General features: G+C 70.9%; 107 protein-coding genes and 1 pseudogene (1 of these 108 cut by a window edge). 53 read left to right on the top strand and 55 right to left on the bottom strand.

The features are described 5' to 3' along the window. Positions 1-211: the end of an IclR family transcriptional regulator gene (locus tag ACFYV1_RS02850; protein WP_389393546.1), read on the top strand. 614 nt of this gene lie to the left of the window's left edge; only the last 211 of its 825 coding nucleotides appear in the window; the start codon falls outside the window, past its left edge; its stop codon occupies positions 209-211. Positions 212-229: 18 nt separating this feature from the next. On the opposite strand, the gene ACFYV1_RS02845 is transcribed toward ACFYV1_RS02850, so the two are convergent. Together ACFYV1_RS02845 and ACFYV1_RS02840 are read right to left on the bottom strand one after the other, a co-directional pair. Next, a complete protein-coding gene (locus tag ACFYV1_RS02845) occupies positions 230-1,099 on the bottom strand; it encodes a polysaccharide deacetylase (protein WP_389393545.1) in 870 nt (289 codons plus the stop codon). Between the two features lie 38 nt (positions 1,100-1,137). Continuing rightward, on the bottom strand, positions 1,138-2,724 hold the full coding sequence (locus tag ACFYV1_RS02840; protein ID WP_389393544.1) for a purine-cytosine permease family protein: 1,587 nt from the start codon (positions 2,722-2,724) through the stop codon (positions 1,138-1,140). Positions 2,725-2,755: 31 nt separating this feature from the next. Here ACFYV1_RS02840 and ACFYV1_RS02835 point away from each other — a divergent pair, with 31 nt between their 5' ends. Beyond that, positions 2,756-4,270 carry a PucR family transcriptional regulator gene (locus tag ACFYV1_RS02835; RefSeq protein ID WP_389393543.1) on the top strand — a complete coding sequence of 505 codons (1,515 nt, stop codon included), beginning with the start codon at positions 2,756-2,758 and terminating at the stop codon, positions 4,268-4,270. Between the two features lie 190 nt (positions 4,271-4,460). On the opposite strand, the gene ACFYV1_RS02830 is transcribed toward ACFYV1_RS02835, so the two are convergent. Continuing rightward, the gene (locus ACFYV1_RS02830; protein ID WP_389393542.1) at positions 4,461-4,604 is read right to left on the bottom strand and encodes a hypothetical protein; all 144 of its coding nucleotides are present in this window, start codon (positions 4,602-4,604) and stop codon (positions 4,461-4,463) included. Between the two features lie 109 nt (positions 4,605-4,713). On the opposite strand from ACFYV1_RS02830, the gene ACFYV1_RS02825 reads away from it, so the two are divergent. Then, complete coding sequence (locus ACFYV1_RS02825) at positions 4,714-5,064, top strand: hypothetical protein (protein WP_389393541.1); 351 nt, start codon at positions 4,714-4,716, stop codon at positions 5,062-5,064. Positions 5,065-5,376: 312 nt separating this feature from the next. Here the strand turns inward: ACFYV1_RS02825 and ACFYV1_RS02820 are convergent, their stop codons facing one another. Next, positions 5,377-6,432 carry a M14 family zinc carboxypeptidase gene (locus ACFYV1_RS02820; RefSeq protein WP_389393540.1) on the bottom strand — a complete coding sequence of 352 codons (1,056 nt, stop codon included), beginning with the start codon at positions 6,430-6,432 and terminating at the stop codon, positions 5,377-5,379. A 264-nt stretch (positions 6,433-6,696) separates the two neighbouring features. Between ACFYV1_RS02820 and ACFYV1_RS02815 the strand changes: the two genes are divergently transcribed. The 3 genes from ACFYV1_RS02815 (at position 6,697) to ACFYV1_RS02805 (ending at position 10,700) form a co-directional block, all read left to right on the top strand. Beyond that, positions 6,697-7,878, top strand: a complete 1,182-nt coding sequence (locus ACFYV1_RS02815) for a M14 family zinc carboxypeptidase (RefSeq protein ID WP_389393539.1) — start codon at positions 6,697-6,699, stop codon at positions 7,876-7,878. 642 nt (positions 7,879-8,520) lie between these two features. After that, positions 8,521-9,380, top strand: a protein-coding gene (locus ACFYV1_RS02810) for an IS5 family transposase (protein WP_389394552.1) whose coding sequence is annotated in 2 segments (ribosomal slippage) — positions 8,521-8,887 and positions 8,887-9,380 — 861 coding nt in all. Because the reading frame shifts where the segments join, the coding sequence is not laid out codon by codon here. Between the two features lie 132 nt (positions 9,381-9,512). After that, complete coding sequence (locus ACFYV1_RS02805; protein ID WP_389393538.1) at positions 9,513-10,700, top strand: FG-GAP-like repeat-containing protein; 1,188 nt, start codon at positions 9,513-9,515, stop codon at positions 10,698-10,700. 258 nt (positions 10,701-10,958) lie between these two features. On the opposite strand, the gene ACFYV1_RS02800 is transcribed toward ACFYV1_RS02805, so the two are convergent. Both ACFYV1_RS02800 and ACFYV1_RS02795 read right to left on the bottom strand, forming a co-directional pair. Then, on the bottom strand, positions 10,959-11,606 hold the full coding sequence (locus ACFYV1_RS02800) for a hypothetical protein (protein WP_389393537.1): 648 nt from the start codon (positions 11,604-11,606) through the stop codon (positions 10,959-10,961). Positions 11,607-11,831: 225 nt separating this feature from the next. Beyond that, complete coding sequence (locus tag ACFYV1_RS02795; RefSeq protein ID WP_389393536.1) at positions 11,832-12,029, bottom strand: hypothetical protein; 198 nt, start codon at positions 12,027-12,029, stop codon at positions 11,832-11,834. Positions 12,030-12,698: 669 nt separating this feature from the next. Between ACFYV1_RS02795 and ACFYV1_RS02790 the strand changes: the two genes are divergently transcribed. Next, entirely contained in the window at positions 12,699-15,026 is a 2,328-nt protein-coding gene (locus ACFYV1_RS02790) for a phosphoketolase family protein (RefSeq protein ID WP_389393535.1), read from the top strand. Beyond that, positions 15,014-16,159: an acetate/propionate family kinase gene (locus tag ACFYV1_RS02785; protein ID WP_389393534.1), complete on the top strand. Its 1,146-nt coding sequence runs from the start codon at positions 15,014-15,016 to the stop codon at positions 16,157-16,159. Before ACFYV1_RS02790 ends, ACFYV1_RS02785 begins: the two co-directional genes overlap by 13 nt. Positions 16,160-16,562: 403 nt before the next feature. Here ACFYV1_RS02785 and ACFYV1_RS02780 read toward each other — a convergent pair whose 3' ends face one another. Continuing rightward, positions 16,563-17,261, bottom strand: coding sequence for a hypothetical protein (locus ACFYV1_RS02780; protein ID WP_389393533.1), 699 nt, complete (start codon positions 17,259-17,261; stop codon positions 16,563-16,565). Positions 17,262-17,371: 110 nt separating this feature from the next. Between ACFYV1_RS02780 and ACFYV1_RS02775 the strand changes: the two genes are divergently transcribed. Next, complete coding sequence (locus ACFYV1_RS02775) at positions 17,372-17,596, top strand: hypothetical protein (RefSeq protein WP_389393532.1); 225 nt, start codon at positions 17,372-17,374, stop codon at positions 17,594-17,596. 436 nt (positions 17,597-18,032) lie between these two features. Here the strand turns inward: ACFYV1_RS02775 and ACFYV1_RS02770 are convergent, their stop codons facing one another. The 7 genes and pseudogenes from ACFYV1_RS02770 to ACFYV1_RS02740 form a co-directional block, all read right to left on the bottom strand. Next, on the bottom strand, positions 18,033-18,362 hold the full coding sequence (locus tag ACFYV1_RS02770; protein WP_389393531.1) for a helix-turn-helix domain-containing protein: 330 nt from the start codon (positions 18,360-18,362) through the stop codon (positions 18,033-18,035). Next, complete coding sequence (locus tag ACFYV1_RS02765) at positions 18,359-18,481, bottom strand: hypothetical protein (protein ID WP_389394618.1); 123 nt, start codon at positions 18,479-18,481, stop codon at positions 18,359-18,361. Before ACFYV1_RS02765 ends, ACFYV1_RS02770 begins: the two co-directional genes overlap by 4 nt. Before the next feature lie 9 nt (positions 18,482-18,490). Further along, positions 18,491-18,562 (bottom strand): annotated as a pseudogene (locus tag ACFYV1_RS02760) (integrase); the annotation flags it as partial. Continuing rightward, the gene (locus ACFYV1_RS02755) at positions 18,559-18,981 is read right to left on the bottom strand and encodes a hypothetical protein (protein ID WP_389394617.1); all 423 of its coding nucleotides are present in this window, start codon (positions 18,979-18,981) and stop codon (positions 18,559-18,561) included. The pseudogene ACFYV1_RS02760 and the gene ACFYV1_RS02755, both read right to left, overlap by 4 nt. A 546-nt stretch (positions 18,982-19,527) precedes the next feature. Continuing rightward, positions 19,528-19,848, bottom strand: coding sequence for a hypothetical protein (locus tag ACFYV1_RS02750; protein ID WP_389393530.1), 321 nt, complete (start codon positions 19,846-19,848; stop codon positions 19,528-19,530). A 27-nt stretch (positions 19,849-19,875) separates the two neighbouring features. Continuing rightward, positions 19,876-22,146: an FtsX-like permease family protein gene (locus tag ACFYV1_RS02745; RefSeq protein ID WP_389394551.1), complete on the bottom strand. Its 2,271-nt coding sequence runs from the start codon at positions 22,144-22,146 to the stop codon at positions 19,876-19,878. Positions 22,147-22,235: 89 nt separating this feature from the next. Beyond that, complete coding sequence (locus ACFYV1_RS02740) at positions 22,236-22,949, bottom strand: ABC transporter ATP-binding protein (RefSeq protein WP_389393529.1); 714 nt, start codon at positions 22,947-22,949, stop codon at positions 22,236-22,238. Between the two features lie 213 nt (positions 22,950-23,162). Between ACFYV1_RS02740 and ACFYV1_RS02735 the strand changes: the two genes are divergently transcribed. The 3 genes from ACFYV1_RS02735 to ACFYV1_RS02725 are packed head-to-tail and all read left to right on the top strand — an operon-like array spanning position 23,163 to position 25,365. Beyond that, on the top strand, positions 23,163-24,467 hold the full coding sequence (locus tag ACFYV1_RS02735) for a sensor histidine kinase (protein ID WP_389393528.1): 1,305 nt from the start codon (positions 23,163-23,165) through the stop codon (positions 24,465-24,467). Continuing rightward, on the top strand, positions 24,464-25,141 hold the full coding sequence (locus ACFYV1_RS02730) for a response regulator transcription factor (protein ID WP_050371942.1): 678 nt from the start codon (positions 24,464-24,466) through the stop codon (positions 25,139-25,141). Before ACFYV1_RS02735 ends, ACFYV1_RS02730 begins: the two co-directional genes overlap by 4 nt. Beyond that, a complete protein-coding gene (locus ACFYV1_RS02725; RefSeq protein WP_389393527.1) occupies positions 25,138-25,365 on the top strand; it encodes a hypothetical protein in 228 nt (75 codons plus the stop codon). Before ACFYV1_RS02730 ends, ACFYV1_RS02725 begins: the two co-directional genes overlap by 4 nt. 103 nt (positions 25,366-25,468) lie before the next feature. On the opposite strand, the gene tatA is transcribed toward ACFYV1_RS02725, so the two are convergent. Continuing rightward, a complete protein-coding gene (gene tatA, locus ACFYV1_RS02720) occupies positions 25,469-25,723 on the bottom strand; it encodes a twin-arginine translocase TatA/TatE family subunit (RefSeq protein WP_389393526.1) in 255 nt (84 codons plus the stop codon). Between the two features lie 77 nt (positions 25,724-25,800). After that, entirely contained in the window at positions 25,801-26,376 is a 576-nt protein-coding gene (locus ACFYV1_RS02715; RefSeq protein ID WP_389393525.1) for a TerD family protein, read from the bottom strand. A gap of 280 nt (positions 26,377-26,656) precedes the next feature. Between ACFYV1_RS02715 and ACFYV1_RS02710 the strand changes: the two genes are divergently transcribed. The 3 genes from ACFYV1_RS02710 (at position 26,657) to ACFYV1_RS02700 (ending at position 29,054) form a co-directional block, all read left to right on the top strand. Then, complete coding sequence (locus ACFYV1_RS02710; protein WP_389393524.1) at positions 26,657-27,061, top strand: BlaI/MecI/CopY family transcriptional regulator; 405 nt, start codon at positions 26,657-26,659, stop codon at positions 27,059-27,061. A 4-nt stretch (positions 27,062-27,065) separates the two neighbouring features. Further along, positions 27,066-28,007 (top strand): M56 family metallopeptidase, encoded by a 942-nt coding sequence (locus ACFYV1_RS02705; RefSeq protein ID WP_389393523.1) that lies wholly within the window; start codon positions 27,066-27,068, stop codon positions 28,005-28,007. Between the two features lie 159 nt (positions 28,008-28,166). Next, on the top strand, positions 28,167-29,054 hold the full coding sequence (locus ACFYV1_RS02700; RefSeq protein WP_389393522.1) for an alpha/beta fold hydrolase: 888 nt from the start codon (positions 28,167-28,169) through the stop codon (positions 29,052-29,054). A 109-nt stretch (positions 29,055-29,163) separates the two neighbouring features. On the opposite strand, the gene ACFYV1_RS02695 is transcribed toward ACFYV1_RS02700, so the two are convergent. The 3 genes from ACFYV1_RS02695 to ACFYV1_RS02685 all read right to left on the bottom strand — a co-directional run bounded on the left by ACFYV1_RS02695 (position 29,164) and on the right by ACFYV1_RS02685 (position 31,050). Then, positions 29,164-29,619, bottom strand: a complete 456-nt coding sequence (locus ACFYV1_RS02695; RefSeq protein ID WP_389393521.1) for a tellurite resistance TerB family protein — start codon at positions 29,617-29,619, stop codon at positions 29,164-29,166. A gap of 106 nt (positions 29,620-29,725) precedes the next feature. Continuing rightward, positions 29,726-30,739 (bottom strand): sporulation protein, encoded by a 1,014-nt coding sequence (locus tag ACFYV1_RS02690; RefSeq protein WP_389393520.1) that lies wholly within the window; start codon positions 30,737-30,739, stop codon positions 29,726-29,728. A gap of 92 nt (positions 30,740-30,831) precedes the next feature. Continuing rightward, positions 30,832-31,050, bottom strand: coding sequence for a hypothetical protein (locus tag ACFYV1_RS02685; RefSeq protein ID WP_389393519.1), 219 nt, complete (start codon positions 31,048-31,050; stop codon positions 30,832-30,834). A 330-nt stretch (positions 31,051-31,380) separates the two neighbouring features. Between ACFYV1_RS02685 and ACFYV1_RS02680 the strand changes: the two genes are divergently transcribed. From ACFYV1_RS02680 to ACFYV1_RS02670, 3 genes are all read left to right on the top strand, one after another. Beyond that, a complete protein-coding gene (locus ACFYV1_RS02680; protein ID WP_389393518.1) occupies positions 31,381-32,781 on the top strand; it encodes a CNNM domain-containing protein in 1,401 nt (466 codons plus the stop codon). Positions 32,782-32,989: 208 nt separating this feature from the next. Continuing rightward, entirely contained in the window at positions 32,990-34,315 is a 1,326-nt protein-coding gene (locus tag ACFYV1_RS02675; protein ID WP_389393517.1) for a hemolysin family protein, read from the top strand. Further along, a complete protein-coding gene (locus ACFYV1_RS02670; protein WP_389393516.1) occupies positions 34,312-35,334 on the top strand; it encodes a hemolysin family protein in 1,023 nt (340 codons plus the stop codon). The genes ACFYV1_RS02675 and ACFYV1_RS02670 overlap by 4 nt, the downstream gene beginning before the upstream one ends. Positions 35,335-35,412: 78 nt before the next feature. Here ACFYV1_RS02670 and ACFYV1_RS02665 read toward each other — a convergent pair whose 3' ends face one another. Beyond that, a complete protein-coding gene (locus ACFYV1_RS02665) occupies positions 35,413-35,703 on the bottom strand; it encodes a hypothetical protein (RefSeq protein WP_389393515.1) in 291 nt (96 codons plus the stop codon). A gap of 351 nt (positions 35,704-36,054) precedes the next feature. Here ACFYV1_RS02665 and ACFYV1_RS02660 point away from each other — a divergent pair, with 351 nt between their 5' ends. After that, on the top strand, positions 36,055-36,294 hold the full coding sequence (locus ACFYV1_RS02660; RefSeq protein WP_389393514.1) for a chaplin: 240 nt from the start codon (positions 36,055-36,057) through the stop codon (positions 36,292-36,294). Positions 36,295-36,568: 274 nt separating this feature from the next. On the opposite strand, the gene ACFYV1_RS02655 is transcribed toward ACFYV1_RS02660, so the two are convergent. Next, positions 36,569-37,540, bottom strand: a complete 972-nt coding sequence (locus ACFYV1_RS02655; protein WP_389393513.1) for a LysR family transcriptional regulator — start codon at positions 37,538-37,540, stop codon at positions 36,569-36,571. Between the two features lie 140 nt (positions 37,541-37,680). Between ACFYV1_RS02655 and ACFYV1_RS02650 the strand changes: the two genes are divergently transcribed. After that, complete coding sequence (locus tag ACFYV1_RS02650) at positions 37,681-39,867, top strand: M4 family metallopeptidase (RefSeq protein ID WP_389393512.1); 2,187 nt, start codon at positions 37,681-37,683, stop codon at positions 39,865-39,867. Between the two features lie 436 nt (positions 39,868-40,303). Here ACFYV1_RS02650 and ACFYV1_RS02645 read toward each other — a convergent pair whose 3' ends face one another. Then, positions 40,304-41,065: a PASTA domain-containing protein gene (locus ACFYV1_RS02645; RefSeq protein WP_389393511.1), complete on the bottom strand. Its 762-nt coding sequence runs from the start codon at positions 41,063-41,065 to the stop codon at positions 40,304-40,306. Positions 41,066-41,516: 451 nt separating this feature from the next. Between ACFYV1_RS02645 and ACFYV1_RS02640 the strand changes: the two genes are divergently transcribed. The 3 genes from ACFYV1_RS02640 to ACFYV1_RS02630 all read left to right on the top strand — a co-directional run bounded on the left by ACFYV1_RS02640 (position 41,517) and on the right by ACFYV1_RS02630 (position 44,047). Beyond that, positions 41,517-42,119 (top strand): TIGR03086 family metal-binding protein, encoded by a 603-nt coding sequence (locus ACFYV1_RS02640; protein ID WP_389393510.1) that lies wholly within the window; start codon positions 41,517-41,519, stop codon positions 42,117-42,119. Between the two features lie 105 nt (positions 42,120-42,224). After that, positions 42,225-42,821, top strand: coding sequence for an exonuclease (locus ACFYV1_RS02635; protein ID WP_389393509.1), 597 nt, complete (start codon positions 42,225-42,227; stop codon positions 42,819-42,821). 344 nt (positions 42,822-43,165) lie between these two features. After that, the gene (locus ACFYV1_RS02630) at positions 43,166-44,047 is read left to right on the top strand and encodes a lysozyme (RefSeq protein ID WP_389393508.1); all 882 of its coding nucleotides are present in this window, start codon (positions 43,166-43,168) and stop codon (positions 44,045-44,047) included. A gap of 127 nt (positions 44,048-44,174) precedes the next feature. Here the strand turns inward: ACFYV1_RS02630 and ACFYV1_RS02625 are convergent, their stop codons facing one another. The 6 genes from ACFYV1_RS02625 to uraD all read right to left on the bottom strand — a co-directional run bounded on the left by ACFYV1_RS02625 (position 44,175) and on the right by uraD (position 49,528). After that, complete coding sequence (locus tag ACFYV1_RS02625) at positions 44,175-45,626, bottom strand: nucleobase:cation symporter-2 family protein (protein ID WP_389393507.1); 1,452 nt, start codon at positions 45,624-45,626, stop codon at positions 44,175-44,177. Positions 45,627-45,848: 222 nt separating this feature from the next. Continuing rightward, complete coding sequence (locus ACFYV1_RS02620) at positions 45,849-47,249, bottom strand: 8-oxoguanine deaminase (RefSeq protein ID WP_389393506.1); 1,401 nt, start codon at positions 47,247-47,249, stop codon at positions 45,849-45,851. Between the two features lie 45 nt (positions 47,250-47,294). Then, entirely contained in the window at positions 47,295-47,609 is a 315-nt protein-coding gene (locus ACFYV1_RS02615) for a hypothetical protein (RefSeq protein WP_389393505.1), read from the bottom strand. Positions 47,610-47,688: 79 nt separating this feature from the next. Further along, the gene (pucL, locus tag ACFYV1_RS02610) at positions 47,689-48,612 is read right to left on the bottom strand and encodes a factor-independent urate hydroxylase (RefSeq protein ID WP_389393504.1); all 924 of its coding nucleotides are present in this window, start codon (positions 48,610-48,612) and stop codon (positions 47,689-47,691) included. Between the two features lie 5 nt (positions 48,613-48,617). Continuing rightward, positions 48,618-49,016 (bottom strand): hydroxyisourate hydrolase, encoded by a 399-nt coding sequence (uraH, locus tag ACFYV1_RS02605; protein ID WP_389393503.1) that lies wholly within the window; start codon positions 49,014-49,016, stop codon positions 48,618-48,620. Continuing rightward, positions 49,013-49,528: a 2-oxo-4-hydroxy-4-carboxy-5-ureidoimidazoline decarboxylase gene (gene uraD, locus ACFYV1_RS02600; protein WP_389393502.1), complete on the bottom strand. Its 516-nt coding sequence runs from the start codon at positions 49,526-49,528 to the stop codon at positions 49,013-49,015. The genes uraH and uraD overlap by 4 nt, the downstream gene beginning before the upstream one ends. A gap of 305 nt (positions 49,529-49,833) precedes the next feature. Here uraD and ACFYV1_RS02595 point away from each other — a divergent pair, with 305 nt between their 5' ends. After that, a complete protein-coding gene (locus ACFYV1_RS02595) occupies positions 49,834-50,421 on the top strand; it encodes a hypothetical protein (protein ID WP_389393501.1) in 588 nt (195 codons plus the stop codon). Positions 50,422-50,571: 150 nt separating this feature from the next. Here the strand turns inward: ACFYV1_RS02595 and ACFYV1_RS02590 are convergent, their stop codons facing one another. Both ACFYV1_RS02590 and ACFYV1_RS02585 read right to left on the bottom strand, forming a co-directional pair. Beyond that, positions 50,572-50,937: a helix-turn-helix domain-containing protein gene (locus ACFYV1_RS02590; protein ID WP_389393500.1), complete on the bottom strand. Its 366-nt coding sequence runs from the start codon at positions 50,935-50,937 to the stop codon at positions 50,572-50,574. Next, positions 50,934-51,182 carry a hypothetical protein gene (locus tag ACFYV1_RS02585; RefSeq protein WP_389394550.1) on the bottom strand — a complete coding sequence of 83 codons (249 nt, stop codon included), beginning with the start codon at positions 51,180-51,182 and terminating at the stop codon, positions 50,934-50,936. Before ACFYV1_RS02585 ends, ACFYV1_RS02590 begins: the two co-directional genes overlap by 4 nt. Positions 51,183-51,359: 177 nt before the next feature. Between ACFYV1_RS02585 and ACFYV1_RS02580 the strand changes: the two genes are divergently transcribed. The 16 genes from ACFYV1_RS02580 to ACFYV1_RS02505 all read left to right on the top strand — a co-directional run bounded on the left by ACFYV1_RS02580 (position 51,360) and on the right by ACFYV1_RS02505 (position 69,410). Continuing rightward, positions 51,360-52,436 (top strand): lytic transglycosylase domain-containing protein, encoded by a 1,077-nt coding sequence (locus ACFYV1_RS02580; protein WP_389393499.1) that lies wholly within the window; start codon positions 51,360-51,362, stop codon positions 52,434-52,436. 58 nt (positions 52,437-52,494) lie between these two features. Then, entirely contained in the window at positions 52,495-53,637 is a 1,143-nt protein-coding gene (locus ACFYV1_RS02575) for an RNA polymerase sigma factor (protein ID WP_389393498.1), read from the top strand. 860 nt (positions 53,638-54,497) lie between these two features. Continuing rightward, positions 54,498-55,463, top strand: a complete 966-nt coding sequence (locus ACFYV1_RS02570) for an ABC transporter ATP-binding protein (RefSeq protein WP_389393497.1) — start codon at positions 54,498-54,500, stop codon at positions 55,461-55,463. Continuing rightward, on the top strand, positions 55,460-56,230 hold the full coding sequence (locus ACFYV1_RS02565; protein WP_177149057.1) for an ABC transporter permease: 771 nt from the start codon (positions 55,460-55,462) through the stop codon (positions 56,228-56,230). The genes ACFYV1_RS02570 and ACFYV1_RS02565 overlap by 4 nt, the downstream gene beginning before the upstream one ends. Positions 56,231-56,233: 3 nt before the next feature. Further along, a complete protein-coding gene (locus tag ACFYV1_RS02560; protein WP_389393496.1) occupies positions 56,234-57,052 on the top strand; it encodes an MlaE family ABC transporter permease in 819 nt (272 codons plus the stop codon). Between the two features lie 7 nt (positions 57,053-57,059). Continuing rightward, positions 57,060-58,328, top strand: coding sequence for an MCE family protein (locus ACFYV1_RS02555; protein WP_389393495.1), 1,269 nt, complete (start codon positions 57,060-57,062; stop codon positions 58,326-58,328). Beyond that, entirely contained in the window at positions 58,325-59,362 is a 1,038-nt protein-coding gene (locus tag ACFYV1_RS02550; protein WP_389393494.1) for an MCE family protein, read from the top strand. The genes ACFYV1_RS02555 and ACFYV1_RS02550 overlap by 4 nt, the downstream gene beginning before the upstream one ends. 20 nt (positions 59,363-59,382) lie before the next feature. Further along, entirely contained in the window at positions 59,383-60,366 is a 984-nt protein-coding gene (locus ACFYV1_RS02545) for an MCE family protein (protein ID WP_389394549.1), read from the top strand. Continuing rightward, positions 60,363-61,523: an MCE family protein gene (locus ACFYV1_RS02540; protein WP_389393493.1), complete on the top strand. Its 1,161-nt coding sequence runs from the start codon at positions 60,363-60,365 to the stop codon at positions 61,521-61,523. Before ACFYV1_RS02545 ends, ACFYV1_RS02540 begins: the two co-directional genes overlap by 4 nt. After that, complete coding sequence (locus ACFYV1_RS02535; RefSeq protein ID WP_389393492.1) at positions 61,520-62,821, top strand: MCE family protein; 1,302 nt, start codon at positions 61,520-61,522, stop codon at positions 62,819-62,821. The genes ACFYV1_RS02540 and ACFYV1_RS02535 overlap by 4 nt, the downstream gene beginning before the upstream one ends. Continuing rightward, positions 62,818-64,092 carry an MCE family protein gene (locus ACFYV1_RS02530; protein ID WP_389393491.1) on the top strand — a complete coding sequence of 425 codons (1,275 nt, stop codon included), beginning with the start codon at positions 62,818-62,820 and terminating at the stop codon, positions 64,090-64,092. The genes ACFYV1_RS02535 and ACFYV1_RS02530 overlap by 4 nt, the downstream gene beginning before the upstream one ends. Further along, on the top strand, positions 64,065-64,847 hold the full coding sequence (locus ACFYV1_RS02525) for a hypothetical protein (RefSeq protein ID WP_389393490.1): 783 nt from the start codon (positions 64,065-64,067) through the stop codon (positions 64,845-64,847). The genes ACFYV1_RS02530 and ACFYV1_RS02525 overlap by 28 nt, the downstream gene beginning before the upstream one ends. 50 nt (positions 64,848-64,897) lie before the next feature. Further along, positions 64,898-65,665, top strand: coding sequence for a hypothetical protein (locus ACFYV1_RS02520; protein WP_389393489.1), 768 nt, complete (start codon positions 64,898-64,900; stop codon positions 65,663-65,665). A 201-nt stretch (positions 65,666-65,866) separates the two neighbouring features. Next, positions 65,867-66,706: a TIM barrel protein gene (locus tag ACFYV1_RS02515; RefSeq protein ID WP_389393488.1), complete on the top strand. Its 840-nt coding sequence runs from the start codon at positions 65,867-65,869 to the stop codon at positions 66,704-66,706. Between the two features lie 81 nt (positions 66,707-66,787). Next, positions 66,788-67,687, top strand: coding sequence for a 2-hydroxy-3-oxopropionate reductase (locus ACFYV1_RS02510; protein ID WP_389393487.1), 900 nt, complete (start codon positions 66,788-66,790; stop codon positions 67,685-67,687). A gap of 265 nt (positions 67,688-67,952) precedes the next feature. Further along, positions 67,953-69,410, top strand: coding sequence for a catalase (locus ACFYV1_RS02505; RefSeq protein WP_389393486.1), 1,458 nt, complete (start codon positions 67,953-67,955; stop codon positions 69,408-69,410). A gap of 394 nt (positions 69,411-69,804) precedes the next feature. Here ACFYV1_RS02505 and ACFYV1_RS02500 read toward each other — a convergent pair whose 3' ends face one another. Together ACFYV1_RS02500 and gcl are read right to left on the bottom strand one after the other, a co-directional pair. Continuing rightward, positions 69,805-70,383 (bottom strand): YdeI family protein, encoded by a 579-nt coding sequence (locus ACFYV1_RS02500; RefSeq protein WP_389393485.1) that lies wholly within the window; start codon positions 70,381-70,383, stop codon positions 69,805-69,807. Positions 70,384-70,523: 140 nt separating this feature from the next. Then, positions 70,524-72,311, bottom strand: a complete 1,788-nt coding sequence (gcl, locus tag ACFYV1_RS02495) for a glyoxylate carboligase (protein ID WP_389393484.1) — start codon at positions 72,309-72,311, stop codon at positions 70,524-70,526. A gap of 249 nt (positions 72,312-72,560) precedes the next feature. Between gcl and ACFYV1_RS02490 the strand changes: the two genes are divergently transcribed. The 3 genes from ACFYV1_RS02490 to ACFYV1_RS02480 all read left to right on the top strand — a co-directional run bounded on the left by ACFYV1_RS02490 (position 72,561) and on the right by ACFYV1_RS02480 (position 74,812). Then, entirely contained in the window at positions 72,561-73,292 is a 732-nt protein-coding gene (locus tag ACFYV1_RS02490; RefSeq protein ID WP_389393483.1) for a hypothetical protein, read from the top strand. Between the two features lie 125 nt (positions 73,293-73,417). Continuing rightward, positions 73,418-74,197 (top strand): TIGR04222 domain-containing membrane protein, encoded by a 780-nt coding sequence (locus ACFYV1_RS02485; RefSeq protein WP_389393482.1) that lies wholly within the window; start codon positions 73,418-73,420, stop codon positions 74,195-74,197. 108 nt (positions 74,198-74,305) lie between these two features. Continuing rightward, on the top strand, positions 74,306-74,812 hold the full coding sequence (locus ACFYV1_RS02480; protein WP_389393481.1) for a GNAT family N-acetyltransferase: 507 nt from the start codon (positions 74,306-74,308) through the stop codon (positions 74,810-74,812). Positions 74,813-74,868: 56 nt separating this feature from the next. Here ACFYV1_RS02480 and ACFYV1_RS02475 read toward each other — a convergent pair whose 3' ends face one another. Next, complete coding sequence (locus ACFYV1_RS02475; protein WP_389393480.1) at positions 74,869-76,476, bottom strand: AMP-binding protein; 1,608 nt, start codon at positions 76,474-76,476, stop codon at positions 74,869-74,871. After that, the gene (locus tag ACFYV1_RS02470) at positions 76,473-78,149 is read right to left on the bottom strand and encodes an AMP-binding protein (protein ID WP_389393479.1); all 1,677 of its coding nucleotides are present in this window, start codon (positions 78,147-78,149) and stop codon (positions 76,473-76,475) included. The genes ACFYV1_RS02475 and ACFYV1_RS02470 overlap by 4 nt, the downstream gene beginning before the upstream one ends. Positions 78,150-78,263: 114 nt before the next feature. On the opposite strand from ACFYV1_RS02470, the gene ACFYV1_RS02465 reads away from it, so the two are divergent. Beyond that, positions 78,264-79,109: a response regulator transcription factor gene (locus tag ACFYV1_RS02465; protein ID WP_389393478.1), complete on the top strand. Its 846-nt coding sequence runs from the start codon at positions 78,264-78,266 to the stop codon at positions 79,107-79,109. Positions 79,110-79,168: 59 nt separating this feature from the next. Here the strand turns inward: ACFYV1_RS02465 and ACFYV1_RS02460 are convergent, their stop codons facing one another. Further along, on the bottom strand, positions 79,169-80,299 hold the full coding sequence (locus ACFYV1_RS02460) for a winged helix DNA-binding domain-containing protein (RefSeq protein WP_389393477.1): 1,131 nt from the start codon (positions 80,297-80,299) through the stop codon (positions 79,169-79,171). 118 nt (positions 80,300-80,417) lie between these two features. On the opposite strand from ACFYV1_RS02460, the gene ppk2 reads away from it, so the two are divergent. Further along, positions 80,418-81,419 (top strand): polyphosphate kinase 2, encoded by a 1,002-nt coding sequence (ppk2, locus tag ACFYV1_RS02455; RefSeq protein ID WP_389393476.1) that lies wholly within the window; start codon positions 80,418-80,420, stop codon positions 81,417-81,419. A gap of 176 nt (positions 81,420-81,595) precedes the next feature. Here ppk2 and ACFYV1_RS02450 read toward each other — a convergent pair whose 3' ends face one another. The 13 genes from ACFYV1_RS02450 to ACFYV1_RS02390 all read right to left on the bottom strand — a co-directional run bounded on the left by ACFYV1_RS02450 (position 81,596) and on the right by ACFYV1_RS02390 (position 95,413). Beyond that, positions 81,596-81,733 carry a hypothetical protein gene (locus tag ACFYV1_RS02450; protein ID WP_389393475.1) on the bottom strand — a complete coding sequence of 46 codons (138 nt, stop codon included), beginning with the start codon at positions 81,731-81,733 and terminating at the stop codon, positions 81,596-81,598. 63 nt (positions 81,734-81,796) lie between these two features. Beyond that, on the bottom strand, positions 81,797-82,252 hold the full coding sequence (locus ACFYV1_RS02445; RefSeq protein ID WP_389393474.1) for a hypothetical protein: 456 nt from the start codon (positions 82,250-82,252) through the stop codon (positions 81,797-81,799). A gap of 309 nt (positions 82,253-82,561) precedes the next feature. Further along, positions 82,562-83,335: an alpha/beta fold hydrolase gene (locus tag ACFYV1_RS02440; RefSeq protein WP_389393473.1), complete on the bottom strand. Its 774-nt coding sequence runs from the start codon at positions 83,333-83,335 to the stop codon at positions 82,562-82,564. Positions 83,336-83,564: 229 nt separating this feature from the next. Further along, the gene (locus ACFYV1_RS02435; RefSeq protein WP_389393472.1) at positions 83,565-84,407 is read right to left on the bottom strand and encodes a hypothetical protein; all 843 of its coding nucleotides are present in this window, start codon (positions 84,405-84,407) and stop codon (positions 83,565-83,567) included. Beyond that, a complete protein-coding gene (locus tag ACFYV1_RS02430) occupies positions 84,404-85,030 on the bottom strand; it encodes an RNA polymerase sigma factor (protein WP_389394548.1) in 627 nt (208 codons plus the stop codon). Before ACFYV1_RS02430 ends, ACFYV1_RS02435 begins: the two co-directional genes overlap by 4 nt. 160 nt (positions 85,031-85,190) lie before the next feature. Further along, positions 85,191-87,224: an ABC transporter permease gene (locus tag ACFYV1_RS02425; protein WP_389393471.1), complete on the bottom strand. Its 2,034-nt coding sequence runs from the start codon at positions 87,222-87,224 to the stop codon at positions 85,191-85,193. A gap of 34 nt (positions 87,225-87,258) precedes the next feature. Continuing rightward, entirely contained in the window at positions 87,259-88,032 is a 774-nt protein-coding gene (gene modA / locus ACFYV1_RS02420; RefSeq protein WP_389393470.1) for a molybdate ABC transporter substrate-binding protein, read from the bottom strand. A gap of 11 nt (positions 88,033-88,043) precedes the next feature. Continuing rightward, on the bottom strand, positions 88,044-88,439 hold the full coding sequence (locus tag ACFYV1_RS02415; RefSeq protein WP_389393469.1) for a molybdopterin-binding protein: 396 nt from the start codon (positions 88,437-88,439) through the stop codon (positions 88,044-88,046). A 112-nt stretch (positions 88,440-88,551) separates the two neighbouring features. Continuing rightward, positions 88,552-89,703 carry an XdhC family protein gene (locus tag ACFYV1_RS02410; protein WP_389393468.1) on the bottom strand — a complete coding sequence of 384 codons (1,152 nt, stop codon included), beginning with the start codon at positions 89,701-89,703 and terminating at the stop codon, positions 88,552-88,554. Between the two features lie 32 nt (positions 89,704-89,735). After that, entirely contained in the window at positions 89,736-91,217 is a 1,482-nt protein-coding gene (locus ACFYV1_RS02405) for an NCS2 family permease (protein WP_389393467.1), read from the bottom strand. A gap of 334 nt (positions 91,218-91,551) precedes the next feature. Continuing rightward, positions 91,552-93,927, bottom strand: coding sequence for a xanthine dehydrogenase family protein molybdopterin-binding subunit (locus ACFYV1_RS02400; RefSeq protein WP_389393466.1), 2,376 nt, complete (start codon positions 93,925-93,927; stop codon positions 91,552-91,554). A 2-nt stretch (positions 93,928-93,929) separates the two neighbouring features. Next, positions 93,930-94,520: a (2Fe-2S)-binding protein gene (locus tag ACFYV1_RS02395; protein WP_389393465.1), complete on the bottom strand. Its 591-nt coding sequence runs from the start codon at positions 94,518-94,520 to the stop codon at positions 93,930-93,932. A gap of 2 nt (positions 94,521-94,522) precedes the next feature. After that, entirely contained in the window at positions 94,523-95,413 is an 891-nt protein-coding gene (locus ACFYV1_RS02390; protein ID WP_389393464.1) for an FAD binding domain-containing protein, read from the bottom strand. A gap of 283 nt (positions 95,414-95,696) precedes the next feature. Between ACFYV1_RS02390 and ACFYV1_RS02385 the strand changes: the two genes are divergently transcribed. The 4 genes from ACFYV1_RS02385 to ACFYV1_RS02370 all read left to right on the top strand — a co-directional run bounded on the left by ACFYV1_RS02385 (position 95,697) and on the right by ACFYV1_RS02370 (position 100,648). Next, entirely contained in the window at positions 95,697-97,391 is a 1,695-nt protein-coding gene (locus tag ACFYV1_RS02385) for a PucR family transcriptional regulator (RefSeq protein WP_389393463.1), read from the top strand. Between the two features lie 344 nt (positions 97,392-97,735). Beyond that, positions 97,736-98,911 carry a DNA gyrase subunit B gene (locus ACFYV1_RS02380; protein ID WP_389393462.1) on the top strand — a complete coding sequence of 392 codons (1,176 nt, stop codon included), beginning with the start codon at positions 97,736-97,738 and terminating at the stop codon, positions 98,909-98,911. 424 nt (positions 98,912-99,335) lie between these two features. Then, a complete protein-coding gene (locus ACFYV1_RS02375) occupies positions 99,336-100,133 on the top strand; it encodes a hypothetical protein (protein ID WP_389393461.1) in 798 nt (265 codons plus the stop codon). Next, positions 100,130-100,648, top strand: coding sequence for a protein phosphatase (locus tag ACFYV1_RS02370; protein ID WP_389393460.1), 519 nt, complete (start codon positions 100,130-100,132; stop codon positions 100,646-100,648). Before ACFYV1_RS02375 ends, ACFYV1_RS02370 begins: the two co-directional genes overlap by 4 nt. Here ACFYV1_RS02370 and ACFYV1_RS02365 read toward each other — a convergent pair whose 3' ends face one another. The 3 genes from ACFYV1_RS02365 to ACFYV1_RS02355 form a co-directional block, all read right to left on the bottom strand. Further along, entirely contained in the window at positions 100,649-101,005 is a 357-nt protein-coding gene (locus ACFYV1_RS02365; RefSeq protein ID WP_389393459.1) for a hypothetical protein, read from the bottom strand. Positions 101,006-101,136: 131 nt separating this feature from the next. Beyond that, positions 101,137-102,492 carry a hypothetical protein gene (locus ACFYV1_RS02360; RefSeq protein WP_389393458.1) on the bottom strand — a complete coding sequence of 452 codons (1,356 nt, stop codon included), beginning with the start codon at positions 102,490-102,492 and terminating at the stop codon, positions 101,137-101,139. Between the two features lie 34 nt (positions 102,493-102,526). Beyond that, positions 102,527-103,288 (bottom strand): GntR family transcriptional regulator, encoded by a 762-nt coding sequence (locus tag ACFYV1_RS02355; protein WP_389393457.1) that lies wholly within the window; start codon positions 103,286-103,288, stop codon positions 102,527-102,529. Positions 103,289-103,435: 147 nt separating this feature from the next. On the opposite strand from ACFYV1_RS02355, the gene ACFYV1_RS02350 reads away from it, so the two are divergent. Further along, entirely contained in the window at positions 103,436-104,281 is an 846-nt protein-coding gene (locus ACFYV1_RS02350; RefSeq protein WP_389393456.1) for a (2Fe-2S)-binding protein, read from the top strand. Between the two features lie 234 nt (positions 104,282-104,515). Continuing rightward, positions 104,516-105,583, top strand: coding sequence for a DUF2637 domain-containing protein (locus ACFYV1_RS02345; protein WP_389393455.1), 1,068 nt, complete (start codon positions 104,516-104,518; stop codon positions 105,581-105,583). Between the two features lie 60 nt (positions 105,584-105,643). Here the strand turns inward: ACFYV1_RS02345 and ACFYV1_RS02340 are convergent, their stop codons facing one another. From ACFYV1_RS02340 to ACFYV1_RS02325, 4 genes are all read right to left on the bottom strand, one after another. Beyond that, a complete protein-coding gene (locus ACFYV1_RS02340) occupies positions 105,644-106,078 on the bottom strand; it encodes an ATP-binding protein (protein ID WP_389393454.1) in 435 nt (144 codons plus the stop codon). A gap of 549 nt (positions 106,079-106,627) precedes the next feature. Further along, the gene (locus ACFYV1_RS02335; RefSeq protein ID WP_389393453.1) at positions 106,628-108,370 is read right to left on the bottom strand and encodes a pyruvate dehydrogenase; all 1,743 of its coding nucleotides are present in this window, start codon (positions 108,368-108,370) and stop codon (positions 106,628-106,630) included. Between the two features lie 82 nt (positions 108,371-108,452). After that, on the bottom strand, positions 108,453-110,114 hold the full coding sequence (locus ACFYV1_RS02330; RefSeq protein WP_389393452.1) for a protein phosphatase 2C domain-containing protein: 1,662 nt from the start codon (positions 110,112-110,114) through the stop codon (positions 108,453-108,455). A 237-nt stretch (positions 110,115-110,351) separates the two neighbouring features. After that, a complete protein-coding gene (locus tag ACFYV1_RS02325) occupies positions 110,352-111,269 on the bottom strand; it encodes a DUF6891 domain-containing protein (protein WP_389393451.1) in 918 nt (305 codons plus the stop codon). A 218-nt stretch (positions 111,270-111,487) separates the two neighbouring features. Between ACFYV1_RS02325 and ACFYV1_RS02320 the strand changes: the two genes are divergently transcribed. Both ACFYV1_RS02320 and ACFYV1_RS02315 read left to right on the top strand, forming a co-directional pair. Next, positions 111,488-112,471, top strand: a complete 984-nt coding sequence (locus ACFYV1_RS02320; RefSeq protein WP_389393450.1) for a helix-turn-helix domain-containing protein — start codon at positions 111,488-111,490, stop codon at positions 112,469-112,471. A gap of 17 nt (positions 112,472-112,488) precedes the next feature. Continuing rightward, positions 112,489-112,974: a DUF456 domain-containing protein gene (locus ACFYV1_RS02315; RefSeq protein ID WP_389393449.1), complete on the top strand. Its 486-nt coding sequence runs from the start codon at positions 112,489-112,491 to the stop codon at positions 112,972-112,974. Positions 112,975-113,325 lie beyond the last annotated feature (351 nt).

Here is a 113,325-nt window from a genome sequence, read left to right as displayed (position 1 = left end):
CAACTACGGTGAGACCTCGCTCGAAGAGGTCGGCGTGGCCGCTCCGGTCTTCGACCACCGCGGCGAAGTGGTCGCGGCCGTCCTCGCCTCCGCGCCCCGCTTCCGGGTGTCGTCCGAGCACCTGCCCACCCTCGGCGAGACCGTCCGCTCCGCCGCCGACCAGGTGACCGCACGCATGGGCGGCCGGCGGCCCACGCCGCCGACCGCCTGACACCCCGCGTTGCAGCGGTTACGGTGCCGCACTCCGCTCCGGTGCCTCGATCCGCTCGATGCGGCGCACCTCGGTGAGCGTCTTCGCCGCATGCTCGGCGATCTCGCCGAGCGTGGTGACCCACATGCCGTCGAGCGCCCGCACGTCCTCGATGAGCCGTTCCAGCGCGGCGGCGCGTGAGGGACGACCGGAGATGAACGGGTGGTTGGTCAGGACGAAGCAGCCGCCCTCCGCGTGGTGCGCCTGCGCTTCGAGCAGCCACATCTCATGGACCTTCCTGGGGCTCTCGATGACCCCGCTGCCGGTCCATCCGGGGTAGAAGGCGTACTGCTCCCAGTCGTCCAGCGCCCAGTCGACGGGGATCTCCACCAGGTCGCCGCAGACCTGACCGCCCTGGAGCCGGTAGGGGACGTCGCCGTCGAGCAGGCTGGAGTCGTAGCAGAAGCCGCGCTCGATCAGGAGGTCCGGCGTGTGCCAGTTCATCTCCCACCAAGGCGCCCGGTAGCCGGAGGGACGCACACCCAGCCGGTCGAGGGCTTCGAGACCCCTGTCCAGGTGACCGGCCTCCGTCTTGGCGTCGATGCCCTCCATCCGCTCGTGCAGATAGCCGTGGTGGGCGATCTCGTGCCCCCCGTCGACGATCTGCCGGACCATGTCCGGATAGCAGTCGGCGGTGAATCCCGGGACGAAGAACGTGGCCCGGACGTCGCGCCGTTGCAGGATGCGCAGCAGCCGGGGCACGCCGACCCGCGGCCCGTACGCCTGGTGCGTCATCAGCGACATCCGGGACGAGGCCGCGGGATCGTGCGCCAGTGCACAGGACTCGGCGTCGACGTCGAAGGTGAAGGCGGCGGCGGCGCGGTAGCCCCTGGGCCACGGGTGACTCATGCTCGTGCCTTTCCGGTTCGGGGTGGGAGAGGGTGAGGTCATGCGGCGCCGGGCCGCGCCGGGTCCGCCGCAGGTTCACCGATGCCGGGTGCGGCGGCGGAGGAGGTGTCCGGCACGTCGGCGTGGCGGTGCGCCGCCCGCGGCCCGAGCACGGCGTAGACGAGCGCGCTGGTGAGGCCGCCGGCCAGCCAGGACAGGTCGACACCGCCCATGGCGACGGCCATCGGCCCCTGGAAGGCGGGGATCAGCCCGTACATGAACAGCCAGGTGGCGGCGATGCCCGCCCCGAAGGCCGCGATCCCCGCCCAGTTGACGTCCGCCAGCCGGGAGGAGCCCACCGGGTCGAAGAGGCGATCGACCCGCACCTCGCCGCGCTCCAGCCTGTAGTAGTGGACGAGCATGATCCCGCCCCAGGCGGCGACCCAGGCCACCAGTCCGATCAGCCAGGTGTCGAGGACGTGGGCGAAGTTCTCCTGGTAGATGAGAAACACCACGGCAGCCATGGCGAGCAGGCCGACGAGACCGTTGAGGACGCGCCGGTTCAGCTTGATGTCGAGGGCCTGGGCGGCCACCGAAAAGGTGTAGATGTTCAGGATGTTGGTGGCCACGGGACCGTGCAGCACCAGCAGCAGCACCGGGATCGCCATCGCGCCGAAGTTGTCGACGATGAGACGGCCCGGGTCGACGGCGCCATTCTTCGTCGCGAGGCTCGCGCCCAGCAGCCCCAGCCACACCACCGGGACGAACTGGCCGAGTGTGCTGGCGAGATAGAGCCGCCGACGGGGCATGTCCCGGCTGACAAAACGTGAGTAGTCCGCCGCGTAGGTGAACCAGGTGATGCCCCAGCCGATGCCGATGGCGGTCATCACCGCCGTCATCGCCGCGATGCGTTCGCCGCCGGCCAGCACCTGGCCGGGTGGCCCGGCGTAGGACCAGTCGATGTCCAGGAAGAACCAGGCGGCCACGGACATCATCAGCAGGACGGCGATGGTGGGCGGCACGGTCCAGCGCTCGAAGGCCGAGATGGCCCGGTAACCGATCCATGAGATCACGACCTGAACGGCCATGATCACGGCGGCGACCGCGATGCGCCAGCCGTTGCCGGCCGCGTCGGGGTCGGTCCAGCCCAGCTTGGCGAGCAGGGCCATGACAAGATCGAGTATGATCCAGGTGTTGACGGCGCACCAGCCGACGGCGAGCACCCCCTGGATGGTCGCGGGCAGGTAGTTGCCGCGGCGGCCGAAGGCCGCGCGCCCCAGGACCATGCCGGTGACACCGGTCTTCTGCCCCAGGAGCACGAAGAGCCCGAAGACGGCCATGCCGATCAGGTTGCCGACGACCAGCACCAGGACGGTGTCGACGAGGCTCAGACCCAGATGGACACCGAGCGCCCCGAGCACCCAGTTGATGGGGGCGATGTTGGCACCGCACCAGATCCAGAACTGCCCTGACACACTCTTCGTCCGGGCGTCCTCGGGGACGGGCTGCAGCGTCTCCTCGATCTCGTGAACGGCTTCCGGCCCGGTTGCAGACGTAGCTGACATCGGAATGACCTCCAGGTGGACGGTCTGCTCAGCGGACATCCTGGTGGCCCACATCACACCCGGCAAGCTACGAACTGTCATACAGACAAGGCGAAGTGATAAACACTTCGTCATGCGGATGACTCTCGCCGATGTCCTCGAACACCCCAGCCTCGCACCGGCGGAGCCTCTGCTGCTCACCGGAGCCGACCACCTCGCCCGGCCCGTCCGCTGGATCCACTCCAGCGAAGTCATCGACATCGCACCCCTGCTGCGCGGCGGAGAACTGCTGCTCACCGGCGGCACCGGCCTCGCCGTCTCCACCCCCCTCGAACAGCGCTCCTACGTACGGGACCTGGCGGCGCGCGCCGTGGTGGCCGTCGCCATCGAGACCGGGCCGGTGCTGCCGACCGTGCCGCCCGCCGTCGTCGAGGAGGCCGAAGCCCTCGGCTTCCCGGTGATCGAGCTGCGCCGGGTGGTGCCGTTCGTGGTCGTCGCCGAGTCGGTCAACAGCGCTGTCGTCAACGCTTCCGTCACCCGGCTGCGGGATGCCGGCGATCTGTCGCACCGGCTGTCGGCCGCCCTGGCCGACGGCGGCGGTGTCCAGGAGATCCTGGACGAACTGGTCCGCCACACCAGGGTGTCCGCCGCGTTGTTCGACAACGCGGGAGCGGTCATCGCCTCCCGGTCCGCCGACGCCGGCGGTCAGCTGCCCGATCCGCCGAGCCCCCTTGAAGGCGTCGGCGCGCACATCACGGTGCGGGGCGTCAGAGCGGCGGCCCTGGTCCTGTATCCGGCCGCCTCCGCCGACGCGGACGACGAGATGCTTCAGCTCGCCCAGGACCGGGCGTCCGAGGCGCTGCAACTCGCCCTGCTGCGCTCACGGCCGCCCAGTGCCCGCGACTTCGCCGCGGCGGAACTCGTCCGGCTGACCGCGTCCGACGGCCCGGCGCACTCGGCACGCGTCCGCCGGCTCGGACAGGCGGTCGGCTTCGACCCCGATGCACCCGTCATCGGCATCACCGCAAGGGCGCAGGCTGCCTCCGCGGAGTCGGCCCGCCTCGACGGCGTGCTCCGCCGGTACGGGCTCACCGCCGTCGCGGTCCCCTCACCGCCGGAGGTCCACGCCCTGCTGTCCCTGCGCGACCGGCGCCGCGCGGCCCTGACCCGTTCCGCCCTGGTCGACGGGCTCAGGGAGTGGAACGGGCCCGGAAGGGTCACGGTCGCGGTGGGCCCGCTGATGCCGGATCTGTCCGGCGCCGCAACCTCTCTCGCGGCAGCCCTGGAGTGTTTGCGACATCCCGTGGCCAGGCCGCTCCCCGAGGTGCTCGACGCGACCGAACTGGGCATCGACCGGCTGCTGCTGAACGATGAACTCCGTGCCACGGCGCAGCAACTGGTGGACGAGCAGCTCGGCCTCCTACTCGCGCTGCGCGAGCAGGAACGCGATCTGCTGCTCGCCACCCTGGAGGCGTACTTCGAGACCGGCTGCAACAAGACGCGCACCGCGGAGCGACTGCACCTGCAGCGGCAGTCGCTCTACGCACGGCTCCAGCGCGCGTTCGACCTTCTCGGCGGCGATCCGACGGGAACCCCGCGCGCACTGTCCCTGCATCTGGCGCTGCGGCTGCACGGCTGGGCGGGCTGACCCGTCGACGCGTTCCCGCGCGACCTCGTCGGCCGGGGCTGCCCCGCCCAGCCGTGCGCGGACGGCGACCACCAGGGTGCACGGCCCGTGCACACCCTCCGCCCGCGACCAGCACGGTCGCTTCGTGGCGGACGGCGAGCTTGTCGTAGCGGGTCGGTGCTGCACGATGTCTTTGAGGCGGAGATCTCGATCACCCTGGCCGTCGGCAGCGGCATGTCCGCCAGATCCTGTCCGTGACGCCGACCAGCGTTTCCTTGGCGACCTCGTAGCCGCAGGTGATCCCGTCGTCGGACGGCTGCGTCCCGTCCAGCTCGCACACCTGGCGATAGCGCACACGGCCCATATCCTCCATGTGCACCTGCGCATCGACGAGAGCGGTGCTCCGTTGTGTTGTCCGCGGACAACACAACGGAGCACCGGGTGTCGCCGGCAGTCAAAGACTCATGCTCCGGGGCGTCGCGAGCGGTCAGGCCGGCCTTCACCAGCAACTCGAGTTCCCCGGCCAGGCAGCCGTGCGGCTTGCCTCGGCCTCCCGAATCGGTGCCCGCTCCAACGGCGATACCACGCTGCGTGGCCGGCTTCACCGCTTGGAAGCCGGCGGACAACGCGTGCGCGGCCTTCTCGACCGAGGGCGCGGGCGGGCCGCTTTCTACGCCCAGCTCGATGTAACGGTTGAAAGCGATCATGGTCGGAACGACGATCTGCCCGTGCTCTTCGGCGAGGGCGGCGGTCTCATCGTCGAGGAAGCAGGAGTGCTCGATCGTGTCGGCGCCGGCGAGGGATGGAGTTCTTGATCGCCCTGAGCCCGTGGGCGAGAGCGGCAACGCGGCGGCCGCTGTTGTGCACCTCGGTCACGGCCGCCGTGAGCTCGTCAACGCCCAGTTGGATGCTGTCCAGGTGCTCTGGGCCGAGTGATGCAGGAACACTGCGACGTCTACCGGGACGTGCGCTCGCAGCGGAAGCGGAAGACGCGCGGGTCGGGGCCCATCAGTGCCGGAACGATGCTGACGATCCTGCAGCCGGTTCGGAACCTGGCCTTCTACCGGGAACTGTTCACGGCCGCGGCCTACCGGCCGGGCTTCGTGCCGTGGAAGGGCCACTCGATGTCAGCAGGTGCTGCACTGCTGGGGAAGAGTGTCCCAGAAGGAGGTGTCCGCCCGCTCGATCGAGCCGTCGGCGACCGCCTGGACAGTGGCCTGAATGGTGAGCACCGACTGCCTGATCAGGTAGCCGTTGGACTTCTGACCGAGCACATACGGTGCGTACTCGTGGTCACTCATCCCGCGCATCTCGAACAGCAGCGTGGCGATGCCGTGCTCGGCCGCCATGCCGTTACGGCCGATCGTGTTGGCCGAGCCGCCGCCGTACCGGCCGATGTGGCCCCAGCCGGTGCGGTCGACGTTGTGGTATACGACGGAGCCGAGCCGCTTGGACTTCTCGACCAGCTCGGGCGAGACGTCCGGGGTCGTCGGGTGCAGGATCGAACCGGACACCAGATCCCCGTTCACGCGGGACTGGGTGCCCTGGTGGTGCATGTCGATCGCGTAGTCCACGTCGTAGGCGCGCAGCACGTTGTCGTGCAGGGCCTGCGTCTCGGGCTGCTCCTTGGCCACGTGGTCGCGGTTGAGGTCGACCTCGTTGGCGTTGTAGCGGGTCAGGTGGCGTTCACCCTTGGCGAGGTAGCTGTCGAGGGGGAAGTTCACGTCGCCCATTGCGCCGTCGGCGTTGAACATCGGGATGAAGAGGAGGTTCACGTCCTTCAGCAGCGAGGCCTTCGACGGCGAGCCGAGGAACTTGATGGTGTGCAGCATCGCCTCGGTGGTCAACTGCTCGTTGCCGTGCTGCTGCGCCAAGTACAGGATCGTCGGGTTGTCCGGGTCGCCGGCGTACTTGACCAGGTGGATGTCACGGCCCTTGACCGTCTGCCCGATCACCTCCAGTTCCATGGCGTCCTGCCGGGTGTCCTGGTCCTTCAGGAACCGGGCCACGTCGTCGTAGGTGGACAGGATCGAGGTGTTGATCGTCTCGTTGCCCTGGTAGTCGGGGCCTTCCCCCGCCGCGGCGGCATTACCGGTGAACAGGGCACCGGTCAGCAGGAGAGCGCCGGTGAGGGCGGCGGTCGTCGTGCGAGCGGATCCGGTGAGACCACGGAACCTGCGCATGTGTTCCTCCCTCGTGTCGCGATCAACGAGCGGGTGAGCCTATGAGCACCGTGAAGAACCGTCAATGCCCTGTCACTGCGCGGCGTTGTTGCCGCAGACGGAAGCATTTGCCGACACAGATCGCGAAGTGCGCGGCCGTCGCGGGGACGCCGGCTCAGGTGCGGATGAGACAGGAGCGAAACACCGTTCACAGATGGCTCCCGGCGGCCTAGAGTGACGCACGCCACCCCTCGGAAGTGCCGTACGACACCTGAGGAGCAGTGAATGCCCGCTCGAAGACTGGTCGCCGCACTGGCGAGCACCGCCCTGATCGCCGGCCTCTCCACCGCCGTCGCCTACGCCGCCGACGGCGCTGTCCCGCCCGGAGCCCACTGCGGCACCGAGGCCTCCGGCTCCGGCAGCGAGGGCTTCGTCGACTACGCGCAACTGACCAATGCCCTCAAGCAACTGGAGACCAGCACCGGCGGCACCGTCGACGTGGAGGTGGCCGGGTACTCCAACCAGGGCCGCGCCATCCATACCGCGCGCGTCGGCGAGGGCGACAAGGTCGTGTACGTGCAGACGCAGATCCACGGCAACGAGATGCACGGCACCGAGGCGGCCCTGGAGCTGCTCAAGCAGTGGGGCTCCAGCACCCCGGCGGCCAAGAAGCTGCGGGAGAACGTCACCGTGGTTGTCGTTCCCCGGCTGAACGTCGACGGAGGCGAGCTCGACCAGCGGCAGAACGACATGACCTGGGACGAGGTCGTCGCCGACTTCCCGCAGCTGGCGGGTGCGTCCCCGTCGTGGAACTACAGTTCCCGGGTCGGCGGTTTCGACATCAACCGTGACTTCCATCCGAACCTGGACTACGTTGCCGCCGCCGAGGACTTCCCGGGCCACAGCGCCGACACCGGCTGGTACATCACTCCCGAGGCGCGGACCTCCCGCGATGTCTACCGCTCGCTGGAGCAGGAGTTCGGCACCGTCGACTTCTTCGTCGACCTGCACAACCAGTGGTCCTGCTACGCCACCGATGACATGGAGAGCATGTCGCCGCTGTCCATCTCGGCCAAGTTCATCGACAACCCGGCCGCGTTCGGCAGCTGGCCCAAGTTCGACATGGATGCCTCCAAGCGGGCCAACGTCGCCGTCTACCAGGCCCTCCAGGAGCGGGGCGACTCCGCCTGGGGCGACCTGACCCTCTACCCCCAGTCCACCAACCTGCCGGGCACCGCGCTCGGTTCGTACCAGCTCCGCGGGTCCGCGGCGGTCCTCTTCGAGACGTCCTCGCAGACCCAGTACGACGGCATGAAGCGCAACGGCATGCTCGCCAAGATGGTCGAGACCGGGCTCGGCGGCCTGGTCGACGCCGTAGCGGACGGCTCGGTGAACTCCCTCGACACGGACATCTACGACGCGATCCCGAAGCGCGTCACGCTGCCTTCCGACGGCCCCGGCGTCTGACGGAGCGGACGGCCCGCGGCATCGCCCGGCGGCCCGGCTCTCCCTGGCTCCGCACCGACGCTCCGGTCCGGAGCCAGGGGAACCGCCGCCCGCCTCCGGCCCCGCCGAGCCGTCCCTCCAGACGCATGTGAACCCGAGCCACGTCGACCAGGTCCTTGCCGCCGCCACCAGCGGCATGGACGGCGAGCTGGGCGGCGGGGGGCGTGGTGCGAGACGTTGCCGCCCGAGCGATGCAGTGGTCAGCCGGCCTTTTGCATGCCCAGTTCCCCGAGCACATGCGAACCGACCTGTTCGCGGCTGTATCGCGCCTCGGCATCGTGGTCGGCGCCTCTGCGCGCATGGTGACGTACGCGGCTCAGCACGCAGCCGGCAACGCGGAGTGGAGGAGCCAGGCGCAGCATCGGATCGGCTGTCTCCGTGGTCGATCCGGCCTGCGACCGTGGTCGTGGACGGGAATCCTCTGAGACGCGTGTCCCCAGCACCCTCCTGGCCGGATCGGACACCCCGGCCGCCCCACACCCGGAGGTCAGGACGACCCCGACGCTCCTCGAGCCGGCACCACGTTCGTGAGCACCCCCCGCGGGTGCGGGGACGACTAGGGTCCGTCTTCAAAGATCATCGGATGGTGGATCATGGGGGGTGATACGCCGCCATGAACTCACCGATCATGAGTGGGAGTTACTCGCTCCGCTCATACCGCGGGCCGCGACAGGCCGTCCGCGCGTGGAGGATCGGCAGGTCGTCAACGGGATGGTCTACAAAATCCGGACCGGGGTCTGCTGGCGCGACCTGCCGGAACGCTACGGACCATGGAAGACGGTCTATACCCGCTTTCGCCGATACGCCCTGGACGGCGTGTTCACCCAAGCCCTCCAGCAGATCCAGGCTCAGGCCGACACGGCCGGCGACATCGACTGGCTCGTACAGATCGACTCCACCATCGTGCGTGCTCCCCAGCACGCCGCCGCCACCGGCCGGAAAGGGGGATCCAGCGGCCGGACGAACCGGACGATCACGCCCTCGGCCGATCCCGAGGAGGCCTGACCAACAAAATCCACCTCGCCTACGACGGACGCGGACGGCCCCTCGCCATCCTGCTGACACCCGGCCAACGCCACGACAGCATTTGCGCACGCCCCCTCCTGGAACGGATCCGAGTCCCGCGCACCGGCCTTGGACATCCCCGCTGCAGGCCCGACCAAGTCATCGCCGACAAGGCCTACAGGTCCCGAGGCTTCCGCGCCTACCTGCGCAAACGCGGCATTGCCTGCACCATCCCGGAGAAAACCGACCAGCAGCGACACCGCCACAACCGCGGACGCCGCGGAGGCCGGCCACCGGCATTCGACCGGCAGATCTACCGCCGGCGCAACGTCGTCGAACGCTGCTTCAACCGGCTCAAAGGCTTCCGCGGCATCGCCACCAGATACGACAAGACCGCCACCTCATACGAAGCAGCGGTCAGTCTCGCGTCGTTCCTGCTCTGGGCAAGATCCGTTTGAAGACGGACCCCAGTTGGCCGGTGAAATCGCTCCAGGAAGGGTGACCCGCGCGGCGGGTGGAACAGGGGTGCGGATACGGTCCTCCTCGCGGCGCGGCTCGAAAGCCTGTGCGCCGCGACAGGGAGGGAATGAATGCGCACATCACTGCTTCGGCGCCTGGCTTCTGTGGCCGCGGCGCTGGGGCTTACCTCGCTCGGCCTGGTCAGTGCGGGCGCTGCGCCTGCGCAAGCCGCGGTCAGCGACTGCCCTTCGGGGTACTTCTGCGCTTGGAAGGACGGCAACGGCACAGGCTCGATGTTCAAGACGAACGCGAGCAAGGCGACGCTGGGCACGTGGGACAACAGCTTCCGCACGGTCATCAACCGCACGTCCCTGATCGCCTGCCTCTACGACGACCCGAACTACGGTGTCACGCGGGGTTACAGCACCTTCGAGCCCCGAGAGACCTACGCCACCAGCATGGACCCGGGTTACTTCAGCTCGCTGAAGCTCGTCGGCACCGTGCGGGAGTGCGAAGGGCCCGCCTACCCCTACTGGTACGCGGCGACCGCGCCCAAGCTGTCCGGCTTCGGCGATATGAACGCCGACCGGAGGTCGGACCTCCTGGTCCGCGACAGAATCGGCCGCCTGTGGTTCCTGCCCGGTGACGACACTGGCCGTCTGGTCGGCTCCGGTGGCTGGAACGGGATGAACGCCCTCACCCGGCACGGTGACTTCAGCCGCGACGGCCGCGAGGACGTGATCGCCCGTGAGGCGTCCACCGGGAAGCTATGGCTCTACCCCGGCACCGGCTCGGGCGGTCTCGGCGCGCGCAAGCTGATCGGCAGCGGCGGCTGGAACGGCATGTCCAAGGTCACCGCGTTCGGTGACCTTTCAGGGGACGGCCGAGCCGACCTAGTCGCCGTGGAGAAGTCCACCGGAAAGCTGTGGCTCTACCCGGGTACCAGTGCCGGTGGTCTCGGCGCGCGGAAGCTGATCGGCAGTGGCGGCTGGAACGGCATGAACGCCCTGGCCGGGGCCGGGGACATGAACAGTGACGGTCGCGCCGACTTGATTGGCCGCGAGGCGTCCACCGGCAAGCTCTGGCTCTACCCCGGCAAGACCGGGTCCATCGGGTCACGCGTGCTGATCGGCTCCGGCGGCTGGAACGCCATGAGTTCTCTCATTGCCGTCGGCGACTGGTCGGCCGACGGCCGTGCAGACCTTCTCGCGACGAGCGGCGACTGGCTGGTCCAGTACCAGGGGCTGGGTACGGGCGGTCTGCGGCCGGGCGAGTGGAACAACGCCAGCTGGTGGGGTCTGGACAGCGGCGCCTTCTGACCTACCGCGAGGGCCTTCGCCTCCGGGCGAAGGCCCTCGGACTTTGACGAAGGAATCGCGCCCCTCTCGGTTCTGAGCACCCGACTTGGCCAGCCTGGCCAACTACAACTCTCAGGTTGTCTTTCAACGTTCGGCCGCTTCGGCATCGGAGGCCATCGATGTCTGCAGGACGCGTAGCCATCGTTGGCAGACTTCGTGGGTGACCGGTTCGAACAGCTCGTGGGTCGAGATTTCGACGAGGAACTGAGTCAGCAGGTCCTAGTGTTCTTCCTCGACGTCCACGTGGTCCTCGAAATGCACGGCCTGTGCCCAGTCGACGAGCCGGCTGGGGCTGGCGAGTCCAGCACTGACCTTCTTCGCAGCGGCCAGGGCATGGCCACGACGGAAAGTGACGATCAATGTCGGTTCACCGCGCCGGGCATTTCTGAAGCGGTCGGAGAGCTCACCGTTCCAGTGCACAAGGTCTTGAAGGGGGCTGCCGCACGAACGCCTGGACCGACCCTCTGGGAAGAGATCAAATCGCAGGGCTACGCCAGCCGCTACGGAGCCGTCCGCCTCCAACCGTTTCGCACATCCCCGACCGCACCTGCAGCCCGCCCACCGTCCCCACGCACGGTCACCAGCTGGATCCTGACTCACCCCGACACCCTGCCGGAGTGCGAGCGCCTGAAGCTCAGCTCCGTCCTTGCCGACTGCCTCGAATTGGACGCCCTCACCAGACACGTCCACGCGTTCGGGAAGATGCTCACTCAGCTCCAGGGCGACCAGCTCCCAGAATGGATCAAGAGGGTCCGCGCCGACGACCTGCCCAGCCTCCACACCTTCGTCAACGGCCTCGAACGCGATCTCGACGCCGTCACCGCTGGTCTCACACTGCCGTGGAGCTCCGGCATCGTCGAAGGCCACGTCAACCGGATCATTCTGTGGAATCCAAGCAGGCAAGTGGCATCGAGAAGCCTGCCGCTTCGAATATCTGCTGGCCGGTTGGGCCGCGGGCCGGAAGACTCAGCTGCTGTGGACATGGGGATCTCTGGTTTCAAGCCGTCCTTCCTGGTCGGGATCGAGGCGGTTCGGCAGGCTCACGGATCACGTTTGGCGACGCTCGTTGGTACGGACGCGCCGCGCCTGCCGTCACCGCTCCTCGTCGGCCTCTTGCGTGCGTGCTCGTGCCTCACGGCTGCTGTCGGTCCTGGGATCGTCGTCCGCAACCGGCTCGGGATCCTTCGCGTCCTCGGTGTGCGTGTGCTGTCCGGACTTGAGGTAGCCCTGCATCTGGTGTTTGAGCTCGTCGTCCTCACGGGGGCTCTTGGGATTGCTTCCGCGCTGCATGGCTGTCGCCTCCAGAATCGCGTCGGAAGCACCGGGTACCCGGCAGCTCGGGGCCGACACGCTGGATCGCCCCGGCTCGGCGGCGACGCCGCACTGACGCCATACCGTCCTCACGGACGCGGTCCGAAAGCCGGAGTCGCTCGACTTCCCGGTTCATCCCGGACAGGAAGCCCAGCAGCAGGTTCGGGCGTCGGCGGTGAATCAGCCGCGCCCCGCGGGTGTCGTCCGCCGGACATTGCCCGCTCACTCCCGCGTCCTCACGACTGGCATGGCGCACGTGGTGAGCTCGAGCGGTCGACGGAGTCTGCCGGTACTTCAACCGCCTCCTTTCCGGCCAAGGTCGCTTCGGCCACTGCCTGCCGCCGCTTCGTACCTCACCCGATCGGACCGAAGCCCGGCCTGGTTCCGGCACAACGGGGTAATCGGACCAGCTATGAACGCATTGGTGAGCGACGGCCCGCACCGCGCATCTCCCGCCCCCGTCGCCGGTGACGCGCCGGCCGGGGCCCTCACCGCTCGGCTCGGCGGATTCGGCGCCGACGCGAACGCCGGACAGACGCTGCTGCGGGGCCCGGTCAGGCCGGGGGCGCGGGGCAAAGGCAGTCGGCCGACCCGGCGCCGTGACGACTCTCGCGGCTGTCCCGCCAAAGACCTCGCTGAGGGGCAGCCGTGACGCGAACCTACCGCCGGGCCGCGGACTACGTGGCAGCCACCCTCATCTATCTCCGGGACAACCTGCTGCTGCGCGAGCCGCTGCGCCCCGAGCACCTCAAACCCAGGCTGCTCGGCCACTGGGGGTCGTGCCCGGGCATCACCATGGTGTACTCCGCGGTCAACACCCTCATCCGCGAGCGCGACGCTGACGTCCTGCTGGTGACCGGGCCCGGCCACGGCGCGCCCGCCAACCACGCCAACTTGTGGCTCGAGGGCACGCACGAGGAGTACGACCCCGCACTGACCCGAACCGAGCGGGGTCTGACCGAACTCGCCCGTCGCTACTGCGCCCCGGACGGCTTCCCCAGCCACCTCTCCCCCGCCGTGCCGGGAACGATCCACGAGGGTGGTGAACTCGGCTATGCGCTGGCCACCGCGTTCGGCGCGGCCTTCGACGCGCCGGACCGGCTGGTGGTGTGCATCGTCGGGGACGGTGAGGCGGAGACAGGGCCGACGGCCGGGGCATGGCACTCGTCCAAGTACCTCGACCCCGTGACCGGAGGCGCGGTGCTGCCCCTGCTGCACCTGAACGGCTACAAGATCTCCTCCCCGACGGTGTTCGCCACCATGCGGGACGACGATCTGACGGCGCTGTTCCGCGGCTACGGCTGGGATCCGCGCATCGTCGACGTCACGGGCGACCCGGACGGGGAGCCGGTCGCCGCCGCGGTGCGCGCCGCGCACACCGACATCCGTGACATCCAGGGGCGCGCCCGGGAGGGGCGGCCCCTGGAGCGCCCAAGGTGGCCGGTGATCGTGCTGCGAAGCCTCAAAGGGCAGGGAGCGCCGGCCGAGGTCGAGGGCAAGCGCATCGAGGGGACGTTCCACGCGCACCAAGTGCCGCTCGACGGTGTCCACGACGATCCCGTACAGCTCGCCGCCCTTGAGGCGTGGCTGCGGTCGTACCACCCCGAGGAGCTGTTCGACGAGGACGGGCGGCCGACGGCGGAGGTGCTGGGCGCCTGTCCTTCGGGTGAGCGGCGTGTCGGCATGCAGCGGGCCGCCGACGGCGGGCGGCTGCGCCGACCCCTCGACCTGCCGCCGCTGGAGCCGCACGCCGTCGACGTGGGCAGCGGGCCGGGAGGCGCGACGGCGAGCCCGGGCGAGGTGCTGGCGGGCTGGCTGACGGAGGTCATGCGCCGCACCGCCTCCAGCCGGGACTTCCGCATCATGTCCCCGGACGAACTGGCCTCCAACAAGCTGGACGGCGTGCTGCAGGCGACCGGCCGCGCCTGGGTCTGGCCCGTCGGGGAGTACGCGGAGGACCTGGCCCGGGACGGGCGGGTGATGGAGATCCTTTCGGAGCACAACTGCCAGGGCTGGCTGCAGGGCTATCTGCAGACCGGACGTCATGGGCTGTTCCCGACGTACGAGGCGTTCGCGTCCGTCGTCGACAGCATGGTCAACCAGTACGCGAAGTGGCTGAAGATGTCCCGCGAGGTGCCCTGGCGGGAACCCGTCAGCAGCCTCAACTACCTGCTGACCAGCGAGGGCTGGCGACAGGAGCACAACGGGTACAGCCACCAGGGGCCGGGCTTCATCAACAATGCGCTCACCAAGAAGTCCACCGTGACCGGCGTGTACCTGCCCCCCGACGCGAACACGCTGCTGGTCACCATGGAGCGGGTACTGCGGGACACGGGCCGAATCAATCTCGTCGTCGCCGGCAAGCACCCGGCGGCACAGTGGCTCGGCCTGGACGAGGCACGCGCGCACTGCGAGGCCGGCGCGTCCGCGTGGCGGTGGGCCTCGACCGACGACGGGCGGGACCCCGAAGTGGTGCTGGCATGCGCGGGTGGCATCCCGACCGTGGAAACACTGGCCGCGGCGGAACTGCTGCGCCGTGACCTGCCGGAGGCACGCGTGAGGGTCGTGAACATCGTCGACCTGTGCGCCCTCGCCCCGCCCGGCCGTCATCCGCACGGCATGCCGGACGCCGACTTCGACGCCCTGTTCGGCAGAGACCTTCCGGTGGTGGTCGACTTCCACGGCTATCCGTCTGCCGTGCACCACCTGCTGCACGGCAGACCCGACCCCGACCGGTTCCATGTACGCGGCTACGTCGAGGAGGGCACCACAACCACCCCGTACGACCTGCTCGCGAGCAACGGCGTCTCGCGTCACGATCTGGCGATCACGGCACTGGGACATCTACGGGGCCGCCCCGGCGTCGCCGGCGACCTGGCCGCCCGGTATGCGCTCCACCGGGACCGGCTGCGCGAGGAACTACGGCGCACCGGCGTCGACCCCGCAGAAATCACGGAGTGGACATGGAAGCCGTGAGCCACGGCAATCTGCTTGTCGTGGACGCAGGTTCGTCCAGCCTGCAGCTGACGGTGACGGACGGGGAGGGACGCGAACTCGGCGCCCGGCACATCGGTGAGGCTCCCGGCAGCGGGACGCAGGAGGCGATCACAGAACTCCTGCGCGATGTGCCGCCTGTGGCGGCGACCGGGCATCGCCTCGTCCACGGCGGGCCACGGCTGCTGAGGCCCGTCCTCGTCGACGACGCGGTCCGCGTGGAACTCGACGGTGCCGCAGACCTGGCCCCCCTGCACGTACCGCCCGCCCTCAGAGCCCTCGACGCCACGCGTCGGCTGTTGCCGGACATCCCGCACGTGGCATGCTTCGACACCGCCTTCCACGCAGAGCTCCCGGCGGCCGCCCGCACATACGGGCTGCCCTTGGACTGGACGGAGCGTCACGGGCTGCGTCGGTACGGGTTCCACGGTCTGTCGTACGCGTGGGCCCTGCGGCGGACCGCCGCGCTGCTGAAACGCCCGGCCGAACAGCTCCAGGTCGTGATCGCCCACCTTGGCGGCGGATGTTCGGCGTGCGCGGTGCGCGAGGGGCGAAGCGTCGACACAACGATGGGTTTCACGCCGCTGGAGGGCTTGGTGATGAGCAAGCGCAGCGGCAGCGTCGACCCAGGGCTCTTGTTGTGGCTGCAAACCTCTGCCGGCCTGTCCGCGGAGCGTTTGACGGAGGCTCTGAACCACGACTCGGGCCTGCTGGGCCTGTCCGGCACATCCGGCGACACCCGCGACCTCGTACGGGCCGCGGCGGGCGGCAGCCGGCGGGCTTCGCTGGCGCTCGACGTGTTCACCCTGGGGGCCCGGCGCGGGATCGCGAGCGTCGCGGCATCACTCGACCGCGTGGACGCACTGGCCTTCACCGGCGAGATCGGCTCCGACCAGCCGGAGGTACGGGAGGCGGTCTGCGCCGGCCTCGGCGCGCTCGGCGTCACCGGTGGACTGCGCGCCGAACCGGCGGAGCCTCACGCCGACGCCGTCGTCAGCGCGGCCGGAGCGAGCGTGCCCGTGCTGGTGATTCCGACGGGCGAGGGCCGTCAGATCGCCCTCGAAGTACGAGCGTTGCTGAATCGGGGGGACACGAAAGGAATTTGGACTGCGTGAGCAATCTGTTCTGCGGCAACAAGCAGTTGAAGGCGGTGAGTGATCAATGGTCGCCGCTTTCGGGGCGCTCGTCCTGCTGCAAGGCCACCAGTCCTGCCGGCGTCACCCGAGTCGCCAAACGGCGCCGGCAAGCGGTCGCAGGCGCATCCGTGGTCCTGATCGTGCTGGATGAAAACGTTGACGGCCTTGCTCCCCGCTTACAGGTGTGCGGCGATGGCCGGCATGAGGTCCTGGAACGTGCGCCCGTTCGCACATGCTCATCACGGCGGCGGCCGGGGCGGACGACGACGGCCACCGGGTCGTATACGGCTACCTCGCCGGCGGTGGGGGTGTCAGCGTCACCAGCTCGGCGTCGACCAGCTCCACCGGCACGAGCCCATCCCCGTGCCTTTCCTCGGCGTGGTCACTCGTCCACCGCCGCCTGGGCGTTGGACGCACCACTGTCGTCACTGCGTTCTGCGGCCGCAGCGCGGCGGCCCTTCTCCGCATGGGCCTGCTCCCGGCGCAGCCTTTCGCGGGCCTGCGCCACGTCTCGGGACGCCTCTTCGAGCCGGTCGAGCGCGCGCTCAAGAGCAGCGGCCGCCGCGGTGACGCCGGGGGCGGTCGTCGGCTCAGCCCCGGTATTCCGCTCCGCCTGGGCTCGGTCGGCGATGACGTTAGCCGTGTCGACGTCCAGGACGGCGGGAACACCGTTGATCATGCTGGTGACCTGCTGGTCGCCAGCCATGACCCCGTAGATCAGGCTCTGAGTCTTCCCGGATCCAGCGATGTAGAGGTGGCTCTCGCCGCGCTCCAGACGTGTGACCGCGTCGAGTTCCGCGCGCCATTTGTTCCGCAGGTCGTGGTGTTCCTCGGTCGACAGGCCCTTGTACCGGGCGATCGACTCGATGATTCCGTCCATGGTCTGACGGGTCGGCATGCGTTGTCCGCTGAGCGCATGCATGAAGGTGGAGCGGGCCAGCGGGCTGAACTGGGCGAGGTCACCGACCGGCCTGTCCTGCACGGTGTCCTGGACCAGGTCGCGGATTTGCTCGACGAAGGCAGCGACAATCGGGGCGGCTTCGTCGGAGATCGGTTTCATTGGGCGTCCGGGTCCGGCCATCACGCCTCCCCCTCCTCTAGCAGCACGCTTAGTAGTCTCGGTTTTTCCATGCTATTTTCCACGACACGAGAAAACTAGTCCAGCGCTTCGGCCCGACCTCGGGGGTCACCGTGTTTCTGCTCGCCGCTTCCGCCGACTCGTCCAGTGCCGCGTGGGTCGCGGTCGCTGCCCTGTCGGCCCTGGTGGTGTTCCTCGTCGGCTTCTTCGGCGCCCAGAAGCCCAAGCCGGTCGGCTTCGAACTCGGCTTCTATCCGGCGCTGTTCCTCGGGGCGGGCGGCGCCGGGATCACGTTCTTCGGCCTGGTCCAGGTCTTCAGCACGCTGCACCTTCTCTGACCGCGGCATCTCGTTGGCCGCGGCGGCCGCGGGCCTGAGGTAGCGGGCGAAACGCTGGTGGGCGGCCTGCTTGGCCCTGGTGTCCTATCTCTGACCCACGGTGCAAAGTAGCTGCGGCTGGCCTCCACTCTCCCGTTGCTACGTGCCCCGCTGGTTCGTTGGGCCGAACGAATAGTCGGCGGAGGGGGAGGGGTTCATGCGCCGGGAGTGGTCGCCCGAGGACGTTGTGGCGTGCTGGACGCCTGTGGGGAGCGACTGGGACCTGGTCGCGAACAAGGGGATCGCCGAGATACGGGTCAAAGGGGCAATGAGTTGATCTTTGAAGCCCTGAAGTGCGTCCAGGCTCACCCAGCGCTGTCGGCGTCCTCGGCGAGGATGCGGGCCAGACAGCTGTCGCAGGAGTCGGTGGGCTTGCGGTAGCCCTTCGGATACCGGCTCATGCCGGAGGCAGCGACCGGCCATCGCGACGCTTGGGCACCACCGCCGGGGCAGTGGTGCCGGAGCCGACCGTGACTCGACCAGTCTCCTCCTGACCAGGGCGATTGACCTTGCCCGGCTCGGGGATCAGCAGGTCACCGATCTCGCAGCCGAGGACGACGCAGACAACGTCCAGGTCCTCCAGCTTCAGTGAGACCGGCTGCCCGGACCACAGCCCGGACATCTTCCCGGCCGAGATCACCAGGCCGTGCTCCGCGAGGTTTCGCTGGAGCTCGGACGCCTTCCAGATGCCCTTGTTCGCGGCGGTCAGCCGCAGGTTCCACCTCATCGGACCAGTCCTTCCAGCCGCTTCGCGGCCCGCTCCATGCCGGCTGCCCAGGCGTCCTCGACCCGGGTTTGCTGCACGTGGATATAGCGCATCGTCGTGGCGATCCAGGAGTGTCCCAAGACCTCCTGGGTTGCGAGCAAGTCCAGTCCGTTTCCGTAGAGTTGGGACGCGCAGAAGTGCCGAAGGACGTGCGGCGTCAGCTTCTCGCCCCGCCCCGGCAGGCGAAGTGGCCGGTGATGCGGCGTCCGGTCAGGCCTGCGTACTGGGCGCTCCGCTTGAGCGCGCGACCGACACCGTCCGGCGACAGGCGTGTGGTGCCCATGTGGCCCCACTGGTCGACGGACAGGAACGCCGGTCCATCAGGGTCGGCGCCGGCGGTCAGCTTGGCTTCCTGCCACACCTTCCAGCAGCGCACCGGGCAGGTTGCGCAGTCCTCTCCGTAGGTGACGGGTACGTCCCGGGGTGGGCGGCCCTTCACGCTAGGGACGTGCACCTTCAATCCCTCCTCCACGGGCTGAATGTGCGGGTCGTCCAGTACGGACATCTCCTCATTGCGTCCGGCCACAGCGAACTTGAGCGAGTTGAGAGCCTGGTCCCGCAGCCGGGCCAGCTCCGGCACCCGCAGGACGACGCGCCGCCGGGGCGGTCGGCTCCGGCTGCCGCTCCAGCGGAGCGTTGGCCATCTTCCGGAGGTCGTCCGGGGTCGCGGCCGCGGCCTTGCCGCGGCCACGCTTCTGCCGGTCCTTGTCCAGCTTGAGCGGCTTCAGTGCCCTCCAGGCCGCCTCCGACGCCTCCTTGGGCACGGTGTGGCCGCGGCGGCGGGCTTCGGAGGCCGTCCCGATGAGGCGTCGTGTTCGGCGGCGCCTTGACCACCTGGTCCAGATACGTCACGAACGAGACGAAGGTGCCAACCGTGATGTCGCTGTTCGCCAAACGGGTGCCGGTCTGCTCGGTGAGCCAGTCGTGGAACTCACCCCAGATCACCCAGTCCCGGGCGTACCCGATTCGGGTCTTCCTGGGCCGGATTCGCTCCAGGTGTGCTGTGGCGTCCGTGTCCAGGGCGTGCAGCACGGCGGCCACCGGATCGAAGACGGCGACCGGTCGGCGCCGGGGGCGTCGTCCTCGACCAGCTCGGCGTCGACGACCTCGACATGTTCCAGCTCGGTCACTCGGCCCCGTTCCCTTCCTCGGGCTCCGGCTCGGCGTCCTTGCGGTACAACTCCAGGCCTTCGTTGTCCGGACCGACGGTGCCCTCCATGCGGTTGCGGACGTGTCCCGCCTCCCAGGAGCCGGAGCGGTTGCGCAGGACCTCCTCGATGCCGCCCTGCTCGGCGGCAACGGTGCACAGGGCGTGGGCGAGGAACTCGGCGACGTCGATGCCGTCGTCCAGGGCCTCGGTGATGGCGTCGGCGGCCCGGCGGGTCAGGTCGTCGATGGCGGTCAGCCTCTCGTTGGCGGAGGGGACGGCGGAGGGATCGCTCAGCACCGTGCCGGGCGGTTGTTCGTGGTGGGTCTACTCCGTGCGCAAGGCGGCAGCCGTCGGCATCCGGGCCGCCCACCGGGCCGGCAGCAGCGCGCCGAGGATCGCGATGGCCAGCCCGCCCAGGCCAAGGAGTGCCAGTTCCGGCGCCTGATACACGGCGATCACCGTGTCCGGGAGGCGCAGCCCCGCGCTGTCGCCCATGGCGGGCATCACCCAGCCGTGCAGGGCCACCCCGAGGGGTACTCCGAGGGCGCCGCCGGCCAGGCCGGTCAGCGTGACCGAGGTGAGGACCATGCTGGTGGTCTGGCGCGGCGTCATGCCGAGTGCCTTGTGAATGCCCAGCTCCCGGACTCGCTCGCGGGTGTCGAGGAGTACACCGTTGAGTACACCGAGGGCGGCGACTGCTACGAGCATCAGGGTCAGCAGAGCGGACAGGGAGTTGAGCGTGACGATCATCTCGCTGCTGCCCTCGGAGCCGCCTACGTCGGCGGTCAGGCCCAGCGGGCGCAGCTCCTTGTTCAGGGCCGCCGTGTAACTGCCCGCATCCGTACCCGGCTTGACCGCGATGTGGTGGCCGGTGGGAATGAGGCCGGGCTCGGCGGACTTCAGCGTGGCGGCGTCCGTGAGGACCTGCATGCCGTCGTAGCGGGGGTCGAGGACCTCGCCCACGATCCGCACCGTGACGGGCGCCCGGCGTCCGTTGAGGGTGATGACGTCGCCCACGTGCTGTCCGGTCGCGGTGAGGAATCCGGTCGGTACCACGGCCTCACCGGGCTCTTTGAGCCAGCGGCCGCTGACCATCGCGTACCCGGCCCATGAGGCGTCACCAGTGAACGCGGTGACCCGGGTCGAGCCGGAGACCCCGGCGACCGTCACCGAGGTGGTCGCCGTGCCGAAGTGCGCCCGGGTGCCGGGCTGCTGTCCGACCACCTTGCTCGGGTCCGCCCGGGCCTTCTTCTCCTCGTCCTGGAACGGCGGATGGAGCACGCCGATCGTGACATCCGCGGCGTCATGGTCGCGCGCGGCCATCACCTCGCCGAGCGAGGAACCCAGGCCCACCGTGAAGGTGACGGCGATGGCGCCGAACACGATCGCCGTGCCCATGGCCAGCGTGCGGGCGGGCCGCGCGAAGGGCCGGGTCAGACCGAGCGCGACCGGACGGGACACCGGCAGCCGTGCCGCCAGGCGTGCCGCCCACCGGCCGCGGCGCGCCTGCTGTGCGCGGCCGGTGGCGAGCGCCTCGACGGTACGCAGCCGGCCCGCCCGCCAGGCGCAGGCGCACGCGGTCGCGGCCACGAGCCCGAGCACCCCGGCGATCACGGCCGCATCCAACCACGGTTCGACCCCCGACCCGCTTGCACCGTACGCCTCTTCGGCCTCGGACAGGATCGGGACGGCCAGGAGTTGGCCCGCCACGGCACCGAGGGCCGCGCCCGCGAGCGTCGGCAGCAGGGCCTGGCCCAGGTAGGCGCGTACGACCTGGGCAGGGGTGAAACCGATCGCCTTGAGGATGCCGATCCGGCGGGTGGCCGAGCCGACAGTGGCCGCCACCACATTGCCCACGATGAGCACCGACATGACCAGACCGAGCACTCCGAAAGCCATCAGGAAAGGGATGTAGAGCGCGGTGTCGCGTTCAGCACTCTTCTTTACGGTGAGCCATGACTGGGATCCGGCGACTGCCGTCGCGGGAAACTGCCCGGTCACCGCCTCGTGGCCGGCCGTGACCTGGGCAGCGGTGTCCGCCGCCGCGAAGCGGTACAGCATCTGGCGGCCGTTCGGCTGCCCGTGCGGCGTGAGCGCGGTGAGCTGGGCCGGGGTGACCCAGGCGTCGGCGGTGCCGGTTGCCGAGCGGGCCGCGCCGACCACCTTGAGGGCCGGTGAGCCGGGCAGATCGGGGAAGGTGACCTGCTGGCCGATGACCGAGGAGCTCCAGCCGCCGGCCGGCAGCACGATCTCACCCTGGCCAAAGGCCCATCGGCCTGCGGTCAGCGAGAGGCGGTCGACGGCTCCGCCCGGCTCGGCCCGTCCGACCACGGTCATCGGCGGCTCGGGCAAATCGTCGAAGAAGCGCGGGGTGAGCGTCGTCGTACGGAAGGGTCCGGCTGCCGCAGTCACCCCGGAGGCGTCGCCGGTGGCCCGGAGCTCGGCGTCGGTGGCACCCGGCGCGTACTGGACGGACAGATGCGCACCGTCCTGCCGTGCGAACGCGTCGTCGAACGGCCCGCTGGACGCCACGAGCAGCGACCCGGCGAGCACGGACGAGGCCACCGCCATCAGCGCGGCGAGCGCGATCACCATGGTCTGCACTCGGCGCCGCCCTACCCCGGAGCGGACGACACGGCTCAGGACGCCGGCACGACTGCGGAACGACCCTCGGCTTGACCTGCTCAACGGGTCGCCTCCGCCCGGGAGTTCGTGGTGCCCGCGGCGATCCGGCCGTCGGCTAGGTGGATCGTTCGGGTCGTGCACGCCTGGGCGAGGGCCTCGTCGTGGGTGACCAGGACGACGGTCTGGCCGTCGGCGTGCAGCTCGCGCAGCAGCGCGCTGACGTCGTTGCCGGACGCCGAGTCCAGCGCTCCGGTCGGCTCATCGGCAAGGAGCAGCGGCGGTCGGTTCATCAACGCCCTTGCCACGGCAACACGTTGACGCTCACCACCGGACAGTCGGCCCGGATGGGCGCCGGCGTGCCGGTCGATGCCCAGGGTCTCCAGGAGCTCCGCCGCCCGCCGGTGCGCCGTGCCGCGCGCCATGCCCGCGAGCTGGGCGGGCAGCATCACGTTGTCGGCGACGGTCAGGTCGTCGAGGAGATGGAAGAACTGGAACACCATCCCGATCTTGGCCCGCCGGAAGCGGGCCGCCGCCGCTTCACCGAGCGCGTCGACCCGTACGCCGTCCACGGTGACCGTGCCCGCATCCGGCCGGTCCAGGCCCGCGATCAGATTGAGCAGCGTGGACTTGCCGCTACCCGACGGCCCGAGGATCGCGACGGCCTCACCGGCTGGCACGGTCAGGGAGGCGTCCTGCAGAGCGGGCGGTCCGTCCGAGGCCGAGTCGTAGCGACGGCTCACGTCGCGCAGCTCGATCACTGGCGTGGTGGGCATGGGGTTCTCCTCGGGTCCGTACGTTCTGCCCGGCTGGGCCCGACCGACGCTAGGAGCGGGCAGGGCCGCGCCGCGTCAGCAGCCGGAGCCATATCGGCGGATCGCGAGGACGACATCCCGGCGAGGGTCCTCCTTGAGAAGTAGTCGTGCGGCGTACGCGGGTGATCTGCGGGAATGATGTGGGGCGCGGCGGCGGTCGGCGACAATGAATCGATGAGCACAGCGTCCGTGGCAGCCCGCCTGAGCGACGGCGTCGCCCTGCTGCGGCACCCGACCGGCCCACTGCCCCGCCCCACCCGGCGCAGTCAGATCTTCGACGTGCTGCTCGCGCTGGCCTTCGGCACCCACGTACTCCAATGGGCCGTGAACAACGGCCCGGACCAGCTGCGCGCCTCGCCCGACGGCATCGCTACGCTCGTGCTCGGGTCGGAACTGGGCATCGGGATCACTGTGGTGGCGCTCACGGTGCTTGCCTGGGCGCCCCTCGTCCTGCGCCGCCGGTATCCACTGGCAGTGCTGTGGACCGTGACGGCCGCGGCCTCGATGACGCCGCACAGTGCGCAGCGGATCACGTTCTACGCAATCGTCATCGCCGCCTATACGGCCGCCGTCTACAGCCCTTACCGGGCCGCCACCCTGCTCAGCCTGCCGGTGACCGTGTTCACCATCGGCACAGACGAGCACACCCGCATCATGGGCGCGACGACGTCACCGCCCATCGTCCCCACCCAGTACGTCCCCCTCCTCATCCTCATCCCGCTGATCTTCGCGGCGAATGGCATGCGCACCTGGAAGCTGCGTACCGCAGAAAGCCAGGGCCGGGTGTCGGCCCTGGAGCGCGAACGCGCCGAGGAGCTGCGCCGCGCCACCGAGCAGGAGCGAGCTCGCATCGCCCGCGAGCTCCATGACGTCGTCACCCACAACGTCAGCATGATGACCATCCAGGCGGGCGCCGCCCGCAAGGTCATGGACCTCGCCCCCGACGAGGCCCGCGAGGCGCTCCTCGCCGTCGAGGCGGCCGGCCGCTCGGCACTGACCGAACTGCGCCACACCATGGGCCTGCTCACCATGAACGACCCGCAGGACCCCGACCAACCAGCCGCCCCCGACCTCGCCCCACAGCCGGGCCTCGACCAGCTGGACTCCCTCGTCGACCGCATGCGCCACACCGGAGTGCCCGTCACCCTCACCACGTCCGGGACCCCGCGCGACGTTCCCTCCGGCGTCGGCCTCGCCGTCTACCGCGTCATCCAGGAAGCCCTGACCAACACCGTCAAGCACGCCCATGGGGCGCAGGCGAACGTGAGCGTCGACTACGCCGACGACCACCTGAAGGTCGAGATCACCGACACCGGCGGCACGCCCTCCGCCGCCGCGGCCACCGGCAACGGCCGCGGCCTGCTCGGCCTGCGCGAGCGCCTGTCCGTCTACGACGGCACCCTGCACACCGGACGCCGCCTGACCGGCGGCTACCGCGTCAAGGCCCACATCCCCCTGACCTCTCTGGAGACCGTGTGAGTGCCCCCCTGCGCGTGGTGGTCGCCGACGACCAGGCACTCGTCCGCACCGGATTCCGCCTGATCCTCATGGCCGACGGCATCGATGTGGTCGCCGAGGCGGCCAACGGGGAAGAGGCCGTCGAGGCGGTCCTGCGCACCCGCCCCGACGTCGTCCTGATGGACATCCGGATGCCCGAGCTGGATGGCCTGGAGGCCACCCGCCGCATTCTCACCGGCGCCCCCGACGCACCCCGCGTGATCATGCTGACCACGTTCGACCTCGACGACCTCGTCTACGCCGCGCTCGCCGCCGGAGCCAGCGGCTTCCTGCTCAAGGACGTCACCCCCGAGCACCTGGTCGCCGCCGTCCGCCTGGTCCGCACCGGCGACGCCCTGCTCGCCCCGACCATCACCCGCCGCCTCGTCGAGCGCCACGCCCACACCACCCCGCCCGCCCCCAACACCACTGCACACCGCGATTTGCAAACCCTCACCCCACGCGAACTGGAAGTCCTGCAGCTACTGGCCCAGGGCCTGAGCAACGCCGAACTCGCCGAGCGTCTCTACCTGTCCGAGACGACCGTGAAAACCCACGTCGGCCGCATCCTCGCCAAACTCCAACTCCGCGACCGCGTCCAGGCCGTGGTCACCGCCTACGAAACCGGACTGGTCAGCCCCAAGACGGCCGGGTGAGCGTCACCGGCCGCCTGAAACAGCGCACCTTCGACGACAAGGAAGGCATCCGCCGCACCGTCGTCGAGATCGACGCCGCGGAGATCGCCGCCTCCCTGACGTACGCGAGAGCGACCGTCACCAAGACCTACCGCCCCGGCAGCTCCGCCACCGCGCCCCGCTCCGCCACCACGGACACCGGTCAGGCCCAGCCCGCGGCCCCCGCCGAAACCCACCCGTTCTGATGGTCACAGACGCCACGGCACGATTCCGGCGCATTCCGGTAGCCCCGACCAGGGCTTCAACGGGTTCAAGATCACCCCATGGCTCCTGTTGGGCTTACCTGGGTCATGCCCCGTGGACCGTCGTGGCACCGCCACTGCCGTGTGGACCGGTATGCCCGACGTGTTGACCCTGGATGACGCCGGTGGCCGGCTGATGGTTGCCGTCCGCCGCGGGTGCTTGTTCCTTCATCGCCCTGGCCTCGCTCTTGAGGATGCGTGCCGCCTTGCCCGCGTTGCGGGCCAGGTCAGGGAGCTTCTTCGCGCCGAACACGATGAGGATGACGATCAGGAGTATCGCGAGCTCGCTGAGTCCTAGCACCGGATTTCGCCTTCTGGAAGTGCCCGGAGGGCCGTTGGATGGATCTACGATGCGCTGTGCAGCGCCGGAGCGCGTCGTCAGACGTTGACGCCGAAGTCGGAGGCGATGCCGGCGAGTCCGGAGGCGTATCCCTGGCCTACGGCGCGGAACTTCCATTCCGTGCCGTTGCGGTAGAGCTCGCCGAAGACCATGGCGGTCTCGGTCGAGGCGTCCTCGGAGAGGTCGTAGCGGGCGAGTTCGACGCCGTCGGCCTGGTTCACCACGCGGATGAAGGCGTTGCGGACCTGCCCGAAGCTCTGGCCGCGTGAGGTGGCGTCGTGGATGGAGACGGGGAAGACGATCCTGGCGATGTCGGACGGTACAGCGGTCAGGTTCACCTTGATGGATTCGTCGTCACCCTCGCCCTCTCCGGTGAGGTTGTCGCCGGTGTGCTCGACCGACCTGTCGGGGCTGGTGAGATTGTTGTAGAAGACGAAGTGCTGGTCGGAGACAACTTTGCCGGTCTCGTTCAGCAGCAGTGCGCTGGCGTCGAGGTCGAAGTCCGCGCCGGAGGTGGTGCGTACGTCCCAGCCGAGGCCGACCAGTACGGCGGCCAGCCCGGGCGCCTCCTTGCTCAGGGAAACGTTGCCGCCCTTGCCGAGGCTCACGCCCATCTCGAATGCCTTCCTGTGCGAGTTCGCGGATCGCCGGCCCGTGATGGAGCCGATTAAAATCTACATCACTGTAGAAGATATGTGGCTTCGATGCGTGTGACTGCCCGGATTCCGCCGGTCGGGGCAAGCACCTTCCGACCTCGGTGCTCGCATGCTCCGCTTGATGCGGCGAGCGGTCCAACACAGGAAGAACGCCGGCCTACGGCAGCGTCACCGCTCAGTACGATGAACTGCACCAGCGTCAGGTGCGCCGGGCCGGTTGAGACGGGAGGGAGACGGCATGACGGGCCAGAACCAGGGCGGCGGCCCTCAGCAACCTCGCCGACGAGGCCAGGGCGAGCTGGAGGGCCAGGTGCTGGCAGCTCTGCGTGAGGCGCCGGGGCCGGTGAACACCGCGTGGGTGCAGGAGCGCCTCGGCGGCGATCTCGCCTACACCACCGTCATCACCATCCTGACCCGGCTGCATGTGAAAGGTGCCGTCTCTCGCGAGCGCGCGGGCCGGTCCTTCGCGTGGACGCCGACTGCGGACGAGGCCGGACTCGCCGCCCTGCGGATGCGGAAGGTGCTGGACGCAGAGGCGGACCGGGAGGCGGTACTGGCCAGTTTTGTGACGGCGCTGCCCCCGGGCGACGAGCGGCTGCTGCGGGACCTGCTGGCTCAAGCGGCCGAGGAAGGGGAAGGCTGACCGCATGGGGGTCTTCGTCTTCCTTCCGCTCGTACTGCCCTTGAGCGCATGGCCGGTCGCGCGCCTGGCCGAGCATCATCTGCATCCGCGGGCTGCCACCTGGCTGCTGTCGGCGGTCGCCGGCGTGCTCGCCGTGTGCAGCACTCTGTGCCTCGCGCTGCTCGTCGTGGTCGGCACCGCGCAACTGCCGGGCAATCCGCTGCCCGACGGCTGGTCCGACCCCGAGGTGCGGGAGGCGGTTCCGTACAACGAGGTCGCCGGCAAGGCTGCCATTCCAGCACTGATCGTCGTACTCGCCTCGTGCTGCAGAACGGCTTGGCGTCATTACCGCGTACGGAGCAAGGCCGCCCAGGCGCTCTCCACACTGCCGCAGCGTTCGGTGGCAGTACTGCCCGACCCCACCCCCTACGCGTACGCTCTGCCGCCGGGCAGGCACCAAGGCCGCGGCCGGGTGGTGGTCACCACCGGCATGCTGGCCGGCCTGAACGCACCCGAGCGGCGGGCTCTGTTCGCGCACGAGCGGTCCCATCTCGACGGCCGCCATGACCGCTTGCTGCTGACGGTGCAGCTGGCAGCGCGTGTCAATCCGTTCCTGCGGCCCTTGCGGACCGCGGTGACGTACACGGCGGAGCGGTGGGCCGACGAGGAGGCTGCCTCGGCGGTCGGAAGCCGGCGCGTCGTGGCCGTCGCGATCGGTAAGGCGGGGCTGATCACGCGTGGGGCGCCCGTTGCGACGCTTGCCGGTTTCGCGGCGGCGGGGCCCGTTCCGCGGAGGGTGGCGGCCCTGCTGGAACCGGCACCGGCGGCACACGTCTGGCCGTCGCCGTCGACCACGGTGGGCCTCGCCGCGTGGGGCGCCGCCGCCGGTACGACGGTCTCCGCCCTGTCGTCGGCGAACTCCGCGGTCACCCTGTTCTTCATCCTCAAGGCGGCGACCCCGCTGTAGCCCGGGCCTGCTCTCCGCCTGTCGAGCCGGGAGTGCGGCGTCTCGTGCCGGTGCAGGAGGGCGTGGTCGGTGGCCGCCGGCACATGTCCTGGGTTCCCAAGTCCTGGGTTCCTGACTCAGTCGACCGCTGCGGGGCGCCTGGCCTGGGACAGTACTTCGGTGACCATCATCTACAAGAGCGCTGCCGCACACAGGGACGTCGAGCTGTGGTGCACTGATCGGCTCGCACAATGGCCGGTGCCCCACCGCACCATGACGCTGACCACATGCGCCGGCCGCACCCATGTCGTCGCCTCGGGAGAGGACGCCGGTCCGCAGCAGCCCAGGCGTCGTGTGGTGGTGGTTCCCGGTACCAACTTCAACGCTGCCACCAGCCTGCCGCTGCTCTCCGCGCTGGGGGCGCGGTGGCCCACCTACGTCGTGGATGTGCCCGGCCAGCCGGGGCTCAGTGCCGCCGACCGTCCCGGGCGACACCGGTCGGCCCGTTACGGGCAGTGGCTCCAAGAAGTGCTGGACCAGATCAGCCCGGGACCAACGGTGATCGTGGGGCATTCGCTTGGTGGCGCCATAGCGCTGGCTTGCGATGTCCCGCAGCTCGCCGGGCGGGTGCTTGTCTCTCCTGCGGGGCTGACCCGGCTCAAGGTCACCAGTAAGCTCTTGGCAGCCACCCTGCCGTGGCTCGCCCGTCCCACTGAGGCTCGCAGCGCAGCACTGCTGCGGCAGATGTACGGGCCCGGCCGACGTCCGTCGGCCGAACTCGTCGCATGGATGACCCTCCTGGCCCGATCCTGCCGCTCCAGCCTGGCACCCTCGCCCCTCCCTGGGGGGACACTCACTCGGGCTCGCCGGGTAAGGAACTTGGTGGCCACCGGCGAGCACGATGTCTTCCTGCCGCCGTCCCGGCTGGCTTCGCCCGCTTCCCGCAGCCTTGATGTCGCAGTGAGTACCGTGGCTGGTGCGGGGCATCTTCTGGTGGACGAACAGCCAGAGGCGATCGTCACGCTGGTGGCAGCATTGATGGACGAGGGCACCGGCAGCGGGCTGTGAGCAGTGGTGATGGAACGAACCGCCTGCGCCCGCTCGATGTGAGAACGTACCGGTGCCTGGCCGTTGCGGCCGGGCACCGACCGCAACGAATTCGTGACGGCCGAGCGGCCTACAGGTCGAACTCGTGCGGCGGCAGGTCGAGGGTGTAGCAGGCTTCGCGGACGACGGCCTGTTCGGTCTTGTCGAAGTCGCCGTCGGCTCCGCCGATGACAATGCCGATCTGGATGACGGCGCGCGCCTCAGCAGGCTTCTTCTTCGCCTTGGCGATCTCCTGCATGACGCCGACCTTGCCGAAGTCGAAGTCGGCGGTGAGCTTGTTCAGGTTGTCGTCGAAGCGGCGCTGGAGGTCGTCGGCGGGGAAGTTCTGCAGGACTTCGTTGGTGGCGATGAGTTCCGCCACGCGGCGCCGCTCGGAGGGGTCGATGGTGCCGTCGGCGGCGGCGACCAGGGCGCACATGGCCATGGAGGCGTCGCGGAAGGCGCCGCTCTTCAGGTCGTTCTTCTTCGCCACGAGCTGGGTCTGCATCGTCGATGCGGACTCCTTGATGCGGTCCCACAGGGCCATGAGAACTCCGTATGTGTCAGGGGCGGTCCGGGCCGTACGGGGGCCGGTCCGGACCGCCATCTTCTTCTACAGTGATGTAGAAGCTATCAGGGCCGGTGCCGGCGTCTCAGCCTTCGTCGCCCTCGTCCTCGTCGCCTTCGAAGAAGTCGCCCACTTCGTCGACGACTTCGGCCGCGACCATTCCACCGACGACGCCGACCGCGAGGCCGGCGGCGCCGGCCGCGACGACGGTTCCCATGCCGGGGCCGGACCGTTGTCCGTGGCCCTCGTTGTGATGCTTGTCGTCATGGTGGCCGCCGTGATGGGTGTCGCCGCCGTGCCCGTACGAGGGGTGGCTCTCGTAGCCGGCGCGGTGCTCGACGAGACGGCGCACCCAGCTGTCCACCTCGGCGTTCCAGTCGGTGTGCTCGATGCCGTGCCGGCTGACGGTGAAGCGGGTCAGCGCGTCGTGGCCGCCGGTGAGCGGCCCGCCGCGCTTGTCGGCCTCCAGAACGACCTCCATGCCGCCGGGGGTCGCGAGGAAGGTCAGCTCGATCTCGTTGACGGCGTGGGCGTACTGCGGCGGGGGCGTCAGCTCGATCTCCTGATAGAAGGGCAGCTGCTGCCCCGTGCCCCCGATGCGGCCGTATTCGAGGTCCGCGGACTTGAAGCCGAAACCGGTCCGCCCGAATGCCTCCAGGATCGCCTCCTGGACGGGCAGTGGCCGCACGGAGAGGGCGTCGAGGTCACTTTTGCCCTTGGCACCGGCGACACCGAGCTCGGTGCGTACGCCGAGGACGATCCCCAGCGACTGCCCGTGCAGCACGCTGATCGGCGTCTCCCATGGCAGGGTCACCGTGAACGGCACGCTGCGGTGCTCACCTTCGGCGAGGCGGAAGCCGCCCCCGACACCGAACCGTTCGAAGACGACGGCGCCGTCGTGCTCCCCGTCGCCGGTCTCCGCCTCGACGCGGGCCACCAACTCCAGCGTGATGTGTTCGATGTCGAAGTCGGCGTTGCCTCCGGTGAGGTGGACCTCACCAGTGAGGCCACCACCGGGCGGCACGGCGTCGGATGTCAGGACCGTGTCCACGGCCGGGCCGCCGACGCCGATCGAGCCGAGCAGGCGTTTGAACACCATCGTGGCGTTCACTCCTTCGTGATGCGTGATGCGTGATGCGTGGTGCTTGCGCAACGCCGCCGTCATCTCTTTCCGGGGCGGCGATCCGGTGACTACTTCGCCGCTTCCAGGGCGGCCAGCGCCTGGGCCCATCGGACGCATTCGAGGTCGGCGAGGTCGGCGACGGTCTCGACGCCGAACGCCTCCCTGAGGAGCTCGCCGTCCCTGTCCGACACCCCCTTGAGCGCGGCAACCGGTGCGGCCAGAACATCGGCGAGCGGCTTGTCCACCCATGCCTTGTCCAGCACCTTGCCCAGATCGAACGACGTCACGGCATCCTCCTGAAGAGAGATCCAATATCTACACGCATGTAGAAGCATAGAGTGCGGCAGGCGCCGCCAGAGGCGAATCTCGGCCTTCGTCGAAGAGTCCGGAAACAGCTTCCGGAGCAGGCCCGGATGGTCATCTGCCACAGAAGTCGCAGCCCGCGCCGTGCCACCTTGTTTGCCATACCTTTACAGTGGTGTAGAAGCCCAGTGTTCTTGTGCTTCTGCGATCCCCTGCCTGAGAAGGAGTAACGGACCCCCGATGGGTGAACCTCCCAGTACCAGCCGTGCCACGGCCTGCCGACGCCGTATGAGCGAGGGGGCGGGGGTGGCACGGTGACAGAGATTCTGCTGCTCCTGCTGGCCCTGGCACTGACGCCGGCCTGTGCTCTGTTCGTCGCGGCCGAGTTCTCGCTCACCACCGTCGAGCGCGGTGAACTCGAACGTGCCGTCGAAGCCGGGGAACGGGGGGCCGACAGCGCGCTCGAGACCGTACGGAAAATGACCTTCCAGCTCTCCGGAGCCCAGCTCGGCATCACCGTCACGTCCCTGGTGATCGGCATGCTGGCCGAGCCGTCGCTCGCCGCACTGCTGCGCGGCCCTCTCGGAGCCGTCGGACTCGAAGCGGCAGCCTCCTCGGTCGCCACTGTCCTCGGTGTGGTCGTCTCCACCGTGGTCCTGATGGTGATCGGCGAGCTCGTACCCAAGAACTGGGCCATCTCAAGGCCGCTTGCCGTGGCCAAAGCGGTCGCCGCGCCGCAGCGGGGCTTCACCGCCGCCTTCGGGCCGTTCATCCGGCATCTGAACAGCACCGCGAACCGGTTCGTCCGCCGCTTCGGACTGGAGCCGGCCGAGGAACTGGCCTCCGCCCGGACTCCTGAGGAGCTCGTGGCGCCGGCCCAGCACTCCGCACGTGAGGGAGCGCTTGAGAAGGACTCCGCGGAGTTGTTCGTCCGGACGCTCCACCTCGGCGAACTGACCGCCGAGAACGTGATGACCCCGCGTGTGGCCGTTGTCGCGCTCGAGGCGCACGCCACCGCCGCAGACGCGGCCAACCTCACGTTCGCGACCGGACTCTCCCGCTTCCCCGTCCACCGCGACAGCCTCGACGAAGTCGTGGGCACCATTCACATCCGCGACGTCCTCGCGCTCGCTCCCGAGCAGCGTTCGACGACCCCCGTGCTGTCACTGGCGGCCGCGCCCAGCCTGCCCGCCGACCGGCTGCTGGAGCGGATGCGAGCCGAGCGGACGATGGCCGTGGTCATCGACGAATACGGCGTCGAGGACTCCAGCGAAGCCGGGTTGCTCTCGCCGGCCGACGGCGAGCGTCTGCGAGACGCCCTGGAACTCGGCACCCGACCGGTCGGCGAGATCCTCGTGCCTGCCCGGCGGATGCACACCGTCGGTCACACGGTCACACCCGCCGGCCTGGAAAGAGTTGCGGCCGCGGCGACGTTCTCCCGCTTCCCGGTCAAGGGCCCGAGCGGAGCCGTCCTCGGCTATCTGCACATCAAGGACACCCTCGGCCTCGCCGACCGTGGCAAGCCCTTCCCCCGTACCGCCCTGCATCCGATCACCCGGGTTCGCATCGACACCCCGCTCGACGACACCCTCACCGCCCTGCGCACTGACGGCAGCCACCTGGCCGCCGTCACCGGCGAGACGGGCGCGATCCTGGGCTACGTCACCATGGAGGACGTCCTCGGAGAGCTCGTCGGTCCGGCGGCCACCGTGTGACCGGTCTCGCCCTGGCGGATGCCCCGCACGCGCCTGCGGCTCCCGTCGTTGCTGCGTGGGATCCTGCCGCACATCCACCTCTCTTTCACCCACCCGTCCGATCGTCCGTTACGAAGGAGCGCTTCTTGTCCGCCAGACCGACGGACCCTGCGGGTCGCAGTCCCCGGCCACTCGGGCCTGACCACAGCACGCGCGCGGGTGGTGTCCGGTGAACGCTGCTCTCGGCCTGCTGGCCGTCCTGGTCCTGACCGCAGGCACGGGCTACTTCGTCGCCCAGGAGTTCGCCTACGTCGCCGCCGACCGCATCGCGCTCGCCCGCGAGGCCGCTGCCGGCGACAGGCGCGCCGCTTCTGCCCTGAAGGTGCTGGAGCGACTCTCGTTCATGCTCTCGGGCGCGCAGCTCGGTATCACGGTCACCGGCCTGGTTGTCGGCTTCCTCGCCGAACCGTCCGTCTCCGCGCTCCTCAGGCCGGCCCTGGAGGGGGCGGGCCTGTCCGGCGGCGCTGTCACCGCAGTCTCCGTAGTTCTCGCTTTCGTCCTCGCCACCGTCGTGCAGATGGTACTGGGCGAGCTGGCGCCGAAGAACCTGGCGCTCGCCGTTCCCGAGCGCCTGGCCAAGTCACTCGCACCCTCGACCCTCGTCTATCTGAAAATCGTGGGCCCCGTCGTCCACGTCTTCGACGGAGCCGCGAACAAGCTGCTGCGCAAGGTCGGCATCGAACCGGTCGAGGAGCTGCATCACGGCGCCACCCTCGAAGAGCTCAGCCACCTGATCGGGGAGTCCCACGAGCAGGGCCACCTTCCGGCCGATACGGCCGAACTGCTGGACCACGCAGTTGAGTTCTCCGAGCGCACGCTCGGTGAGGTCATGGTGCCGCGCGCGGACGCCGTGTTCGTCCACAAGGACGCCACCACGGCCGCGGCGGTGGAGCTCATCGCCGAACACGGCCACTCCAACTACCCGGTCTTCGGCGACCACCCCGACGACGTAGCGGGCGTCGTCGGCGTACGGGACCTGATGCGCCTGCCGGCGGACCGCTTCGAAACCACCACAACGGGCCACGCGGCACGCCGTCCGCTGCTCCTGCCCGAGACTCTGCCACTGCCCGACGCCGTCGAGCAGATGCGCGAACGTGACGACGAGTTCGCCGTCGTCCTCGACGAGCACGGCGGCGTCGCCGGCGTCGTCACCTACGAGGACATCGCCGAGGAACTCGTCGGAGACATCGCCGACGAGACCGACACCGTCGTCGAGCTCGCCGTCCCCGACGGTGACGGCTGGCTGGTCGACGCCGGACGCCGCCTGGACGAGATCGAGGACGCCACCGGCATCCAACTGCCGGAGGAAGAGGACTACGACACCGTCGCCGGCCTGATCATCGATCGCCTCGGCCGCTTCCCGGCCACCGGCGACAAACTCACCGTCGACGGCGTCGACATCCACGTACTCACCCTGGACAGGCACGTCCCCGAACGAGTTCGCATCGAGCGCACCCAGCACGCCCGGAACGCCGCCGAGGAGGCACAGGCATGAGCTTCCCGATGGCTCTCTTCGTCACCGTCCTGCTCCTGATCGGCAGCGGCTTCTTCGTCGCCGCCGAATTCGCCCTCGTCGCCGCCAAACGCCACCGCATGGAAAAAGCCGCAGCCGACGGGCAGCGCGGCGCCAAGGCCGCTCTCGCCGGCATGCGCGAGCTGTCCCTCATGCTCGCCGGCGCCCAGCTCGGCATCACCATCTGCACCCTGGGACTGGGCTCCATCTCCAAGCCCGCCATCTCCCACCGGGTCGACCCTCTGCTGCACGACCTCGGCCTGCCAAGCGGCCTCAGCTACGGCATCGCCTTCGCGTTCGCCATGATCGTCGTCGTCTTCCTCCACATGGTTCTCGGCGAGATGGCCCCCAAGTCATGGGCCATCGCCCACCCCGAGCGCTCCGCCATGCTGCTCACGCCGCCCTTCCGCGCCCTGGTGAAGACCGTACGGCCGCTCATCTGGCTGCTCAACAAGGTCAGCAACGCGCTCGTGCGCATGTGCCGTGTCCAGCCCCGCGACGAACTGGCAGCCGTCCACAACCGCGAGCAACTCACCCACTTGGTAGCCGAGTCCGAGCGCCTGGGGCTCATCAACAAGACCGACTCCGAGCTGATCACCCGCTCGCTGACGGAACCGCAGACCCCCGTCGGCGAGATCCAGACCCCGGCGGATGACATCGTCACCGTGCCTGCTGACGCCGAGCTCGACGCCATCCTGACCACAGCCACCCAGGCCGACCGCTCCCGCCTCCTCGTCGTGGACGGCGACACCGTCCTGGGCTCGGTCCATACTCGTGACGTGCTGGTCGCCCGCACCCGCGACCGCGTGGTGACCGCACGCGAACTTGTCCGACCCGTACCGGAACTCAGAACGAACGCCAGCGTCTCCCACGCACTCGAGCAACTGCGTAGGAACCGGGCGTCGCTGGCCCTCATCCGAGCAGAAGACGGCCGACTCACTGGACTGATCAGTCTGGACGACTTGCTTGTTCGGCTGATGGGACTGCAGCCCAGGCGGTAGAGAGGCATTCCTCCATGCGTCCCACCCGATACCCCTGGGACGCAACGGCCGCGGCGGGCCCGCGGGCGGCCGGGACGGTCATGTCCGGTCGGGAAAGAACATCACGCCGAACTGGCAGACCACCAGGTCGAAGCCTCCCGTCCGGGAACGGCAGCCGCTGCGCGTCGGCCCGAAGGTGACCGTGGCCTCGTTCAGGTCGGTGGCCGTCACCTCGGCGAAAGGTGCCGCTGCGAGCAGCTCCGCTGTCAACACATCGGTTCCCGCAGCCAGTTCGAGGATTCGCCGGGGGTGAAGCGCCGCCGCCCGGGCAGTCAGGTCCTCGGCGAAGGGCCGGTAGACCACCGGCACGAGGTACTGCTCATAGGCCACCGGCATGGATTGTGACCATCGGCGACCGGCATCGACTCCTGTCACTCCCCAGACGGTAGCGCCGGGTCAGGGAACCTCTTCCTTGCCGCGCCGCCATGCACCGGTCCGGCCTTGGACACCCGAGCGTGTCTCGTCCGTTCTTCGTTGCGGACGGGCCCGCGGGCGGAGAGCGTTTCGTCAACGCAGCGCCTGTGGTTAACCCGTTGGAGGGGACCTGCCGGGTTGGGCCAAGCCGCCGGCGGAGCGGTGTCGAAGACGGCGTGTGAGGGAGGCCGAAGGCGTTCGCGAGGCTTCCTCACCGGCCGCCCGGAACCTCCGCGCGGCCGAGCACCCTCACAGGAGGTAAGAAACATGGTTCGTGTGCGACGAGGTCTTGCTGTTGCCCTGGTGGCCGGCGTGGCAGTGGTCGCCGGAGGCTCCGTGGCCTCCGCGGACGCCGGCGCTCATGGCGTGGCGGCGCACTCGCCGGGGGTGGGCTCGGGCAACCTCATCCAGGTGCCCGTCCACGTGCCTGTCAACGCCTGCGGCAACACCGTCAGCGTCATCGGGCTGCTGAACCCGTCCTTCGGCAACACCTGCGTCAACGCCTGAGCCCGCACGAGGGGAAAAACCCGGTCCGCGCCGCCGAGAAAGCGGGGCGGCGCGCACCGGTGACCGCCCGGCCTTGCAGCGGGACGTGTTGAACGCGTCCCCGACGCGGGCCGGGTTGGTCGGCTGCGGGTGGCTGGCGGCACAGTCATCCGCAGCACATCCAGGGAAAGGCCGCCCGTCAGGTCGGCGCCGTCCGGGCACAGAGCGGAAGTCGGGACGTCGGCAAACGCCCAGCGCCGAGCAGCAAGCGGCAAGCGGCGCAGGACCGGTCTGCTCAGTCGCAGGATTCCCCGAAGCCCGGCTGCAGTTCGGGCCGGGCGTCCCACCATTCCCGGTGGAAGGCGTTGTTGTCCACATCCTTCAGGTAGGCGCGGGCCGCCGCCTTGTAGAGGAGCTTCGCCTGTGGCGCGGAGAGCGAACCCCGGTTCCATGCGATCCGGATCCTGCCGGTGACCGGATCGCCTTCCAGCGGGCGCAGGACGGTCCCGTCTGTGGCCGGGGCGGTCGGCTGGCACAGTGATACCGCGCGACCGGCCGCGATCAGGTCGTACTGCAGCTTCCGGTCCGTCACCCGGTAGCGGAGCAGCGGGACGAAGCCTGCCTTCGCGCAGGCGGCGGCCAGTGCCTCCGGCCCGCCGTCATCGTCCTCCACGAACGTCATCCAGGGTTCGTCTGCCAACGCGGCCAGCGGGATGCGCTCCCGGCCCGCCAGCGGGTGCGTGGCGGAGAGCCGCACGCAGAACGGTTCCTTCGGGATCAGAGTGCGGGCCGCGACACCAGCCGGCAAGGGCACCTCGTGGTCATTGACCTCGCCGTACAGCACGGCGTCGTACCGTCCCGCACCGAGCTGCCTGGTCAGCGCGGTCGCCGAATGCTCGATCGTCACGTCGACGTCCGCACTGCCCATCACATGCCCCAACTCGTCCAGGAGACGGTCGACGAGGATGAGCAGGATGCAGCCGAGCCGCAGCGTGGAATGCGGAGCGAGGGCCCGGGCACCGGAGGCCAGGGCGTCCATTTCTCCCAGCACCAGGCGGGCCTTGCGGAGCACGAACTCGCCCAGTGGGGTCGGCACCACCCCGTGACGGCTGCGGAGGAACAGCTCCCCGCCCGCGACCCGTTCGATACGCCGCAACTGGGTCGACAGCGCGGGCTGGGTGATCCCGAGCCGCCCGGCCGCCCCGCTCAGACTGCCCACCTCGGCGATCCGGCACACGGCCTCGAGATGCCTCAACTCCAAATTCATTGGCGCAGCGTACGCACGGTGGGGCTGCCGCACCATAACTCCCGCCTTATGGAACTTGGCATGTCCCTAACCAGGGTGCGCAGGCCCATACTCAGCCGCAATGAACGCCTCCCCCTCCCACTGTTGAACGGAGCCTGACGTTGCACCCCAACAGAGTGACTGCCGCCGTGGCAGCCATCGCGCTTTCCGCGAGCCTCGCGGTCGCCCTCGGAGGCCCCGCCACCGCGGCCCAGTCCGACGGGCCCGAGCCGCCTCCCGCTCACGGCAGGTCCCTCGCGCTCGCCGCCGCCGACAGGGCTGCCGCCAGCGGCTTCGACGAGCTGCGGCACGGCGCCGACGAAGCTCTCGTGCGCACTGCGGTCACCCCGTGGGCGAACGGGCTGTACTACTCGGCCTACGAGCGCACGTACAAGGGACTCCCGGTCGCCGGCGGCGACGCCGTCGTTCTGTCCGACTCCTCCGGCAAGGTCCGCGACGTCACGGGCGCCCCCGCGCCCACGATCAGGCTCTCCACCGAGGCCAAGGTCACCGCCCGGGCCGCACTCGCCACCGCCAAGGGACAGCTCGCCACCGTGGAGAGCGCGAGCACACCCGAGCTGACCGTGCTGCTCAAGTCGGGCAAGCCGGTGCTCGCATGGCACACCCTCGTCATCGGCCGCACCGCCCAGGACGCGCCCCGCTCCCTCGACACCTACGTCGACGCCCGCACCGGCCGCGTCGCCCAGGTCACCGACAAGATCGTGCACGCCGAGGGTCGCGGCTACCACAACGGCAACGTCACCATCGACACCGCCGCCACCTCCATGACCGACACCAGTCGCGGCAGCTTCAAGTGCGGCGGCCAGAACGGCAGCGCCTACACGGGCTCCTCGCCGTGGGGCAACGGAGGCGCCAACGACCTCGTCACCGCCTGCGTCGACATCATGTACGCGGCCCAGCGCGAGTCGGACATGCTCAATGAGTGGCTCGGCTACAACGGCATCAACGGCCAGGGCGGCATGGTCCCCGCCCGCGCCGGGCTGACCCAGGTCAACGCCTACTACGACGGCACCAAGACCACCTACGGGTACAACCAGAACCGCACCAACCAGCTCACCGCCATCGACGTCGTGGCCCACGAGTACGGCCACGAGATCTTCGACAAGACCCCGGGCTCCGCCGGTTCCTCCAACGAGAACGGCGGCCTCAACGAGTCCACCGGCGACATCTTCGGCGCGCTCACCGAGCACTACGCCAACAATCCCAGCGACACTCCGGACTACACGGTCGGCGAGGAGGTCAACCTCTCCGGCAACGGGCCGATCCGGAACATGTACAACCCGTCGCTCGTCAACAACGACCCCAACTGCTACACCGATCTGACCTCGAACACCGAGGTGCACGCGGGGGCCGGACCGCAGAACCACTGGTTCTACCTCCTGGCCGAGGGCTCCAACCCGGGCGGCGGCAAGCCCAGCAGCCCCATATGCTCCGGCGGCCCCTCCTCCGTGACCGGCATCGGCATCCAGAAGGCCGGCAAGATCTTCATGGGCGCCCTGCTGATGAAGACCTCCTCGTGGAACCACGCCGCCGCGCGCAAGGCGACCCTGAGCTCCGCGAAGAACACCTACGGCAGCACCGAGTGCAACGCGGTCAAGACGGCCTGGAACGCGATCGGCGTCCCCGCCCAGTCCGGCGAGACCGACTGCGGCGGCACCACCAACCCGGACTTCTCGCTCTCTCTGAACCCGTCCTCGGGCTCGGTCCAGCCGGGTGCCTCCACCACCTCCACGGTCAGCACCAGCACCACCGGCGGCACCGCCCAGACCGTGCAGCTCTCCGCCAGTGGCGCCCCGAGCGGCGTCACCGTCTCCTTCAGCCCCTCCTCGGTGACCTCCGGCAACTCCTCGACGATGACCGTGCAGGTCGCGTCGGGCACCGCCGACGGCACGTACCCGATCACCGTCACCGGTACCGGATCCGCCACACACACCGTCACCTACCAGCTGACGGTCGGCAGCTCCACGCCTCCCACCGGTTGTGACTCCACCGAGTACACCTACCAGGGCAGCCTGGCGTCCGGACAGGCCGCGGTCCAGCCCGACGGCTCGTACTACTACTCGTCGACCTCCGGCACCCACGTGGGCTGCCTGCGCGGCCCGGCCGGCACCGACTTCGACCTCTACCTGCAGAAGTGGAACGGCGCCGGATGGGTCGACGTGGCCGTCGACGGCAACGCCACCTCGGAAGAGGACATCAGCTACAACGGCACCGCGGGCTACTACCGGTACGTGGTCCACGCGTACAGCGGCTCCGGCGCCTACACGCTCGGCCTGACCGCCCCCTGACCAGGGGCCCTGAACGTCCCGGACCGGGTGTCTGACACCCGGTCGTAGGGGCGAGGCCGCGCGCGCCTCGTGGGGGAGACGCCGCGGCCCAAGGGGCCGGGCCGCCGAACCAGGTCACGGCAGCCCGGCCCCCTCCGGTTCCGGACCGTGGGGGTCCGGACCGGGCCGTGCCGGCGGTCGGGCGGTGCGCCCTCCGGCCGGCGGCACGTGCCCCGTACGGCTCGGATCCGAGGCCCCTCACGACCGGTCTCGGGTTCCAGAAGTCCCTGCAACACCGGCTGGTTCAGGTGGTCAACAGGAACACCGAGAGGCCGTTATTCCTGTTCATCGGCTGTGTCGCGACGCACAGTCCGTGGAGCGGACGCCCGAGCGCTTCGCGAACCGCTACCGTCGTTCGCCACCTTCCGTGACAGCCCTGACGACGGCTCGCTCGGGGTCAGCAGGACTCGTCGTTCTTGACCGAGTAGAGGGTGACTGTCTTGTCGGTGGCGTGCTTGCCGGGCGCGGGCTCCTGGCGACAGACCTTCCAGTTCCTGTCCAGGACCAGCAGCCGCTCCATGCCGGTCGCGTCCTTCTCCCGCAGGCCGTAGAAGCCGGCGGCCTGGGCGGTGTCCTGGGCGTCCTGATGGTTCATGCCGACGAGGTTCGGCAGCGTGGCCGTCTCGATGGCGGGGGCGGCGGTCTTCCGGGGCGTGGCGGCCGCGGACTTGTCGGCCGGGGCGGCGGAGGGAGTGGCCGTCACGGTCGCCGTGGCCGTGACCGTCGTCGTGGCCGTCACGGTCGGCGCGGGCCGGGCCTTGCCGTCGATCGCGGTGCCCTCGCCCTGCGAGTCGCCCATCGCTGCTCCGCAGCCGCTGCCGATCATCAGCAGGAAGAAGCCGCCGACGTAGAGGCGCTTCATCGTGTGCAACGGGCGCGCCGGGGCTGCCTGCTGGTAGGCCGGTGCCGGCTGCTGGGGGTAGCCGTGGCCGGGCTGCTCGTAAGGGGGCTGCTGGGGGCCGGGGACATGCTGGGACATGGGGAACTCCTGTACGGCAGGGCGGGGAGAACGGGCACGGACGGCCGGGGGCAGCCGGGAGCTGGGGAGAGCGTTGATGGGCTCCACCGGCGGAGCGGACGACTGGGACGTGCTCAGGTCGAGGACGTTGCCGTCGACAGGCATGCCGTCGGTAACTTCACCGAGTTCGCCGGTGGCCATGCCGCCGCAACCGCCGATGCACCGGCACGAGACACCCACCTGCCTGACGCCGTCGGTGAGAGTGCACGCGCCCGCGAGGGTGGACGTGTCTCCGGCAGGGCCTCGGTGCGATCGGGAGCAAGTCTCGGGTCGATCATGAGCAGTCTCGTATGCGGGCGTCGTGGATGTGATGGAAGTATGCGTGGGCGGTGGATGAGGCGTGACCGCCACCGGCGGGTAGATAGTTGCACACAAAACAAAAACTTCGCCCCTCGGGGTGCGGCGGAAGCTTGCCGCGACGCTCCCCGCGGTGCAGGTGATCGTTCGCGGCCGTGCCGTGGCCCGATCAGGCGAACGACGAGGTACGCCTGTCGCCCGTTCGACGAGGTACGCCGCCTCGTGCCGTCCGCTCTCCCTCGCCTGCCGGTGTCCCCGACCGATGAGTTCCGGTGGCGCCGCCGGTCGGTATTGCATGGAGACCTTCGACACCACACCCCTGCCCGATCTCACCCCCGCGGCCGACGCCGTGACCCGGCTGCTCGACGCGGTCGGCGACGAACAGCTCGACGGTCCGACCCCCTGCCCCAAGTACGCGGTCCGAGAACTCCTCGCCCACATCGGCGGGCTGTCCCTCGCCTTCCGGGACGCGGCCGCCAAGCGTTTCGGGCCGACGACCGACACCGACCCAGGTACGTCGCTGCCGGTCCTGGACGACGACTGGCGCACCACGATCCCGCCGCGACTGGAGGAACTCGCGGCGGCCTGGCGGCGACCGGAGGCGTGGGAAGGGATGACCCGTGCGGGCGGCGTCGACCTTCCGGCGGAGATCGCGGGCCGCGTCGCGCTGAACGAACTCGTCATCCACGGCTGGGACCTGGCCCGTGCGACCGGACAGGAGTACGACCCCGGCGAGGCGAGCACGGCGGTGTCGTACGAGATCGTGCAGCCGTCCGACGGCGACTCCCTGCGCGACGGGATCTTCGGACCGCCGGTCGCCGTGCCGGACGACGTGTCGCCCCTTGACCGGGTGGTGGCGCTCAGCGGACGGCGCCCCGACTGGCGTCCCGGCGACTGACTGCCCGTCGGGCGGCCGGGCGTGCCCCGCCCGGCCACCCGGCCGCCCGGCCGCCCGGCCGGGAAATCGGGTGAGCGCGGGCAGGGACGATGCGATGCTCTGCCCATGACCCGTCCCGCGAAGCCCAGCCTCTACATCTCCGTCGACGTCGAGGCGGACGGCCCGGTCCCCGGGCCGTACTCGATGCTCAGCTTCGGCGCCGCGGTGGCCGGCCGCCAGGACGCGCAGGGGTACGAGCCCGCCGACCCCGAGCAGCACACCTTCTACCGCGAACTGCGCCCGATCAGCGAGGACTTCGATCCGCAGGCGCTCGCCGTCAGCGGCCTCGACCGTGACCGGCTGGCCGCCGAGGGCTGCGAGCCGGCCACCGCCATGGCGGAGTTCGACGCCTGGGTGGCGCAGATGCGCGCGGCGCACGGCGGTGCGCAGCCGGTGATGTGCGGCTATCCGGCGGCGTACGACTGGATGTTCCTGTACTGGTACCAGATGCGGTTCAGCGGCTCGAGCCCGTTCGGGCACTCGGGCTGCCTGGACATGAAGACGCTGTACGCGACGAAGGCGCGGCTGCCGCTGCGGGCGGTGTCGAAGGGGACGATGCCGCGGAACCTGCTGTCGCGGCGGCGGCACACGCACCACGCCCTGGACGACGCGATCGAGCAGGCGGAGCTGTTCAGCAACCTGATGGCGTGGCCGGGGGCGTGACACTCCAGGCGGCGCCGGGCCCGGGCAGGAGGAGACAGGGGCGGGCCGGGACGGGGCCGGCGGTGCTCGACGGCGACCTGAGGCACGGCGCGCCCTCCGGATACGCAACGGGGCTACGCGAGTAGAAAGTTGAGGGGTCCGCCGCTGAAACTTGGCGGGCGGAACGGAGGTCTCCGCAGCTCCGGCGAACCGTCACAGGTGTGGACCATAGAGACTTTTGGCCGCCTCTTTACTCCCGGGCATCACAGTGGCCTACTCGTGTGACGTGTGCATGACTTCCGGAGTCAGGGAGTCGTGCGGCTCACGCTCGTTCCCCGATCCCCCACCCCTACCGGGAGGCAGTCATGCCTGTGTCACGAGCCGGATTCGCGCGTCGCGGAAGATCGAAGGCCGCCACACTCATCGGCACCCTGGTCTCGGCCGGTGCCCTGCTCCTCACCTCCACCGGCCCGGCCGCCGCCGCGCCGCCCCCGCCGGACCGGCCCGTCAAGCCCGGCCAGGCGTGGATGGGTTCGGGCACCCGCATCGAGCAGCCGGGTGCCTCGGAGACCGGCGGCCTGATCACGCCGATGGACACCAGCGGTGTCCAGGGAATCGACGTCTCCCACTGGCAGGGGGCGATCAACTGGAACTCGGTCAAGAGCGCCGGGATCGACTTCGCCTACATGAAGGCCACCGAGGGCACCAGCTTCAAGGACTCGCGCTTCGGCGCGAACTACACCGGCTCCTACAACGCCGGCCTGATCCGCGGCGCGTACCACTTCGCGCGCCCGAACTACTCGAACGGCGCCACGCAGGCCAACTTCTTCGCCTCCAACGGCGGCGCCTGGTCCCGCGACAACAGGACACTGCCCGGTGTCCTCGACATCGAGCACAACCCGTCGGGCTCCATGTGCTACGGGCTGTCGACGACCCAGATGCGCACCTGGATCAACGACTTCTACAACACCTACAAGGCGCGCACCACCCGCGACGTCGTCATCTACACGACCGCGAGCTGGTGGAACACCTGCACCGGCAACTGGGCCGGGATGTACTACAAGGCGCCCCTGTGGGTCGCCCACTGGGGCGTCAGCAGCCCCAACGTCCCCAGCGGCTTTCCCACCTGGACCTTCTGGCAGTACACCGCGACCGGCCGGGTCAGCGGTGTCTCGGGGGACGTGGACCGCAACAAGTTCAACGGGTCGATGACCAGGCTGCTGGCCCTCGCGAACAACACAGCCTGAGCACTCGGCGCCCGGGTGAGGCCGTCACGAGGACGGCTCCGCCCGGGCGCGCGGCCACTCGGGCCGCTCGGCAAGTCGGGGCACGACACCCGGTCGCGCGGCCGACGGATGCCACGACCGGCCGGCCTCAGTGCACAGCGGCCGGTTCGGCGGCCTTCGCCCCTGCCTCCTCGGGCGCCGGCTCCTCCTGCGCGCTCCCCTTCCTGCCGAGGTGGTTGAAGGCGAGGTTCAGCAGGATCGCCACGATGCAGCCCGTCGAGATGCCCGAGTCGAGGACCACGAGCGCGTCCTCGGGGAAGGCGTGGTAGAACTCCGGCGCGGCGATCGGGATCAGGCCGATACCGACGGCCGCGGCGACGATCAGCGCGTTCTCGCCCTTCTCCAGCGCGGCGGTGGCCAGCGTCTGGATGCCGCTCGCGGCGACCGAGCCGAAGAGCACGATGCCCGCGCCGCCGAGGACCGGCAGCGGGACGAGGGCGATCACGGACGCGGCGACCGGACACAGGCCGAGCAGGATCAGGATGACGCCGCCCGCGGCGACGACGAACCGGCTGCGCACCTTCGTCATGGCCACCAGACCAATGTTCTGGGCGAACGCGCTGCACATGAAGCCGTTGAACAGCGGGCTGATGGCGGACCCGAGGGTGTCCGCGCGCAGGCCGCCCTCGATGACCCGCTCGTCCGCCGGGCGGTCGACGATCCGGCCGAGCGCCAGCATGTCGGCGGTGGACTCGGTCATGCAGACCAGCATCACGATGCACATGGAGACGATCGCCGCGATCTCGAACTGCGGCGCGCCGAAGTGGAACGGGGTCGGGAAGCCGACGATCCCGGCGCTCGTGAGGGCGTCCAGGTCGGTCATGCCGAGCGGGACGGCGACGAGGGTGCCGACGAGGAGGCCGAGCAGGATCGCGATCTGCTGGAGGAAGCCCCGGAGGAGTTTGCGCAGCGCCAGCACGATGACGAAGGTGAGCGCGGCCATGCCGATGTTCGTCATGGAGCCGTAGTCGTCGGCCGTGGAGTTGCCGCCCTGCGACCAGTTGAACGCGACGGGCAGCAGCGACACACCGATGAGGGTGATGACCGTGCCGGTGACCACGGGCGGGAAGAAGCGGACGAGTCGGGAGAAGTACGGGGTGAGCACGAAGCCCAGCACGCTGGCGACGATGATCGCGCCGAAGATGACGGCGATGCCGTCGTAGCCGCGGTCCCTGCCGATGGCGACCATCGGGGTGACACCGGCGAAGGAGACGCCGTTGACGAACGGCAGCCGGGCGCCGACGCGCCAGAAGCCGAGCGTCTGGAGCAGGGTGGCTATACCGGCGGTGAACAGGCTCGCGCCCATCAGGAACGCGGTGTCCTTGGCGTCGAGGCCCACGGCGGGCCCGACGATCATCGGCGGGGCCACCACTCCCGCGTACATGGCGGCCACGTGCTGCAGGCCGCTGGTGAACATCTTGAAGGGCGGCAGTGTCTCGTCGACCGGGTGCTTGCGGTCGGGTTGTTCAGGTGCATCGGCGGTCGGTGATTGCGCGGCCACGGCGGTGCCTCCGGTCGGGTAACACGTCGTCGGTGACATGTGGTGTCAAGGAGGTGGTGCGGGTGGTGCAGATGCACGAACCGGGTCGCCCGAACCGGTGGTGCGGAAGGCGGTGCCCTGTACCGGGGTCGGCAGGGATCACCACCACCGGGAGGTGCGTACGTGCTCCGCACGCACCTCCCGGCGACGGCTGCCGCGGACCCCGCTCGGGTCCACGGCCGCCGGTCGAGGGCCGTCCCCCTCGACCGGACTACCTTGGGATCAGCCCTGGGCGGCGATTCGCGCCAGGCGCTGTGCCTCGTCCCGCGTGGAGCGGGCGACGGCGTCCTCGTCCACCGTGGTGAGGTGGCCCGCCTCGACGACCGGCCGGCCGTCGACGAGGGAGAGCGAGACCGGGGCCGCCGCGCCGAACACGAGGGCGACCACCGGATCGGCGATGGAGGAATGAGCGAGCGTGTCCAGCTTCCACAGCACCAGGTCGGCGAGCTTGCCCGGCTCGAGGGATCCGATCTGGTCTGCCCGGCCGAGGACCTGAGCACCGCCGTACGTGCCGAGCCGCAGCGCCTGGCGGGCGTTCAGCGCCGCCTCGCGATGCGCGCCCAGCCGGTTGATCAGCAGGGCGTTGCGCAGCTCGGTGTGCAGTTCGCCGGACTCGTTGGACGCGGTGCCGTCGACTCCGAGGCCGACGGGCACACCGGCCTTCAGCATGTCGGGCACGCGGGCGATGCCGGCGGCCAGGCGCGCGTTGGAGGAGGGGCAGTGCGCGACGCCGGTGCCGGTACGGGCGAAGGCGGCGATGTCGGAGTCGTTCATGTGGACGCAGTGCGCCATCCACACGTCGGAGCCGAGCCAGCCCGTCGACTCGAAGTAGTCGGTCGGCCCCATCCCGAAGAGTTCCTTGCAGAACTCCTCCTCCTCGACCGTCTCCGAGCCGTGGGTGTGCAGCCGTACGCCCTTGTGCCGGGCCAGTTCCGCGCCCTGCCGCATGAGTTCGGTGGAGACGGAGAACGGCGAGCACGGCGCGACGGCGATCTGGGTCATCGCGTCGAAGGAGGCGTCGTGGTGTTTGTCGATGGTCTCCGACGTGGCGGCCAGCGCGCCCTCGAGGGACTCGACCGCGAAGTCCGGCGGCAGACCGCCGTCCGACTTGCCGCGGTCCATGGACCCGCGGGCGAGGGTGAACCGCACGCCCATGTCACGGGCGGCACCGATGATCGCGCCGGAGAGGTCGCCGGAACCACGGGGGTAGACGTAGTGGTGGTCCATGGCGGTGGTGACACCGCCGCGGGCCATCATCGCGAGCGAGCCCTGCGCCGCGGCGCGGGCCATCGGCTCGTCGATGCGCGCCCAGGTCGGGTAGAGCGCGACCAGCCAGTTGAAGAGGTTGTGGTCGGTCGCGAGCCCCCGGGTGATCCACTGGTAGAAGTGGTGGTGGGTGTTCACGAGGCCCGGCGTGACGAGGTGGCCGGTGCCGTCGACGCGGCGTACGACGCCTTCCAGGCCCTCGGGGGCCCGGCCGGCTCCGACGGACTCGATCCTGTTGCCGGCGACGACGACGTGGCCACAGGCGTACTCCGTGTCGTCGGCGTCGACGGTGGCGATCGCGCAGTTCTCGATGACGATGCGCTCGGGAGCGCCGTCGTGGGCTGCCGAAGGTGCCATGGTGCTTCCTTCTTCTGTGAGCGGCGATGTGGGCACGGCAGGACCCTAGGAGGATTTGAGTGCCGCAGCCGTGCGGCTGCGGGTGCCGAGATGGTGGAGGAACAGATCGGGCGGTGTCGCGGCGAGCACGGCTCCTGGTCCGCCCGGGCAGCGTCGCACAGGCGGAACGCCGCCCTCCGGTGACCGGGCCGTGCGCCGGGCGGGCGCCGCGACCGCGGCGTGGGTGCGGGGGCGGTGCCGGGACCCGCGTACGGGGGTGCGCCGGGTCGAGGAGAGGTGCCGGTGCGCCGCCGGCAGCGGCCGTGCGCCCGCCCCTGGGGCGCGGGTGCCCCGAGCCTGCCCGGTTGCGGGCTGTGCCATGGTTCGCATGGTTCTTCCCTCCGGTCCGGCCGGCCCCCGCCCGGCTGCGGGCGGACGGGCGGGGGCGGTCGGTCGCGTGTCAGAGGTTGGTCATGTCGACCGGGATCTTCGGCTCGACGCCGTCCCGCAGGACCGTGGCCTCGATGAGGCCGTACGGGCGGTCGGCCGCGAAGTACACCTCGTTGTCGTTCTTCAGGCCGAACGGCTCGAGGTCCACCAGGAAGTGGTGCTTGTTCGGCAGCGAGAAGCGGATCTCGTCGATCTCGCTGCGGCTGTTGATGATGCGCGAACCCATCTGGTAGAGGGTCTGCTGCAGCGACAGGGAGTACGTCTCGGCGAAGGCCTCGAGCATGTGCTTCCTGGCCTGGCCGTAGGACTTCTCCCAGTTGGGCATCCGGTCCGCGTCAGAGGTCCAGTTGTAGCGCCACTGGGCGGCGACCTCGGTGGCCAGGATGCGGTCGTACGCCTCTTTGAGGGTCGTGTACCGGTCCTTGACGTAGCCCCAGAACTCGGAACTCGTCGAGTTCATCACGGTCAGGTCCTTGAGGCCCGAGACGACCTCCCAGGTCTCACCGTCGTAGGTGATCTGGGTGGTGCGGGTCTCCTGGCCCTTGCGGACGAAGGAGTGCTTGACCTCGTCGGCGCCGATGAACCTCGAGTTGCCGTCGGAGGTCGCGATGCGCTCCCAGGAGTACTCCTCGATCCGGATCCGCGCACGGTGGATCGGCTCCTGGCTCGTCACGAAGTGACGGGCGAGGTGGATGCCGAACTGCTCGGCGGACTCGATGCCGTGCTCCTTGGCGAACGCGTACACCGTGTTCTTGGTGGTGTCCGTCGGCAGGACGTTGGCGTTGGAGCCGGAGTAGTGCACGTCGTCCATGTCGCCGGAGAGGGCGACGGAGACGTTCAGGTCCTTGATGTGGTGGGTGTCGCCGTCCCGCGTGATCCTGACGACTCGGTTCTCTGCTTTGCCGTACTGGTTCTGGCCGAGAATCGTGGGCATGTCTGCTAGCTCCCTCGGTAAACGGAGTAGCCGAACGGGTTGAGCAGCAGCGGTACGTGGTAGTGCTCGCCCGGTACGACGGCGAAGGTGATCGCCACTTCCGGGAAGAACACACCGGTCGCACCGCTGTCCCGATTCGCGGGGGCGTCCTGCTGCGCATCGGCTTGCTTGTTCTCGAAGTACGCCTCGGTCTCGAAGTCGAGACGTACGTGTGTCGTTCCCTCCGGCAGCGCCGGAAGGTCCTTGCAGCGCCCGTCCGCGTCGGTGGCGGAGCCGCCGAGCGCCACCCAGTCCGCCTTGCGGCCACTGCGGGCCGACAGAGAGACGGCGACGCCCTCCGCGGGGCTGCCGACACTGGTGTCCAGGATGTGCGTGGACACCGATGCGGTGGTTTCCGTGCTCATGCGCTTGCTTCCTGCTCTACGAGACGGGTCAGACGGATGCGGTTGATCTTGCCCAGTTCGGTGCGGACGATCTCCCGCTCCTGGTCGGGCGAGTTGCCGATCCGCTCGCGGACGGCGTCCCGCATCTGCTCACCGGTGCGGCCGGTGGCACAGATCAGGAAGACATGGCCGAACCTGTCCTGGTAGGCGAGGTTCAGCTCGAGCATTTCGGCCTTGAGAGCTTCGGAGGCCCCGGCCATCCCGCTCTGTTCGCGGGAGGAGGTCGGGTCCCCGGGCTTCGGCCGGCCGATCGGCGGGTGACCGGCCATCGCCTCGGCCAGATCCTCCGCGGCCAGTTCCGCCATGGCGGCGTCACTGGCCCGGAAGAGGGCTTCGGCGTCGGCGTACGGTCGCTGGGCGAGCAGTTTGCTCCCCCACGCCGAACTGGCACACACCTCGTGCAGTGCGGCCAGGGCCGCACTGTCCTCGGAGGCGTTGAACCGGGCAAGGCCCGGATTCGGAAGTGAAGTCACGGGAGCCTCCGTGGCTTGTTTCATCGCGGTACGTCGGACGGGCTGCGGACAGCTAACGCCCTCCGGCAACACTGCGTCAACACTTTGTTGAAAACTTGGGGTGGCAAATACCGCGCCCCGGCGACCGGAAAACCCGCAACCGGACAGCCCCCGCAGGACCGGCGCGGCATCCACACCGTTGCAGCAGCACGCCGGGACGCGCGGTCGCACAGCACCTAGTGTCGGGAATGTCCCCCTTCAATCGGAGCGCCGCCTCCGGTTGCCCGTACCACCGACAACGATGTCGGAATCCGCAGGAGCATCAGATGAAAAGCGTTCGCCGCTTCGCCGTCTGCACGGCAGCAAGCGCCCTTCTCGGCCTGGGCACCGTCGCCCTCGCCGCACCCGCCCAGGCACATGCGCACGTGGCACCGGTCGCGGCGGACGATCCCCTGGGGGGTGTCACCACAGCACTCAACGGCCTGGTGGGGAGCCTCCTCGGCACGGTGACCGGCACCCTGGGCACGGTGACCGGCACGCTCGACGGTGTCCTCGGCGGACTCGGCGGGCTCGGCGGGCTCGGCGGGCTCGGCGGGCAGACCGGTACCGACACGCCCGCGGACCTCCCGTCGACCGGCGAACTGCCCGCGACGGACGAGCTGCCCGCCGTCCAGTCCCCGGCCGAGTCACCCACGGTCCAGGCCCCGGCAGCCGGCGACATCCCGGCCCTGAGCGACCTCCCCGGCCTCGTCGATCTGCCGGCGGCGACGGAGCTTCCGGCCCTCCCAGTCCTCGCCGAGGTAGGCGACCTCCTCACCAGCGACGAGTTCGCGGCGCTCGCCGACCAGTCGGGCACCGGCAACCTCTCCTCCACGGACGGGCTTTCCGCCGCCGGTGTCCCGGCGGCACCGTGATCGCGGGCAGCCACCGCTGACGAAGGCGCCCACAGCGCTCGGCGCCGGCCACGACATCCGCCGTGGCCGGCGCCGAGCGCTGTGCGGAGCCGGTGGGCGCGCCCCGTGGCGTCAGCCGCTCGCGGCTCAGCCCGGCGAGACTCCGCTCTCCTAAGAGGTCTTCTCGCGGTTCAGGTAGTTGTAGACGGTGAAGCGGCTGACGCCGAGAGCGCCCGCGACGGTCTCCACGCCGTGCCGCACGGAGAACGCCCCCCGCGACTCCAGCGTCCTGACGATCGACTGCTTGGTCCTGCGGTCCAGTTCGGCGAGCGGCCGGCCGTGCTGCCGCTCCAGCGCCGCGAGGATGTGATCGAGGGAGTCCGCGAGCTGCGGCAGCCGTACCGCGAGGACCTCCTCGCCCTCCCAGCTGAGTATGACGTCGTCCTCCGCGGCGTCGCCGGGCTCGATCAGCACACCGCCCATGGCGTCGACGAGCGGCTTGACGGCCTGTGCGAGCGCGTGGTCCGGGGTTGTCATCCCTCGCCCTCCACCACGTTGACCTGGAGGGACACCCGCGTCGCACCGTTCTCCAGCGCCTTGCGCAGCAGCGCGTCGACCGCCCCCAGGACCTGCTCCGTACCGCCCTCGGCGGTGTTGCCGAACGGCCCGACGTCCACCGCGTCCAGATCGGCGCCCTGCACGACCTCGCGCACGGCCACGGCGTGCGGCGGCGGCTCGTCCAGGTCGAACGGCTCGGTCGTGAACTCCACTCTCAGTCGCACCATGCCTCCACGTTATCCGCGGCCCTCGGGCCCGTTCCCCGCGCCCCGTGTCCACATTTCCGCCGCGAAATCACATGTCGTCACGCGACGGAACGGCCCTACTCCCGCGTAGAGCGGAGGAGACGAGCCGCGCCGGACCGGTGTTCCGGCCCGGCGGCACAGGGAGGGGTCTGCATCATGACAGGACGCACACGCAGAAGCGTCAAGGCGACGGCACTCGTCACCGCGGCCATGGCGGCGCTCACCGCCTCGCAGGGACCGGGGGCCGTCGCGGCCGGGCAGCAGCGCGCTGCGTCCGCGCCGGACGCGGCCGGCGACGCCACCTATCGCACGGAACTCCCGCCGCTGGAAACACCCGAGCCCGTCCAGGGTCCGGCCGCCACCCGTTCCGCCGCGCCCACGGCCGGCGCGCTGCCGGCGACGGTGTTCGCCGCCTACCGGGCCGCCGAGACGGAACTCGCCCTCGCCGCACCCGGCTGCGGTCTGCGCTGGCAGCTCCTCGCGGCGATCGGCCAGGTCGAGTCCGGTCAGGCGCGCGGCGGCCGGGTCGCCGCCGACGGCACCACACTCACGCCGATCCTCGGCCCGCGGCTCGACGGCAACGGGTTCGCGCTCATCAAGGACAGCGACGGCGGGAACTACGACGGGGACACCGCCTACGACCGTGCCGTGGGGCCCATGCAGTTCATTCCCTCCACCTGGGCGCAGTGGGGCGCCGACGGCAACGGCGACGGTCGCGACGACCCGGGGAACATCTTCGACGCGGCGCTCGCGGCGGGCCGCTATCTGTGCGCCGGCGGCCGTGACCTGTCCGATCCCGGTGATCTGGAGCGCTCGGTCCTCTCCTACAACCACTCCACCGACTATCTGCGCACGGTGCTGGCCTGGTACACGTACTACCTCGCGGGGCACCGACTCGTGCCCGACGCCGGCGGCCCCTCCGTACCCACCGCCGCCGCGCCGGAGCGCGAGCCCGCGGCCGAGCCGCGACCGGTCCGTACGGCGTCTCCCTCACCCGGCACGGCGCCCGCCGCGCCCCGCACGTCCGCCCCGCCCTCGGGCAAGCCCTCGCCGTCCCCCACCGGGAGCACTCCGCCCGGCGACCCGGCACCGGCCGAACCCCTCGTCCCGCTGCCCGACGCGGGCGTGGATCTGCCTGGTGAGCCCCTGCTCACCGGCGCTGGGGAAACGCCCAGCAACGGATCGGACTCGATGAGCGCAGCCCCCTCCACAATTCCGTTTACCGGGCGGTAATGTCGCCACTCGCCGGACGAGGACGTCAGCCGGCGGGTGTGAGCGAAGGGGCCCCCTCATGGCTACGGACATGCAGCCTGCCCAGCCCGAAGGGACGGGCAGGGAGCACCAGGAGCGCTGGCAGCGCGCCTGGAGCCACCGCGAGGACCTGCTCAGGGTGGCCCGCCGCCGGTCGGTGAGTCCCGAGGACGCCGAGGACGCCGTGCACGAGGCGATGCTGCGTGCGGCGGAGCAGCCCCACCTCGACGACGAGCGGCTCGGCGCGTGGCTGACGACCGTGACGATGCGGCTCTGCGTGGACCGGCACCGCCAGGTGAACCGGGAAGCGCAGGTCCGCACCAGCCCCAGGCTGCACCCGCCGGGCCCGATACCCGTCGACGAGGCGGTCTGCGACCAGGCGGAGGCCCGATGGCTCGCCAGGCGCAGCTCGGAACTGCCGGCCCGCCAGGCGGAGGCGCTGTGGCTGAAGTCGGAGGACCTGGACGTCGGCCAGGTCGCCACGAAGATGGGCCTGAGCTACCGCACGGTGGAGTCCCTGCTGGCCCGTGCCCGCCGCACCCTGCGCAACTCGCTGGCCGCGACGCTGGGACTCGTGCTGTGGCTGTGCGGACGCGGCCGGCCGAGCGGCGGGGGCAACGCGCAGGCGGTGGCTCTCGTGTCGACGGCCGCGACGCTGGCCGTGGCGGGCTTCGTCCTGCCGTACGCCCACGACGGCGACGCGCCCGCCCCGCGCCGCGCGCCGTCCGTCGCGGATACGGGCGAGTCCCACAGGCCCGAGCGGGCCGGCGACGGACCGGGCGGTGCGGCAGGTCCTTCCTACGGACCGAGGCCGGGCATGCCGGACGGGACCCGACCGGCCGGCGGCCGTGACGGCTTGCCGCTGCCGGGGCTCCCCGAGGTCCCGCTGCCGGCGCTGCCGTTGTCCACGCCCCCGATCACGGGGCTGCCGGTGCCGGACGTCTCCGACGTGGCGGAAGGGCTGGCGCCGTCATTGCCGCCTCTGCCGTTGACGTCCGCGGGGGCACCGAGGCTTCCGGAGGTACCTTCGCCCTCCGTGCCCCCTGTGCCTTCCGCACCTTCCGTGCCCTCCGTGCCCTCCGTGCCCTCCGTGCCTTCCGTGCCTTCCGTGCCTTCCGGGACCTCGGACGGGCTGACGGCGACGCCCACGCCGTCGCTGCCCGCGTCTCCCCCACAGCCGTAGCGCGCCACCGCGCGCGGGGCGGCACGGTCGCCCCGCCCCGGACCCGGTACCGCGGCCGGCGCGGTGTTCAGGAGCACCTCCTCCGCATCCGACCGGCCGCCGCCCAAGGGGCGGTGTTCCGGAGGGCGACCCGCCTCCCGGCCCCGCCACTCGAACACCCACGGGCCGAAGCCGCCCACGCCGGACCCTCAGGACGGGCAGTGGTCGCCCCGCCGACGAGGCTGCCGTCGCCCCTTTCCGGCCCCCGCGGTGACAGAAGCCGTCCGCTCATGGACACGGAGTGGAGCCGATAGCGGGTCCCGGGCGAAGCCCGGCTGCCGGGTCCGGGCACGGGACGAGCTCGGGTCCAGGTACGTACGAGGCCCGGCTCCCGGGTCAGGGCAGGAGCGGGGCCGCCAGGTCCCTGGCGAGCCCGGGACCAGGTACCGCGTCCCGGACGAAGCCCGGATTCGGTACCGGACGAGCCCGGCTGCCGACCGCGTCCCGGACGAGCCCGCCTGCCCGACCGCGTCCCGGACGAAGCCCGGCTCCCGATTCGGGCACGGACGAGGCCCGGCGTCGGTGCCGGGCACGGGGCGAAGCCCGGGTCCAGGTAGGGGCGAAGCCCGGCTCCCCGGTCCCGGCAGGGCTGAGCCCGGCCGGCAGGTCCCGGACGGAGCCCGGCTCCCGGTCCGGGTGCGGGGCGGAGCCCGGTTTCAGGTTCCCGGGCGCGGGGAAGCGGCCTGCCGCAGCCATGGCCCGCATCGCCCGGACGCCTCCGAAACCTCCCCGCAAAAAAAACTTCACACCTCAGCGACGGACCCCGTTCCCCTCCCCGTAGAGCACATGTCGGACCGCTCCACTGCTGAAGGGTGTACCGGATGGGTGTCGAGATCTGTGTGGAAGGGCTCACGAAGTCCTTCGGGCACCAGGTCATCTGGCAGGACGTCTCCCTGACCCTGCCCGCCGGTGAGGTTTCCGTGATGCTCGGACCCTCTGGTACCGGTAAGTCCGTCTTCCTCAAGACGCTCGTCGGGCTGCTGAAGCCCGAGCGCGGGTCGATCCGGATCGCAGGCCAGGACATCACCACCCTGCGCGAGCACGAGCTCTACGACGTGCGGAAGCTCTTCGGCGTGCTGTTCCAGGACGGCGCGCTGTTCGGGTCGATGAACCTGTACGACAACATCGCCTTCCCGCTCCGCGAACACACCCGCAAGTCGGAGACCGAGGTCCGGCGCATCGTCCTCGAGAAGATGGACATGGTCGGTCTGATCGGCGCGGAGGACAAACTGCCCGGTGAGATATCGGGTGGTATGCGCAAGCGGGCCGGTCTGGCCCGCGCGCTCGTCCTCGACCCGGAGATCATCCTCTTCGACGAGCCGGACTCGGGCCTCGACCCCGTGCGTGTGGCGTACCTGAACCAGCTGATCGTGGATCTCAACGCGCAGATCGACGCCACGTTCCTGATCGTCACGCACGACATCGCGTCCGCCCGGCAGGTCCCGGACAACATCGGGCTGCTGTTCCGCCGCGAGCTGGTGATGTTCGGGCCGCGTGAGCAGCTGCTGACCAGCGAGGAGCCGGTGGTACGGCAGTTCCTCAACGGGCGGATGCAGGGCCCGATCGGCATGGCGGAGGAGAAGGACGCCGCGCAGGTCGAGCAGGAGCTCGCCCAGCTCGGCGAGGCGGAGGCCGGCGACCCGGCGCCCGGCGGCATACCGGATCTGACGCCACGGCTGCTGCCCACCAAGGGCATCGAGCGGCCTCCCCGCTGGGAGGCCATCGCCGAACGCGAGTCGCTGCGGCAGGTCAGGGCGTCGGCACACGGAAAGGCGGGCCGCATATGAGCCTGTCCCCCACGGGCGCGCTGCGGCACTCGGGCAGCCTGTTCGCCATGGGCCTCGACGTCCTGCGCACGATCCCCAAGCGGCCTTTCCAGGTGCGGGAGTTCATCCAGCAGGCGTGGTTCGTCGCGAGTGTGACGATCCTGCCGACGGCGCTGGTGTCGATCCCGTTCGGCGCGGTCATCGCGCTGCAGATCGGCAGCCTCACACGCCAGCTCGGCGCGCAGTCGTTCTCGGGTGCGGCCTCCGTCCTCGCCGTACTGCGCGAGGCGTCGCCGATCGTGACCGCGCTGCTGATCGCGGGCGCGGGCGGCACGGCGATCTGCGCGGACCTCGGTGCGCGCAAGATCCGCGAGGAGATCGACGCGATGCAGGTGCTGGGCATCGATCCGATCCACCGCCTGGTCGTGCCGAGGGTGCTGGCCACGATGCTGGTGGCGGTGCTGCTCAACGGCCTGGTGTCGGTGGTCGGTGTGGCCGGCGGCTACTTCTTCAACGTGGTGCTGCAGAACGGCACACCGGGCGCGTATCTCGCCTCGTTCACGACACTCGCCCAGTTGTCCGATCTGTGGGCGGCGGAGCTGAAGGCACTCGTCTTCGGGGCCATCGCCGCGATCGTCGCCTCGTACAAGGGGCTGACCGCGAAGGGCGGCCCGAAGGGCGTCGGCGACGCGGTCAACCAGTCCGTGGTCATCACCTTCATGTTGCTGTTCGTGACGAACTTCGTGATGACCGCCGTGTACTTCCAAATCGTTCCGCAGAGGGGCTGAGCGATGCCGCTGTTGAACCGTGTGCTGCCGCCGCAGCTCGAGGAGCTGGGCAGGCAGCTGGTCTTCTACGGCCGTTCGCTGGCCTGGACGGGCCGCACGCTGCGCCGCTACAAGAAGGAGATCCTGCGGCTGCTGGCGGAGGTGAGCTTCGGCCGGGGCGCGCTCGCCGTCGTCGGCGGCACCGTCGGGGTGATCGCGTTCCTGTCGTTCTTCACCGGCACGGAGGTGGGTCTACAGGGATACGCGGCGCTCAACCAGCTCGGCACGTCGAACTTCGTGGCGTTCCTGTCCGCGTACTTCAACACCCGTGAGATCGCCCCGCTGGTGGCGGGCCTGGCGCTGTCCGCGACGGTCGGCGCCGGGTTCACCGCACAGCTGGGCGCGATGCGGATCAGCGAGGAGACCGACGCGCTCGAAGTGATGGGCGTCCCGTCGCTGCCGTTCCTGGTGACGACGCGGATGATCGCCGGGTTCGTCGCCGTGATCCCGCTGTACGTGGTCGGGCTGCTGTCCTCGTACTTCGCCGCACGCACCATCACCACCGGCTACTACGGGCAGTCCACCGGCACCTACGACCACTACTTCGAGCAGTACCTGCCACCGGTCGACGTGCTGTGGTCCTTCGGCAAGGTGATCGTCTTCGCCGTCGTGATCATCCTGGTGCACTGCTACTACGGCTACTACGCGAGCGGCGGCCCGGCCGGCGTCGGCGTCGCGGTGGGACGTGCGGTGCGGACCTCGATCGTGGCGATCAACATTCTCGACTTCTTCCTCAGCCTGGCGATCTGGGGCGCCAACACGACCGTACGGATAGCGGGGTAGGGGCCGAATGGGCATGGAATCAGTCGCCGCGGCGCGCAGCGGAAGGCTGCGGCTGTACGGCATCGTGTTCATCGCCGTCATCGCGCTGCTCCTGTCGCTGTCGGTGGCCGCGTACCAGCAGGTGTTCACGTCGGTCGTGCGCATCACGCTGGAGGCGGACACGCTCGGCAACCAGCTCGACCCGCGGGCCGACGTGAAGCTGCGCGGGCTGCTGGTCGGCGAGGTGCGCGAGGTGCGGGCCGACGGCGAGAAGGCGACGCTCGACATCGCCCTGAAGCCGGAGCACGTGGCACGGATCCCGGCCGACGTGCAGGCGCGGCTGCTGCCGAAGACGCTGTTCGGCGAGAAGTTCGTCGACCTGGTGGAACCGCCCGGCTCGTCCGGCCGGCACATCGAGGCCGGTGACGTGATCACCCAGGACCGCACCAGGGCCGGCATCGAGGTGCAGCACCTGATGAACGACCTGCTCCCGCTGCTGCGGGCCGTGCGGCCGGCCGATCTCAACGCCACGCTGCACGCGTTCTCGACCGCTCTGGAAGGGCGCGGGGACCGCATCGGCGACAACCTGGTCCGGCTGGAGCGCTATCTGAGCGAGCTCAACCCCCATATGCCCTCCATACAGGAGGACATCTCCCGCTTCGCCGACGTCGCCGAGATCTACGGGGACGCGGCGCCGGACCTGATGAGCATTCTGCGCAACTCCGTCACCACGAGCCGCACGATCGTGGAGAAGCGCGAGCAGCTGGCCGCCGCCCTGACGGGGACGGCCAAGGTGGCGGGCACGGCGGAGAAGTTCTTCGACGACAACGGGGATCGGCTGATCACCCTGGGCCGTGTCTCGCGTCCGACCCTCGATCTCTTCGCCCGCTACTCGCCCGAGTACCCCTGCCTGCTGGACGGTCTGGAGCGGCAGAGCCGCGAGTCGGAGAAGGCGTTCCGGGGCGGGAAGATGCGCATCACCCTCGAATTCGTCCATCCGCGTCCCGCCTACCGACCCGGTGAGGAACCGCGCTATGCCGAGCGCTCCGGCCCCAACTGCCGAAGCATCCCCAATCCTCCGGTGCCGGGCGGTCACACCAAGCTCGACGACGGCACGAAGGACGTCGGCGCGGCCGGTCTGCCCGGTGTCGGCCAGGTCTCCGCGACGGCGGCCGAACAGCGGGCCGTCGGCTCGCTGGTCGCACCGGTCCTCGGGGTGTCCGCCGACCGGGTCCCCGCGGTGGCGACGCTGCTCTTCGGGCCCATGGCACGCGGAACGGCGGTGAGTGTGGCATGAAGGCATCAGGAGCCACCGCGACCGCGGCGCCGCTGGTCAAGTTCTGTCTCTTCGCCGTGGTGACGATCCTGGCGACGACGCTGCTCGCGGCGACGATCGTCAACATCTCCTTCACCCCGGAGCACACCTACCGCGCCGTGTTCAGCGACGTCACCAGCCTGGAGGAGGGCGACGACATCCGCGTCGCCGGCGTCCGCGTCGGCGAGGTGCAGGACATCCGCATCAAGGACCGGACGCTGGCGGAGGTCACCTTCTCCGTCTCCGAGGACCGGCCGCTGCTCACCAGCACCGGCGCGGTCATCCGCTACCGGAGCCTGGTCGGCCAGCGCTACGTGGCGCTCACCGAGGGCGCGGGCAACGGGACAGAGCTGAAGCCCGGCGGGACGATCCCGCTGGAGCGGACCCAGCCCGCCCTGGACCTCAACGCGCTGCTGGGCGGCTTCAAGCCGCTGTTCGCCGCGCTGAGCCCGAAGGACGTCAACCAGCTCGCCACCGAGATCATCAAGACCCTGCAGGGCGAGGGCGGCACGGTGAACAGTCTGCTCGCGCACACCGCGTCCCTGACCACGACCCTCGCCGACCGCGACGAGCTGATCGGGTCGGTGATCACAAACCTCAACACCACGCTGCAGACCCTCGACAAGCGCGGCACCCGGTTCTCCGAGCTGCTCAAGCAGTTGCAGCGGCTGATCTCGGGACTGTCCGCCGACCGCAAGCCGATCGGCTCCTCGCTGGAGAACATCGGCGCGCTGACCGAGGCGACCTCGGGTCTGCTCGAGGACGCCCGTCCGCCGCTGAAGGACGACATCGCCGAGCTGACCGACCTCACCAAGACGCTGAACGACAACGAGAAGACGGTGGAGGGCGTGCTGAAGCGGCTGCCGAACAAGCTCAACAAGCTGACGAGGACCGCCTCCTACGGTTCCTGGTTCAACTTCTACCTCTGTGACTTCGACGGCCGGATCGTGCTGCCGAACACCGGAGAGGTGATCACCCCGGAGATGCACGTGGCACGGGCGAGGTGCGGCGGATGAAGATACGTCTCCTCCCCCGTATGACGCCGTTCCGCGAGCGCAACCCGGTCATGATCGGCGCGGTCGGCATCACCACGCTCGCGCTGCTGACGGCCGCCGCGTTCAACGCCGACAGCCTGCCGGTGATCGGCGCCGGCGACACCTACAGCGCGGCCTTCTCGGAGGCCGGCGGGCTCAAGCCGGGCGACGAGGTGCGCATCGCCGGCGTGAAGGTCGGCAAGGTCGAGGAGGTCGACCTCGACGGCGACCACGTGAAGGTCGTCTTCAAGGTCAAGGGCGAGCCGGAGTTCGGCACGAAGACCGGCGCGGCCATCCGGATCAAGACGATCCTCGGGGCGAAGTACCTGGCCCTGCAGCCGAAGGGGTCGGGGCAGTTGCGGCCCGACAGCGAGATCCCGCTGGAGCGCACGACTCCGGCGTACGACGTCGTCCAGGCCTTCAGCGACCTGACGACCACCAGCGAGCAGGTCGACACGGCGCAGCTGGCGAAGGCCATGGACACCATCTCGGCGACGTTCGAGGACTCGCCGGAGGAGGTGCGCGCCTCGATCAAGGGACTGTCCGAGATATCGAAGACGGTGGCCTCGCGGGACGAGGACCTGCGCGAGCTGCTCAAGCACGCGAACTCGGTCACCAAGGTGCTTTCCGAGCGGTCCGGCGAGTTCACCACGATGGTGAAGGACGGCGACGCCCTCTTCAAGGAGATCTCCCGGCGCCGGGCGGCGATCCACGCGTTGCTCAAGAGCTCCGCGGCACTGGGCATCCAGCTGTCCGGCCTCGTCAGGGACAACGAGAAGGAGATCGGCCCGGCGCTCGCGGGGCTGAACCAGGTGGTGCGGATGCTGGAGCGCAACCAGGCCAGCCTCGACCGCAGCGTCGCCCTGCTCGCGCCGTTCGTACGGGTCTTCACCAACACCCTCGGCAACGGCCGGTGGTTCGACAGCTACGTCCAGAACCTGACCGCCGGCGATCCGGTGGTCCCCCGGACAGGAGGCTCACGATGAAGGGCCGCATCCGCTTCAGGGCCGAGGGCCGTGCGGCCCGGCTGACGGCCGCCGCCGTGGCGCTGGCGCTGCTGGCGACCGGCGCGGCCCTCGCACTGTGGCCGCGCGAGGAACCGATCCGCGTCACCGCGTACTTCCCCCGCACGGTGGGCATCTACCCGGGCTCCGACGTGCGGGTGCTCGGCGTGCGCGTCGGCGAGGTCGTCTCGATCGCCCCGGAGGGCGAGAAGGTGCGCGTGGAGCTGGAGTACCAGCCCGGGCGGAAGATCCCGGCCGACGCCCAGGCCGCGATCATCAACTCCTCGGTCGTCAGCGACCGTTACGTGCAGATGCTGCCGGTCTACAAAGGCGGACCGGTGATGCGCGACGGCGCGGTGATCCCAGAGAACCGCACGGCCGTGCCGGTGGAGCTGGACCGGGTCTTCGACAGTCTGCACACGACGGCCGAGGCGCTCGGCCCCAAGGGCGCCAACAAGGACGGCTCGCTCTCGCGGCTGCTGGGTGTGAGCGCCGACAACCTCGACGGCCAGGGCGAGCAGATGCACCGGACGGTCGAGGACCTGTCCCTCGCGGTCACCACCCTGTCCGACGGCCGGCAGGACCTGTTCGGCACCGTGCGCAATCTGCAGGTCTTCACCGCGGCGCTCGCCGCCGACGACAAGAGCGTGCGGTCGTTCAACGACTCTCTCGCCGCGGTCGCCGACCAGCTCGCGGGTGAGCGCAAGGACCTCGCCGCCGCGCTCAAGCACCTGGGGGTGGCGCTCGGCGACGTGTCGAAGTTCGTGAAGAACAACAAGAAGACGCTCACCGAGGACGTGGAGGGACTGAGCAAGGTCACCAAGGTGCTGGTCACCCAGCGGGCCGCGCTCGCGGAGCTGCTGGAGGTCGCGCCCACCGGCCTGTCGAACCTCCAGAACGCGTACAACCCCTCGTCCGGAACCCTCGACACCCGTAACAACCCCGACCATCCGCAGGACCCGGCGTCGCTGCTCTGTTCGCTGCTGAAGACCACCGGCGACGAGGGGGGCGAGAACCCCGACTGCGCGGAGCTGCAGAAGCTGTTCGACTCGCTGCCAGAGGTGTCCGGCGAGGCGCCCGCACCGGGCACCGGCCAGGTCGACCGGACGCTCGGCGGAATCCTGGAGGCACGCGCATGAGTGCACCCCGCAGGCGCAGGGCCGTGGCCCTGGTGACGGCCATGGGCTCGGTGCTGCTCACCGGCTGCGAGTTCAACGGCCTGTACGACGTGAATCTGCCCGGCGGCGCGGCCGCCGACGGCAACGCCTATCACGTGACGGCCGACTTCAGGGACGTGCTCGACCTGGTCCCGCAGTCGTCGGTGAAGGTCAACAACGTCACCGTGGGCGCCGTCGAGAAGGTGGAACTCGTCGGCTGGCACGCCCGGGTGCGGCTGCGCATCGCGGACGACGTGAAGCTGCCCGACAACGCGATCGCCGAGCTGCGGCAGACCAGCATGCTCGGTGAGAAGTACGTGTCCCTGTCGCCGCCGGTGGGCATCGAGCCCACCGGGCGGCTGGCCGACGGCGCCCGCATCCCGCTGTCGCGCACCGGGCGCAACCCGGAGATCGAGGAGGTGCTCTCCGCCCTGTCCGCGCTGCTGAACGGCGGCGGTGTGGCACAGCTCAAGACGATCACCGTGGAGTTGAACAAGGCGCTGGAGGGCCGGGAGAACCGGGTCAAGGACCTGCTCGGTGAACTGGACACGTTCATCGGCGGGCTCGACAAGCAGCGCAAGGAGATCGTGCGGGCGCTGGCCGGGATCGACCGGCTGTCGAAGCGGCTGGCCGCGGAGAAGAAGACGATCGCGCAGGCCGTCGACACGATGCCCGGCGCGCTGAAGGTGCTGGCCGACCAGCGCCGGGATCTGACGGCCATGCTCACCTCGCTCTCGGACCTGGGCAAGGCCGGCACCAAGGTGATCAACACCTCGCACGCGGACACGGTGGCCAATCTCAAGAGTCTCCGGCCGATCCTTCAGTCGCTGAACAAGGCCGGCAGCGATCTCCCCAACTCCCTGGAACTGCTGACGACCTATCCGTTCCCGCGGAACGTCACGGACGCCATCAAGGGCGACTACGTCAATCTCAAGATCACCGCCGATCTGGACTTCGAGAGCGTCTACGGCAACCTCGCCGAGGAGCCGGAGAAGCCGCGGGAGCCGGGCACTCCGGACGTACCGGAGGTCCCGGAAGTGCCCGAGCTGCCCGGGGTGCCCGGTCTGCCGAATGCTCCGACACCGCCCGGGCTCCCCGACCCGCCCGGTGCGCCGACACCGGGTACCTCGCCGCCCGCGGGCGGCGACGGTCCGCTGTGTCCGCCGGTGTGCACCAGCAGTTACGCGGCATACGGGGACGCCTTCGGCGACGAGCGCCGGCTGCCCCCGGGGATCGATCTGGCACTGGCCGAGCTGATGCTGAAGGGGATGCAGTCGTGATCACACGTACGGTCAAGGCCCAGCTGATCGCCTTCGCCGCGGTCACCGCCGTGGGGTGCTCGTACGTCGGCGCCCGCTACACCGGTCTGGTGGACGCCGTACTGGACCGCGACTACACCGTGCGGGCCGACTTCGCCGAGTCCGGCGGCATCTTCCAGGGCGCGGAGGTCACCTACCGGGGCGTTCCGGTGGGCCGGGTCGCCGAGCTGCGGCTGGCCGGCGCGGACGGTGTCTCGGTGGAGCTGGACATCGAGGACGGCACCCGGATCCCGGCGGACACGCTGGCCGTGGTGGCGAACCGCTCGGCGGTCGGCGAGCAGTACGTCGACCTGCAGCCGCGCAGTGCCGACGGCCCGTCCCTGCACGAGGGCAGCGAGATCCCGCGCGCCGACACCAGGGTCCCGCTGCCCACGACGTCGCTGATCCTCAGCCTCGACCGGCTGGTCAACTCGGTCGGCAAGGACGACCTGCGGATCACCGTCGACGAGCTCGGCAAGGCCTTCGCGGGCACCGGGCCGCACCTGAGCAAGCTGGTGGACTCCGGGAACCTGCTGATCGAGTCGGCTTCCAAGGACCTGCCGGAGACGATCAGCCTGATCGAGGACTCGCGGACGGTGCTGAAGACCCAGAGCGACAAGGGTTCGGCCATCAAGTCGTTCTCCGACGACCTGGCCGCGCTGACCGCCCAGCTGAAGGCGAGCGACGGCGATCTGCGGCGGCTGGTCGGCAACTCCGCCCCGGCGGCGCACGAGGTCGACTCGCTGCTGAAGTCGAACGAGACGCATCTGCCGGTGCTGCTCTCGAATCTGATCAGCGGCGGGCAGGTGACCGTGGCTCGGCTGCCCGGTGTGGAGCAGGCGCTGGTGACCTTCCCGGTGACCGTCGCCGGCAGCTACACGGTGATCCCCGGTGACGGCACCACCCACTTCGGCATGGTCGTGAACGCCGACGACCCGCCGGCCTGCCGCCAGGGATACGGCACCCAGCGGCGCGACCCGGCGGACACCTCGGAGCGGCCCGCCAACACCGGGGCACGCTGCACCGAACCCCGTGGCAGCGCCACCTCGGTGCGCGGCGCGCAGAACGCGCCCGGCGCCTCCTCGGGCCGGGGCGGTGCGCGGCAGACGGCGCACGTCACCCCGTACGACCCGGAGACCGGCACTCTCGCCGGGCCGGGCGGCACGCTCGTCGAGATCGGCTCGACGGGCGGCGAACAGAGCACGTTCGGAAAGGACTCGTGGCAATGGCTGCTCGTGGGACCGATGGCATGAGCGCGGACGGCGCACGCGAGGACGCGGCACGAACCGACGGCGTGGGCGAGGACGGGTCACGCGACGACCTGGCGCGTGCGGAGAACGCAGGCACGGACGACGCGGCCGCGGACGACGCGCTCGCGGAGGACGCGGCGGAGGACACGGCGGAGGACGCGGCGGAGGACACGGCCGGTGACGGCGAACGCTCGGACGAGGCGCGCCCGGACCGGACCCGGCGGCCGGGTCTGCTCACGCTGCTGCGGCGGCTGGGCGGCAGGACGGCCGCCGCGGCAGGACGGGGCAAGGCGCTGCCGGTGACGCTCGCGGTGGCGACCGTCGCCGTGACGGCGCTCAGCGGCTGGCTGTGCGTCCAGGTGTACGAGCAGCGGGCCGAGGCGCGACAGCAGCAGGACATCCTGGCCGCGGCCCGCCAGTCCGCGCTGAACTTCACCTCGCTGGACTACCGGCACTACGACCGGGACAGCAAGAACGTGCTGAAGGGCGCGACCGGCGAGTTCAAGGAGCAGTTCGCCTCGCAGACCGCCGAGTTGACGAAGCTGGTGGCGGCCAACAAGTCGGTCTCCGAGGGGCAGGTGCTCGAGGCCGGCATCGCGCGGTCCGACGAGCGCTCGGCCCGGGTGCTGGTGGTCGCCGACAGCAAGGTGACCAACACCGCCGCGCCCGAGGGACAGTCCCGCACCTACCGGCTGCAGCTCGACCTCGTGCTCGAGCGGGGCCGCTGGCTGACGTCCGCCGTCGAGTTCGTCGGCTGACCGACGGCCCGCCCGAGCACACCCGTACGAAAGCAGTGAGGAGCAAGACCGTGGCGAAGGCGACGATCCGGGGCGGTGGAACCACCTCCCCCGCCGGCCGTTCCATGACGGCGGCCGCACGCGCGGCGGCCAAGCGGTCGGAGCGTGTCCGGCCCGGCACCGCCGTACTCGACGCGCCCGTACGCGACCGCCCCGCACCGGAGCGTGTGGAGGCGCCCGACGATGCCTCGCAGGCCCGCAGGGACGAGAACCAGCACGTAGGGCCCGTGGTGCTGGCCGAGGACACCGAGGCGACGTCGTCGGAGCGCAGGCGCAGGCGGCGCGGGCGGCTCTGCGCGCTGCTCGCCGCCCTGCTGGTGCTCGGGCTGACCGCGACGGGCTTGCTGGGGTGGGAGTACGTGCAGGAGCGGCGTACCGACGCGGCGCGGGTGGAGGCCCAGGCGGCGGCACGCAAGGCGGCCCCGGTGGTGCTGTCGTACGACTACCGCCGTCTGGACGCCGACTTCGCCGCTGCGCGTGGGCATCTGACCGGTGCCTTCAAGGAGGAGTACGGCCGGACCACCGACAAGGTGGTCGCCCCGACGGCGAAGAAGTACCACGGCGTCGTCAAGGCGAGCGTGGTGAGCCCGCAGGGCGGCGGTGAGCCCGTGTCGTCTGTGGTGTCCGCGACGCCGGACCGTGCCGTGGTGCTGCTGTTCGTCAACCAGGTCACCACCAGCACACAGGTCACCGGATCGCGGGTCGATCTGAACCGGGTCCGGATGACGATGACCCGCACCTCCGACGGCTGGAAGGTGAGTGCCGTCGACGCGCTCTGACGGACCCCCCGGACGCGGAGGGACGCCCCCGACCCTCCGCACGCCTCCCGAGCTGGGACGAAAGAAGGCCTGACCCGCCTTCCGACGACCCGCTCGGGAGGCTCTTTTTTTGTGGGCGCTCTTGACAGCCGTCACCCCCTGCCGAGATTATTCCGTCAGACAGAAAGAGACTTCCGCAATACGGAAGGGGCGCACACCCCAATGGGATACAGCGACCACCGCTTCGACGTGAACATCTCGATCCTCTTCGCGGAACTCCCGCTGCTGGAGCGCCCCGCGGCAGCCGCCGCGGCCGGCTTCACCGCGGTCGAGCTGTGGTGGCCTTGGATCGAGACCCCCACCCCGCCGCAGGAGGAGCTCGACGCGCTCAAGAAGGCGCTCGACGACGCCGGCACCCGGCTGGTGGGACTGAACTTCTACGCCGGGCAGCTCCCCGGCCCCGACCGCGGCGCACTCTCCGTGCCGGGTGACGAGTCCGACCGCTTCCGCGCGAACATCGAGGTCGCGGCCGACTTCGCCGCCTCGGTCGGCTGCAAGGCGCTCAACGCCCTGTACGGCAACCGCGTCGACGGCGTCGACCCGCAGATCCAGAACACCCTCGCCCTGGAGAACCTGGTCCTCGCGGCCCGCGCCGCCGACCGGGTCGGTGCGATCCTGCTGGTCGAGACCCTCAACAAGCCGGAGTCGCCGCTGTACCCGCTGGTCAGCGCCCCGGCGGCGATCGAGGTCGTCGACTGGGTCAACGCGGCGACCGGCCTCGACAACGCCAAGTTCCTGCTGGACATCTACCACCTGTCCATGAACGGCGAGGACGTCGGCCAGGTCATCGCGTCGTACGCCGACAAGACGGGTCACGTCCAGATCGCGGACAACCCCGGCCGCGGCGCGCCGGGCACCGGCTCGCTGCCGCTGGAGCAGCTCCTCGACGAGCTGACGAAGGCCGGTTACGACGGTTGGGTCGGCCTCGAGTACAAGGCCGGCGACCGCCCGAGCGCCGAGTCCTTCGACTGGCTGCCGGCCGAGGCCCGCGCGGCCCGCTGACCCGCCCGGCGCGCCGGCCGCCGGCGCGTTCCGCCGGGTGCGGCACCGGCCACACCACGCACATCGCAGAGAGGCACCCCAATGAGCACCCTTCCCAAGATCGCCTGGATCGGCCTCGGCATCATGGGCTCTCCCATGTCCGAGAACCTGCTGAAGGCCGGTTACTCCGTCACCGGTTTCACGCTGGAGCAGGACAAGCTGGACCGCCTCGCCGCGGCCGGCGGCACCGCGGCCGGGTCGATCGCACAGGCCGTCGGGGACGCCGACGTCGTCATCACCATGGTCCCCGCGTCCCCGCAGGTCGAGGCCATCGCCTACGGCCCCGACGGCATCCTCGAGAACGCCCGCCGGGGCGCGCTGCTGATCGACATGTCCTCGATCACCCCGCAGACCTCCGTCGACCTGGCGAAGGCCGCCGCCGGCAAGGGCATCCGCGTGCTCGACGCCCCGGTCTCCGGCGGCGAGGCCGGCGCGATCGAGGCCGTGCTGTCCATCATGGTCGGCGGCGAGCAGGCCGACTTCGACAGCGCCAAGCCGATCCTCGACGCCCTCGGCAGGACCATCGTGCTGTGCGGCCCGCACGGTTCGGGTCAGACGGTGAAGGCGGCCAACCAGCTGATCGTCGCCGTCAACATCCAGGCGTGCGCGGAGGCGGTGGTCTTCCTGGAGAAGTCCGGCGTGAACCTGCAGGCCGCGCTGGACGTGCTGAACGGCGGCCTGGCCGGCTCCACCGTACTGACCCGCAAGAAGGACAACTTCCTGAACCGGGACTTCAAGCCCGGCTTCCGGATCGACCTGCACCACAAGGACATGGGCATCGTCACCGACGCCGCCCGCAACGTCGGCGCCGCGCTGCCCGTCGGAGCGGTCGTGGCCCAGCTGGTCGCGTCGCTGCGCGCCCAGGGCGACGGCGGCCTGGACCACTCGGCCCTCCTGCGCTCCGTCGAGCGACTCTCCGGCTCCGACGCCTCCCAGGCCTGACACCCGGCCGCGGGCGGGCCCCCCGGCCCCCGCGAGACGGCCCGGGGCTCCACAAGACGGCCAGGGGCCCACAAGGCGGCCCGGGCCCAGGAGGCCCCGCAGACTTCCGGCCGGCGTCGGCGCTGACACCTGTCCTGTCGCGCCCAGGCGCCGGCGCCGGCCGGAACACCACACTCCAAATTCAACAAACTGTTGACGTTTCGTTCGGCTCGTACTTACGCTCCTCGAACCGTCACCCAGTGCAGCTCCCGTACGGAAGGTCACGATGTCGAAGCGCGTGCTTACGACCGAGTCCGGCGCCCCGGTCGCCGACAACCAGAACTCCGCCACCGCCGGCGTCGGTGGCCCCATCCTCCTTCAGGACCAGCACCTGCTGGAGAAGCTCGCGCGCTTCAACCGTGAGCGCATCCCGGAGCGCGTGGTGCACGCCCGCGGCTCCGGCGCGTACGGGTACTTCGAGGTGACCGACGACGTCACCGGCTTCACGAAGGCCGCCTTCCTCTCCGAGGTCGGCAAGCGCACCGAGACCTTCATCCGCTTCTCCACCGTCGCCGACTCGCTCGGCGGCGCGGACGCGGTCCGCGACCCGCGGGGCTTCGCGCTGAAGTTCTACACCGAGGAGGGCAACTACGACCTCGTCGGCAACAACACCCCGGTGTTCTTCATCAAGGACCCGATCAAGTTCCCGGACTTCATCCACTCCCAGAAGCGCGACCCGTTCACGGGCCGTCAGGAGCCGGACAACGTCTGGGACTTCTGGGCCCACTCCCCCGAGGCGACCCACCAGATCACCTGGCTGATGGGCGACCGCGGCATCCCCGCCTCGTACCGTCACATGAACGGCTACGGCTCGCACACCTATCAGTGGACCAACGAAGCGGGCGAGGCCTTCTTCGTGAAGTACCACTTCAAGACCAACCAGGGCGTGCGCTCGCTCTCCTCGGAGCAGGCCGCGGAGCTCGTCGGCCAGGACGCCAACTCCCACCAGACGGACCTGCTCCAGGCCATCGAGCGCGGCGTGAACCCGTCCTGGACCCTGTACGTCCAGCTCATGCCGGCGGCGGACGCGACCGACTACCGCTTCAACCCGTTCGACCTGACCAAGGTGTGGCCGCACGCCGACTACCCGCTGCAGCGGGTGGGCCGCCTGGTGCTCGACCGCAACCCGGACAACGTCTTCGCCGAGGTCGAGCAGGCGGCGTTCTCCCCGAACAACTTCGTGCCCGGCATCGGTCCCTCGCCGGACAAGATGCTCCAGGGACGGCTGTTCGCCTACGCGGACGCCCACCGCTACCGCCTCGGGGTCAACCACACCCAGCTGCCGGTGAACGCACCGAAGGCGACCTCGGCGGACAACTACGGCCGCGACGGCCTGATGGCCACCCGCCACGGCTCGCGCCACGACAAGAACTACGAGCCCAACTCCTACGCGGGCCCCGGCCAGACGGACGCCGCGCTGTCGGCGCCGCTCGCCGTCCACGGCTGGACCGGCACCCACGCCGCCCCGGCGCACGTCAAGGACGACGACTTCTTCCAGGCGGGAGAGCTGTACCGCCTCATGTCGGAGGAGGAGAAGGGACGTCTGGTCGCCAACATCGCCGGCGGTCTGTCCCAGGTCACCCGCGAGGACGTGATCGAGAAGAACCTGGCCCACTTCCACGCCGCCGACCCCGAGTACGGCACGCGCGTGGAAGAGGCGGTCCGCGCGCTGCGCGAGGACTGACGGCAGAAGACCGCGCCCGGGGACTGACGGGAGGTCACCCCCGGGCGTGAGCCCGCGACGCGGACCCGGATGAGGGGTGCTCCGCCGTGCGGGCTGAAGCGAGGACCGCGGTGGCCGTGCGATGCCAGTGCGGTGGTGAAGGCATCCGGGACCCGTTCTGACCTGAAGAACGGGCTCCGGAAGGCCAATCGCCCCACCGCGGTCCCAGCTTCTCCCCCGAGCCCCGCCCGGCGGCGCGAACGTCCTGTCGCGCCAGCCTCGCACCGTCGGGCGGCATCAACCGCACAGACCGAGCGCCCGATCCGGTACGGTCCCGGACCGCGCGCTCGAGACCAGGGTCCGGCCTTCGCACAGGAGGCCGGGCCCTGGTCCGTGTGCGGGGCGCGTACGGCGCTCAGCGCACCTGGCCACCCGCCGCCAGCTGTGCGACCGTCCGCTCGAGGCAGGCCGCACGGGCCTTCGGCGTCGTCGCCTTGAGCATCCGCAGGATCAGCAGATAGCGGTCCGTCTTCCCGAGGCCCTCGAACGCCGTCCTCGCCCGGTCGTTCTCCCCCAGGGCGGCGGCGAGGTCCGGCGGGACCTCGGCCTCCCGCTGCGACGCGTACGCGGCGTCCCAGCGCCCGTCCGCCTCGGCCGCCGCGACCTCCGCGAGACCGGCCGCCCGCATACGGCCGGCGACCGTCAGCTCCGCGACGCGCTTGACGTTCACCTGCGACCAGGTGCTCCGGGCCCGGCGCGGGGTGATCTTCTGCAGATACCGGACCTCGTCCCGCGAGCGCCGCAGCCCGGTTATCCAACCGAAGCAGAGCGCCGCGTCGTTGACGTCGTCCGCGCTCGGCGAGGGCACCCCGGAGCCCTTCTTCGCGATCTCGACCCACAGGCCGGGGATCGCCCTGTGGTTCTCCTCCAGCCATGCCTCCAGCTCCGGCAGGCCGGCGAACGCGAGCAGCGGCAGTCCGTCCATCGTGTCCATCCCTCCACGCTAGTCGCCGGGTACGACAGCGGCCCGGTCCGCGCGATGCGGACCGGGCCTGCGATCGACCAGGAAGGCCGAACCCGGGGGTCCGGCCTGGAGGTCGGACCTGGAGTCGGGCCTGGAGTCGGGCCTGGAGGTCAGACCTTCAAGGGCCTGATGGCCGTCGGGGCGTGGCCCGGCTCCGTGGCGATCTCCTCGAACTCGGTCACGTCGCTGATGTCGGCCGTCCTGCTCATCGAGATGTTGGTGACACGCTCCAGGATCGCCTCGACGACGACCGGGACGCGGTACTCGGCGGCCAGCTTCTTCGCCTCCTCGAAGGCTGGCAGCAGCTGGTCGGGCTCGGTGACGCGGATCGCCTTGCAGCCGAGGCCCTCGACGACCTTGACGTGGTCGACGCCGTAGACGCCGAGCTCCGGGGAGTTGATGTTCTCGAACTCCAGGTTGACCTGGAAGTTGATGTCCAGTCCGATCTGCGCCTGGCGGATCAGGCCCAGGTAGGAGTTGTTCACGAGGACGTGGACGTACGGGATGCGGTGCTGCGCGCCGACCGCCAGTTCCTCCAGCATGAACTGGAAGTCGTAGTCGCCGGAGAGCGCGACGACCTGGGCCTCGGGGTCCGCGGTGGCGACACCGAGGGCGGCGGGGATCGTCCAGCCGAGCGGGCCGGCCTGGCCGCAGTTGATCCAGTGGCGCGGCCTGTAGACGTGCAGCATCTGCGCGCCGGCGATCTGGGACAGACCGATGGTGGTGACGTAACGCGTCTCCGGGCCGAAGGCGCGGTTCATCTCCTCGTACACCCGCTGCGGCTTGAGCGGCACGTTGTCGAAGTGCGTGCGGCGCTGCAGCGTGGCCCTGCGCTCGTTGGTGGAGGCGACCCAGGCGCTGCGGTCGGGCAGCCTGCCCGCGGCCTTGAGCTCCTTGGCGACCTCGACGAACAGTTCGAGGGCGGCCCCGGCGTCGGAGGCGATTCCGTAGTCGGGGGCGAAGATCTTGCCGATCTGGGTGGGCTCGATGTCGACGTGGACGAACTTGCGGCCCTCGGTGTAGACGTCGAGCTTGTAGCCGGTGTGGCGGTTGGCCCAGCGGTTGCCGATGCCGAGGACGAAGTCGGACTCGAGGAAGTTCGCGTTGCCGTAGCGGTGCGAGGTCTGCAGGCCGACCATGCCCGCGTTGAGCTCGTGGTCGTCGGGGATGGTGCCCCAGCCCATGAGCGTCGGGATGACGGGGGTGCCGGTCAGCTCGGCGAACTCGACGAGCAGGTCGGAGGCGTCGGCGTTGATGATGCCGCCGCCGGCGACGATCAGCGGGCGCTCGGACTCCAGCAGGAAGGAGAGCGCCTTCTCGATCTGGGCGCGGGTCGCGGCCGGCTTGTGGAGCGGCAGCGGCTCGTACGTCTCCGGGTCGAATTCGATCTCGGTCAGCTGGACGTCGATCGGCAGGTCGATCAGGACCGGGCCCGGCCGGCCGGAGCGCATCAGGTGGAAGGCCTGCTGGAAGACGCCGGGGACCTGGGCGGCCTCGAGGACGGTCGTCGCGGCCTTGGTGACGGGCTTCGCGATCGACGCGATGTCGACGGCCTGGAAGTCCTCCTTGTGGATCACGGAGGTCGGGGCCTGGCCGGTGATGCACAGGATCGGGATCGAGTCGCCGATGGCCGAGTAGAGGCCGGTGATCATGTCCGTGCCCGCGGGGCCGGAGGTGCCGATGCAGACGCCGATGTTACCCGGGTGGGTCCGGGTGTACCCCTCGGCCATGTGGGACGCGCCCTCGACATGGCGGGCGAGCGTGTGGTCGATACCGCCGCCGGCCTGGAGGGCCTTGTAGAAGGGGTTGATCGCTGCGCCCGGCACACCGAACGCGTGGGTGACGCCTTCACGCTTGAGGATCTCAACTGCCGCGCGGGCGGCGGTCATTCGAGGCATGGGGTGCTCCTGCTTCGGCCTGTCGGATCTGGTCGGATCTGGTCGGATCTGGTCGGAACGGTCGGAACGGGCCCTGTCGCGCCACCTGAGAGCACCTATTCCGCATTGTGGAAATTCAGTTTTGCTATACGGAAGCAATGTAAGTGGGGGCCTGTCGCACGTCAAGGCGCCCAAGTGTGCGAAGTTCCTCGCCAACCACACGTCGTTGATGGACGATGGGGACAGCCGAGGAGGGGAACAGGGGGCGCGATGACCGAGAGCATGCCGGTGCGCTGCCCCGTCTGCCGCCGCGACCACCTCTACGAGGCCCCCGTCTACCCGTGCGCCTGCGGCGCCCCGCTCGCACCACCACTGCTGCGCGCCGCCCGGCCCGAACCGATCACGCACCGCACCTGGACGGACGACTGGGTCACCGTCCGCTGCCCCGAGTGCGACCGCCAGGGCCAGTGGCCGCAGCCCGAGCTCGGCTGCCCCTGCGGCACGGTGCTGCGCGTCCCGGTCCGGCCGGTCAGCGCACCCGCCCCGCAGGCCCCGACCGGAGGACAGGGCCGCGTCCGGCTCCCCTCGCACGCACGACTGCCGCGCACGGCGGTCGCCTCCCGGCCCTCGTTCAGACCGGTCACGATCCGCACCGCGCGCGACGCGGTCACCGCGGCCGCCCTCTATCTGAAATGGCTGGGTTTCCACGACGTGGTCCAGCCGGAGGTCAGGCCGATTTCCGGGATAGACCTCAAAGGCCCCTCCGTGATCGCCCAGGTCGACCCGACCACCAGGCCCGCGAACCTGCGCGCCGTCGAGTGCTTATGGCTGAACGGCCTCAGCTCCGGCACGCCGAGCGTCTTCTTCTCCCTCGCCGGTTACGCGAACGACGCACGGGCCCGCGCCGACCAACTCGGCATCCCCCTCTTCGTCATGGACCTCACGGGCTGCCCCCAGCCGGTCAACGCACCGGCGGACGACCTGATCTCGTCCGGCGCGTAACGCCAGGAAAGACCCGAGCTCAGAAAAACCTCTGAAAACGCCCCTTTCAGGCTTCCGGTACGTGGCGGAGTGGGCATGTTCTCCGCACGAGCCGCAGAACGCGGCGTCGGGGGGAGGTGGGCGCGATGCCCGTCGACATGTGGTGGTTCATCGGAGCCGCGGGGTTGCTGCTCGTCTGCGCGGCCCTGCTCCTGCGCGCCGGCGACGCCGCCCCCGCGGACACCACGGACCCGCAGACCGTCGCCCTCCTGAACGGCGGACACCGGGCCGCTGTCACCGTGGCGCTCGTCGCCCTGCAGCAGCGCGGCGTCGTCACCAACGGCCGGCCGGGCACCGTGCGGACCGACGGCTGGGCCACCGCGATACGCGAACCGCTGCAGCTCGCCGTCCATGTCTCGCTGCGCCGGCCGCTTCCGCCGCACGCGCTGGTCACGGTGCCTCGGGTACGCAGGGCGCTCGTCGCGCTGCGCGACCGCTGCGCCCGGGCAGGGCTGCTGCGCTCCGGCACCCGCTGGCACACCGCGCGCACCCAGTTGTACGCCGTGCCGGTGACGATCACGATCGGGCTGGTGGCGACCCCGGTCACCGCGCCCCAGCTCGTGGCGTCCGCGGTCCCGGTCGCCGCCGCGGCCGCCCTGTGGTTCGTACCGCGGCAGACACCCGCGGCCCGGCGGCTGCTCGCCGCACTGCGCGAGGCCCACCCCCTGGAGCACCGCCGCACCGTGGGCCCGCGCGTCCTGATGTCCGTCGCCCTGCACGGCGAGGCGGCCCTTGCCCTGCACCTCCCCCACTTCGCGCGGGGCAGCGGCCTGGTCCCCGGCAGCCGCAGGGACCACGGCTTCCCGCCGGACGAGCGTGCCTCCGGCGGCGGCTTCGGCACCCTCGGCGGCGCGGAAAACCAGTAGCCCGTCGCCACCCGCCGATGGGCGCGCCGACCGTGGCGGCCGTGAGTGACCGGTCGGGCGGCAGGGCCCGCGCGCACGACATCGCGGGGACGAGGTCATACTCGGCCCATGCTGATCAGACCGGTGACCGAGGCCGAACTCCCGCTGCTGCAGGACATCGAGCGGGCGGCCGGGGAGCCGTTCCGGGAGCTCGGCATGGCGGCCGTCGCCGACGACGAGCCGCCCTCCCTCGCAGACCTCGAACGCCACCGGCGTGACGGTCACGCATGGGTCGCCGTCGACGGGACGGGCCGGATCGCCGCCTATCTGCTCTCCGACGCGGTCGACGGCGCGGCCCACGTCGAACAGGTCTCTGTGCACCCCGGCGCCGCCCGCCGGGGCGTGGGCCGCGCGCTGATCGACCACCTCGCGGCGCTCGCACCGACGGAGGGCCTGACGGCCCTGACGCTGACCACGTTCACCGGCGTCCCCTGGAACGCTCCCTACTACGCCCGCCTCGGCTTTCGCACACTCGCGGAGCCCGAACTCACCGACGGGCTCCGCGAGATCCGGCGCGACGAGGCCCGCCACGGGCTCGACCGCTGGCCGCGGGTGTGCATGCGCCGCGAACTCTGACCGGACGGTGCCGGAAGGGACGCCGAGGGGCGGGCGACTCCCGGTGGGCGCCCGGCTCAGCCGGCACCGTACCGCCTGCGCAGCTCCACCTTGCGGACCTTGCCGCTGACCGTCATCGGGAAGTCGGGGAGGATCTCGACCCGGCGCGGGATCTTGTAGTGCGCCAACCGCTCACGGCAGAACTCGGCGATCTCCTCCGGCGTCGGGGGGTCCGCCGGGTCGCGCGGGATCACGCAGGCGAGGATCTCCTCGCCGTACCGCTCGTCCGGCACGCCCACCACCTGCACATCGGCGATCTTGGGGTGGGCGTAGAGGAACTCCTCGATCTCCCGCGGATAGACGTTCTCGCCGCCCCTGATGATCATGTCCTTGATGCGGCCGACGATCTGGACGTAGCCGTCCTCGCGCATCACCGCCAGGTCGCCGGTGTGCATCCACCGGCCCGCGTCGATCGACTCCGCCGTCTTCTGCGGCTCCTCCCAGTAGCCGAGCATCACGCTGTACCCGCGGGTGCACAACTCGCCCGCCCCGCCGCGCGGCAGGGTCGCACCGGTCACCGGGTCGACGACCTTGACCTCGATGTGGGGCATGACGCGGCCGACCGTGCCGGTGCGGCGCTCCAGGTCGTCGTCCCGGCGGGTCTGGGTGGAGACCGGGGAGGTCTCCGTCATGCCGTAACAGATGGAGACCTCCGCCATGTTCATCTCGGCGACGACCCGCTTCATCACCTCCACCGGGCACGGCGAGCCCGCCATGATGCCGGTGCGCAGCGTGGAGAGGTCGTACGAGGCGAAGTCGGGCAGGTTCAGTTCGGCGATGAACATGGTCGGCACCCCGTACAGAGAGGTGCAGCGCTCCTCGGCGACGGCCCGCAGGGTCGCGGCCGGGTCGAAGGAGGGCGCCGGGATCACCATGCACGCACCGTGCGATGTGGCGGCCAGGTTTCCCATCACCATGCCGAAGCAGTGGTAGAACGGCACGGGGATGCAGACCCGGTCCTGCTCGGTGCAGGCGATCATCTCGCCCACGAAGTAGCCGTTGTTGAGGATGTTGTGGTGGGAGAGCGTGGCCCCCTTGGGGAAGCCGGTCGTGCCCGAGGTGTACTGGATGTTCACGGGGTCGTCGCAGGACAACTCCGCTTCCCGTCGGTGCAGTTGCTCGTCGTTGACGTCGGCCGCCGCGTCGAGGAGCCGGTCCCACGACGCGTCGGCGATGTAGTGGACGGCACGCAGCATCGGGCACTTGGCGCGCACCGCGTCCACCATGGCCCGGTAGTCACTGGTCTTGTGGGACTGCGAGGCGACGAGGACCGAGATCCCGGACTGCTTCAGCACGTACTCCAGCTCATGGGCCCGGTACGCCGGGTTGATGTTCACCATGATCGCGCCGATGCGGGCGGTGGCGTACTGGATCAGCACCCACTCCGCGCAGTTGACGGCCCAGATGCCGACGCGGTCGCCCTTGGCGACGCCCGACCCGAGCAGTCCGCGCGCCAGCCGGTTCACGGCCGCGCCGAATTCGGCGTAGGTCCAGCGGGCGCCGGCGGCCAGGTCCACCAGCGCCTCGCGGTCCGGCCACGCCTCGACGGCCCGGTCCAGGTTGCGGCCGATGGTGTCGCCGAGCAGCGCGGTGCCGCTGACGCCGTGCGCGTACGACAGTGTCATCGCAGGTCGCCTTCCAGGTATTCGGCGGCGGAGCCCTCCGCCGTGCGCTCACGCAGTTCGATGCGGCGGATCTTCCCGGACACGGTCTTGGGAAGCTCGGCGAACTCCAGCCGGCGGATGCGCTTGTACGGTGCGAGGACGGCGCGCGAGTGCTCGAAGAGCAGCTTGGCCGTGTCCGGTCCCGGCTGCCAGCCCTCCGCGAGGACGACGTACGCCTTGGGGACGGCCAGCCGCAGCGGGTCCGGCGCGGGGACGACGGCGGCCTCCGCGACCGCCTCGTGCTCCAGCAGGGCGCTCTCCAGCTCGAACGGGCTGATCTTGTAGTCGCTGGCCTTGAAGACGTCGTCGCTGCGGCCCACGTACGTGATGTAGCCGTCGTCGTCACGGGATCCGATGTCACCGGTGCGGTAGAAGCCGCCCGCCATCGCCTCCGCGGTGCGCTCCTCGTCCCCGTGGTAGCCGGTCATCAGGCCCACCGGACGGTCCGACAGGTCGAGTGCGATCTCGCCCTCCACCGCGCCCGCCTCGCCGGTGACCGGGTCGAGCAGTTCGACCTTGTAGCCGGGGCTGGGCCGGCCCATGGAGCCGGTCTTGAGCAGCTGGCCGGGGCTGTTGGAGACCTGGACCGCGGTCTCCGTCTGGCCGAACCCGTCCCTGATCGTCACTCCCCATGCGCGCCGCACGGTCTCGATGACCTCCGGGTTGAGCGGCTCACCGGCGGCGACGACCTCCCTCGGCGGCTGCTGCAGCCGGCTGAGGTCGGCCTGGATCAGCATCCGCCAGACCGTCGGCGGGGCGCAGAAGCTGGTGATTCCCTCGCGGTCCATCTCGGCCATCAGCCGGCCCGCGTCGAAGCGGCTGTAGTTGTGGATGAACACGGTCGCCTCGGCGTTCCACGGCGCGAAGAGATTCGACCAGGCGTGCTTGGCCCAGCCCGGCGAGGAGATGTTCAGGTGCACGTCTCCCGGCTCGAGGCCGATCCAGTACATGGTCGCGAGATGGCCCACCGGGTACGACACATGGGTGTGCTCGACGAGCTTCGGCCGCGCGGTCGTACCGGAGGTGAAGTACAGCATCAGCGTCTCGTCGGCGCGGGTGGGGCCGTCGGGCTCGAACGTGTCGGGTGCGCCGTCCACGTCCGCGTACGACAGCCAGCCGGCCCGCTCGCCGCCGACCACGACGCGGGTGTAGTCGCCGGGCACCTCGTCGAACTTCCCGGTGTCCTCGGGGCGCACCACGACATGCCGCACCCGGCCGCGTTCGATCCGGTCGCTCAGATCGGCCGGGCCCAGCAGCGGGGTCGCCGGGATCATCACGGCGCGCAGCTTCATCGCGGCGAGCGCGGTCTCCCACAGCTCGACCTGGTTGCCGAGCATGACGAGGACGCGGTCCCCGGCCCGTACGCCCTGCGCGCGCAGCCAGTTCGCCGCCCGGTCGGACCGGGCGGACATCTCGGCGAACGTCACCCGCGCGCCGCCGCCGTCCTCCTCGACGATCCGGAGCGCGGGCCGGTCGTTGCCCTCGGCGATGACGTCGAACCAGTCGAGCGCCCAGTTGAAGTGCTCGAGGTGGGGCCACTGGAAGCCCTGGTAGGCGCGTGTGTAGTCCTCCCGGTGCTGCAGCAGGAAGTCCCGGGCCGCCCGGAACCTCTCCGTGGCGCTGCCAGACGTCATGTGTCCTCCTCGTTGCGGGACCGGCCGTCCTCATCGTGTAATCAGTGGCCCAAGTCTCACTACCCCCGTACGGGGGTGTCGTCCCCGACGGGGTACCGGCAGGAGGAACCACGCGTGAGCGGACCCGACGAAGCGGCCGAGCTGCGGGCGGCGCTGCTGCGGCTGCGGCGGGCGACGGGGCTGCCCGTCGCGTTCGGCGGGCTGCTGCGCGACGCGCAGCAGCTGCGCATCGCGGAACTGACCGGTGCTGCGACCGGGGCGCTTCGCGGCCTCGCCATCCGGACGGGCAACGGCCTCGGCGGGCGGACGATGGCGCTGTCGCGGCCGTGCACCGTGACGGACTACCCGTCGGCCCGGAACATCAGCCACGAGTACGACGCGGCGGTCGCGGCGGAAGGGCTCCGGTCCGTGGTCGCGGTCCCCGTCGTCGTGGGGCGCAGGGTGCGCGGCCTGCTGTACGGCGCGCTGCGCCGGCCGCTCGGGCTGGGCGACCGCGTCCTCGACGCGGCGGTCGCGGCGGCACGGGACGTGGAACACGCCCTGGTCGTACGGGACGAGGTCGAACGGCTGCTGACGTTCGCCCGGCCGCCCGCGGCCGCCCCGGAACGGCCGGGGGCGTGGGAGACGGTGCGCGAGGCGCACAGCGAACTCCGCGCCCTGGCTCCGCGGATCGCGGACCGGGCCCTGCGGGAGGAGTTGCTGACGGTCTGCGGGCGACTCGCGACCGCGAACGGCGAGGGTGACCGTGACGGCCGCGGGGCGGGGGTTTCGCTGACACCACGCGAGCTGGACGTGCTGGGCTGCGTCGCGACCGGCGCGACGAACGCGGCGGCCGCGGCCCGGCTGGGCCTGCGTACAGAGACCGTGAAGGCGTATCTGCGGTCGGCGATGCGGAAGCTGGGGGCACGTACGCGGCTGGAGGCGGTGGTGACGGCGCGGCGAGCGGGGCTGCTGCCCTGAGTCGCCGGGCCTGACACGCCGGGCCCGGCGAAGGCGGGGGCGCCGGTTCGAGACCCGGTTCAGCCGGGGTCGCGCACCGCGCCGCAGCGGACTTCGTGGGCGAGCCCGGGCAGCATCCGGGCGAGCGTCCGCGCCGCCTCGCCCTCCACCTCGTCCCGCTGCGCCCGCGTGAGCGAGCCGAAGGCCTCCAACGTCAGCGTCGCCGTCGCCGCGGTCTCCTCCAGGTGCCAGATCCCGGCGACGAAGCCGTCGACGAGGAACGTGCGGTACGCCTGGTTGCCCTTCCAGGTGAGCCCCTTGTGGTCGGCGGCCACCACGCGGCTCCGGTCGGCGTGCGAGAGCAGCAGGTTGTCGAACTCGGGCAGCAGCCGGGCCGGCGCGGGGACATCGGCATCGGGCCGGGGCGCGTCCGGGAGGTCGAAGAGTTCGACGCCGCGCTCGTCCTGGAACACGGCGAGCCCCGGCCGCAGCCGTTCGAAGACTTCGCGCGTACGGGTCAGCCCGGACCAGGTCTGGAAGTCCTTGACCGAGGCGGGCCCGAAAGCGGCGAGGTGGCGCAGCACGGTGTCGTCGGCCTCGGGGGCGGCTTCGGCAGGGCGGCCGAACCAGCGCTCCGCGGTGGTCAGCCTGACCTGACCGCTCCTGGCCCACAGCCCTCGGGGCGTGACCTGCACAAGCGGCAGGGAGCACCGGGCGGCCACGGACAGCGCGAACGGGTCGGCGTCCGGCCAGAGCACGCGGAGTGCCTCCCGCAGCTCCTTCATGGTGCGCGGTTCCTCCTCCACGAGGTCCCGCGCCACCGCGGCCAGCCGTACGAGGTCGACCCCGGCGAGACCGCCCCTGAACTGCACCAGCTCGCGGTCCCGCGCGGCCTGCACGAGCGGCCGCAGCCGCATGCAGTCGTCGGCGGTGTGCGTGTGGATGGTGGACCGCATGGTCACCATGCGCCCGACCGTACGGGATTCCATCAGCGTGGAGAGCTCGCCCGGGTCGAAGTCCTCCAGTCGTGCGGCGAGCGCGTAGTACGGCGGCTTCACGTTCTGCGCCTGAAGGCCGACGAGGTGGTCGACGGCGCCGTCCACGGACATCCGGTCCCGCGGCGCGCGCCGGAGCAGAAGCTGCCGTGCGAGGGTCGCCCGGTTCAGAGCGCGGGTGCCGAGGACGGGAGGGGACACGGTTTTCGAGGCCATGGAAGGCACGCTAGCGAGACTTGCGGACAGATTCTGTCCGCAACGAAAGGAAGGCCGAAGCCGGTGGTGGGATCATGATGGATACATGATCGGCGGCCGGACCGGACAGGTGACTTCCATGAGTGACGCGACGGACGGGAACCGGGAACGGCACGAGCTGCTCCAGGGCATGACCGTGGACTCGACCCGGCCCGAGCGCCCGGTGCTCCTCGACGAGGACGGCCGCCCGATCAAGACGTGGCGGGAGAACCACCCGTACGACCGCAGGGTCCCGAGGGCCGAGTACGACCGGCAGAAGCGTGTGCTGCAGATCGAGATGCTCAAGCTGCAGCGCTGGGTCAAGGACACCGGCCAGCGGCTCATCGTGATCTGCGAAGGGCGCGACGCGGCGGGCAAGGGCGGCACGATCCAGCGTTTCATGGAGCGGCTGAACCCCCGTGGCGCCCGCGTGGTCGCGCTGGAGAAGCCGACGGAACGGGAGGCGGCACAGTGGTACTTCCAGCGCTACGCGGCCCATCTGCCGTCCGCCGGCGAGATCGTCTTCTTCGACCGCTCTTGGTACAACCGGGCGGGCGTGGAGCGGGTCATGGGCTTCTGCACCAAGCCGCAGTACGACATGTTCCTGCACCAGTGCCCGCAGTTCGAGCGGATGCTGGTCGAGGACGGGATCATCCTGGTCAAGTTCTGGTTCTCGGTCTCGCGCGCCGAGCAGCGCACCCGTTTCGCGATCCGCCAGGTCGATCCGGTGCGCCAGTGGAAGCTGTCCCCCACGGATGTCGCGTCACTGGATCTGTGGGACGAGTACACCGCCGCCAAGGTGGACATGTTCCGCGCCACCGACACCGAGCACGCACCGTGGACCGTGGTCAAGAGCAACGACAAGCGCCGTGGCCGTCTGGAGGCGATGCGCAGTCTGCTGTCGCGCGTCGACTACACCAGCAAGGACCTGGAGGCCGTGGGCCGGCCCGACCCGCTGATCGTCGGCGCGGCGGACACGCTGCTGGAGCCGGGCGAGGAGAGCGTTTCGCTGTCGCCGACCCCGCTCGCCGGGCACGCGGAGGGGCCGGGCGAGCATCCGGACGACGAGCCGGGCGCGGAGACCGCGCGTTCCCTCCCCTAGCGACCCGGCCGGGTCCGGCGACGCGCGACGAGCCGCACGAACCGGCTCGAACTGCCGATCTTGTAGCCGCACTCCCCTGCCGTTTGGCGGCCCGTGCGGATCCACACGGGCCGCCCACAGGTACGGGCGGGGCTCACGCGCCGTTCAACGGATCCCGCTCGTCGGCGGCGTCCCCGTCACCGCTCGCTCTCCATGCGGGCGAGGGCCCGCCTGCGCCAACGCGCGCTCCACAGGCACACGACCGCCACCGCCGCGAGCGACACCACGACGCCGCCCGCCACAAGCACGACATACAGCCCTCCGAGACTCTCCATCCGCCTCCCCTTCTCTCTGACGGATCAGCATGCCGGACACATGCGTCGGAGCCGCAGGAGAGGTCAGCAGGCCGCCCGTTGCATGCTTCCACGGCTCGCACCCGGCGCCCGTCGGCCGTGCAGCAGCAGATAGAACCGCTCGATCGACTCCACCGGACCGTGCTCGAACCGCTTGACGACCTTGCCGAGCGGGTTCCACACCCGCCCGTCCGGCATCCGTACCCCGACCGGCTGTCCGAACATCTCGCTCTGTCCCGCATCGAGGTCCACCCAGCGCGCACCGGCACGTCGGACCATCACCTCGCCGGTGTAGGCGCCGAGCCCCTGGAGGAAGGGGTCGATCCCGGCCCGGACGGGTCTGTTGCGTCTGAGTCCGTCAACGACGAGATCGACGAGTCTCAGGCTCGCGACGGTGTAATCGAGTGGCAGTCTGCTGCGCTCGCTCATTTCCGTGACGAACCGGGCGGTGTAGCTCTGCATGCCCTTGGCGTCCGGCAGTTCTGCTGCCCGCTCTTCCACGGCACCTGCCTCTCCACATCGTTGGCCTCGCCGTTCCCAGCGGAAACACGGTGCGGATCGTCACGGATGACTGAGGTGGTCGTTCTCACAGGGAAATCCCCGGTCGGCGTACAACCCTCGCGCGGGTTGGAACGTCTGGGACCGCAGGGGCCGTCGGCCCCGAAGGCCACCGGCATCCACCGCTCCCGGGCCCGGCCTCTCCGGGACCTGGGCGACGTGGAGAGCACGACGAAGACCCCGCCGGCATGACGGAATCGTCCGTGGCGGGGTTGTGGCGGGCCTGGGGGCTTGTCCCTCGGCCGGCGGCTCTCAGCCGTCGGACGTGAGCGCGGCGGCGGTCGCGCGCGCGAACGCGTCGGGGTTGTCCAGCATGATGTTGTGCCCGCAGTCCGCAATCGCGGTCACGCGCACACCGGCGTCCGCGAGTTCACCGGTACCGATGAGCGGCCCGTCGGCGGACGGGAACAGGAAGGCGCGCGGGATCCGCAGCCCGAGCAGCAGCTCACGCATCGTGGGAGTGGTCCCGCGGGCGAGGTTCACGGCGCTGCGGTGCAGGGCCTCATGGCCTGCCAGGCGCATCGTGGACCACCAGTGGGGCCCGGCCAGATCGCGGATCCGCTGGCGGCCGCCGCCCAGGAACTCCTCCTCGGACATAGCGGCGATCCCGCTGCTTCCCCGGGCGCCCGGCACCGGCGTTACGGGGTCGAGGTTGGCGTCCACCAGGACCAGGCGGGACACCAGCCCGGGGTGACGGGCCGCCATGACGATGGCCACGGAACCGCCCATGCTGTGCGCGATCACCTCCGCACCGGTGACGCCGGCGCTGTCCAGGGCGGCGGCCAGCGCGTCGGCGTGCGACTCGAGGCTGTAGTCGAAGTCCGTGGGCCGGTCACTGATGCCGTGGCCCATGAGGTCGACGAGCAGTGACCGGTGGCCGGCGAGCTCCGGGTGGACCGCGGTCTCCGCGAAGTAGGCGGGTGAGGTGGCCCCGAGGCCGTGCACATAGACACGGGCCGGCTCCTCCCCCGGCAGTTCCACCCAACGGATCCGGTCCCCTGCGGGTGTCACCACGGCGTTGCGCACTCTCGCTCCCCCATTCGATCCTCTGCGGTCGTCGCTGACCGGCAGAAGAGTATCCACCGCATCCGCGGACCGTGCGAACCGCCCGCCCTCCGTACGCCCGGAGCGACCCCGTCGAGCTCCACCCGTCCCCGCGGCAGACCCCCGCGGCCGCGGGTGATGCGGCACAGATCATGAGCCCAGGGGGTGCGGTGCGCACGGACCCGTGCGCAGCCGGACCCCGGGCCCCGGCCTACTCCCGCAGCTGCCGCGGCCCCGGGCCACGCCTGTGGCCGTGGCCGTCCTCGTAGCCCTCGCCGCCCTGGCCGGCACCGGCGGGCGGGGCGGCGTCCCTGTTCCCACCCGGGTGTTCGTCGGATCCCGCTCCCGGGATGTCGGCCGGCTTGCCCGTCAGCAGCCCTGCGCAGTACGCCTCGACCGCGTCCGCGCCGCCCGCCGCGGCTTCGAGGCGCTCGCGCACGGCACTGTCGTTGGCCTTGCCCCTGCCTCTGCCCTTGCCCTCGTCGCCCGCGGCGTTCCCCTCGGCGTTCTCCGCAGCCGCGTCGTTCTCGGCCACGTCGTACGCACGGCAGTGCGCGGCCCGGTCCCGGTCCTCGGCCGTGGGCGGGTACGGCGGATACTCGGCGGAAGGCCCGGGGGTGGTGTCCGGGGGGCCGGAGGACTCGGTGGCGCGCGCAGTGGCGCTCTCGCTCCCGCCGTCCGGCACGGACGGCGAGGCGGTGGGTACCGGGCCGGGCCCCTCGGACGGTGATCCGCCGAACGGTACGGGGAGGGAGCCTGCCGCCATCGCCACGCCGCCGAACATGACCCCGGCGACGAGCGTGCCGAGCCCGGTCTTGACCAGGCGTGAGCGCCGCCGCGGTTCCGCGGGCCGCCAGTCGTCCTCCGGCCGGGTGGGCAGGTCGAGCGCGCCTTCGTCGCGGGCCGCGCGGAACGCCGCGAGTGCGTTCGCCTCTGCGTCGGGTGCGGGAGGCGAGGGGCGTGCCGCGGCAGCGAGCAGCTCTTCGAGAGCCGGCGGCTGCGGCTGCGGTTCGGCACCGGGGCCCACGGCGCCTCCAGATCGGTTTTCGGTCATCTCGAATCTCCCAGCGAACGGGAGTCTGAATCTGTCACACCGCGGGTATTGAGTGATGTCAGGTACTTCTCCAGACGTCTCAGTCCGCGGTGGGTTGCGGAGCGGACCGCACCGGGGCGCTTGCCCAGTACGCGTGCGGCGGCCGGTCCGTCGAGTCCGATGACGGTCTGCAGAAGCACCGCCTCCGCCTGCTGTCGCGGCAGTTGCGCGATGAGGTCCAGCGCCTGCCGGGTGGAGACGGTCTCGAAGGCTTCCGCCACCGTGTCCTGGAGGGCGGGCAGTTCCGCGAGATCGCTTTCGAGGAGCGTCGTGCGCGGGCGGCTCCTGGCCCGGCGCAGATGGTCGATGGCGCGGTGGCGCGCGATGCTCGCGGTCCATGCCCTGAAGCCGGCGCCGTCACCGCGGAACCGCCCGAGGTCACGGGCTATTTCCAGCCATGCGTCGGATGCGACGTCCTCCGCGTCGTCGCCGACCAGGCCGCGCAGATATCCGAGGAGTGGTGGCTGGACCAGTCGATAGGCCGTGGAGAAGGCGGCCTCGTCGCCCTGTTGTGCCCTCGCCACCGCATCGCCGAGCTCCTTGTCGTACGTCTCCGTACGCCGGTTGCCCCGCCCCTTGCCCACTGATTCCTCTTCGTCCCCGTCGATACGGCTCACCCGCACCCGTGTCCCCCGCAATGATCAGCGTCATGACTCACGGAAATGTCACACCTGACGTGCGACGCGGGCACCTGACGTGCGACGCGGGCACCTGGCGTCGCCGCACGGCCCGTCGCCGTGTGGGTCACACCCCGACGACGGTGACCTCGGTGGCCTTGACGCCCGTCCAGACGGCCGCACCTTCCTCGATGCCCAGTTCGGCCGCCGCCTGAGGCGTGATCTCCGCGACCAGGTCCGGTGCGTCCGAGGAGGTCACCAGCACACGCAGCCGGCTGCCGACGGCGGTGACCTCGCGCACGGTGCCCGCCCACACGTTACGGGGGCTGCCGCCGGGCCGTGCGCGGTGCACCGACACCGCCTCGGGGGCGATGATCGCGAGGACTTCGGCGCCGGCCGTCAGCGGGTCGGCGACCACGAGCCGCCCGCCTCCCGCCAGTTCGATGCCGCCGGCCCCCGCCGTACCGGGCCAGGCGTTGCGTCCGAGCATGCGCGCGACCCACGGTGACCGCGGATGGCGGGCGACCTCCGCCGGCGGTGCGTCCTGGACGGCGCGGCCGTCGTCCAGGACCAGCACACGGTCCGCCAACGACACCGCCTCGACCGGGTCATGAGTGACGATCAGGCACACGCCGCCGAACCCGCCGAGGTGTGCGCGCAGCGTCTGGCGCACCTGGGCCCGGGTGGTCTGGTCGAGGGCCGCCAGAGGTTCGTCGAGCAGCAGCAGCCGCGGCCTGGCGGCGAGCGCGCGGGCGAGTGCCACGCGCTGCGCCTGCCCGCCGGAGAGCTGCGCCGGCCTGCGCGAGGCCAAGTGGCCGACGCCCAGCCGGTGAAGCCACTCCTGCGCGCTGCGGCGGGCCTCCGCGCGCGGCACTCCGCTCGAGCGCAGCCCGTACGCGGTGTTGCCGAGAGCGCTCAAGTGCGGGAAGAGCGCGCCGTCCTGGGGGACCCAGGCGACGCCCCTGCGGTGGGGCGGCAGGGCGGACACATCGGCGTCGCCGAGCCGCAGGGTGGCGCGGGCGCGGGGGGTGAGTCCGAGGAGTGCGCGCAACAGGGTCGTCTTGCCCGCCCCGTTGGGGCCGACTACGGCGATGGTGGTGCCCGGTGCGGCGTCGAGGGTGAGCTCGTCGAAGCCGGTGACCTCGGCGTGCAGCGACCAGTTCCCGGACGGGCGCGGCTCAAGGTCCGTACGGGGCGGGGCGGATGGCCCCGGGTCCTCCGCGACGGGCGCGGCCCGGCGCGGCGCGGGCGCCCCGCCGGTCCAGCGGCCGCGCAGGGCGATGAGCACGGCCATGGCGATGGCGAGCAGCAGGAGCGACAGTGACGTGGCCGCCTCCGGTTCCTCCTGGAGCAGGAGGTACACCTGGAGGGGCAGGGTCTGCGTCGTACCGGGCAGGTTGCCGGCGAAGGTGATGGTCGCGCCGAACTCCCCCAGCGCGCGGGCCCAGGTGAGGGCCGCCCCGGCGACCAGTCCGGGAGCGACCATCGGCAGGGTGACGGTGAGGAAGACCCGTACCGGTGAGGCGCCGAGCGAGGCCGCGGTCTCCTCGTAGCCGGGACGGAGAGCGGTGAGGGCGCCCTCCAGGCTGATCACCAGGAACGGCATCGCGACGAACGTGGCGGCGACGACCGCGCCGGAGGTGTGGAACGGCAGCGTGACACCGAACGTGTCCTCGAGCCATGGCCCGAGCAGGCCCCGCCGCCCGAAGCCGAGGAGCAGTGCGACGCCTCCCACGGTGGGCGGCAGCACCATGGGCAGCAGGACGAGCGAGCGCACGAGCACCTTGCCCGGGAAGTCGGCCCGTGCCAGTACCCAGGCGAGCGGTACACCGAGCAGCAGGGAGAGCCCGAGTGCCCAGAAGGAGACGATCAGGGACAGCCTGAGTGCCTCGGTGACGCCGGGGCTCGTCAGGTGGGCGCCGATGTCCGTCCAGGCCGTCCGGCCGAGGATGCCGGCGAGGGGCAGCAGCAGGAAGACGACGGCGAGGAACGCGGGCGCGGCGAGCACGAGAGGGGTGCGGACACCCGCGGGCTCCGTGCGCGCCGTGCGCGCCGTGCGCGCCGTGGATGCGGTGGAAGCGTTGGATGCGGTGGAAGCGTTGGCCGGTGCGGACCGCGAAGCGGGCCGGCGCCGGGGCGGCGTGTCGCGTGGCAGTTTCATCGTGCATCCCTGGGCTGCGCTGGGGGGTGGGCCGCTACGGCTGCTGGAAGCCCGCGTCCTGGAGGATCCTCCGGGCCTCCGGACCGCTGAGCCACTTCACGAACGCCGCTGCCGCACCGGCGTTCTCCGATGTCCCGAGCGTCGCCGCGGGGTAGGCGGCGACCGCGTTCCGGTTGTCGGGGATGTCCACGGCGTCGACCCGGTCGGCGGCCGCGGTGACGTCCGTCCGGTAGACGATCCCGGCGTCCGCCTCGCCCAGTTCGACCTTGCTGAGCACGGCGCGGACGTTCGGTTCCTGCGAGACCGGCCGCACATCGACGTTTTGGGCGTCGAGGATCTGTCTGCTGTAGCGGCCGACGGGGACCTCGGGCGCGGCGAGCACGACCTCGAGTCCGTTGCGGGCGAGATCGTCGAGCGTGCGGATGTCATGCGGATTGCCCTTGCCCGTGGCGATGACCAGGCGGTTCCTGGCGATCACCACCGGGGCGCCGGTGTCGTCCCGCAGGCCGTTCATCGTCCGGGTGTCCGCGGTGACCAGGACGTCGGCGGGCGCGCCCTGCCGTACCTGCGCGGCGAGTTCCTGCGAGCCCGCGAACGAGAAGGTGACCTCGGTGCCCGGGTGCGTCTTCTCGTAGGCCGTGCCCGCGGTCCTGAAGACATCGGTGAGCGACGACGCGGCGAGTACGGTGATCCGCCGCCCCCCGCCCCCGTCCTGCGCGCCGCTGCCGCACGCGGCGAGCGGTGCGAGCAGCAGGGCCGCGAGGACCGCGACCACCACACGGCGGCGTCCTGTACGGGTGGGGGACACGGACGGGCCTCTCAGACTCGGTCGATGTGCACGCTGGTCGACTTCACACGGGCGGTGGCCTGCATGCCGACCTCCAGGCCCAGTTCCTCGACGGCTTCACGGGTCAGCAGGGAGACGAGCCGGTGCGGCCCCGCCTGGATCTCCACCTGCGCGGCCACGTCGCCGAGCTTGACGGCGGTGACGATGCCGGGGAACGCGTTGCGGGCCGAGGTGTAGGAGACGTCCTCCTCGCCGACGCCGCCCTGGGCGACCTCGACGGAGAACGCCGCCAGGTCCTTGCCGTCGATGAGCCGTCGCCCGCCGTCGTCACGATGTGTGGCGACCCGGCCGGCGTCGGCCCAGCGTCGCGCGGTGTCGGCGCTGACGCCGAGCAGCCGTGCGGCCTGACCGATGGTGTAGGACTGCATATGCGCCATGCTATGCCGTTCCTGGCCGCAGGTACAGCGCGTATTCCCCCTCTTGCATGGCAGATGCGGCCGCACTCGCCCTGCGGGAAACGGCGCGAGCCGCGCGGCGGAGCTACGCCACCGACCCGATCCGTCCCGCCGGGGCGTCCGCCCCGTCGTGGTGGATCGGCGTGTGCGCGCCGGCCAGGGAGACCCCGCTGCCGCCGCGTCGGTTCGCCACGATCTCCGCGCCGATGGACAGGGCCGTCTCCTCCGGCGTACGGGCGCCGAGGTCGAGCCCGATCGGTGATCGCAGCCTGGCGAGTTCGAGTTCACCGACGCCGACGTCACGCAGCCGCCTGTTGCGGTCCTCGTGGGTGCGGCGGGAGCCCATCGCGCCGACGTACGCCACCGGCAGCCTCAGTGCCAGCTCCAGCAGCGGAACGTCGAACTTGGCGTCGTGGGTCAGCACGCAGAGCACGGTGCGGCTGTCGACGTCGGTCGACGCCAGGTAGCGGTGCGGCCACTCGACGACGACCTCGTCCGCGTCCGGGAAGCGACCCGCGGTCGCGAAGACGGGCCGTGCGTCGCAGACGGTGACGTGGTAGCCGAGGAACTTGCCGACGCGTACGAGCGCGGCGGCGAAGTCGATCGCGCCGAAGACAATCATGCGCGGTGCGGGGACGCTGGACTCGACGAGGAGGGTCAGCGGGCGGCCGCAGCGTGAGCCGTCCTCGCCGATGACCACGGTGCCGGTGCGCCCGGCGTCCAGCATCGCGACGGCTTCGGAGGCAGCCGTACGGTCCAGCTCCCGGTGGCCGCCGAGCGTCCCGTCGTACGTGCCGTCGGGGCGTACGAGCAGGGCGCGGCCCGCGAGCTGTGCCGGTCCGTCCGTGATCCGCGCGACCGCCGCCGCCTCCCCACGGGCGGCGGTGGCCAGCGCGGCCGCGAAGACGTCCCTGGCGGGGGCGTCCGCGTGGACCGGGGTGACGAGGATGTCGATGACGCCGCCGCAGGTAAGCCCCACGGCGAAGGCGTCCTCGTCGCTGTAGCCGAAGCGCTCCAGGACACAGGCGCGGTCCTCGAGAGCCTGACGGCACAGTTCGTACACGGCGCCTTCCACGCACCCTCCGGAGACCGACCCGATCGCCGTGCCCTCGCTGTCCACGGCGAGGGCGGCGCCCGGCTGCCTGGGCGCGCTGCCGCCGACGGCCACGACGGTGGCGACGGCGAAGCTGCGGCCCTGCTCGACCCACCGGTTCAGCTCCTCGGCGATGTCCAGCATGTCGGTCTCCTTCGGGTGTCGTGAGTGGCGGGCTACTTGACTCCGAGCCAGCCCTCGATCGGGTGCAGCGCGAAGTAGGCGAGGAAGACGGCGGCCAGCACCCACATCAGCCAGCCCACCTCGCGTGCCCTGCCCTGGACGGCCTTGATCAGCACATGGGCGATGACTCCGGCCGCGATGCCCGCGGTGATGGAGTAGGTGAACGGCATGAGCACCGTGGTCAGGAAGACCGGGATGGCCGTCGCCGAGTCGTTCCAGTCGATGTGCTTGGCGTTGGTCAGCATCATCGAACCGATGACGACCAGCGCGGCGGCCGCGACCTGCGTCGGGATCACCTGGGCGAGGGGCGTGAAGAACAGGCACAGCGTGAACGCGAGGCCGGTGACGACACTCGCGAGACCGGTGCGGGCACCGTCGCCGACACCCGCGGTCGACTCGACGAACACGGTCTGGCCCGACGCGCCGGCCACACCGCCCATCACACCGCCCGCGCCGTCGATCGCGAGGGCACGGTTGAGGCCCGGCATCTTGCCCTTGTCGTCGGCGAGGTTCGCCTGCTGGCCGATGCCGATGATGGTGCCCATCGCGTCGAAGAAGCCCGCGAGCACCAGCGTGAAGACGATGACTCCGACGGTGATGCCGCCGACACCGCCGATCCCGTCGAAGGAGACGGCACCGAACAGTCCGAAGTCGGGGCTGGAGACGATGGAGCCGGTGATCTCTGGCGCGTTGAGGCCGCCCCAGTCGGCCTTGTCCAGACCGGCGAACTGGTGGACGACGGCGGCGAAGAGCGTGCCGCCGATGATGCCGATGAGGATCGCGCCGGGGACCTTGCGGACCTGGAGCAGGAAGATCAGCAGAACGGTGACGGCGAAGCAGAGCACCGGCCAGCCGGTCAGCATGTCGCTGGTGCCGAGCTGGATCGGCTTCGCGCCGGCGATGCCGCCGTCGCCGGGCATGGAGGTCACGAACCCGGCCTGGACCAGGCCGATGAGACAGACGAACAGGCCGATTCCCATGGTGATGGCGTGCTTGAGCGCCAACGGGATCGCGTTCATGATCAGTTCACGGAGACCGGTGACGACGAGCAGGACGATCACGGCGCCGTAGATGACGCACATGCCCATCGCGTTTTCCCAGGTCATCTCGGGCGCGACCTGGAAGGCCATGACGGCGGAGACGCTGAGTCCCGCGGCCAGGGCGAGCGGCACATTGCCGAGGAGGCCCATCACGATGGTGGTCGCCGCGGCGGCGAACGCGGTCGCGGTGGTCAGTTGATCACCGTCGAGCCTGTTCCCTGCCGCGTCGGGCACCGAAAGGATCACCGGGTTGAGCAGGAGGATGTACGCCATCGCCATGAAGGTGGTGATGCCGCCACGCACCTCCTGACCGATGGTCGAGCCTCTCTTGGTTATGTGGAAATACCGGTCGAGCCAGGATCGGCCGGCGGGCGGGCGAGATCCCTCGCCTGCGTCCTGCGCCGTCGTCCTCGGCTCGGTGGACTGCTGGGTCATGGTGCCTACTTCCCAAGGTTCACAGGGACACCCGCCGGGGGATTTGGTGACGGCGGGATTTGGGATGCTGCTTGGCTGCACGACCCGGGGGACGGCCCGAGACTTGCGCGGGTGGAGCTCGGTACGGCGGTGGTGCCGCTGTACCGCGGTGCGGCTGGGTACTGCGGTGGGGCTGGGCACTGCGGTGGAGCTGGGCACTGCGGTGGAGCTGGGCACTGCGGTGGAGCCGGGTACTGCGGTGGTGGTGCGTTCTCCGGGCGGCGCGGACCGGCGGGGAACCGGAGGTTCCTTGGAGGCATGGCGTGCACCGCCCGGAGGGTGTGGGGGGATCGGATCAGGTGCCGGTGAGGTGCTCGGGGCGCACCGGCGTCCTGTTGAGCTCCAGACCCGTCGCGTTCCGGATCGCCGCGAGGACGGCCGGGGTGGACGACAGGGTCGGGGCCTCGCCGATGCCGCGCAGCCCGTAGGGCGCGTGGTCGTCGGCGAGTTCGAGCACGTCGACCGGGATGGTCGGCGTGTCGAGGATGGTGGGGATCAGGTAGTCCGTGAAGGACGGGTTCCTGACCTTGGCGGTCTTCGGGTCGACGATGATCTCCTCCATGACCGCGACGCCCAGGCCCTGGGTGGTGCCACCCTGGATCTGGCCGATGACGGACAGCGGGTTGAGCGCCTTGCCGACGTCCTGGGCGCAGGACAGCTCGATCACCTTCACGAGTCCGAGCTCGGTGTCCACCTCGACGACCGCGCGGTGCGCGGCGAACGAGTACTGGACGTGGCCGTTGCCCTGTCCCGTACGGAGGTCGAACGCCTCCGTCGGGCGGTGCCGCCACTCGGCCTCGATCTCGACGGCCTCGCCCTCCAGCACGTCCACCAGATCGGCCAGCACCTCGCCGCCGTCGGTGACGACCTTGCCGCCCTCGAGCAGCAGCTCGGCGGTGGCCCACGCCGGGTGGTACGAACCGAACCTGCGGCGGCCGATCTCGAGGACCTTCTCGCGGACCAGCTCGCAGGAGTTCTTCACGGCTCCGCCGGTGACGTACGTCTGACGGGACGCGGACGTGGAGCCGGCCGAGCCGACCTGTGTGTCGGCGGGGCTGATGGTGACCTGGGTGACGCCGAGTTCGGTGCGGGCGATCTGCGCGTGGACGGTGACGCCGCCCTGGCCGACCTCCGCCATCGCGGTGTGCACGGTGGCGACCGGCTCTCCGGCGATGACCTCCATGCGCACCTTGGCGGTGGAGTAGTCGTCGAAGCCCTCGGAGAAGCCGACGTTCTTGATGCCGACCGCGTAGCCCACTCCCCGGACGACGCCCTCGCCGTGCGTGGTGTTGGACAGGCCGCCGGGCAGCGCGCGGACGTCCGCGCCCTCGGTGGTCTCCCACTGGCGCTCGGGCGGCAGCGGTCGGGCCTTGACCCGGCGCAGCAGTTCGGCGACCGGGGCCGGCGAGTCGACGGGCTGGCCGGTGGGCAGCAGCGTGCCCTGCTCCATGGCGTTGAGCTGCCGGAGCTCGACCGGGTCCATGTCGAGGGCCTTGGCCAGCTTGTCCATCTGCGCCTCGTAGGCGAAGCACGCCTGGACCGCGCCGAAGCCGCGCATGGCGCCGCAGGGCGGGTTGTTGGTGTAGAGGGCGATGGCCTCGATGTCGACGTCGTCGATGACGTACGGGCCGACGGAGAGGGAGGAGGCGTTGCCGACGACGGCCGGGGAGGCGGAGGCGTAGGCGCCGCCGTCCAGCACGATCCGGCACTTCATGTGCGTGATCCTGCCGTCGCGGGTGGCGCCGTGCTCGTACCAGAGCTTCGCCGGGTGGCGGTGGACGTGCCCGAAGAAGGACTCGAACCGGTTGTAGACGATCTTCACGGGCTTGCCGGTGCGCAGCGCCAGCAGGCAGGCGTGGATCTGCATCGACAGGTCCTCGCGGCCGCCGAACGCGCCGCCGACGCCGGAGAGCGTCATCCGTACCTTGTCCTCGGGCAGGCCGAGGACGGGCGCGATCTGCCGCAGGTCCGAGTGGAGCCACTGGGTGGCGACGTACAGGTCGACGCCGCCGTCCTCGGCGGGCACGGCGAGGCCGGACTCGGGGCCGAGGAAGGCCTGGTCCTGCATGCCGAAGGTGTACTCGCCTGAGACGATCACGTCGGCGCGCTTCGCGGCCTCGTCGGCGTCGCCGCGGACGATGGGCTGGCGGTGCACGATGTTCGGGTGCGGGACGTGCCCGGCGTGGTGGTCGTCGCGGCCGGGGTGCAGCAGCGGCGCGTCGGGGGCGGTCGCGGAGGCCTCGTCGGTGACGACGGGCAGTTCCCGGTACTCCACCTTGATCTTGGCGGCGGCGCGGCGCGCGGTCTCCGGGTGGTCGGCGGCGACCAGGGCCACGGGCTCGCCGTGGTGGCGTACGACACCGTTGGCGAGGACCGGGGTGTCCTGGATCTCCAGGCCGTAGTTCTTGACCTCGGTCGGCAGGTCGTCGTACGTGAGGACGGCGTACACGCCGGCCTGGGCGAGGGCCTCTGAGGTGTCGATGGAGACGATCTCGGCGTGCGCGACGGTGGAGCGCAGGATCTGGCCCCAGAGCATGTCCTCGTGCCACATGTCGGACGAGTACGCGAACTCGCCGGTGACCTTGAGGATGCCGTCGGGGCGGAGCGTGGACTCGCCGATGCCGCCCCTGGTCTTCTGGGTGAGGTTCGTGGGTGTGCCGGTGGTCGCCATGGTCAGACCGCCTCTTCCTTGCGCTCCTGACGAGCGGCCGCGAGGCGGACGGCGTCGAGGATCTTCTCGTAACCGGTGCAGCGGCAGAGGTTGCCGGACAGGGCCTCGCGGATGTCCTCGTCGGAGGGGGACGGGGTGCGCTCGAGCATCTCGTCGGCGGCGACCAGCAGGCCGGGGGTACAGAAACCGCACTGCACGGCGCCCGCGTCGATGAACGCCTGCTGGATCGGGGAGAGCTCGGCGCCCTCGCCGGTCTGCGAGTCGGTGCCCCGGGCGCTCCAGCCCTGCGCGTCCTGGAGGCTGGTGCCGCAGGCGCCGGTCCCGCAGGACCCGTGCTCGCGCTGCTTGGCGTAGTCGGCCAGTCCCTCCACGGTGACGACCTCGCGGCCCTCGACCTGGCCGGCGGCGACCAGACAGGAGCAGACCGGCACGCCGTCGAGTCTGACCGTGCAGGAACCGCATTCGCCCTGCTCACAGGCGTTCTTGGAACCGGGCAGGCCCATGCGCTCGCGCAGGACGTACAGCAGGCTCTCGCCCTCCCAGACGTCGTCCGCTTCCTGCCGGCGCCCGTTGACGGTGAAATTGACGCGCATCGTTATGCAGCTCCTTCAAGCGTGCGGGCGGTGCCGCGGTACTGCTCCCAGGTCCAGCCGAGCGTGCGGCGGGCCATGATGCCGACCGCGTGGCGGCGGTACTTCGCCGTGCCGCGCACGTCGTCGATCGGGTTGCAGGCCCCGGAGGCGAGCTCCGCGAACTGCTTGGCGACCGACGGGGTGATGATGTTCCCGCTCTCCCAGAATCCGCCTTCTTCGAGCGCGGCGTTCAGGAAGTCCTCAGCGGCCTTCGCCCGCACCGGGGTGGGGGCGGCGGACCCGATGCCCGTACGCACGGTGCGGGTCTCGGGGTGCAGGGCGAGACCGAAGGCGCACACGGCGATCACCATGGCGTTGCGGGTACCCACCTTGGAGTACTGCTGCGGGCCGTCGGCCTTCTTGATGTGCACGGCCCGAATGAGCTCGTCCGCGGCGAGCGCGTTGCGCTTGACGCCCGTGTAGAACTCGTCGATGGGGATCATGCGCGATCCGCGTACCGACTCCACCTCGACCTCGGCGCCCGCGGCGAGCAGCGCCGGGTGGGCGTCCCCGGCGGGGGAGGCCGTACCGAGGTTGCCGCCGACGCCGCCGCGGTTGCGGATCTGCGGGGAGGCGACGGTGTGGGAGGCGAGCGCGAGACCGGGCAGCTCCGCGCGCAGGTTCTCCATGATCGCGGTGTACGGGACGGAGGCACCCAGCCGGACACTCTCACCGCCGACCTCCCACTCGGTGAGTTCACCGACGCGGTTCAGGTCCAGGAGGTACTCCGGCCGGCGGTGGTCGAAGTTGATCTCGACCATCACGTCGGTGCCGCCCGCGATGGGGACAGCTGTGGGGTGCTCGGCCTTGGCGGCGAGCGCCTCCTCCCAGCTGGCGGGGCGAAGGAAGTCCATGAGTGGCTCTCTTCTTCTCAATCGGGGTCGTTCGTCGCAACGGGCCCGGGACGGCCGGCCCTCGACTCGTTCATGTGCCGTTCACTCGATGTGGTCCAGTACACAAGCCTCGATCGGCCCGGTGCAGTCACCGAAACACCGAAGGAGTTCGCTGGTCGCCTCCCTCGTCTTGTAGATTCGAACGAAAGGCGGAGATCAGCAACCTCACCGTTTCCCCCCGGAAACCCTGGCCACGGCTCTCTGCCACGTACCGGCAACAACGAGACAGATCGGCGGCGACGACATGCGGCTGCGCGCATTGCTGGACAACGACGCGCTGGGGCTGCGGCTGCTCGGCGGCGAGGGCGAGCTCGACCGCGGGGTGCGCGGCGTGATGACCACGGACCTCCGCGACCCCAGCCGGTACCTGTCCGGCGGCGAGTTGGTCCTCACCGGGCTCGCCTGGCGGCACTCCGCAAAGGACTCGGAACCGTTCGTGCGCATCCTGGCCGGCGCCCAGGTCGCCGGGCTCGCCGCGGGCGAGGCGGAGCTCGGGGCCGTACCCGACGATCTGGTCGAGGCCTGTTCGCGCCACCGGCTGCCGCTGTTCGCGGTGAACGAGTCCGTTGCGTTCGCGACGATCACCGAGTACGTCGTACGGCAGGTGTCCGGGGAGCGGGCGGGTGACCTCGCGGCTGTCGTCGACAGACACAGGCGGCTGATGACGTCCGGACCCGCGGGCGGCGGTCCGGACGCGGTCCTGGACCTGCTCGGCTCCGACCTCGACCTCCGGGCATGGGTCCTGTCCCCCACCGGGCGGCAGATCGCGAGCGCCGGCGACGGGCTCCCGGCCGAGGTGGGCGCCGCGCTCGCCGGTGAGCACCTGGCCGCCGTGCGGCACGGCCGGCGGGCGCCGCACCGGGCCGTCGCACGCGGCGTGACGTACTCGCTCTTCCCGATCCGCAACACCGGCCGGGGGGCCGCCTCCGCCGCCAGGGACGTACGGGAGGGTGTCCTGTCCGACTGGCTGCTCGCCGTGGAGGCGGACGCGGCGGACTGGCCGGCCGCACGGCTCGACCTGCTGCAGGGAGTCACCCAGCTGATCGCCGTGGAACGGGACCGGCGCGAGGCGGCCCGCACGGTACGGCGACGGCTCGCCCAGGAGGTTTTGGAACTCGTCCAGACCGGTGCCGCACCCGCGGAGATCGCCGCCCGGCTGCGGGTCGCCGCGCCCGTTCTGCTGCCGGGGCTCGGCAGCGCGCCGCACTGGCAGGTCGTCGTCGCCCGCGTCGACTGGGGAGACGACACGGCGGTGGAGACCGGCCCGGTCGCCCAGTCACTCCTCGAGGAGATCCTCGTCGACCCGTCGGCCGCGGCGGCCGGACCGGACTCCGCGGACCGGATCGCCGTCGCCCACAGCGGTGACGAGGCGATCGCACTGGTGCCCCTGCCCGCGGTGGGCCTCGGCGGCGGTCCGGCCGACGACCAGCCTCCTTCGGAAGCCGGTCTGCACGCCGACGCGCTCCTCGAGTCCGTCCGCACCCCGCTGTCCGCGGGCCTGGCCGACGACGGCCGCCTCACGCTCGGTGTCAGCGCCGCCGTGCACTCGGCGGAGGGCCTGCGGGGGGCGCTGGAGGAGGCCCGCCACGCCCGCCGGGTGGCCGCGGCGCGTCCCGGCCGGGTGTGCGCGGCCGGTCACCACGAACTGGCGTCGCACGTACTGCTGTTGCCGTTCGTCCCGGACGACGTCCGCCGCGCCTTCACCGCGCGTCTGCTGGATCCCCTGCGGGACTACGACCGCCGCCACCGCGCCGAGCTCATCCCCACCCTGGAGGCGTTCCTCGACTGCGACGGGTCGTGGACCCGCTGCGCGAGCCGTCTGCACCTGCACGTGAACACGCTGCGCTACCGGGTGGGCCGCATCGAGCAGTTGACGGGCCGGGACCTGTCCCGCCTGGAGGACAAACTGGACTTCTTCCTGGCGCTGCGGATGAGCTGACGCCGGCGTCGCCGTGACGCACCGGCCGACGGGTCGGCCGGTGCATCCAAGCGGAGCTCTCGGGCAACGGGAACGCGGGCGTACGGGCAGGCGGGGCAACCTCCTCGCGGGGCGGGCGAATTCACGGAATCGGTGGCCTCAGGGCCGCCGGGAACGGCCCCGTGCGCGGCTTCCGCGGGCCCCCGGCGACACTCCGGGAGCTGTTCGACCCCCAGCGGTCCACCCGCGTCCGGGCAGGCGCGCAGCCACCCCTGCAAGCTTACGGCGAACCGCCTCTGACCTGGCACTTCTCAGCGATCCACCTAGGCTGGGGGCACTGCGCGACAGTATCGGAGGGGAACTTCGTGAGTGACAGGACTGCCGGATACGACGCCACCCGCATCGAGGTGCTGCAGGGGTGGGAGGCCATCAGGAAGCGGCCCGGGATGTACGTGGGTTCGACCGGCCAACGCGGCCTGCACCAGGCGGTGTTCGAAGTGAGCGACCGGGCTGTGGACGAGGTCCTGGCCGGCCGCGCCGGCTCCGTCGGCGTCACGCTCACGTCCGACGGTGGGGTGCGTGTCACCGACGACGGTCCGGGCGTGACGATCGAGGCCGCCGGGGATCCCCGGCACGCCGGCCGTCCCGGTCTCGAAACCCTGCTGACCCGCGTGAACACGGGGACAGAGCCCCACAGTGCCCTCGCCACGACCCTGGCCCGCTACCCCGCCGGGCCCGCCGTGACCAACGCCCTGTCGAGCCGCCTGACGGCAGAGGTGCAGCGTGACGGAGTGCGCTGGGTCCAGGAGTACAGCGGGGGCGTCGCGGCCGCACCGCCGGTCGCCACGGGGCCCGCGAACGGGAGCGGGACCAGCATCACCTTCCATCCCGACGCCGGCATCTTCTCGACGACGGAGGTCTCGTGCGCCGTACTGGCGCAGCGCTTCAGGGAACTCGCCTTCCTCAACCGGGGCCTGGACATCACGCTCACCGACGAGCGGTCACCGGGCGAGCCGCGGACGGAACACTTCCGGTTCGAGGGCGGGGTGACGGACTTCGTCACCCTCCTCGACACGGAAGCGGTGACACCCGCGCTCCGGGACGTCATCGCCTTCGAGCGGACGGACCCGCGCGCGGCCGTGACGATGGAGGTGGCACTTCGGTGGTGCGGCTCCCACGAGGAGCGGGTCCTGACCTTCGTCAACAGTCGGCCCACCCCCGAGGGCGGCGAGCATGCGGACGGATTCCGTGCGGGGACGGCGGCCGCGGTCAACGCGTACGCGCGGGAGCGCCGGCTGCTGACGGCGGCGGACCCTGATCTCAGCACCGACCACATCGGCGAAGGTCTGACAGCGGTCGTGTCCGTGAAGCTGGAGTGTCCCGACTTCCAAGGCGCCACGCGCGGCAGGCTGGACGGGCCCGCGATAAGCGACTGCGTGGCGGCGGCGGTCGAGGAACATCTCAGCGCATGGCTCGAGGAACAGCCGGGGCGAGCCGGGGCAGTGGTCGGCCGGATCGTCCAGGCCGCCCGGCGGGACTGAGCAACGGTCCCGCCACCCGGATCACCACAGGGCCGGGCCCGCCCTTGCTCACAGGAGCGACCGCGTCGAGTTCATCAGGTGACGGCGCCGGGCGGTCGTCGTGTCACACGGACAGCGCCTTGCGCCTGTCACCCGTAGGGGTCATGTGGAGATCCATCCGGTTGACGTCTGTGCGACGCCCGGAGCATCGGCCCAGGTGACGGCCCCGGAGGTACCGATGCCGCTCAACGACAAGGGTCCTCCCGCCGTCAACACACCCGGCGAAGGCGCGTACGAGAACCCGGACGGCCGCCACAAGATTGTGAATTGATTCACCTGAACCCTTGGCCGCGCGTGCCGATCCGTGCTGAGATGCCGTCTGACTCGAAGGCTTGACTCGACAGCTCAATGGCGTGCTAGGGGAGGGCAAGTGGCGCATACCGCCATGTCTGGTTCCGGAACCACAGCAGGTGACGATCCACTCCAGACCGCGGTATGGCGGCTGCGCTCGCGCGGCTGTTGGACCGATGCGGCGGCTCTGCTCACACCGCGTGCCGCGGAACCCGCGGCCGCGCTCGAACGGGCCGGACTGCTCGTCGAGCGCTGCCTGTTCACCTGCGAGGGCTGGGCGGACGCGGAGGACGCGCTGCGCACGGCGGAAGCCGTCGCGCGCGACGACGAGGAGCGCGGCGGCGCGGCGAGCGAGCGTGGGCGGCTCGCCTACGCGGCGACCCGCCTCGGCGTACGGGACCGGGCGGACGAGGCCCGTGCCGCGCTCGGCAGGGCGACGGCACTGCTCGCCCCCTCCTCGCCGAGGCGCCCGCTGCTGGACTTCCGGCGCGGACTGGTCTCCGAGCACATCGCGGACTCGCCGCAGTCCGCGCTCGCCGCCTATCAGCGGGCGCACGCGGGCGCGAAGGCGCAGAACGACCCGCTGCTGCTGTCGTTCACCTGGCAGCAGCAGGCCGGACTCGCCCTGCGGGAGGGCGAGTTGGCGACCGCCAGAGCCGGCTTCTCCGAGTGTCTGCGGATCCGGGAGGAGCTCGGCTATCTGATCGGCACCGCTCAGGCGCTGGCCGGGCTCGCGGACTGCGAGCCCGAACCGGAGGCGGGCCGGCTCCGCTCGGAGGCACGCCGGCTGTTCCGGCTGCTGGGCGGCGTACCGGTGTGGCTGGGCGCGCAGTTGTCCCCCGTGGTGCCGCCGCAGCCGTCCGCGGCCGAGCCCGAGCCCGCCGGCCAGTGAGGACCCGCCGCAGGGAGGGGGACGTCCCCGAGCCACGGACGCGGTGGGACGAGATCACGACCGGCCTGTGGGTGGGCGGCCATGTCTGGTCGGACGGGGCCGCCCGGCACCGGGACGTGGTCGTGGCGGACGAGTTCGACGTCGTCATCAGCCTCTACACACGCGAGGGCCACGGCCCGTCGGACGGTGTCGAGCACCATGTCGTCCCCATCCCGGACGACTGGCTGACCGCCGACGAGATCGACCGTGTACGGCGCGTGGCGCTGACGGCCGCCGACGCCGTACGGGCCCGGCGCCGGGTCCTCGTGCGCTGCTACTCCGGCTACAACCGCTCGGGGCTGGTGGCCGCCCAGACGCTGATCGAACTGGGCCACGACGCGGAGGGAGCCATCGACCGGGTCAGACTGCGGCGTTCGCCCTGGGCACTGCACAACCAGGCCTTCGAGCAGTACCTGCTGACCGGTCTCGACATCGCCTCGCTCCTGTCGGGACTGGAGCCGCCACCGCCGGTCTGATCAGGCGAGCCAGGCGAAGACCCGCTCCGGGTTCATGGCGAGCAGCACCAGGACGATCACCACGCCCACCCAGAGGAATCCACGGACCCTGCTGCGCCGCTTGGGGGCCTGCCGGTCGGGCCATGCGCGCCAGCCGTCGGGCCGCGCCTGCACCGGCCTGCCCCTGCGGGTGAGACGCCGCACCCTGCCCTGCTGCCTGGCGGCCTCCTCGTCGGCGAGCCGCAGCCGCTCGGTGACCATCCGGGCCCTCGCGGACGGCTCCTTGGGCGCGGCGAGCCGCGCCGGCCCCTCGCTCTCCGACTGGAATCTCGCCCACTCCTCGTCGGGTATGGACGACTCCGGCAACTCCGCGGTCATGACCTGCCCCCCTCGCAGCACAATTCGGCGCACAGATTAGTGCAGCCATGGCCAGGGATGTACGCCGGGTGGCGGAAGGGAGACCGCGCCGCCCCCTCAACGCCTCTCGCACGGGCGGGAGTTGATGTGCGTCACCTGGGCCGCAGGCCGATCAGGGTCTGGTCCGTGCCGACGCAGAGCATGCCGTCCGGGGTGACAGCGACCGCTCGGACCGCCGGACCCGGCCTGAACGGCAGGGCCTTACGCATCCCCGGAAGGTGCAGTTCCGCCAGACCGTCCGCCCAGGCGACGGCGACCGCCGGCCCGGCCGGCGTGGACGCCGTGTGAAGGGCGACGACCGGGTACGGACGTACCGACACGCGTTTCCCGTGCCTGCTGCTGCCCGGCGACCAGCGGTGGACCGTGCCGTCCGTGCCCCCGGAATGGACCACGAGGGAGGGCGAGGCGGTGGCCGCCAGTGCGGTGACCCGGCCGGCGTGCAGCGCCGCCTGGTGCAGACCGTCGAGGCCGAAGGCGTGGACGGAGCCCATGCGGTCACCGACGAGCACGGTGTCCGCCGCCGCGGCGAGCGCCGTGCCCGGGTGGCTCTCGAGCGTGGCTGTCACGGCCTTCGTCAGCGGCGTCTCGGCGCCGCCGAGCCGGTGGAGACGGCCGCGTTCGTCGAGGAGGAGACGGGTGTCGTGGTCCGGCGCGGCAACCGCCCTGACCCGCGCGGCCGACGACAGGCGCCGGAGAGTGTCCGGGAGGGTGCGTATGCCGCCCGCCGGATCGGCGACCACGAGGCCGCCCGCGGGGCCCGCCGAACCCGCGGAGCCGACGGACTCCGAGCTCCCCGAGCCCTCATGGCCCTCGGAGCCCTGCGAGCGCTGGGAGCCCTCGTAGCCCCCGTAGCCCTCAAAACCGGCGGAGACGGTCAGTGCGGCGACCTGGCAGTGCCTGGACCACTCCATGCTCCAGGGCGCTCCCGCCGACGCCCGTCGCAGTGCCCGGCCCACCCGCGGGTCCGCGTCGGCCGGCAGGGCGGCGAGCAGGACCAGGGCGCGGCCGGCCGGGTCCTGCTCGCGGATCAGCGACTGGCCGGCCCGGAGCCAGCCGTCGCGCAGCCCCCCGTGGTCGGCGCCGTGTGCCTCGTACGCCGCTGTGACCCGTGCGGGATCGGCCGCGCAGACCCTGTCCACGTCGCTCAGGTCGAGCGGGTCGGTCTCCGCGGGCTCGGGGTCCCCCGTTCCGGGGCCGGCCGGGCCGTCGCCAGAAAGCCCGTCCCCCGAAAGCCCGTCGGCTGGAAGCCCGTCGACCGAGGGCTCGTCCGCAGGACGCTCGAGGACCAGCCGTACGTGCCCGAACTCGCCGAGCACACCGGCCAGTTCCGCCACCTCGTCGGGATCGTGGCCACCCGGCTCCAGCCGCACCGTACGCGGCGGCCCGGACAGCAACGCCGACAACAGTTCGACGGGAGTGCTCGCCACCACCCCCAGCTGATTCGCCACCGCCCACACCGTGCCGCGCACGTCACCGTCCCTGTCAGACGTCCGAACCCGCGAAGTGCTCCCGCACCAACGACTGCACCACTGTCAGATCCTGGGCCGTCAGCGCCTCCAGCAGCGCCGTGTGCTCCGCCGCATCCGCGACGAGGTCCGCCCGGCGGGGGGCGGGCCCACTGCTCAGCGGCCACTGCGAGCGGCGGTGGAGGTCGTCGGCCACAGCGAGCAGCTGCTCGTTCCCGGCGAGAGCGAGGACCGCCCGGTGGAAGGCACGGTCCGTCTCCGCGTAGCCGGCGCGGTCCCCGATGGCGGCCGCCGCGACCGTCGCCTCGGCAAGGGGCCGCAGGCTCCTCCACCGGTCGGCGGGGACCGTACGGGCCAGCCGGAGCATGACCGGCACCTCGATGAGCGCACGGATCTCCGCCAGCTCGGCCAGCTCCCTGGCGCTGCGCCGGGTGACGCGGAAGCCGCGGTTCGGCACGACCTCGACCGCGCCCTCGACGGCGAGCTGCTGCATCGCCTCCCGCACCGGGGTCGCCGAGACTCCGTAACGTTCGCCGAGGACCGGCGCGGAGTAGACCTCGCCGGGGACGAGGTCGCCGTCGACGAGGGCCGTGCGCAGAGCGTCGAGGATCTGCCCGCGGACCGAATGGCGCTGCACCGACCGGAGCGCCGGGGGCTCGCTGTGGGTGTGCTCGCCGCGCACATGCTCCTGAGCCGTCTCGGGCCGGCCCTGTGCGGGGACGCGTGCGGACGCGTACGGCTGGGGAAGAGCGAGGTCACGCCCCCTGGCCTGCTCCACTCGGTCCTCCTCCGCGCTCGCCCGGCCCGGCTCGCGGATGAGGGGCCCTGAGTGCACGATAGGCGGCCGGGGCCGCAGTTCAAACACCGGAAGCATCGGGTAAGGTAAGGCTAACCTGCTAACGATCGCGATTCGGTGGTCCCCAGCATGACCGTTTCCGCACTGCTGCCCGGCCTCACCTCACCGGTGGCCGACGCCTATGCGCGCCTCACCGAGGTCTTCCCCGCGCTGCATGTGACGGAGCCGGCCGACGAACGGCCGGCACCCGTCCTCGACGGCTGGGTCGGCGCTGCCGACCTCGCGGCCGGCGGCGCGGCGCTCGACGCCTTCCTCGTATGGGACGAGGAGCAGGTGCTGCGGGACTACGGACAGCAGGCACGCCCCGACGTCGTCGCCAGTTTCGGCCTGCACCGCTACGCCTGGCCGGCCTGTCTGCTGTTCACCGTCCCCTGGTTCCTCGACCGCAGGGTGCCGCGGATCCCCGTGGCGGACGTCGGTTTCCAGCGCGCTCTCGGCCGGATGACCGTACGGATCGGGGAGTTCGCCTGCCTGCCCGACGACCCGGCCGCCCGTCTGCCCGGAGCCCGCGTCGTACCGGACGAGGAGGCGCTGCGCGGCGAGGTCCGCGCGGCCGTCGCCGAGCACCTCGGGCCCGTCCTGGACGGCTTCGGCGCCAGGATGCGGCGCGGCAAGCGGGCCCTGTGGGGAATGGCGACCGACGAGATCGTCGAGGGGCTGTGGTACGTCGCGCATCTTCTCGGCGAGGAGCCGCGCGCGGTCGCGGAGCTCGAGCGGCTGCTGCCCGGCACGACCAAGCCGTACGTGGGCACCGCCGGGTTCCGGGAGCTGACCGGCCCCGACGGCGAGCGGCTGCCGACCCGTGACCGGGCGAGCTGCTGCCTGTTCTACACGCTGCGCCCGGAGGACACCTGCGTCACCTGTCCGCGCACGTGTGACGCCGACCGGGTCGCCCGGCTGCGGCAGACGGCGTAGGTCACGGCGCCCGGACGGGTGGAAGTGGGCGGCCCCAGTTCCATGCCGCTCTTTCGGGTGACGTGAATTCGAACTCAACTCATTGTATTCATCCGCCAGTTCGACCAGATCGCACCTATTCGCGTACCGGTCGGCCTCGTTGGCATGCTCTTCCGCGGAAAGCCCCTGGGTGTCCCCCTCGTTCGGCCAATATGGCGGCCGAAACGCCCTACCGCGATGCAAGGGACACCGCACATGAGATTGACCGACATATCGCTGGACTGGCTGCTTCCGGGCGCCGTGATGATCCTGGGAGTCCTGGCGGCGGTGGCGGTGCTCGCGCGCGGCAAGCGCGCCGGTGACAAGGCCGCGGCCGAGGACAGCTGGGAACGCAGCGAGGAGCGCCGTCGGCGCAAGGAGGCCGTCTACGGCACCGCCTCCTACGTACTCCTGTTCTGCTGCGCGGCCGTCGCCGCCGCCCTCTCCTTCCACGGACTGGTGGGCTTCGGCCGGCAGAACCTGAGCCTGACCGGTGGATGGGAGTACCTGGTCCCGTTCGGCCTCGACGGCGCGGCCATGTTCTGCTCCGTGCTCGCCGTGCGCGAGGCCAGTCACGGCGACGCCGCCCTCGGATCCCGGCTCCTGGTGTGGACGTTCGCGGGAGCGGCCGCCTGGTTCAACTGGGTGCACGCGCCACGAGGGCTGGACCACGCGGGGGCGCCGCAGTTCTTCGCGGGCATGTCGCTGTCCGCCGCGGTCCTGTTCGACCGGGCGCTGAAGCAGACACGGCGCGCGGCACTGCGCGAGCAGGGACTGGTGCCGCGGCCGCTGCCGCAGATCCGGATCGTACGGTGGCTGCGGGCGCCCAGGGAGACCTTCGCGGCCTGGTCACTGATGCTTCTGGAGGGCGTACGGACCCTGGACGAGGCGGTCGACGAGGTGCGCGAGGACCGGCGTCAGAAGCAGCAGAACCGGATGCGCCGGCGCGACCGGGAGAAGCTCGAGCGCGCGCAGATCAGGGCGCTCAACCGCCAGCACCGCGCCTGGGGCCTCGGGCGGGCGGACCGCGGGGGCCGGCTCCCGGCGCTCGGTCCGGCGACGGGCGGCGCGCAGCAGCCGCAGGGCTCCTCGTCCCTCGTGGAGCCCGTCATAGCGGAGCCCGGACACCTGTCCGTACGGTCCAGGCCCTCGCTGCAGGCCGTGAAGCCGACCGGACACGAACCGATCACCGTCGACCTCACCGCGGAGGACGACACGCAGACGCTGCCGCGTCTCGACTCCCTCGAGCAGAAGCTCAAGGACCTGGAGCAGCAGTTCGGCTGAGCAGCGCGACGGGGCGGCCGGGCTCTTGCGACAGGGCCGGGCCGCCCCCGAGGCGCGGGGTCAGACCATGCCCGCGTGGAGCTCGAACCAGACCACCTTGCCCACGCCCTGAGCGGTGCGCACACCCCATGCGTCGGCGAGACGCTCCACCAGGAGAAGGCCCCTGCCGTTCGTACCGAGGTCGGCGTTCGGTACGTCCCGCACAGGCAGTCCTGCCATGAAGTCCTGGACCTCCACATGAAGCCTGGAGTCCTCGACGGTGGCTGTGACCACCGCGCCGTGTTCGGTGTGGAGCAATGCGTTGGTCACCAGCTCGCTGGCGAGCAGTTCGGCCACATCGGCCGCCTCGCCCGAACCGCCCGCCGTCGGCTCGGGCCACTTGCCCAGCAGGTCGCGTAACGCGTGCCGCACTTCGGGCACGGCCGTGAGATCGCCGCTGCCCAGTCTGCGATGCAACCGGCCGCGAACTCCGGTGCCCCCGTGACGTCCAGTCATGATCCCCCACCCGGTCGGAAACAACTCTTGCCTCGTTGCGTCACGGGATGCATGCCCCACCCGGGGAACACCACTCATGCCGATTTCGTCAGCTGTCGAGAGGATCCGTGATGCATGACGACCGCGCCTTGGTGGAAGGGCGGTCGGAGCGTGCCCTGCGCCGGTTCGTCCGCCCGGTCATGCCGTGAGAATTCGAACCGACCCGTCTCGGGGAGGTGTTGACGGCGAGGCCGCCCGCTCCACCGCTTCTCGTCCGCGGGACCGGCGGTGCTGGACGAGACCGTGTGGCACCTTGTGCCGGACATACAGAGCCTCGCGTTCGGGTCCTGCCGGGGTCGCGTGCCTTGGCACGCGACTCCCCCGCGGCCTTCGGCGCGGAAGGTGCCCCCACGCCGTGTTGTCGTCGGTCGCCGACTCCCCCGTAGTCCTCCGGGCAAACGGGAGGTGCCACCCTCCGCGTGGACTTCTTCCTCTGCTGCCCGGCGTGCCCGGGTCGGAGGCGGTACGGGAAGGGCTCGTGCCGGAGCCCCCGCGTTTACTGGGTGGCCGTCAGGGCCTCGGCAGGTTCCGCAGGTTCGAGCGGGCCATCTGCGCCATCCTGCCCACCCCGCCGTTGAGCACGATCTTGCTGGCGGAGAGCGCGAAGCCGGTCACCATCTCGGCGCTGATCCTGGGCGGGATGGACAGCGCGTTCGGGTCGGTGACGACATCGACGAGTGCCGGCCCCTTGTGCTTGAAGGCGTCCTTCAGCGCGCCGGCCAGATGCTTGGGCTTCTCCACCCGTACGCCGTACGCACCGGCCGCGCGGGCGATCGCCGCGAAGTCTGGGTTGCGGTAGGCGGTGCCGAACGAGGGCAGCCCGGCCACGAGCATCTCCAGTTCGACCATGGACAGCGAGGAGTTGTTGAAAAGCACGATCTTCACCGGCAGGTCGTACTGGACGAGCGTGAGGAAGTCGCCCATCAGCATGGTGAACCCGCCGTCGCCGGACATGGAGACGACCTGGCGGCCCCGGTCGGTGAACTGGGCGCCGATCGCCTGCGGCAGCGCGTTCGCCATCGAACCGTGGCTGAAGGAGCCGATGATCCGGCGGCGGCCGTTGGGCGAGATGTAGCGGGCCGCCCAGACGTTGCACATGCCGGTGTCGACGGTGAACACGGCGTCGTCGTCGGCCATCTCGTCGAGGACGGCGGCGACGTACTCGGGGTGGATCGGGACGTGCTTTTCCACGTTGCGGGTGTACGCCTTGACCACGCCCTCCAGGGCGTCGGCGTGCTTCTTCAGCATCTTGTCGAGGAAGCGCCGGCTGCTCTTGGCCCGCACCCGCGGGATCAGACAGCGCAGCGTCTCGCGCACATCGCCCCACACGGCGAGATCCAGCTTGGAGCGGCGCCCGAGATGCTCGGGCCTGACATCGACCTGGACGATCTTGACGTCGTCGGGGAGGAACGCGTTGTACGGGAAGTCGGTGCCGAGCAGGATGAGCAGATCGCACTCGTGCGTGGCCTCGTAGGCGGCCCCGTAGCCGAGCAGGCCGCTCATGCCGACGTCGTACGGATTGTCGTACTGGATCCACTCCTTGCCGCGGAGCGCGTGTCCCACGGGGGACTTGATGCGCTCCGCGAACTGCATCACCTCGGCATGCGCGCCCGCGGTGCCGCTGCCGCAGAAGAGCGTGACACGATCGGCGTCGTCGATCATGCGGACCAGGCTGTCGATCTCCGCGTCGCCCGGCCGGACGGTGGGACGGGTGGTGACGAGGGCGTGCTCGATCGACTTCTCCGGAGCGGGCCGGTCGGCGAGGTCACCCGGCAGGGAGACCACGCTCACCCCGCCACGGCCGATCGCGTGCTGGATCGCCGTCTGGAGCAGGCGCGGCATCTGCTGCGGGCTGGAGATCATCTCGCTGTAGTGGCTGCACTCGCGGAAAAGCTGGTCCGGGTGGGTCTCCTGGAAGTAGCCGAGGCCGATCTCGCTGGAGGGGATGTGCGAGGCGAGGGCGAGAACGGGCGCCATCGAGCGGTGGGCGTCGTACAGGCCGTTGATGAGGTGCAGATTGCCGGGCCCGCAGGAGCCGGCGCAGGCGGCGAGCTTCCCGCTGATCTGCGCCTCGGCGCCGGCCGCGAACGCCGCGACCTCCTCGTGCCGGACCTGGACCCAGTCGATGTCCGGATTCCGGCGGATGGCGTCGACGACGGGGTTGAGGCTGTCGCCGACGACACCGTAGAGCCGCTCGACGCCGGCGCGGACGAGGATGTCGACGAACTGCTCCGCCACGTTCTGCTTGGCCATGGGATGCGCGCCCTTTCCTTGTGGGCCTCTGTCGGACCTCGAGGTCCATCAACCCATGGCCGCGCCCGGCGCGCCTGTGCGGTTACGCCTCCCAGACGGCCACCGCCGTACGGTCGTCGGCGTATCCCTTGACCCTGAGCTGGGTGTCTGCGAGGAACTGGGCCATCCCCGGCGGCTCCGGACCACGCCAGCGCGCGGCGAGTTCCTCCGCGAGCGCCGCCTCGCCGCGCACCGGCTCCGCGAGGCCGCTGCTGCACAGCAGGAGCGTGTCGCCGGGCCGGGCCACGGAGGCGCGGAACCGGAACGGTTCGGCGGGCGGGGGCGGTGGGGACTCTGCGTACGGCGACGGGGGCGTGGCGATGCCCAGCTCCATGGTGAGCCGGTCGCCGTCGCGGGTCTCCTCCGGCACGGCGGAACCGAACCCGACGACGGGTGCGCCGGTGACGTCGGCGCGGTCGGGGACGGACGGCTCCAGATCCTGCCAGGCACCGTCGCGCAGCCGGAACAGTCCGCCGTCGCCGACGCCGAAGAAGACGCGGGTGCGGCAGTCCGGGTCGGCGGACAGGAGCAGGCATCGCAGGCCGGCCGTGTACGCGTCCGGTTCGAGTCCGAACTCGGCGGCCTGGGCGCGGAGCCTGCCGAAGCTGCGGTCGGTGAGCCGGTGCAGCCCAGACTTGAGGTCGCCGCGCCGGCCGGCCCTTATGTCGTCCGCCAGTCGCGCGTGACTGCGGCCGACAGCCCCGCCGATCCACCGGCAGGCGTCGGCGGCGGCGAGATGCGCGGTGTCGGCACCACGGATGCCGCCCGCGACGGCGACGAGCACCAGAGCGGCCGGTCCGGCACCGAATCTGGCGGTGAGCAGGGCGTCCCGGCGCGGCTCGCCGCGGAAGCGCGCGGAGTCGCCCCGCACGGAGGCGGCGCGCAGGGTGTACGTGCCGTACCTGGCGCCGTCGAGCACGGTGTCGGCGACGAGCTGGTCCAGGGCGTCCGGCTGCGCGGCGGGCAGCGCGGTCGGCTCCGCGTCGTACGTGGGCGGCCCGCCCCCGACCACTCCGGACCGCGGCGCCTGCGTCGGTACAACGGCCCGCGGCGCACGCCGGGGCTCCGGCGCGGGCGGTGCGGGCGTGGGCGGTGGCGGCCCCGCTGAGTGCGGGGCCGCCGGGGCGGGACCGGTGGGCGGGGAAGGCGGGATCTGCCCGGCCGGGTCCGGGGCCGGACGTGTCCTCGCAGGCGGGGATTGTCCGGTGCCACCCGGCGCGGTTCGGTCGCCCGGCGGTGTTTCCCCGGTGTCGCCGGGGACGGTGCCTGCCGACGGCACCTCCTTCGCGTCCGGGGCGCTCCAGTCGCCCGGCGGCGAGGCGGCCTCGTCCTGTGGCGCCGGCACCACAGGACGACCCTCGCGCGGATCGCTGGCCTCCGGCGCCATCGGCGGCGGTGCGGTCGGGCGGGGCGGTGCCGCGCCACGCGGGTCGGGCGGCGTGGGCCCCGCGATCGGAGGTGCCACTGGCCTGGGCGGTGGCGCGCCGGGCGCCGGGCTCGGTTCGCGGCCCGCCGGGCGGGGCCGGTCCCACCAGGCCGCGGGTCTGGTGGTCACCGTGTCGGCGGCCGAGTCGAAGCGGTCGTCGAGCGTGTCGGCGGACGACGCGGCCGGGCGGCCGGTGTCCGGGGCGGAGTCGTCGTACAGCCTGCTCCACCACTCGTCCTCGGTGGTAGGCCTGTTGGGCCTCTCCCCCTGCTCACTCATGCCCCTATTGTCGTCCGCACCCCGGGCCAGAAAACGGGCATTGGCGAAAAGACCCCGCCAAACGTCCGCCGGGCGGCCCAACCCTCAACGGGCAGAACGCCGCGCGGACCGGTCCTGATCGGCACCGGACGCGAGCCGCAGGAGCCGAAACTTCCTACGGGAAGTCGGCGACCGACGACAACGCAGCGAGGTCCGGTGCCAGGGCACGCGAGCCCGGCAAGATCCGAACGAGAGGCCCTAGCCGACCAGGCGGCGACGCCAGTCAAGGGGAGTGACGGTGATGGCGCGGGCCGGGTCGTGGTCCCACTCGGCGTGGAGGCCGGCCGCTTCAAGGGCAGCCACGACCTCCCGGCCGATGGCGGCAGTGGTCTCGGACGAGCCGTCGAAGCCGCCGTAGAGAAGCGTCAGTCCGTGGCCGGATGCGGCGGAGTCCGTGCACTGGGTGTGGAAGTAGACGAAGCCGCGGGTGTCTGGTCCGCCTTCGCCGCCGATCTCCGACTGGCCGCAGTTACGGCAACAGGTGAAGTTCTCGCGGGCGGTGATCCCGGCCTCCTCCAGGGCGGTGAACGCCTGGGTGAGCCGCTCGGGGTCGGTCTCGCCCTGCCATGCGGCTTGCTCCGCGACCCGCTCCAGCCACAACCGGTCGGCCAGCGCCTCCGCCTGCTCTCGCGAAACGGGCCGACGGTCCTGGCTGACCAGGTACCACTCGGCGAGCTCGGCCAGTTCGGCGCGGGAGGCGTAGCCGCCGACCAGCACCTCGCGGACGCGCCTGACCAACTCCGCGCGCTCGTCTTCGCCGAGTTCGAGCGGTGGCACCTCGCGGGCGGGGCCCATGTCCAGCAGCGACCAGACGATGCCGGCGTCCCAGCCGGTCTCCTGGCGGGCCCAGCCGGTCATCGCCGCAATCACGACCTCGGGTCCGTCGACCATTACCTGGAAGTGCCGGTCGGCGGCACCATCGCGATACTCCAGCGTGTAGTCCCCACCGGCCTTGTGCCAGACCTGGGCGAAAACGTCCGGCAGGTCGGGTATCCGCTGGACCACCAGGAACAGGTCACCGTCACCACCGATCCGGCGGACCAGCCCGGCCAGCTCCTCTGCGGACACTCGGACGTGCCGCTCCCCGTTCTCCGTTTTCACCACGATCTCGAGCATGCGCAGACTCTGACACATCCCTCTGACAGCAGACCTTCCGGCCAGGTGGCTCGTCTGCGAGCGCGGTGTGGCCCACTCGTCTCGCGGGGTCCGGCCCCTGCCCGGTGCCACCACTTGGCAGAGAGGCGGCGGGTACGGGGATGATGTCAGCGGCGGATTTCCGCCGTGGCCGATTCCCGCCACGGCGGCCGATACATGCACGTCCGGGGAGGGTTTCGGTGCTTGGAGCGATTGGGCTCGACGAGCGACAGGAGTCGGCGTACCGCGCGCTGGTCGCGCTGGGAGCCGCGGAGATCGCCGATCTCGCGCACCGGCTCGCGCTGCCGGAACCCGACACGGAGCGCACCCTGCGGCGCCTGGAACAGCAGGGGCTGGCCGCGCAGTCGTCCGCACGTACAGGCCGCTGGGTCGCGGCGCCTCCCGGTGTCGCGCTCGCCGCGCTGCTGACCCAGCAGCGCCATGAGCTGGAGCAGGCCGAACTGGCGGCGGCGCTGCTCGCGCAGCAGTACCGGACCGAGTCCGACGAACCGGCCGTCCACGACCTGATCGAGGTCGTGACGGGCGCGAGTGCCGTCGTGCGCCGCTTCGTACAGCTGCGGCTGGGTGCGACGCAGGAGGTCTGCGCGCTCGTCACCGGCAGGCCCATCGCCGTCAGCGGCATGGAGAACGACGCCGCGGAACGAGGCGTCGCGTACCGGGTCGTCGTGGAACGTGAGGTGCTCACGATGCCCGACGGGGTCACCGAGCTGTCGACGGCACTGGGCCGTGACGAGCAGGTGCGCGTGGTCGAGCGGGTGCCGACGAAGCTCGTCGTCGTGGACCGCACGCTCGCCATGGTGCCGCTGACCGGACGCGGCGCCGAGCCCGCCGCGATCGTCGTCCACGCCAGCGGGCTGCTGGAGTCGCTGATGGGCCTCTTCGAGGCGGTCTGGCGCGACGCGATGCCCCTGCGGCTGGGCTCCGGCGGCCAGATCGTCGAGGAGGTGGCCGGCCCTGACGCCATCGATCTGGAGATCCTGTCGCTGCTGCTCGCCGGGATGACCGACGCGAGCGTCGCCAAGCAGCTGGACCTGGGGCTGCGTACGGTGCAGCGCCGGGTCAAGGGGCTGATGGAGCTCACCGGGGTGACCACCCGCCTGCAACTGGGCTGGCACGCGTACGCGAAGGGCTGGGTGGCGGGCGACCTGCACGAACGCCCCTGATCCTGCACCCTGGACGTGTGGGCGTGTGGCAGCTGCTGATGGTCGCCGGCGTGATGCTGCTGGGGCTCTTCGGGGTGATCGTGCCGGGCGTCCCCGGGCCGTGGCTGGTCTGGGCGGCGATGCTCTGGTGGTCCCTCCACGTCCAGACGGGCCTGGCCTGGTTCCTGCTGGTCGGCTCCACGGCGGTCCTGCTGATCAACCAGGTCGTGGTGTGGCACCTGCCCGCCCGCCGCCTGCGCGGTCTCGGCGTCACCCGCCGGATGGCGGCCTGCGCCGGCCTCGGGGCGCTGGCCGGCTTCTTCCTCCTGCCCGTCATCGGCGCGGTGCCGGGGTTCGTGGGCGGCATCTACGGCACGGAACGCCGCCGGCTGGGCGGCCACGGCCCGGCGAAGGCGTCCACCCGCGCGGTGATGCGGGCGGCGGGTACGAGTGTGCTCGTCGAACTGATGGGCTGCCTGCTGGTGGTCGGCGCGTGGCTGGGAGCGGTGATCGCCGGCCCGTAGCGCCCTGAGGAAACGGGGCCCGCCCGCCCACCGCGGCGGGCCTCGACGGGCGGGAGGGGGCGGGGCCGGAGGTGGGGGTGAGCGGACGTAGAGCGTCGCAACTCGCGCGAAGCGCGGTGAGGAAAGCAGCCCGCGCTCCGCCACCGGAGGCCCCGCCCCCGGAACCCCACACCGGCGGGGCCGGACCGGACCGGGCCACGCCTCGAAGCGGCGCGACGCCCCAGAAACGGGCTACCGCAAAGGCGCGCGCCCCCACCGATCCCGGCCCCGCACGGAACCGCACCGCCACCACACGGCCGGCCCCGGCGAAGACCACGGCCCCGCGCCGCAAGGGGCGCAACGCCGAAGGCC

Origin of the sequence: Streptomyces sp. NPDC003023 (genome assembly GCF_042888225.1) — a bacterium.
In the GTDB taxonomy this organism is placed as follows: domain Bacteria; phylum Actinomycetota; class Actinomycetes; order Streptomycetales; family Streptomycetaceae; genus Streptomyces.
Note: the sequence above shows the minus strand (reverse complement) of the source record. Positions and strands in the feature narration are given on the sequence as shown.

Coding starts and splice junctions, on each gene's coding strand:
- ACFYV1_RS02345 (WP_389393455.1), top strand. CDS start 104,516: ATGAGATTGACCGACATATCGCTGGACTGGCTGCTTCCGGGCGCCGTG.
- ACFYV1_RS02655 (WP_389393513.1), bottom strand. CDS start 37,540: ATGAATTTGGAGTTGAGGCATCTCGAGGCCGTGTGCCGGATCGCCGAG.
- ACFYV1_RS02640 (WP_389393510.1), top strand. CDS start 41,517: ATGGAGACCTTCGACACCACACCCCTGCCCGATCTCACCCCCGCGGCC.
- ACFYV1_RS02820 (WP_389393540.1), bottom strand. CDS start 6,432: ATGCGCAGGTTCCGTGGTCTCACCGGATCCGCTCGCACGACGACCGCC.
- ACFYV1_RS02540 (WP_389393493.1), top strand. CDS start 60,363: ATGAAGGGCCGCATCCGCTTCAGGGCCGAGGGCCGTGCGGCCCGGCTG.
- ACFYV1_RS02555 (WP_389393495.1), top strand. CDS start 57,060: ATGGGCATGGAATCAGTCGCCGCGGCGCGCAGCGGAAGGCTGCGGCTG.
- ACFYV1_RS02500 (WP_389393485.1), bottom strand. CDS start 70,383: ATGGACACGATGGACGGACTGCCGCTGCTCGCGTTCGCCGGCCTGCCG.
- ACFYV1_RS02635 (WP_389393509.1), top strand. CDS start 42,225: ATGACCCGTCCCGCGAAGCCCAGCCTCTACATCTCCGTCGACGTCGAG.
- ACFYV1_RS02710 (WP_389393524.1), top strand. CDS start 26,657: ATGACGGGCCAGAACCAGGGCGGCGGCCCTCAGCAACCTCGCCGACGA.
- ACFYV1_RS02645 (WP_389393511.1), bottom strand. CDS start 41,065: ATGGCCACCGGCGAACTCGGTGAAGTTACCGACGGCATGCCTGTCGAC.
- ACFYV1_RS02410 (WP_389393468.1), bottom strand. CDS start 89,703: ATGCTGGACATCGCCGAGGAGCTGAACCGGTGGGTCGAGCAGGGCCGC.
- ACFYV1_RS02425 (WP_389393471.1), bottom strand. CDS start 87,224: ATGAAACTGCCACGCGACACGCCGCCCCGGCGCCGGCCCGCTTCGCGG.
- ACFYV1_RS02740 (WP_389393529.1), bottom strand. CDS start 22,949: ATGCCCACCACGCCAGTGATCGAGCTGCGCGACGTGAGCCGTCGCTAC.
- ACFYV1_RS02550 (WP_389393494.1), top strand. CDS start 58,325: ATGAAGGCATCAGGAGCCACCGCGACCGCGGCGCCGCTGGTCAAGTTC.
- ACFYV1_RS02405 (WP_389393467.1), bottom strand. CDS start 91,217: ATGACCCAGCAGTCCACCGAGCCGAGGACGACGGCGCAGGACGCAGGC.
- ACFYV1_RS02580 (WP_389393499.1), top strand. CDS start 51,360: ATGACAGGACGCACACGCAGAAGCGTCAAGGCGACGGCACTCGTCACC.
- ACFYV1_RS02670 (WP_389393516.1), top strand. CDS start 34,312: ATGAGCTTCCCGATGGCTCTCTTCGTCACCGTCCTGCTCCTGATCGGC.
- ACFYV1_RS02365 (WP_389393459.1), bottom strand. CDS start 101,005: ATGACCGCGGAGTTGCCGGAGTCGTCCATACCCGACGAGGAGTGGGCG.
- ACFYV1_RS02490 (WP_389393483.1), top strand. CDS start 72,561: ATGACCGAGAGCATGCCGGTGCGCTGCCCCGTCTGCCGCCGCGACCAC.
- ACFYV1_RS02615 (WP_389393505.1), bottom strand. CDS start 47,609: ATGGCACAGCCCGCAACCGGGCAGGCTCGGGGCACCCGCGCCCCAGGG.
- uraH (WP_389393503.1), bottom strand. CDS start 49,016: ATGAGCACGGAAACCACCGCATCGGTGTCCACGCACATCCTGGACACC.
- ACFYV1_RS02595 (WP_389393501.1), top strand. CDS start 49,834: ATGAAAAGCGTTCGCCGCTTCGCCGTCTGCACGGCAGCAAGCGCCCTT.
- ACFYV1_RS02400 (WP_389393466.1), bottom strand. CDS start 93,927: ATGGCGACCACCGGCACACCCACGAACCTCACCCAGAAGACCAGGGGC.
- ACFYV1_RS02515 (WP_389393488.1), top strand. CDS start 65,867: ATGGGATACAGCGACCACCGCTTCGACGTGAACATCTCGATCCTCTTC.
- ACFYV1_RS02395 (WP_389393465.1), bottom strand. CDS start 94,520: ATGCGCGTCAATTTCACCGTCAACGGGCGCCGGCAGGAAGCGGACGAC.
- ACFYV1_RS02475 (WP_389393480.1), bottom strand. CDS start 76,476: ATGACACTGTCGTACGCGCACGGCGTCAGCGGCACCGCGCTGCTCGGC.
- ACFYV1_RS02770 (WP_389393531.1), bottom strand. CDS start 18,362: ATGAGGTGGAACCTGCGGCTGACCGCCGCGAACAAGGGCATCTGGAAG.
- ACFYV1_RS02570 (WP_389393497.1), top strand. CDS start 54,498: ATGGGTGTCGAGATCTGTGTGGAAGGGCTCACGAAGTCCTTCGGGCAC.
- pucL (WP_389393504.1), bottom strand. CDS start 48,612: ATGCCCACGATTCTCGGCCAGAACCAGTACGGCAAAGCAGAGAACCGA.
- ACFYV1_RS02575 (WP_389393498.1), top strand. CDS start 52,495: ATGGCTACGGACATGCAGCCTGCCCAGCCCGAAGGGACGGGCAGGGAG.
- ACFYV1_RS02840 (WP_389393544.1), bottom strand. CDS start 2,724: ATGACAGTTCGTAGCTTGCCGGGTGTGATGTGGGCCACCAGGATGTCC.
- ACFYV1_RS02815 (WP_389393539.1), top strand. CDS start 6,697: ATGCCCGCTCGAAGACTGGTCGCCGCACTGGCGAGCACCGCCCTGATC.
- ACFYV1_RS02470 (WP_389393479.1), bottom strand. CDS start 78,149: ATGACGTCTGGCAGCGCCACGGAGAGGTTCCGGGCGGCCCGGGACTTC.
- ACFYV1_RS02350 (WP_389393456.1), top strand. CDS start 103,436: ATGACCGTTTCCGCACTGCTGCCCGGCCTCACCTCACCGGTGGCCGAC.
- ACFYV1_RS02325 (WP_389393451.1), bottom strand. CDS start 111,269: ATGCTCGAGATCGTGGTGAAAACGGAGAACGGGGAGCGGCACGTCCGA.
- ACFYV1_RS02545 (WP_389394549.1), top strand. CDS start 59,383: ATGACGCCGTTCCGCGAGCGCAACCCGGTCATGATCGGCGCGGTCGGC.
- ACFYV1_RS02845 (WP_389393545.1), bottom strand. CDS start 1,099: ATGAGTCACCCGTGGCCCAGGGGCTACCGCGCCGCCGCCGCCTTCACC.
- ACFYV1_RS02795 (WP_389393536.1), bottom strand. CDS start 12,029: ATGCAGCGCGGAAGCAATCCCAAGAGCCCCCGTGAGGACGACGAGCTC.
- ACFYV1_RS02460 (WP_389393477.1), bottom strand. CDS start 80,299: ATGGCCTCGAAAACCGTGTCCCCTCCCGTCCTCGGCACCCGCGCTCTG.
- ACFYV1_RS02805 (WP_389393538.1), top strand. CDS start 9,513: ATGCGCACATCACTGCTTCGGCGCCTGGCTTCTGTGGCCGCGGCGCTG.
- ACFYV1_RS02385 (WP_389393463.1), top strand. CDS start 95,697: ATGCGGCTGCGCGCATTGCTGGACAACGACGCGCTGGGGCTGCGGCTG.
- ACFYV1_RS02835 (WP_389393543.1), top strand. CDS start 2,756: ATGCGGATGACTCTCGCCGATGTCCTCGAACACCCCAGCCTCGCACCG.
- ACFYV1_RS02480 (WP_389393481.1), top strand. CDS start 74,306: ATGCTGATCAGACCGGTGACCGAGGCCGAACTCCCGCTGCTGCAGGAC.
- ACFYV1_RS02560 (WP_389393496.1), top strand. CDS start 56,234: ATGCCGCTGTTGAACCGTGTGCTGCCGCCGCAGCTCGAGGAGCTGGGC.
- ACFYV1_RS02690 (WP_389393520.1), bottom strand. CDS start 30,739: ATGGTGTTCAAACGCCTGCTCGGCTCGATCGGCGTCGGCGGCCCGGCC.
- ACFYV1_RS02435 (WP_389393472.1), bottom strand. CDS start 84,407: ATGACCGAAAACCGATCTGGAGGCGCCGTGGGCCCCGGTGCCGAACCG.
- ACFYV1_RS02745 (WP_389394551.1), bottom strand. CDS start 22,146: ATGGTGATCGCGCTCGCCGCGCTGATGGCGGTGGCCTCGTCCGTGCTC.
- ACFYV1_RS02505 (WP_389393486.1), top strand. CDS start 67,953: ATGTCGAAGCGCGTGCTTACGACCGAGTCCGGCGCCCCGGTCGCCGAC.
- ACFYV1_RS02375 (WP_389393461.1), top strand. CDS start 99,336: ATGTCTGGTTCCGGAACCACAGCAGGTGACGATCCACTCCAGACCGCG.
- ACFYV1_RS02450 (WP_389393475.1), bottom strand. CDS start 81,733: ATGGAGAGTCTCGGAGGGCTGTATGTCGTGCTTGTGGCGGGCGGCGTC.
- ACFYV1_RS02330 (WP_389393452.1), bottom strand. CDS start 110,114: ATGAGTGAGCAGGGGGAGAGGCCCAACAGGCCTACCACCGAGGACGAG.
- ACFYV1_RS02390 (WP_389393464.1), bottom strand. CDS start 95,413: ATGGACTTCCTTCGCCCCGCCAGCTGGGAGGAGGCGCTCGCCGCCAAG.
- ACFYV1_RS02660 (WP_389393514.1), top strand. CDS start 36,055: ATGGTTCGTGTGCGACGAGGTCTTGCTGTTGCCCTGGTGGCCGGCGTG.
- ACFYV1_RS02415 (WP_389393469.1), bottom strand. CDS start 88,439: ATGCAGTCCTACACCATCGGTCAGGCCGCACGGCTGCTCGGCGTCAGC.
- ACFYV1_RS02535 (WP_389393492.1), top strand. CDS start 61,520: ATGAGTGCACCCCGCAGGCGCAGGGCCGTGGCCCTGGTGACGGCCATG.
- ACFYV1_RS02705 (WP_389393523.1), top strand. CDS start 27,066: ATGGGGGTCTTCGTCTTCCTTCCGCTCGTACTGCCCTTGAGCGCATGG.
- ppk2 (WP_389393476.1), top strand. CDS start 80,418: ATGAGTGACGCGACGGACGGGAACCGGGAACGGCACGAGCTGCTCCAG.
- ACFYV1_RS02825 (WP_389393541.1), top strand. CDS start 4,714: ATGCTCCGGGGCGTCGCGAGCGGTCAGGCCGGCCTTCACCAGCAACTC.
- ACFYV1_RS02620 (WP_389393506.1), bottom strand. CDS start 47,249: ATGGCACCTTCGGCAGCCCACGACGGCGCTCCCGAGCGCATCGTCATC.
- ACFYV1_RS02695 (WP_389393521.1), bottom strand. CDS start 29,619: ATGGCCCTGTGGGACCGCATCAAGGAGTCCGCATCGACGATGCAGACC.
- ACFYV1_RS02340 (WP_389393454.1), bottom strand. CDS start 106,078: ATGACTGGACGTCACGGGGGCACCGGAGTTCGCGGCCGGTTGCATCGC.
- ACFYV1_RS02735 (WP_389393528.1), top strand. CDS start 23,163: ATGAGCACAGCGTCCGTGGCAGCCCGCCTGAGCGACGGCGTCGCCCTG.
- ACFYV1_RS02590 (WP_389393500.1), bottom strand. CDS start 50,937: ATGACAACCCCGGACCACGCGCTCGCACAGGCCGTCAAGCCGCTCGTC.
- ACFYV1_RS02625 (WP_389393507.1), bottom strand. CDS start 45,626: ATGTCACCGACGACGTGTTACCCGACCGGAGGCACCGCCGTGGCCGCG.
- ACFYV1_RS02715 (WP_389393525.1), bottom strand. CDS start 26,376: ATGGGCGTGAGCCTCGGCAAGGGCGGCAACGTTTCCCTGAGCAAGGAG.
- ACFYV1_RS02335 (WP_389393453.1), bottom strand. CDS start 108,370: ATGGCCAAGCAGAACGTGGCGGAGCAGTTCGTCGACATCCTCGTCCGC.
- ACFYV1_RS02525 (WP_389393490.1), top strand. CDS start 64,065: ATGGCTGCTCGTGGGACCGATGGCATGAGCGCGGACGGCGCACGCGAG.
- ACFYV1_RS02565 (WP_177149057.1), top strand. CDS start 55,460: ATGAGCCTGTCCCCCACGGGCGCGCTGCGGCACTCGGGCAGCCTGTTC.
- ACFYV1_RS02780 (WP_389393533.1), bottom strand. CDS start 17,261: ATGGCCGGACCCGGACGCCCAATGAAACCGATCTCCGACGAAGCCGCC.
- ACFYV1_RS02510 (WP_389393487.1), top strand. CDS start 66,788: ATGAGCACCCTTCCCAAGATCGCCTGGATCGGCCTCGGCATCATGGGC.
- ACFYV1_RS02630 (WP_389393508.1), top strand. CDS start 43,166: ATGCCTGTGTCACGAGCCGGATTCGCGCGTCGCGGAAGATCGAAGGCC.
- ACFYV1_RS02785 (WP_389393534.1), top strand. CDS start 15,014: ATGGAAGCCGTGAGCCACGGCAATCTGCTTGTCGTGGACGCAGGTTCG.
- gcl (WP_389393484.1), bottom strand. CDS start 72,311: ATGCCTCGAATGACCGCCGCCCGCGCGGCAGTTGAGATCCTCAAGCGT.
- ACFYV1_RS02485 (WP_389393482.1), top strand. CDS start 73,418: ATGCCCGTCGACATGTGGTGGTTCATCGGAGCCGCGGGGTTGCTGCTC.